Origin of the sequence: Streptomyces gelaticus, from assembly GCF_014649535.1 — a bacterium.
Lineage (GTDB): Bacteria > Actinomycetota > Actinomycetes > Streptomycetales > Streptomycetaceae > Streptomyces > Streptomyces gelaticus.
The window spans coordinates 82,337-197,679 of record NZ_BMTF01000010.1 but is presented as its reverse complement, the minus strand read 5'-3'; the positions used below and the strand labels follow the sequence as shown (position 1 = coordinate 197,679).

The following is a 115,343-nucleotide window of genomic DNA, read 5'->3' as shown; positions in this document are numbered from 1 at the left end:
ACCGGCAGCGGTGTCGTCCTTGGCGTGCTGTCCACAGGTCTGGCCTGCCTCCTCGCTGCCACGGCTGCCCGGCGGCACACCCCTGCCCGCCCGACCGTTTCCGCCCTGCGGGCACTGTGCCGGCTGCACTCCGGACACCTCGGCGACTACCTCGCCTGGCTCGCCCTCGGCGTGGCGCTGCTCTGCGCCGCCATCGCCACCCAGACATGACCGCACTGGACCGGGCCGTACCAGCCGTGGCGGAATGACCTCCTGCGCTCCAGCGGCGGGGTGGCAGGTGAGGAGAAGCCGGAGTGCGCTCCTGCTCTCCCTCGGCAAGTCGTCGTGATGATGTTCTGACCGATGGAGATCAGCGACGAGGCCGTCTGGCTTCGCAAGGACGAGGTTGTACTTCGAGGCTGATGCGCAAGCCGCGGGGGATTGGTGTTTCCGCGGCCGAGCATTGCGGTGGGTGTCTGGCCTCCTCTCTCCGCGTCCTGGCTGCAGATCGCGCCCACCGCTGTTTCAGTCCGAGCGCGCACATCACGGAGTCGCCGCTACCACGTGGCCAGTCTGACGACAAGGAGTCGTCGAGCTCAATTCGACGCCGTGCGGAACCTCCGACGACGTTGTCCGCGCTATCGGCGATGCCACCTGCAGCCGATCCTGCCACCGGCGTCACGGTCAATTTGTGAGCTCACGTGCCCGGGCCACCGGCAGACGGTGCCACATGCGCCAGCGACAGCGCAGCCACTGGTGCGCTTCCCGCGAGGTTCTCGATGCCTCCGAAGTATGTGGTTCAGGGCCGCACGAACGAGGGATCTGCGGCGACGCCGTCGCCCAGGCGCCTCAGTGGGAGGTGCGTCGCCGTCCTGCGATGAGCCGGTAGATGGCCAGGACGATGACGGATCCGGCGACGGCGGCGATCCACGTCGAGAGATGGAAGAAGCCGTTGATCGAGTGCACGCCGAAGATGACTTTTCCCAGCCAGCCGCCGAGAAGGCCGCCGGCGATGCCGATCAGCATTGTGATCAGGCAGCCCCCCGGGTCCTTGCCCGGCATCAATGCCTTTGCGATCGCACCGGCGAGCAACCCGATCAAGATCCATGCAATGATGCCCATAATGCGCCACCTTTTCACCCAGACGCCGTTGCCCGCCGTCCCCTCTTGTTCCACAGCCACAACGACGACTACGCCGGACAACACCTAGCATCCGCCTGCGGCTGCCCGGCATCACTTTGAGTTCTGCTTCATCACTGGGGATCTGGAAGATGCCGCCTACGGCAAAGTCCGGGTCGCCACGGCGAGCGCGGGGGAGCGCCTGGTCTCCGTCCACGCCGATCCGAGCCTCGGCAGCTTGCAGGCACCCAACGAGCTCCGCACATGGGCCCGCACCGCCTTCACACGATCGCCGGTGCGACAGCCAGTTCCCTTGTGAGCCCGAACGCAGGGCTTCTGACCCATCTGGCCGATAGGGGTTTTGGGTGGGCCTATGTGAGCTGCTTAGCTTGCGCTGCCACCTGGGCGCGGTTTCCTCAGTCAGTGGGGCTGCGCCCGGGCGGTAATCCGCCCTCTCGGGGAGAGGGCGGATTACTCCGGGCCATCAAAAACGACCATCTGATCATTGATCGTGACCGCCGGGCCGCCGGACGAGGAAGGGCGGTGCAGGACCCTCAGGGGGGCGCGGGGCGGCGGCCGGCGCTTCCGGCTGGCCCAGGTGCGAATGGTCTGCTCCGGCGTGAGGATCGAGGTATGGCTGGCGGCGACCCGGATGTGTCTCCTGGCGGCGGCCTGGGCCCCGCGCCACCGCCCAGCAGAGGTCTAGGGAGGCATGCATTCCCACCACCTTCCGGACTGGTGCGATCTCGTTGGCCTGGTGACGATCCCCCGCTTCGAAGGGGCGTTCCCAAGCCCGAAGCCTCAGCGGCAACCGCCGTGACCGTGCACGAGGTCGAGGATCCCGGCATCGATGCAGCTTCGCCATTGAAGCGATCGCCGGATGCCTGGACGTCAACCCCCGAAGGACTGAGGCGCCGTGCCGCGCAGCGGCGAATCGAGGACATCGGGTGACACCGTACCGATACGCCCGGCTGCTCTTCGGCCGGGTGCGCCACACTCCCGCACGACAGAGAGTCGCGGAGGGATGATGCCCGAACTGCCGGACGTCGAAGGATTCCGTCAGGTGCTGATTGCTTGTGGTCGACGGTGTGTCACGGATATCGAGGTGCGTGACGCGGGGGTGCTGCGGGGTGTCACTGAGCATCGGCTGCGGAAGGAAGGCGAGGGGAGGCGGCTCGGGAGGGCCTGGCGGCACGGCAAATGGTTGTTCGCGCCTACGGACGGTGGCCCGACCTTCGTCTTCCACTTCGGCATGACGGGATCGCTGCGGTGCTGTTCTCCCGACGAGCCGTTCGTACCACATGACCGCCTCGTGCTGACCCTCGACGATATGCGTAGCCTGCGCTTCCGTGATCAACGCAAGCTTCAGGGAGTGCAGTTGGCCGATGAAGCGACTGTCGACCGAATTCTGGGCCGGCTGGGGCCCGATGCCCTGGCCGTGGACAGGGCGGAGCTGAAGGAACTGCTGTCCGGACGGCGGGGTGCCGTTAAGAGTGCGCTGATGGACCAGTCCGTGATCGCGGGTCTCGGCAATCTCCTGTGTGACGAGATCCTCTGGCGGGCCCGCGTTGCGCCTCGTACTCCGGCGCGGGGCTTGAGCGGGACGGCGTACCGGCGTCTCCACGCGGCGATGGGTTGGGTCCTGCGTACCTCTGTGAGCGCCGGGTGCGTGCCGCCGCGGCGCTCCTGGCTCACGGGACGCAGGCACGACAGCGAGCCGCTGTGCCCCCGCTGCGGTCGGCCCTTGTGCTCCGGTCGTGTCGCCGGACGCCGCACAGTCTGGTGCCCGCACTGCCAATCATGAACGGTGCTCTGAGCTGGGTCCGGGGGATGGGCCGGTGACCGGGTTGTCCCGGAGCTCGTCGAGACCCAGGGGAACGGTGGCCGTCCGCATGACCGATATGTCACCGGCTCCGGAGAACTTCGGGCAGTCCGACCAGGACGGCAGCCCAGCCGTGATTTCCAGTGCCTCGCCGAGGCTCCGGGCCAACCAAACCGGCCTGTCCCTCAGAGCTGGCGTACAGCAGGGCCGATCCGTGCGGTCGTCACCGCAGAGGAAGAACGCCCCGCCGGTGAGGTCGTCGGCCACACCTTCCAGGGCAAGCCCGGACGACAGCCGGACCGGCTCGCCGTGATCGTCACGTGAGAAAACAAACTTGGAAACTTCCCATAGCAGCTCCGCAAGAGCAGAGTCCCGCCTGATCCCCTCTGCATCCCGCAGCGGCACGGGGCACAAGAACCAGTCCCACGGCCTCCGACAGGCGGCGCCGCCCAGGGCGGGCCGTGATCGTCTGTGGCGTCGAGACAGGTGGCTGGTCGTCGGTCCGCCGGGAGGGCCGTGAGTGGCCGTCGTGAGCCCCATGACACCCGGTTCCTCGCAGTGGTACTTCGTAGCCCGTCAGCGGATTTGCCCGCCGGGCCGCTCCGTTCCGGTAGCCAGTTGACCTCTCACCCCTTTCCTGTTACCCGAGGAGTCCCATGTCCCGTCTTCGTGCCCTGGGCGGACCTGCCGCAGTCACCCTCGTCGTCGCAGGAGCCGTTCCCTCTCTCGCTCTGCCGCCGCCGAGGCGAGCGCCGCGCACGGCGCCTCCACCAGTCTCGGGTGAGCCTGGCCGCACACAACGGTGATGTGATCGGCTCGGAGCCGGGTGACGTTGGCTCGGCGGCAAGTCCGAGGTGGTGCTTGATGTAGATAGCGGTCTCGGTCGCGGTCATGCCGTGCATCGTGTAGCGAAGGGCTGTCCGCTGCTCGAGGGAGTGCTTGGGCTCTGCGTCGGAATCCAGATCGACCGCGAAGGCCGCGTAGTTGACTTGGCCGTGGTGGGCGAGACCTGGAAGCGTTCGGCGGCCCTGCGCAGGGGCCGGCCGTCCTCGACCACGCAGCGGGCCAGATGCAGACGGCCGGTCTCGGTCGGGGGTGCGTTACGGTGCGGCACGAGGGCCTTTCGGTTGGTGCAGACGTCGCGATCCACACCGAACCGGAGGGCCTTCACCCGTTCAAGAGCCCTCAGTCGAGACCTGAATCACCCGTCCACAACCTCCCAGGACAGAACACCTGGCCACCTTCGGTGTCGGTGCTGATCACGGCAGGGCAGCAGGGAGACTCTCTGCAGTTCGTGCCGGTCCTGTTCGAGTTCGTAGCGCCTCAGGGAGCGTGTGCCCGCATCGCCACAAAGGTCGCTATCTCTTCCACGAACGGAAACTCGGGCTCCAGATACAGTCGGCGGCGCTGGACTGGGTTTGACACTGGCACAACCATCAGTCTGTGTGTCCGGTTGAACTCCTTGCCGAAGCCGTCTCGCACCGAGGTCACGGTGTGCCGCGCCTCCTCGACCTCGTCCCAGCTCACGACCGTGGGCGTGCCGCCCTCCGGGAGCCAGCCCACCCCTTCGTCCCACACGGCCACCCACGTTGCCGGATACCGGATACGGGGGCGTTTGCTCCAAGCGATTCCCAGAGCCGTGAGGCTCACGAGATAGCCGATCGACAAGCCCATGACGACCGGGAACGGAAAGTCAGGCCAACCGGCCACCACACCCCAGGTCGTCAGGCCGCCGATGAGGAGCGCGAAGAACAGGGCTGTCAGCAGATCGAACCAGGAACCGCCACGCCTCCGCGCTCCGACCATGTAGCGCACCTCGCCCAGGTCCGCGCCTTTGATCGCTTCCCGGAACGCCTCGGCCACGTGATCGGAGAACGCCACCTCTTCCACTGCGCCCCCTTGGAGTTTCGAGGCCAAATCCCTTGGCCGTCAGAGTTGTTGATGTCTCGGTGTGCCGCCAGTATGCAGCACCCAAACGTTTGGGCCAAACGTTTGGCCCGCTTTGCCTCGCGCGGTCGCGCCCACGCCCGAGGCGGTGCCGCCACTGCGCGGTACGACACAATTGGCATGACCGTGGAAGCTCCACAGCCGTGGGCAGGTTGTCGGACGAGGAAAGAAGTTGCCGTCGTGGCAGGCGAAGGACCAGTGACGCTCCAGGGCATTGCCGAGCAACTCGGCCTGCATGTCTCGACCGTCTCGCGTGTGCTGAACGGGCGGCAGGACGGCCACACGCGTGCCGCATCCGGCGACACCGCCCGCCGTATCCGGAACCTCGCGGACGAACTCGGTTACCGACCCAACCCGTTGGCCACCGGTCTGCGCACCCGCCGGAGCAACTTGATCGGCGTACTCGTGCCGCGTCTGTCCGAGATCGTGATGGCCACGATCTACGAGGGCGCCGAGGAAGCCGCAGCGTCGCACGGCCTGTCGGCCTTCGTCACCAACACGCACGACGATCCGGCGCTCCAGCGGGAGCGGATCACCATGGTGCTGGCCCGTCGTGTCGACGGCCTGGTCATCGGCGACGCGCACCTGGACGGAGCAGCCCTCGACCTGCCCGGCCTGCGCACCACACCTTTTGTTCTCGTCAACCGCCGCACCAGCGCCGGGCACACCTCAGTCACGTGTGACGACAGACTGGGCGGGCGGCTGGTCGCCGAGCATCTTTTGGCCTTGGGGCACACGTCGGTGGGGGTCATCGCGGGCGAGCCTTTTGCCAGCACCGGAGCAGATCGGACCGAGGGATTCGTCGAGCGCTACCGCGAGGCGGGACTGCCGCTGCCCGCCTCGCGGGTCGTGCACTCGGCCTTCGATACCGCGGGGGGCAGACACGCCGCGCACAATCTGCTCGCCATGCAGGAAGACCGTCCGACCGCTCTCTTCGCCGTGAACGACTTCGCGGCCATCGGTGCCGCAGGCGCGGCCCGTGATCTCGGGCTGCGGCTCGGCCGGGACGTTGCACTGGCCGGCTTCAACGACACGCCCCTGGTGGCGGAACTGCCAGTGCCGCTCACGAGCGTCCACTCCCCCATGGCGGAACAGGGACGCCGGGCGGTGAACCTCCTGCTGCGCCGGATCGCCGGCGAGGAAATCCGCTCTGAGATCCTGACGCCGCACCTCATGGCACGCGAATCCACGGGCGGGCCCGTGGGTGCGCCGCTGTTGTAGTCGTCAGTCATTGCACGGTGAGCGTTGTCCTGGTGCGCGGCGCAGACGTCCGCACCCCGCGAGGTGAAGCTCTTGCGGTGTGTGGAGGAAGCACTCAACCGTCCTCACAGCGGGGTACGTCCGTCGAGGCGTTCTATCGCCGGACACTCGTGAGACGAGCGCAGCAAGGCCGACAAGGCCCCCTCGGAGTGGATGCCGTCGGTCGAGCCTGCGAAGTGCGCCTGGCCGACTGGGGGTGGTAGTGGGTATCAAGATCGACGTCCCACCCCTTCGGCTTTGGAGGCCAGAGCGCCTACAGGCCGTCGATGACGAGGTAGCCGTCAATGCGGCAGAGCCAGTCCGGTTCCGGGTCGGGAGGGAGTGCGTGGCCGAGGTTGCCGGCACGGACCTCGCTGATCCACTGGTCGTGCTGGTACCCGTGATTGATGAGTGCGACCAGCAGGTGATTCGCGACGATGGTCAGTTGGGTGGGGCGGCGAACTGGGGCCGACGTGCCCGGCTGCGCGCGGGTGGGCCGCTGCTGCTGGCGATGGAGCCGCCTCCGCCCCCGCCACCGGGTCCGCCGCCCCGGCCCCGGCAGCCCGGCCGTCCTCGGTGGGGGCGCCGCCACCGCCCCCGCTACCGAGGCTTCAGCATGAATCGCCGGGATTCAGGGCGACCAGAGACCTCTTCGTCTCACCTCGTCTCACACATCTCTCACAAACGAGAGCGCACGGGAGCACGCGAGAGCCTCTGACCTGGATATTCGCTGTCGCCACGGACCACGGCGGACCGGGTGGACATTACATAAGCTAGGGAGCATGGCCTACGAGATTCCGGTGACGCAAGCCCGGGCTGAGCTCGCCGAACTGATCAACCGTGTCGTCTACGGCGGTGAGCGCGTGGTCGTGACGCGGCACGGCAAGCCGCTGGTGGCGCTCGTCTCGGCCGCTGACCTGGAGCGACTGGAGAAGAGCGGGACGGACGCCGAGGAGCAGGTGATCAGCTCGGTCTCCTCGATCGGCTCATCGGTGTCCGCTCCCGGCGAACGGCGCCGCTTCGGCATCGCGGCTGAGCACAGGGGGCACCACGAGCCGGGCAGCTGAGCACCGCGCCGGCGGCCCATGAGGCGGGAAGGCCGGGTACCCCCGTCCGCTGCGGCGGGGGTACCCGGCATGTCCGGGCGCAGGCCGGCCCACCAGGGCCGGCTCCGGCGTGCGCGCCGGGCGCGGCCGGCGGCGGTGTCCAGACGTCGGCCGCCGATGAGCACCGCGCCGAGGCCGGGGCGCCCGCACGGCGAGGGTGAGCGGCGGGCCGCCCGCACCGCTGCGGGTCAACTCCATGTTGTGGAACCGGCGTTCGTCGAGAAGTGACCCGAAGCACGCCTGCCGGGGAGAGTGTCGTCCTCACTCCGCTCGCCGGACCGGCCGTGCCCGGCCGCGGCGGTCGTCTCCGGCACACGCCTGCTGCGCGGTGTCAGCGGACGAAACGCTGGACGAACTCTTCGGCCCCCCGGTGGAGCGGACACCGCCGGGCCGTGTCTCATGCCTTCCGGTCGTAGGCCTCCAGCCAGGCGTCCTCCGCCGCGTAGTCGAAGAGCTTCTTCCCGTACGCCCGCAGCATGTCGGGGAAGGCCTCGGTCCAGTCCCTGCCCTCCAGCTGTGCTGCGATCCACTCGACCGTTGCGGGGAGCGACTGCGCGTAGTCCGTGACCGGCCGGTACCCGAGCTCGCGCGCGGCGGCCGTCATGTCGTACACGATGGGGTGGGCGGCGCTCCAGGGCGTCGAGCCGACGCCGTCCTCCCCGGGAGCGCCCGCCATCAGTACCGTCGTGGTCGTGCGGCCGAGCGCCGCGTCCACGGCCTCGCCGATCTCCGCGACCGTCGGCGCCTGCGGATCCCCGGCGTTGAGCACCCGCGAACCGGGCCGCAGGGCGGCCAGCCGGATCAGCTCAGCCAGGTTGGAGGCATGGACCGGGTGGAAGCGGGACTTCCCGTCGAACGCGAGCACCCGCCGGGTGCGGCCGTCCAGGAGCCGCTTCACGAAATACAGCTCGCGCGGCGAGCGGCAGTACTCCCCGTGAATCGCCCCGGCCCGCAGCAGCGTCACCGGCAGCGCGTCCCCGGCCGCCAGCAGATCCCGCTCCAGCCGGATCTTCCGTGTCCCGTACGTCGCTTCGCCGGCCGGCAAGGTGCGCTGCGACTCCGGGATCGGCAGCGGGTAGTGCGGGGAGCCGTCGGGTTCGCCCTGCGTGTCGAAGCTGCGGCCCCGGTCGTCCTCGTACACCGCACCGCTGGAGATGACCACCGCCGAACCGATCCGGTCCGCGAGAGCGGTCAGCTGACGGGCGTGACCCGCGTTGTACGCCACCATGTCCACCAGTACGTCGCAGCCGTCACCCAGCGCCGCCGCGAGCGCACCGTCGGCGTCCCGGTCCAGAGCCGTCGTGCGTACCGCCTCGTCCCACCGTGCGTCCCGGCCGCCGCCGCGCGAGGCGGCCGTCACCTCCCAGCCGTCCTCGACGAGCGACCGAACGGCCACCCGCCCGATCTGTCCCGTCGCCCCCAGCACCCATGCTTTTCCCTTGCTCATGCGGCCCACGCTAGGGCCGGGCGGGCACCTGGGACATCGTCGTTCACCGAGCGCGGATCCGCCGTCGGCGTCGCAGTTTCGGGAACTTCTTCGGCTGCCCGCCCTGTTCGGCCTGCGCCGCCTTCACCTTGACCGCGTACTCGTCGACGTACTCCTGACCCGAGAGCCCCAGGATCGCGTACATGATCTCGTCGGTGACGGCCCGGATCGCGGCCTTCTGGTTCTCCAGGCCCGCGTAGCGGGAGAAGTCCAGCGGCTCACCGAAGCGGATGGTGACGCGCCGGATGCTCGGGACGACCTGCCCCGGCGGCTGGATCTCGAACGTACCGACCATCGCGCACGGCACCACGGGCACCTGCGCCTTGATCGCCATTACGGCCACGCCCACCTTGCCCTTGTAGAGCCGGCCGTCGTGCGAACGGGTGCCCTCCGGGTAGATGCCCAGCAGTTCGCCCCTGCTCAGCACCCCGAGCCCTTCCCGGATCGCCGCCTGTCCGGCCTCCTTGCCGGAACGGTCCACCGGGATCTGCCCGATGCTGCGGAAGAAGGCGGCGGTCAGCCGCCCCTTCACTCCCGGGCCGGTGAAGTACTCGGCCTTGGCGAGGAACGTGATGCGCCGTTTGAGGATCGCCGGCATCAGGAAGTGGTCGGAGAACGACAAGTGGTTTCCGGCGACGATGGCCGCGCCGTCCTCGGGGATGTGCTCCAGGCCCTCGATCCTGGGGCGGAAGAGCAAGCGCAGCAGCGGCCCGATGAAGACGTATTTGAGTACGTGATAGAACACGGGGCGGCTCCTATGGCCTCTCGTCCGGATCGTGCCGCGCTCACGTGCCCCGGTCCCGGCCCGTCGGCGCGCGTCTTTGGGAGGGCAGCCTATGTGCAGGTGTCGTCCCGTGCAGCCCTCTTCCTGACGTGGCCCTCGACCGCCACTCGCCCAGGGACTGTGACCGCATGATCGGACTCCGAAGGGCGGTGCGGGTCAGGACCGTGTCGGGCCCGCACCGCCGCCGTGCGGCGTCAGTCCTTCAGATGCTCCAGGATCCGGTGCATCCCGCTGTTCCAGTTCTCCTTGAGTGCCGCGACGGCCGCGTCCACGTCGCCGCGCTGCAGGCACTCGGCGATCCGTTCGTGCTCCTTTGCCGAACGCTCCAGGATGTCCTGGTCGCCCAGGGCCACCCGCTCGTAGCGGTGCATCGTCACCTTCAGGGAGGTGATCAGCTTCATCAGCCGGTCGTTGGTGCAGCCGGAGAGCAGCAGGTCGTGCCAGGCGTCGTCGTAACGCTCTATGACGTCGTGCGGCGCCTGCGGGGCCGAGAACGCGCGCGCCTCCGCCAGCAGGCGGGGGGCCGTCGCCGCCAGGTGCCCGGAATCGCTGGACTCCAGGGCGAGCGCCTCCAGCGTCGCGACGATCGCGGTCAGGTCACGGAACTCCTGCGCGCTGAGCGGGGTGAAACGGAAGCCCTTGCCGCGCTCGCTGGTGATGACGCCCTCGCGCTCCAGCGTGATCAGTGCCTCGCGCAGCGGTGTACGGCTGACGCCGAGTTCGGTGGCGAGCTGCCCCTCGTTGATCGGCTCACTGGTCGCGATCGTGCCGCGCCCGAGGCGCTTGATCAGTTCCTCCTTGACCTGTTCGCGCAGCGGGCGGTTTTCGATTGGCATGTGAGGCTGCCCTCCCCTTCGGTCCGGTCGATTATCCGCTACCGGCGGGTCACGCGGTACCGGCGCCGTCGACCGGGATGATGGCTCCGCTCAGGAACGCCGAGGCGTCGGAGGCGAGGAACGCCACGGTCTGGGCGATGTCCCGGGGCTGCCCTATCCGGCCCAGCGGCCGGTCCGCGGCGTCGGCGTAGAAGGCGTCGGAGCTCTCGCCGAGCTGGCGGGCCTCCTCGGCGAGCATCCCGGTCGCCGTGTCACCGGGGCAGACGCAGTTGACGCGGATGTTGTCGGGGCCGTGGTCGATGGCCATGGCGCGGGTCATGTTGACGACGGCGCCCTTCGACGCGCAGTACGAGACGGCCCGGTTACCGCCGCGGATGCCCCACCCGGAGCCGGTGTTGACGATGGAGCCGCCGCCCAGTGCCGCCATCCCCGGGATCACGAGTCGGCTCATCAGCATCACCGAGCGGATGTTGACGGCCATCACCAGGTCCCAGTCGTCCTCGGTGATCTCGCAGACCGTGGAGCGGCGGATGATGCCGGCGTTGTTGAAGAGGACGTCCACTCCGCCGAACCGCTCCTGCGCCGTGTGCACGACGGCCTCGCAGTCCTCGCGCCGAGACACGTCGCAGCGCACGAAGGTCCCGCCGGTGTCCTTCGCGGTGCGTTCGCCGCCGTCCGTGTCGATGTCGGCGATCACCACACGGGCGCCGAGCTCGGCGAGCACCTGGGCGGTGGCGCGGCCGATGCCGGCTCCGCCGCCGGTCACGATCGCACGCTTGCCGTCGAGAGAGATCATCTTGGCTCCTTGTGTCCGGTGTCGGGGATACGTGCTCACCTGGCCAGGCGGTACAGCGAGGTCTGCCGCCTGCCGGTGATGACAGGAAGATGGCCGGACAACTCCGCGTCGAGCGCGTCGTCGCCGGTGTCCAGGAGGAGGGGGCGGCCGCCGAGCGCGGCCAGTTTCGCTTCGGTGCACAGCACGAGCAGGCGCTCGCGGCCGCCCGCCGCGCGCAGGACGCGCGGTGAGATCTGCTGGTTGCCGCGGCCCAGGAGGAAGCCCTGGCCGCCGATGGGGGAGAGGGCGATCCAGACAGGTCCCAGGGCGAGGAGGGCGTCCTCGCCCGCGTCGCGGGCCACGACCCGGGGCGGCCGGCCCGGCCGCAGGGCGAGCACGTCGACCCCGGTGAGCGACACGTCCGCGCCGAGCGCGGCCGCCACCGCCCGGGTGGTGCTGCCGGGGCCGAGTGCGAGCAGCCCGGCCCCGACCCGCTCGGCGACCTCGGCCGCGATCCCGCCGACCGCCTCCGGCGCGGGGGCGGTGCTGCCGGTCTTGCGCTGCTGCACACGCACCGGTACGTCGGGGACGGGCAGCCACCCGAACAGCCGGGAGGTGACGCGTCCTGCGCCCAGGGCGTCCTCGTCGCGGTCCATCACCTCGGCGTCCCGCAGCCGGACCCTGCCCGGGCCGGCGAGCCACGCCGCCGCGACCTCGCCCGCGGCGCGCGGGCTGACGGCGAAGACGGCCGAGTGCATCTTCACACCGGTCGGCACGCCGAGGACCGGGCAGGATACGCCGCCGGGGGAGCCGAGGGCGCCGAGCACATCCCGCGCAGTGCCGTCGCCGCCCGCGAAGAGCAGGAGGCCGACACCCTGGGCGACCACGGCGCGCACCGCGGCGGCCGTGTCCTCGGCCGAGGTGTCCCGGCCGGCGCCGGCGGCGTACACGATCCGTTCCGTGAGCCCCGCGGCGGCGACGGACTCGGCGCCCAGGGGACCGGCGGCGGTGACGACGAGCAGCCCGTCCCGGGGCGACTCGCCCGCACGCGCCGCCAGTTCACCCAGGGCCGCGGCCGCACGCACCCCCGCCAGTGGGCGTGCGCCCAGCGACAGTGCCGTGCGGGCCCGGTCCGGCCCGTCGGTGCCGCCCAGGCCCACCCGGCCGCCGAGCCCGGCGACCGGGTTGACCACCAGGCCGACCCTCGTCACCGGCGGCCCGCCCCGCCCAGCACCTTGCGGCGGTAGGCGCGCCAGGAGACCGCCCAGACCGCGGGGTCGTCCAGGGCCTGGGGGCGTACCCGGTGGATGGTCGAACGGTGCGGCGCCGTGCGCACGGTCTCCGGGTCCTCGTACGCCTCGCGGGCGATCTCCGAGAGGATCGCCGCGTACTCGTCGAGGTCGGCACGCGTGTAGGACTCGGTGGGCTCCAGTGTCATGGGTTCCGGCACCACGTAGGGGTGGTGGCTGGTCCAGTAGTGCGTACCGAAGTCGGCGGCGCGCAGGCCGATGTCCTCGGAGTGCAGGCCGGTGTCCTCGTGGAGCTTCTGCCAGCTGTAGCGGACCTGCTCGACGCGCGGGCGCCCCGTCGCGTACGGGACGGAGACACCCGGGATCTGCCGGACCTTGTGGAGCAGGTAGTTGTTGTTGAGGACGGCCGTCTCGGCGGCGGCCCGCAGGCCCTCGGCACCGAGCGACATGATCCACGCGTACGCGCGGACCAGATTCGGCACGACGCCGTAGAACGGCCGCATCTTGCCGATGGACTCGGGCCGGTCGTCGTCCAGCCGGTACGCACCCGTCTCCGGGTCCAACTCGACGGTGGGGCGCGGCAGATACGGGGCGAGCTCCTCGGTGACCGCGCAGGCCCCGGCCGCCGGGCCGCCGCACGCGTGCGGCGTCGAGAAGGTCTTGTGCAGGTTGAAGTGGCACAGGTCGAAGCCCGCGTCCCGGGCCCGGGTGATACCGAGGATGCCGTTCGCGTTGGCCTGGTCGTACGAGCACAGGCCGCCCGCCTCGTGGACGATCCGTACGAACTCCTCGATGCGCGGGTTGTAGATGCCGGTGTCCTCGGGGTTGGTGATCAGGAGTGCCGCCGTGCGCGGGCCGACCGCCGCCCTGAGCGCCTCGATGTCCGGGTAGCCGTCCGCGTCCGGGTGGAGGGTGATGACCTTGAAGCCCGCCGTCTTCGCGCAGGCCGCGTTGGACGGGTGGGAGAAGATGGTCGTGATGATCTCGTCGCGCTGCTCCAGCTCGCCGCGCGCGGCGAAGTGGGCGCGGATCATCGCCACGTTGGCGTAGATCGCGGCGGAGCCCGCGCCGGGCTGGAGCGAGACCCGGTCCATGCCGGAGATCTCCTTCAGGAGCTGCTCCAGACTGTGGATGATCCCGAGGACGCCCTGGACCGTGTCCTCGTCCTGGAGGGGGTGCAGGGCCGCGATCCGCGGGTCGCGGACGAACTGGTCGTTCACCTTGGGGCTGTACTTCATGGTGCAGGTCCCCTGGCCGACGTCGATGTTGAGGTCGGCACCCAGATTCTCCTGCGAGAGACGCAAGTAGTGGCGCAGGACCTGCTGTTGGGACATCTCCGGCAGGGCGGGCGGTTCGGCGCGGCGCAGGGCGGCGGGGATCGCGGGCCTTTCGACGGAGGGGTCCGCGGCCGGGACGAGGACGCCGCGCTCGCCCGGCGAACCGAGCTCGAAGATCAGCTTCTCGTCCCAGGACGCCTGCCGGAACCGGCGCAGGCGCGGCTTGTCTGCGATGCGCGCTTCCTCGGGGGAGACGGACACGGGCACGTGGGCGGTCACTTGACGATCTCCTCAAGGGTCGCGGCGAGCCGGTCGATGTCGGCCTTGGTGTGGACTTCGGTGACGCAGTACGCGGCCTCGCGCTCGCCGGTCGGCACGCCGCCGAATATGCCCCGCTCCTTCAGGCCGGCGCGGACCCCGTCGGCGGTCCCGCCGCCCGTGTACCGGACGGTGAAGTCGGCGAAGTGCAGGGCATCGCCGTACGGGACCTCGATGCCGGGCACCTCGGCGAGGCGCCTGCGGGCGTACGCGGTGAGCCCGAGGACGGTGTCGCCGATCTCGCGCATGCCCTGCGGTCCCATCAGCGCGAGGTACACCCCGGCCCCGATGCCGTGCAGCGCGGCGGCCGTGCCGACCCACTCCTTGCCCTCCTCGCGCAGTGCGAAAGAGGTCCGTTCGTAGGCGACGTCGCCGAAGCCGTACTCGCCCTCGACGCTCGTCGGTACGAGGCCGAACAGACGCGACGGGTACTCGGCGACCAGCCGCTCCTCGTCGCGGGTGGCGATGAAGCCGGCGTTGCCGCCGCCGAAGCTCTGATGCAGACCGAGCGGCTGGATGTCGCCGCAGGTGATGTCGGCGCCGTAGGCGGAGGGCGGCGCGATCACGCCGAGGGTGAGCGGATTGCAGCCCACGACATACAACGCTCCGTCGGCGTGGGCGAGTTCGGCGAGGCGGGGGAGCGCCTCGTCGATGATGCCGAGCGCCGAGGGCGAGTCCGCGTACACCGCCGCCGTGTCGCCGGCGGCGAGTGCCTCGCGCACCGCTTCGAGGTCGGCACAGCCGGTGTCCGGGTCGACCGGGACCACCGTCACGTCGTGGTCGGGGCGCACGTAGTCGCATATCCGGGAGAGCTTGTCGGCGTCGATCGCGGTGGCGACGAGCACGCGGCGGCGGCCGGTGATCCGGCCGGCCATGCGCAGGGCGGTGCCCGCGGCCTGGAAGCCGTCGTACACCGGGACGTTGACGACATCGACGTCCAGCAGCTCGGCCATCATCGACTGGTACTCCCACAGCGCCTGGAAGCGGCCGTGGTCCTCGTAGGGCTCGCCCGCGTACGCCGTGAGGAACTCGCTGCGGTTGACGACCTCGTCCACCACCGCCGGGACGTGGTGCTGATAGCAGCCGGATCCGAGAAAGCTGAGCGTCTGCCGGGTCGAGGTGTTGCGGCTGAGCAACTCCTCCATGTGGCGGGTGAGTTCGGCTTCCGAACGCAGTGGGGCCGGCAGATCGAGGGGGCGGTGCAGCCGGATGCCGTCCGGGATGTCGGCGTAGAAGTCCTCGACGCCCTCGGCGCCGATCTCCTCCAGCATCGCCTGCCGCACGGCCGGGACCGCGTTCGGGATGTAGGGATGGGTGTAGGTGTGGACGGAGTCCTGGGGTGACGTCATGCCGCGCCTTTCGCGTGAGCCGACTCGGGGATCGGTCATGGACCACAGCAGCAAAAGTCTTTGGGTGTACACCTCTTGACGGCAGGCTCCGTCATTCAGTGTTCTGAATACAGCATTAGGCATTCAGGCTCCAGGAGGCAAGAGTGTCAACAGGACCCACCCGACGGGCCGTTCTGGCCACCGGCTTCGCGACCGCGGCATCGTCCCTGGTCGGTGCATGTGCGATGGGTGGCGCGGGCGGCGGAGCGGCCCGCGACATCGGCGGCAGGAAGGACGACGAAGGGGGCAAGGTCAGTGGCAAGGTCACCGTCTGGTCGTGGGACGTGGCCGCCAAGGCCATGAAGCGCCTCGCCCGCACCTTCGAGGAACGTCACCCCGGAACCACCGTCGATGTCGTCGACATCGGCTACGACAATGCCTACGACAAGATCACCGTGGGCCTGCGCGGCGGCTCGGGCCTCGCCGACGTCCTCACGGTCGAGGGCAGCCACATGCCGCGCTACGCAGGCAACTTTCCCAGCGGCTTCTACGACCTGACGAGCCTCGGTGGCCGCTACGGAGGCGACTTCGACCGCGCCGCGTGGCGCACCGTCACCGGCAAGGACCGTGCGGTCCTCGCCCTGCCCTGGGACATCGGCCCCTGCGCGCTCTACTGCCGCACGGACTACTTCCGCGCCGCCGGAGTCGACCCCAAGTCGCTGCTGACCTGGGACGACTACGTGGCGGCGGGCGTCCGCATCAAGCAGGCCACCGGCCGAAAGCTGCTCATCCTGGACTCCACCGATTCCGGGATCCTGCCGATGCTTCTCCAGCAGCAGGGGCAGTCCTACTTCAAGAACGGCCGGGTCGCGGTCGACACCCCTCGGGCCGTGCAGGCCCTCACGCTGATGAAGACCCTGCACGACAAGGGGCTCGTCTCCTACGAGAAAGGCTGGGACGGGCTCGTCACCGGCACCAAGGAGGGCATGGCCACCACCACGCCCACCGCCGCCTGGTGGTCGGGCACCCTCACGGATGAGATGCCGGAGCTGAAGGGGAAGTTCTCGGTGGTGCCGCTGCCCGGATTCACCGCCGACGGCATCCGCACCTCCAACATCGGCGGCTCCACGCTCTGCGTCCCCGCGCAGAGCAAGAACCCCCGACTGGCCTGGGCGTTCATCGAGTTTCTGCTCACCGGCAAGGCCAACCAGGTCTCCATGCTCAGGCACGAGGGCCTTTTCCCCGCCTATCTGCCCGCGCTCGACGACCCGTACCTGAGCACGAAACAGGAGTACTTCGGCGGGCAGGCGTCCCTGGACGTGTTCGCCCGGCTCGCCCGCAACATCCCGCCGGTCGAGTACAACGAGGACGACGCGAAGGCCACCGACATCATGATCTCCGCCGTCACCGGTGTGATGCTGCGGGGCAAGGACCCACGCGCCGCCCTGGACTCGGCCGCGCGGCAGCTCGCCGCGGCCACCGGCCGGGAAAGGGTGAAGTAGCCCGATGGCCGTCCCCACCACCTGCGACCGGCCCGTCGCCCCCACCCGAGCTCCGGCCCGGGCACGCCGCAGGCGCCTGCGCCCCACCGCCTGGATCTTCACCGGACCCGCGGCCGCCCTCTTCGCGCTCTTCTTCGCCTATCCGCTGGGCGCGAGCCTCCTGCAGAGCTTCACCACCGAGGACGCCGGCGCCACCCACTGGGCCGGACTCGACCAGTACCGGCGCCTGATCGACGACCCCGCCTTCCTGGAGTCCCTGGTCAACACCGGGATCATCCTCGTCGTGCAGGTCCCCGTGATGATCGGCCTGGCACTCGTCCTCGCCGTTCTGCTCAACCAGTCCTGGCTGCGCTTCCGCGGTACCTGGCGAGCGGTCTACTTCCTGCCCGCCGTCACCACGCTCGTCGCGTACGCCGTCGTCTTCCAGGTCCTCCTCAAGACCGACGGCGGCCTGGTCAACCAGAGCCTCGGCGCCGTCGGCATCGGCCAGGTCGACTGGCTCAACAGCCCCGCCTGGGCCCGCGTCTCCCTGATCGCCTCCCTGACCTGGCGCTGGACCGGCTACAACGCCGTCATCCTGCTCGCCGGACTCCAGTCCATCGGCAAGGAGCAGTACGAGGCGGCGGCGATCGACGGCTCCGGCACCGTGTCCACGTACGCGCGCGTGATCCTGCCCCAGCTGCGCCCGGTCGTCCTGTTCTGCGTGATCACCTCCACCATCGGGACGCTCCAGCTCTTCGACGAGAACTACGTCCTCACCCGCGGCGGCCCCGACGACGCCACCCTCACCCCGGTCGTCTACCTCTACAAAGTCGGCTTCCAGCAGCTCGACTTCGGCTACGCCGCCGCCATCGCCTGGGTCGTCGTCGCCCTCATCGCCGCGGTCTCCGCCCTCCAGTACGTCGCCTTCGGAAGGGAGCGCCGCCGGTGACCGCCCTCCAGCAGGCCCCCGTACGCATCCACCCGGCCCGGCGGGCCGGCCGGTACCTCGTCCGTCTCCTCCTCGCGGCCGGCGCCGTCGTCAGTCTGGTGCCGTTCCTCTGGATGGCGATCGCCGCGACGCACTCCACTTCGGAGCTGTTCCACTCCCCGCCGCCGTTCCTGCCCGGCGGCCGGCTCCTCGACAACCTCGCGCGGCTCCAGGACACCATCGGCTTCGGGCGGGTTCTCCTCAACAGCGTCGGCATCGCCGTCGTCCACACCGCGCTCAGCTCGCTGATCTCCGCCATGTGCGGCTACGGGCTCGCCAAGTACCGCTTCCGCGGCCGGGGTCTGCTGCTCGGCGCCGTGCTCGCCACCATGATGATCCCGTTCCAGGTGCTGCTCGTGCCGCTGTTCCAGATGATGGCGAGCGTCGGCTGGATCGACTCCTACCAGGCGGTGATCCTGCCGTTCCTGGCGAACTCCTTCGGCATCCTGCTGATGCGGCAGGGCTTCGTCGACTTCCCCGACGAGCTCCTCGAATCGGCCCGGATCGACGGCTCCGGCGAGCTGCGCACCTTTTACCGGGTCGTGCTGCCCTGTGTGCGCCCGCAGCTCGGCGCCCTGGTCATCTTCACCTTCATGGCGCAGTGGAACAGCTTCATCTGGCCGCTGCTCATGCTGAACTCCGAGGAGAAATACACCGTGCCCGTAGCGCTCAACACCCTCACGGGGCTCACCCGTGTCGACTACTCGGGCCTGATGCTCGGCTCGCTCCTCGCGACGTTGCCGCTGATGCTCCTCTTCCTGCTCTTCCAGCGGCAGTTCGTGGCCGGACTCCTCGGCGGGGCGGTGAAGGGATGAATCGTCTGACCCGCGTCCCGGGCGTCCTGTACGGCGGCGACTACAACCCCGAGCAGTGGCCCGAGGAAGTGTGGGCCGAGGACGCCGGGCTGATGCGCGAGGCCGGCGTCACGATGGTGACCGTCGGCGTATTCTCCTGGGCCCGGCTCCAACCCGGCCCGGACACCTGGGACTTCGCCTGGTTCGACCGGCTCCTCGACCTGCTGCACGCCCACGGCATCGCCGTCGACCTGGCCACCGCGACCGCGTCACCGCCGGCCTGGCTGGTGCGCGCCCACCCGGAGATCCTGCCGGTCACGGCCGACGGCGTACGCCTCGAATTCGGCTCGCGCCAGCACTACTGCCCGTCCTCGCCCGAGTACCGCGCCGCCGCGCTCCGGCTCACCCGCACCCTCGCCGAACGCTACGCACACCACCCGGCCCTCGCACTGTGGCACATCCACAACGAGTACGGCGACCACGTCACCGAGTGCTTCTGCGCCCGCTCCGCAGCACACTTCCGTGCCTGGCTCACCGACCGCTACGGCACCGTGGACTGCCTCAACCACGCCTGGGGCACGGCCTTCTGGTCGCAGCGCTACGGCACCTACGACGAGATCGAACCGCCGCGCACCGCCCCGGGACCGGTCAACCCCACACAGCTCCTGGACTGGCGGCGCTTCTGCTCCGACGCGCTCCTCGAATGCCACCGCGCCGAGCGCGAGGCGCTCGGGGAGCTCAGTCCCGGCACACCGGCCACCACCAACTTCATGTCGATGTTCAAGGCGCTCGACTACTGGAAGTGGGCCGAGCACGAGGATCTCGTCTCCGACGACGCCTACCCGGACCCCGCCGACCCCCGCGCCCATGTCGACGCCGCCCTCAACTACGACCTGATGCGCTCCCTCAAGGGCGGCCGGCCCTGGCTGCTCCTCGAACAGGCGCCGTCCGCCGTCAGCTGGCGGCCGGTCAACGTCCCCAAGAAGCCCGGTCTGCAACGCCTCTGGTCCCTCCAGGCACTGGCCCGCGGCGCCGACGGCATCATGTACTTCCAGTGGCGCGCCTCCCGCGCCGGAGCCGAGAAGTACCACAGTGCGCTGCTCCCGCACCGGGGCACCGCTTCCCGGGGCTGGCGCGAGACGGTGCGCTTCGGCGCCGAGCTCGCCCGGCTCGGCGAGGTCACCGGCACCACCGCCCCGGCGGACGTGGCGATCGTCCTCGACTGGGACTCCTGGTGGGCCCTGGAGGCGGACGACCACCCCTCCGCCCGGATGCGCTGGCGCGAGCTGCTGCGCCCCTGGTACGTGGCGCTCCACGCCCGCGCCGTCACCATCGACTTCGTGCCCCCGCACGCCGGCCTGGACGGCTACCGGGCCGTCCTGGCCCCCAACCTCCATCTGCTGCGGCCCGAGAACGCCGCACACGTCGCCGACTATGTGCGCGGCGGCGGCCACCTCGTGTGCGGGCCCTTTTCCGGCGTCGTCGACGGCCACGACCACATCCACGACGGCGGCGCCCCCGGGCCGCTGCGGGACGTGCTCGGGGTGTCCGTCGACGAGTTCTGGCCGATCCCGGACGGTGCGGCGGTACCCCTCGCCTCCGGGGCCGAGGCCACCTGGTGGAGCGAGTGGATCGAGCCCGGGGGCCCGGACACGCTGGTCTTCGACGCGTACGCGGCCGGCGAGCTCACCGGCCGCCCCGCGATCACCCGCCACCCCTACGGCACCGGCACCGCGTGGTACGTCAGCGCCCACCTGGGCGACGGCATCGCAGCGGTGCTCGACGAGGCGCTGCGGGCAGCGGGCGTACGCCCCGTGCTCGACATCCCCGAGGGCGTCGAGGCGACCGTGCGCTCCGGCGCGCAGGGCACGTACCTCTTCGTCCTCAACCACAACGATCACGCCACCCGGACGCCACTGACGGGCCACTGCGCCGTCGGTGGCACCGACCTGCTCACCGGAACCACCGTCCGTGACCACATCGACCTCGGCCCGCTCGGCGCCGTCGTCCTGCGCATCGCCACCGACCGTCCTGGAGGGACCGGGAAATGACCCGCTGGAGAGACCGATACCCGACCGGACGCCGTTCCCTGGGCGTCCTGACCGCACTCCTCCTGGCCGGCGGCGCCCTCGCAGTACCGCAGACGGCGACCGCCCACGGCCACCCGAAGCCCCGATTGCCGTACGCCGACGTTCTCGACCTGCACGGCACCCCCGCCGCCGCCCAGCCCGGCGACGACGAGGACAACAACCCCGTCGGCGTCTTCGCCGACCAGGGTGCCTGGCACGCCTACGCACTGCCGGAAGCCGGTGACAAGGACGCCTACGGCGGCTTCTCCGGACCGCTCTACATCGCCCAGGAATACCCCTGGTGGCTCAGCAAGTCCTTCAGCCGCATCCGCCTCACCGAACACGGCCGCATCCTGGACCTGGCCGGTGGGGGCGCACCCCGGCTCACCTCGCTCCCGGGCCGCCTCCTCCAGTCCCACGACCTCGGCCGCGGGCTGCGCCTCACCCTGGAACTCCGCTTCGCCACCGACCGCAGCGCCCTGGTCAGGGCCGAGGTCCGCAACACCGGCCCGGCGCCCCGTACTCTGGGCGCCGACTGGACGGGCAGCGTGCTGCGGCCCGCCGACCAGCCGATGCGCGACGCACCGTCGCTGACCGCCACCACCTCGGGCGTCGGCGTCGACTTCGCGAAGGTCCGCGAGACCTGGGACTACCTCACCGACGGCACCGAGCGCTTCGAGGTCACCCACAAGGACCGCGTCCGCACGACGGTGGAAGGCGACAGCTACCGCACCGAGGCGGTGGACGCGGTGACCCTCGCCCCCGGCCGCTCGCACAGCTTCGACTGGACCGAGTCCTACACCTTCACCGCCGCCGAGCGCAGCAAGGAGCAGGCGAAGGTCCGTGACGTGCTGGCCCGCCCCGCTTCCGTCGTGTCCGCGTCCGAAGCGCGCTGGCAGGGGTATGTCGCCGGGGTGACCCGGGGCGTGCCCGCCGACCGGCGGCGTACGGCCGTGAAGTCCCTGGAGACCCTCGTCACCAACTGGCGCAGTGCGGCAGGGCAGATCAAGCACGACGGGATCACCCCATCGATCTCCTACAAGTGGTTCACCGGCGGCATCTGGGCCTGGGACACCTGGAAGCAGGCCGTGGGCACCGCACGCTTCGCGCCCGAACTGGCCGAGTCGCAGATCCGCTCCATGTTCGACTGGCAGATCCGGCCCGATTCCACGACCCGCCCCCAGGACACCGGGATGATCCCCGACGTCATCTTCTACAACGACCCCGCACGCGGCGGCGGCAACTGGAACGAACGCAACTCCAAGCCCCCGCTGGCCGCATGGGCGGTGTGGGAGGTGTACACGAAGAGCGGGGACAAGGCCTTCCTGCGTGAGATGTACCCGAAGCTCGCCGCGTACCAGGCGTGGTGGTACCGCAACCGGGACCACGACCACAACGGCCTCGCCGAGTACGGTGCCACCGTCGACCCGGCCAACGACTCCCCCGAGGAGCGGCGCCTCGCCGCCGCCTGGGAGAGCGGCATGGACAACGCGCCCCGCTTCGACGCCGGCCTCGGCACCGGAACCGTCGCCAACAGGGCCGCCGACGGCACGCTCCTCGGCTACTCCCTCGACCAGGAGTCCGTTGATCTCAACTCCTATCTCGCCGCCGACCAGGGTCATTTGGCGCGCATCGCGGGCGTGCTCGGCCGCGGCGCCGACGCCAGGCACTGGAAGCAGCGCTCCACCGCCACCGCCACCGCCGTCCGCGCGACGATGTACGACGCCGCGGACGGCTGGTTCCACGACACCGCGCTCGGCACCGGAGCACCGCTCAGGTCCCGGGGCCGCGGCATCGAGGGCGCCGTACCGCTGTGGACCGGCACGGCGTCCGCCGCTCAGGCCCGCGCGTTGCGCGACAAGCTGACGGACCCGGCGGAGTTCGCCACCACCGTGCCCTTCCCGACCGTGGCGAAGAGCTCCCCCTACTTCTCGCCGACCGCGTACTGGCGCGGCCCCGTCTGGTTCGACCAGGCCTACTTCGCCCTCGGCGGCCTGCGCCGCTACGGCTACGCCAAGGACGCGGACACCCTGACGGACCGCCTCCTCACCCATGCGTCGGGCCTCTCGGGCGACGGACCGATCATGGAGAACTACGACCCGGTCACCGGGGCGCCGCTCAACTCGCCCAACTTCAGCTGGTCCGCGGCGCTGCTGCTGCCGATACTGACGGGAGACAGGTAGGCGGCAGCGGCCGGAACCGCGGCCGGCAGACCACCGCTTCCCTTTCACGGTGTACGGCGTGGGCGACGACCGCACTGGGCTGGTTCGGCGACAACCGTTGCCACACGCCGTCACATCCGCCCGGTGCGCAGCCGTACCGGACCCATCAAGCCGCTGACCCGCTGCCCGGGAAAGACGAAATGGGTCGGGCTCGTCGCGTCCAGGCGGGGCGCCAGTGTCCCGAACACAGTGATCTCCAGGGCATTGGCCCCCGGCACGACCAGCCCTGTCAGGTCGAATACGTACGGGGAACACACCCGCACCCCTGCGGCGGCGCCCCCGACCCGTACCTCCGCCGTGCCCCGGACCCGCCCGAGGTCCAGCCACACCCGCCCCGCGACGGCATCGGCGGGTACGGTCACCACGCGGCCGTACCGCACCCCGCCGCTGTACTCGGCCAGACCCTGGCTCTCCCAGTCGCCGAGCCGGATCCGCCCGGGGCCGACCGTGCACCGCACCGGACCCGCCAGCGCGGCCCCTCCCTCGTACCCAGGGCGAGTCCGGACCCGCAGCGCCGCACTCCGCGGACCGCCGCGGTCGGCGGGCGGCAGCTCGGCCGTCACGGTACGCACGCCCCGGGCATCGGCGGCACTCACGGCGGCGGGGCACTCGGATCCGTCGACATGGACCGTGACCTCGCCGTGTACCGGTGCCGTCAACCGGGTGGTTCCGGGAGGGAGTTCGCACCACAGCCACTCCATACCGCCCCGGCTTCCCGGAACCGCGAACCGGACCGGCACCACCGTGCCGTCGTCGGCCTCCGGGTCCAGCCAGGCGGCACCCGGCAGCGGATGGGGGCGGCGTCGCAGACACAGGGCGGCGGGATCACCCACTGGCTCGCGACGCACCCGTACCGGGCTGCGCCCCCGCACGTCCTCGGCCCACCAGCCAGAGTCGCTGTGAAGCGTCGCGCCGTGCCCGTCGTCGAGGACCGCGTCCACCAGGACCGCACGCTCGCCGTCGCCGGACGTCTCGACCGTGATGTCGTTGTCGCCGATACACAGGGCGGCCGTCACATCATGCCGCCTCACCCGTGGTACCGCATGCTCGGCGTAAGGGTCGAAACCGCCCTGCCTGCCGATGAGTTGTCCGTTCACCCGCAGCGCACAGGGCGCCCGGGAGGCCACCTGCACGACGGCCCGGTGGGGGAGCGCCGACAGGTTCAGCGTGGTGCCCATCGTGCCGGGCGCGTGGATCCACTCGGGGCGCCGGTAGCGCCCGGGATCACGTACGAGCGCCATATGCGCCCGCAGCTCGCAGTCCTGATCGGGAGTCAGGTCGAGTTCGAGCAGATGGAGTCCGGCCGTTGCCCGCACCGGGCCCAGCGCGAGATGACCGCCGTCGTCGAGAGCCACCGGCGCACCGTCGATCCGGACCCGCTTGGCCGCCGCGGCGCCGATCGCGAGATGCCCGTCGAAGTCCTCGTCCAGGCGCAGCGCCACCCGCAGCCGCACCACCTCGCCCGCGACCGTGCGGCCGATGTGCGCGAACTCCTCGGGCACATGCCCCTTCGGACCCAGAACCGCGCGGTGCACGGGGTCCTTGTGGACGCCGAGGGTCTCCGACCAGGCGAGTACCGAGGCGCCGCCGCCCCGGCCGGACCCCTCGCGGAGCACGACCGCGCGCGGGCCGAACGTCGCGTGGACCGTGGCCCGTGCCGTGCGCCCGGGGCCGGAGGGCGCGGCCCATCCGTCCCGTGCACCGTCCTCACCGGCCGCCTCGACCCGGTGCCGGAAGGTACGGCACTCGATGACGGCCGGGCCACTGGGCGGACCGGTCGCGGGGCGGGCGAAATCGCCCCAGGTGTTGTCGAGCGTCGGGACGAGCACCATGTCCCACTCGGCGTCCGGGGGAATCTCCACGACGGTGACATCCGGCCCGCAGCAGTGCGCCACGGGGGCGGCCGGCTCCCGGGCGTGGGCCGGAAAGACCAGCACGGCCGCGGGGCCCGTGTCGAAGGGGACGTCGACCTCGACCGCCCGTGCGTCGTCGTCCGCGGGCAGCACCGGCAGCGTCCGCGGAGCGCCGCCGAACGGGTCCACCAGCACGGCCGGGCCCGAAACGTCCCGCACCCGCACCCGGGCCCGCCGCGCGTAGCGACCGGGGTCGAAGTCGTAGCGGGCGTCCAGCCAGCCCAGGGCGGCGCCCCGCTCGTCGGGGGCGGCGACGGACGCGCGGGTCGCCCGGGGCGCGGCCGCGGTCAGGAACACCACCGTGGCGCCGTCCACCCGACGCGCGAGCGCGGGGACCGGGGCCCGGACGACCGGGTCCGCACCGCCGAGAGCGGCGGCGAGCGCATCGGCCGGGTCGTCCGTCATGGGGATGTGCACGGCCCGGCCGTCCGCGAAGCACTCCCGCAGTCCGGCCGCCGTGGCTCTGCCGGGGCCGACGAGTTGCTCGGGAAGATCGCCCAGCGCGATCAACCGCCCCCCGGCGGAGGCGAATTCGACGAGCCGCTGCGCCGTCTCCCGTTCCAGGACGGTGCACGAGGGCAGCACGATCGTGGCGTACGCTTCGTCCGCGACCCGCAACCGGACCCCGTCGTCGAGCCGGGAGACCCGGCCGCGGGCCAGCGAGGCATCGTCGACGACATCGGCATCGCGACCCAGCCGGTCCAGGACGCCGGGCCGGGTACGGAACCAGGCCATGTCCCCGACGAGTTCGAGATACGCCGACTGGGCGCGCCGCGCCGCGTCGGTGACACCGTCCAGAGCGGTGCCCGCCTGGGCGGTGGTGGTGGGCAGCAGGACCGCGAGGTCGCACAGATGGTGACCGAGGCTCAGGATCGCGCACAGCCGGGTCACGGCGTCGGCGAACACGTGGTGGTGGCGCCAGTAGGGCTGGCGCCAGTCGGTTGCCGGCGGCGCCCATTCCCACCAGCCGCCCTTGGTCGTGTAGTAGACGGCATGCGGATTGTAGAGAGTGGCTCCGGCCCGCAGCCACGGGAGCAGCCAGTCGAAGGTCTCCTCCAGGGTGCCGCCCCAGCCGGTGGAGTGGAACGCCTCGACCCAGGTGCGGGGACGGCCGTAGAGGTGGGCGAGCGAGGAGTGGATGCGGGCGTCCCCGTGGTGGTCGGAGCCGGGCGCCGAGAACCAGCGGTGCGTTCGCGCGTAGTCGGCGTACAGTTCCACGCCCGCCACCGGGTGCCCGGCGCGGGCGGGGTCCTGCTGGTCGCAGCCGATGAGCAGTCCATGGCGCTCGTGCCAGGCGGCCAGTGGCCGGAAGAACGCCTCCTCGGCCAGTTCGGCCCGGGTCAGGTGGTAGTCGCGGCGGACCCGGTGGACGTCCGGAGCCGCGCAGTCCTCGTACAGGGCGTCGAGCCGCTCGCCGATGTCGTACCCGCGCAGGCGCCGGAAGGCGTCGGCGAAGCCGGTGGACCAGGTGGGCAGGGACGGCAGTTCGTCCTGGAACGAGCCGACGACGACGGATCCGAGCCGGTCACCGAGCCGGCGCTCGAACTCCCCGTGCACCCGGTCCAGCAGCGCCGCACAGGCGTCGGCACCGAGATAGTCGAAGCCCAGCGCAACATGGTGATGGAGCGTCAGGCGCCAGCGGCCGGGGCCGGGCGCTCGTACGGCCCCGTCGGACACCGTCACCGGGACCGCCGGGCCGGTGCTCCGGCCGTCCGCGTCGAGCGGTTCGGCGCTGCCCGCGAGCGGCAGGCCGTCCGACGGGCAGCGCAGCTCACCGGTCCGGTCCACCGCGGACTCCACCACGGCGCGCACCCGGTCGAGCCGGCGGCCCGCGTGGCCGGGCCGCTCGTCGACGAGCCGTGCCTGCAGATCGGCGCCGGAGAAGCCGAGCTGGTCGTAGAACCAGAGAGCGACCCCCAGTTCACGGGCGTCGTCGCAGACCCCGTCGAGCAGCGCCCACCACGCGTCGGAGAGAAAGGGCGGATCGTCGGCGTCGGAGCCGAACAGCGGCCCCGACGGCGCCAGGTTGAGAAGCACGAGATTGTGCACCCCGCCCTCGGCGAAGCGCTCCAGCTGTGCCCGCAGCCGCTCCTGGTCGAGCCGCTCCCCGCTCCACCACCAGATCGCGACGGGCGAGTAGGCACGCGGCGGCCCGGCGAGGACCGCCGCGATGCCCGCCGGGAGGTGCGGATCATCCACCGGGTGTGTCATACGAGCTCCTCAGCCCTTGAGACCGCCCGCGAAGCCCTTGATCACATAGCGCTGGAGGACCACGAAGACGATCAGGATCGGCAGCGCGGCGAGCACCAGTCCGGCGAAGACGAGTCCGTAGTCCGAGACGTACTGGCCGACGAACGCGAAAATGCCCACCGGCACGGTCTCCTTGTCGGAGCCGCCCAGGTACAGCAGCGGAGTGAAGAAGTCGTTCCAGATGAACACCGCGTTCAGGATGACCACGGTGCCGGTGATGGGGCGCAGCAGCGGGAACACGATCCGGGTGAACGCCTGCCGGTGGTTGCAGCCGTCGATCAGCGCGGCCTGAGCGTAGTCCGGCGGCAGCGCCCGGATGAACCCGGTGTACAGGAAGACGGTGAACGGCAGCTGGATGCCGGTGTAGAAGAGCACCATGCCCTGGTACGTGCCGAGCCACCCGAGGTCGTCGACGAGTCTGTAGAGCGGGATCATGCCGAGCTGGAACGGCAGCACGATGCCCAGCAGGAACAGGATGTACAGCCCGTAGCCGAGGCCGCGGGCGCACCGCGCGAGGTAGTAGGCCCCCGTTGATCCGATGACGATCAGCAGCAGGAGGCTGACCGTGGTGATGACCGTGCTGTTGACCAGCGCGGGCCCCAGCGAGGCGGAGGACCAGGCGTCGCCGAAATTGCCGAAGGTGGGTGGCGAGGGCAGCGCGAGGGGCGATTCGGAGATCTGCCGGGGGTCCTTCATCGCCAGGGTGATCAGGGCGTACACGGGGAACAGGAAGACGACCGCGACGGCGATCATGACCAGTTCGAGGACGTACCGTCCGTACCGCGGCCTGCGGCGCCCACGCCCGGGTGCTGCCGGTCCTCGGGTCGTCGAGGTACTCACGCGGTGACCTCCCTCGCACGCAGATAGCGGAGCTGGACCAGGGAGACCGCGGCGACGAACAGCGCGAGGACCAGGGCCACGGCGGTGCTGTAGCCGAACTTCCCGTAGACGAACGCCTCCTTGTACAGGACGGTCGACAGCGTCTCGCTGGAGGTGCCGGGGCCGCCGTTCGTGGCGGCGTAGACCTGGTCGAAGAGTTTGAGCCCGCCGATGGTCGACAGCATGAGGTTGATCGTCAGCGCCGGTGCCAGCAGCGGCCAGGTGACATAGCGGAAGCGCTGCCAGGAACCCGCCCCGTCGATCCTTGCGGCCTCGTGGAGTTCGGCGGGTACCCCCTGGAGCCCGGCCAGGAAGACGACCATCGAGTAGCCCGCGTACTGCCACACGACCATCGCCGCGACGGACCACAGGGCGAGCGAGGGATCACCGAGCCAGTCCTGACGCAGTGAGCCGAGCCCGACCGCACCGAGGAGACCGTTCAGGCCGGCGCCGTTCTCCGGGTTGTAGACGTACTTCCAGAGGATCGCGACCATCACGGGGCTGACCACGGCCGGCGCGAAGAAGATCAGCCGCAGTAGTGCGCGCGACTTGATGCCGGTGTGGACACCGAGCGCAAGCAGCAGGCCGATGCCGTTCTGGACGACGACCACGGCGATGGTGAGGAGCAGGGTGTTGGTGACGGACTCCAGGGCCCGGCCGTCGTCGAACAGGGTGCGGAAGTTCTCCGTACCGGTGAAGGAGAAGCCGCCGATCCCGGACCAGTCGGTGAAGGCGTACATCACCCCGGCGAGGCTCGGACAGAGCACGACGATGCTGTAGACGACGAGCGCCGGGACGACGAAGAGCCAGTGCGGGACGGCGTGGTCGCGGTGCCGGACAGGGCGGCCGCGACCGGTCTTCGGACCGCCCCCGGCCGTGCCGACCGCGCCCGGGACCGTCTTCTCGGACGTGCTCGTCACGACTTCTTCCCGTAGGCCTCGTCCATCTGTCCCAACGCCCCGTCGACATCCGTCTTGCCCGCGAGGAGGTTCTGCACGGCGGCGAAGTGGGCGGGCTGAACCTCGGCGTTGGGCCAGCTCTGGTCCATGAACGGAACGGCCCGGTTGTCGTCGATGAGGGGCAGGAAGCCGTCGAGGACCGGGTCGGTCTTCGTCGATGCGCCGCGCTTGAACGGGATCGCGGCCACCGACTGTGCCCAGCGGTCGACGTTCTCCTGCTTCCCGAGGAACTCGATGAACTCCTTCGCGGCGGCCGACTTCCTGGACCGCGCGGAGACCCCGAGCCCGACGACGATGCCCGCCGGGATCCACAGCTGGCCGGCGTCGTCACCGCCGGGGAAGGGGAACATGCCGAGGTCGTCCGGGTTCCGGGCAGCCTGGCGGAAGTTGGCGAGCACGGCGGAGACCTGGACCGCCATCGCCGCCCTGCCACTGGCGACCATCGAGGTCTGCTGCTCGTACGTCGTTCCGTTGGGGTTCTCGTTGAAGAAGCCCCGGCGTTGCAGCTCCTGGTACTTGCCCATCGCATCGGCCCAACCGGAGCCGCGGAAGTGCGCCTTGCCGGAGGCCATCTCGGCGTCGAAGCCGGGATTCTTCGCATAGACGGCGTTGGGGACCAGCGCGTAGGTGATCAGCTGGGTGACCCAGGGCGTCTGGGTGCCGAGCGCGATCGGGATGGTGCCCTTCGCTTTCAGCTTGGCGCAGACATCGAGGAGTTCGCTCCATGTCTTCGGTGGTTCGACCCCGGCCCTGGCGAAGGCCTTCTTGTTGTGGATGGCGCCGATGACGCTGCTTCCCGCCGAGTAGAGATACGTTTTTCCGTCGTGCTGGTACGCGGGATGGAAGTTGGCCGGGACCTCCCTGGCCCACGGCTGGGCGCTGAGGTCGGCGAGCAGCCCGGCCTTGGCCAGCTCGACCATGGACATGGCGCTTCCGCTGCCGGGATACAGCACATGGACATCGGGGGCGTTCCCCCCGGCGAGCTGGGTGCGTACCACCGTCTGCACCTGATCCGTGGGCGCGAAGGAGGTGGCGAACTCGTCGCCGGGCCGGGACTTGCGGTAGAGGGCCACGAGTTCCTCTATCGGTTTCTGCTGATCGGCGACGCCGACGACGCGCAGCTTGCCCGAGCCGCCGCCGGAATCGGAACAGGCCGTCAGAGCAGGCGGAAGGGCGGCGAGCGCCGCGACCCCGCCGCCGATCCGCAGGAATCCCCGGCGGCCGACCGTGCTGCGGTCCGGCCGGAAGCGAGAACCCGTCGTCATGGTGTGTCCTCCTCGTACGAACGGGCGAACGAACGTTTCGCCGCCGGTCTTGGTGTGCGTCGGCTCGGGGTGTGTGACGACCGCGCCCGGTCCGCCCCGGTCGGGCCGCCGACGACCGGGGGATGAGCCGCGGTGAAGCGGTAGGCGCCCGAGGACACCCGGTAGAGCACATGGCCGGCGGCGGTCGAGACCGCCGTGATGTGGCGGTCGCCGGCGTCCGGAACACGGCCCGATTCGCGGACCGAACCAGGGTCCGTCGTGGGCACGTACACCTCGGCGGTGGCGCCGGGCGGCACCAGGACGCGCAGGGCGATCCGGCCGCCCTGCCGCTCCCAGGCCACCGAGACGGCGCCGCGGACCGACTCGTAGCGTGCGCTCGCATGCCGGAGCCCGCCGGGGCGCGGCCGGATCCGCAGTTTCCGGTAGCCCGTGGAGTCCGGCGCCTGGTCCAGGCCGGCGACACCCCGGTAGAGCCACTCGCCGACCGAGCCGAGCGCGTAGTGGTTGAAGGAGTTCATCGACGGCGCCCGGAATCCGGTGCCGGGGGTCCACCCGTCCCAGCGCTCCCAGATGGTGGTGGCGCCGTGCCGCAGCGGAAACCGCCACGACGGCACCTCGTCGCGGAGCAGCAGCGCGTGGGCGAGGTCGGCCCTTCCGTGGGCGTCGAGCACGGGCGCGGCCAGCGCCACCCCGAGGAAACCGGTCAGCAGGGCCGGGCCGGCCGACTCGACGAGTTCGGCGAGCCGGCGGGCGGCGGCTCCGGTGAGCTCCGCGGGCAGCAACTCGAAGGCGAGTGCGAGGAGGTACCCGGTCTGGGTGTCGCCCGCGACGCGCACGCGGATGCCGTCCGCCGCTTCCTCGGAGGTGACGAAGCGCTCGGTGAACGTGTGGCGGATGTCGTCCGCCAGCCGGTGGTAGCGCCGCCCGGTGTCCTTCTGCCCCAGGACCTCGGCGGCCCGTGCGGTGAGCCGGGCACTCTGCGCGAAGTACGCGGTGGCGACCACCTCACGGGGCGTGGGAGTGCCGGGGGCGAGCCAGTCGGAGAAGTGCGGGCCCACCCGGTGGCTCCAGACCAGACCGGGATTGTGACGGTGGATCAGGTCGACCCAGGCGCACATGCCCTCCAGGGACCGGGCGAGGAACCGGGGATCGTCGTAGACACGGTAGAGGTGCCACGGAATGATCACCCCCGCGTCCGCCCAGCCGGGCGCACCCTCGTCGGCGACCCCCACGAGACGCGGGGCGACATTGGTGAAACCGCCGTCGGAGGTGCGGGCGTCGCCGACGTCGCGCAGCCACTTGGTGAAGAACGCGGCGACGTCCGCGTTGAGCGCGGCCGTAGGGAGGAAGACCTGTGCGTCGGCCAGCCAGCCGAGCCGCTCGTCACGCTGCGGGCAGTCCGTGGGCACACTGACGAAGTTCGAGCGCTGCCCCCACGCCACACAGTCGTGGAGCCGGCTCAGCTCGGCGTCCGAGCAGTCGAACTTCCCGGTCCACGGAGTGTCGCTGTGCAGTGCCACGGCGACGACATCCGACTCGGCCAGCTCCTGGAGGCCGACGATCTCCACGTAGCGGAACCCGTGATACGTGAAGCGCGGCTCGAACACGATGTGCTCGCGGCCGTCCCCGACGAGCACATCGGTCGCCGCGGCGGTCCGCAGATTGGCGGTGTACAGCCGTCGTGACCCGTCGAGCACCTCGGCGTGACGGATCACCACCCGCGCCCCGGCCGCGAGCCGACGGACCTTCAGCCTCACGCGTCCGGCGAGGTTCTGGCCGAAGTCGACGACATGGGTGCCGGGCGAGACGCGTTCGACCGAGCGCGGGCGCAGCTCGGTCATCGCCCGCACGGGCTCGTCGGCGGATGCCACGAGCAGGTGGTGGTCGGCGTCCGTGACCAGGGCCGGGGACCAGCCGGAGTCGTCGAAGCCGGGAAGCTCCCAACCGTCGGCGTCGTGCCGCAGGTCGTGGCACTCGCCCATCAGCAGATCCGCGTGGCGCACCACTCCCGTGGCGGTGCGCCAGGTCCCGTCGGTGACGACCGCGGAGCTGCGGCCGTCCGGCCCGGTCAGATGGAGTTCCGCCAGGAACTGCGGGGCCGAGCCGTAGTGGGCTCCGGCCCTGCGAGGTTCGAAGCCGACGAATCCGCTCCACCAGCCGTCGGCGACCGTGGCCGCGAGGACGTTCTCGCCGTCGCGCAGCGCCTCGGTGACGTCGTAGGTCTGGTACTGGACGCGGCGGTGGTAATCGGTCCAGCCGGGGGCGAGTTCGGCGTCGCCGACGCGCAGCCCGTTGAGCCGGACCTCGTACAGGCCGCGCGCGCTGACATGGAGCCGGGCACGGGTGCCGGCCGATGCGGTGAAGGCGCGGCGCAGGACGGGGCACGGGGCGAGCCCGTGGTCGTCGAGCGCGAACTCGCCCTCCGTGGGCGCGTCCATGACGTCGACCGGGTGCGGGTCGTGGGTGATCCACGAAGCCCGCCACTCCTCCGCGCGGGTGAAGCCGGTCTCGAACCACGAAGTGGCCTCGGCGGGGGTGTCCGCCCCGGCCGGCCATACGGAGACCCGCCAGTGGAAGCGGGTACGGCCCGGGAGCGCCGGCCCTCCGTAGTCGACGGCCGTCGCACCGGGATCGGCAACCCGGCCGGTGTCCCAGAGGAGTTGACTGCCCCCGTCCAGATCCTCGGCGCGCCCGGTGACGCGGACCCGGTACGCCACCGGGTCGTCGCCGCGACGGTCGGAGGCCAGCCGCCAGGAGAGCCGGGGCGCGGGTTCGTCGATCCCCAGCGGCGTCGTGCGGTGTTCGCACCGCAGGGCGTACGGCCGCAGCCCCCGGGCCCCTGGACGGCCGGTTGCCGTCGCTTCGGCGGGGAGGCGGGCGGGTACATCCGTTACCGGGGAACCGGACACGAGCACGTCCTTCCGTCGCACCGAATTTCCCGATGTGAAATCTAACGTTAATTCTGTGGCGTGGAGACTATGAGCCGCCCTGAGGGGTGTCAAGGGTGTTGCCGGGCCTGTCGTGGACGTCCGGGCAAATGGTTGATGTCTCCTCAACTAACCGCCTGCGAACGGCAATGTGACCACGTGTGGGTGGTCTTGTGGCGTGTGATTCCCCTGTGATATTCACGCTGTGATTACCACATGGGCGGGCGTGAAATCACGTGCCGATCCCACCTCGTACCGGACGGAATTCCGTTCGACGAAGGGACGACTTTCATGCGAATGGACAGTGGGTCAGGTGGTACCGGAGGGTTCGGAAGACGGGCGATGCTCGGCGGGACGGTCGGAATGGCACTCGCCGCGGCCGGCCTGTCGGCGGGCAGGGCCTGGGGCGACACGCCCTTCCACGAGGATCCGTTCACCCTGGGGGTCGCGTCCGGCGATCCGTGGCCGGACGGGGTCGTACTGTGGACCCGCCTCGCTCCCCAGCCCCTGGCGCCCGACGGAAGCGGAGGCATGCCGCCGTACGCCTTCGACGTGCAGTGGGAGGTCGCCCGCGACGACCGCTTCCGGTCCGTCGTACGCCGGGGACTGGCCCGCGCGGTGCCCGAACTCGCCCACTCCGTCCACGTCGAGGTCTCCGGACTCCAGCCGAACCGGCACTACTACTACCGCTTCCGCGCAGGCGGCATGCTCAGCCCCGTCGGCCGCACCCGCACCGCGCCCCCGCCGCACAGCCGGCCCCGGGAGCTGGACTTCGCCTTCGTCTCCTGCCAGGCGTGGTTCGAGGGCTTCTACACCGCCTACCGGCACCTCGCCGAGGAGGACGTCGATCTCGTCCTGCACCTCGGCGACTACATCTACGAGAACGCCATCGACGCCATGGGCGGCGTACGCAACGTCCCCGTCGCCGCCGAGCTGCGTCCCGAGCCGATGAACCTCGTCCAGTACCGCAACCGCCACGCCCTCCACCGCTTCGACCCCGACCTCATCGCCGCCCACCAGGCCCACCCGTTCGCCCTCGTCTGGGACGACCACGAGGTCGAGGACAACTGGGCGCGCGACAAGTCCAAGGCCGACAACGAACCGGACCAGGACCCGGCGGTCTTCCGCCAGCGCGCGGCGGCCGCGTTCCAGGCCTACTACGAGCATCTGCCGCTGCGGCTGCCGAACAAGCCGAACGGCTTCGAGGCCCGGATGTACCGCCGTCTGCGCTACGGGCGGATAGCCACCTTCCACATCCTCGACACCCGGCTCTTCCGCGACGACCAGCCCTGCGGCGACGGCATCAAGAGCGGCTGCGACGAACGGCTGACGCCCGGCCGCACCATCCTCGGCCCCGAGCAGGAACAGTGGCTGTACCGCGGCCTCGGACGCTCCGACACGACATGGAACATGATCTCCCAGCAGATCCCGGTGACCCAGGTCGACACCGACCCCGGCCCCGGCCAGGCATTCGTGATGGACTTCTGGGACGGCTACGTGGACGCCCGCCAACGGCTGTTCAAGGAGATCACCGACCGCAGCGTGAGCAACCCGGTCGTCCTCACCGGCGACATGCACCGCCACCTCGCCGCCGATCTCAAGCAGAACTTCGACGACCCGGGATCACCCACGCTCGGCGTCGAGTTCGTCGGCTCGTCCATCTCCACCACCAAGGACGGGATGGACCTGGACCCCTCCGGAGCCAAGCTGCTCGCCGCCAACGAGCACATCAAGTTCACCAACTTCCAGCGCGGCTACGTACGCTGCGCGCTGACCCGGGAGAGCTGCCGTGCCGATTTCCGGGTCCTCCCGTATGTGACCACCCCCGGCGCCCCTGTCTCGACCCGGACCTCCTACGTGACCGAAGCGGGCCGGCCGGGCCTCCAGCAGGCCTGAGCGCACCGAGCGGGCGGTGGCCCGGAAGGGACGCCGCCCGCATGGCTCACCGGACGGTGAGCGCACCCATGCACGGGTGAATGGTGCAGACGAACGGGTTCGGGCCCGGCAGGCGCTCTGAACCGTCCGCGGCTCGAATCCGTCCGGCGTACCGCCGTCGGCGGCCGATACTCCGACCGGCCCCGGATACGGCCCAGGATCAGGATTCGCGCGTCGCGGCCATTCCCAGGGTGATCAGGCCGAGCACCACCCAGCCGAACCAGAGCCAGCCGCTGCTTCCCAGCGCCACCGTGTACGCGGTGACCACGACCAGGGCGGTCAGCGTGAGCACTCCCATGGCCTTCGTGGATCCGGACATGCCCGCACCCTCCTCGTCGGCCGTGCGGCCGTGGATGCCATCGTCACCCCTGAGGCCTGCCCGGCGCTACTGCCCGCGCGCCTGCAATGAGGCGAGATAGGCGTTGTACGCCTGCAGCTCCTGGTCACCGTCCCGGTCGGCCCGGCGGTCCGAGCGCTTCGCCGTACGCTGCTCGGAGCGGTACCACTGGAAGACCAGCGCGATCAGCACCAGCACCGACGGGATCTCGCTGAAGGCCCAGGCGATCCCGCCCGCCCAGCCCTGATCGCTCAGCGCGTCGATGCCCAGCGAGGCCGGCGGATGCATGTACGTCCCCACCATCGGTGTCGTCGCCATCATCAGCGCGATACCGAAGAACGCGTGGAACGGCATCCCTGCGAACAGCTCCAGCATCCGCATCACATACCCGGGCCGGTGCGGGCCCGGGTCGACGCCCATGATCGGCCAGAAGAACACCAGGCCGACCGCGAGGAAGTGCACCATCATCGCGATGTGACCGGTCTTCGAGCCCATCAGGAAGTCGAAGAGCGGAGTGAAGTACAGCCCGTAGAGGCTGGCGATGAAGATCGGGATCGTGAAGGCCGGATGCGTGATGACCCTCATGTACCGGCTGTGCAGCAGCTTGAGCAGCAGCTCGCGCGGACCCGTGCGGCCACGGCCCGCGACCGGCAGCGCACGCAGCGCCAACGTCACCGGAGCGCCCAGCAGCAGCAGGATCGGCGAGAGCATGCTGATCACCATGTGCTGCACCATGTGCACGCTGAACATGACCATGCCGTAGTCGTTGAGCTTCGTGCACATCACCAGGGCGACGCTCAGGACGCCGACGACGAAGAACACGATCCGGCCGACCGGCCAATCGTCCCCGCGTCTGCGCAGCCGCAGCACGGCGTACACGTACAGGCCGATGCCCAGGGCACAGCCGATGAGGAAGAACGGGTCCGCGGAGAACTGGAGCCCGCGTCCCAGCGTGAACGGCGGCAGATCCATGTTCATGCCGTGCCCGCTGTGATCCATCTGTTCACTCCTGCTGGGGGCGTCCCCGTTTCGTGCCGGTTGTCCCGACCAGAGTAGAACCGCCCCCGGCCGCAGCTGCGGCCGGGGGCGGTTCATGGGACAGGGCGTCGCTCAGAGCACGCATTCCGCCTCGGCGTACCGCTCGGCCGGGACGGTCTTCAGCGTCTCCACCGCCTCGCCCAGCGGCACCATCACGATGTCCGTGCCGCGCAGTGCCGTCATCATGCCGAATTCGCCGCGGTGCGCGGCCTCCACCGCGTGCCAGCCGAAACGGGTGGCGAGCACCCGGTCGTACGCGGTCGGCGTGCCACCGCGCTGCACATGGCCGAGGATCACCGGGCGGGCCTCCTTGCCGAGGCGCTGCTCCAGCTCGGTGGAGAGCTGCGTGGCCATCCCGGCGAACCGCTCGTGCCCGTAGATGTCCTTGGTGCCCTGCTCGACCTCCATGGACGTGCCCGCGCGGGGCTTGGCGCCCTCGGCGACGACGACGATCGCGAACTTCTTGCCGGCCGAGAAACGCTCGCCGACCACCTCGGTCAGCTCGTCGATGTCGAACGGACGCTCCGGCACGACGATGGCGTGCGCACCGGCCGCCATCCCCGAGTGCAGCGCGATCCAGCCGGTGTGGCGGCCCATGACCTCGACGATCAGCACCCGCTGGTGCGATTCGGCGGTCGTCTTCAGCCGGTCGAGCGCCTCGGTCGCGACACCGACGGCGGTGTCGAAGCCGAAGGTGACGTCCGTGGAGGCGATGTCGTTGTCGATGGTCTTCGGTACACCGACGATCGGCAGCCCCGCCTCGGAGAGCAGGTTGGCCGCCTTCAGCGTGCCCTCGCCCCCGATCGGGATGATCGCGTCGAGGCCGAGATCGGCGACATGGCCCCTGGCCTGCTCCACGCCGCCCCGCAGATGGGCGGGCTGGACCCGGGAGGAGCCGAGGATCGTGCCGCCCCGGGCGAGGATGCCGCCGACCGCGTCGAGGTCGAGCTTGCGGAAGTCGCCATCGAGGAGGCCCTTCCACCCGTCGTGGAAGCCGATGACCTCGTCGCCGTGGTCGACCACCGCACGGTGTACGACGGAACGGATGACGGCGTTGAGGCCGGGGCAGTCGCCGCCGGAGGTGAGCACACCAATTCGCATTGCCCGGGAAACCTTTGCAACGTGGGCCGACGACCGGACCACGTCGTCCGGTTGGATCCCGGCCACCCTACCGGCGCAGGGTGGCGGGACCGAACCGGGCGTCCGCCTGCTGGACTCCGCTCAGACGAGCGAAATACGCCTCATCAGGCAGGCTGTGTGGCCGACGCGATGCGCTCCGCGCGCAGCGCCTCGTACCAGCGGTCGTCCGTCGGCGGCAGCGCGTTCACATCGAGGGCCAGCTTCAGCAGCAGGTCCGCGATCTGCGGGTTGCGCGCCATCACGGGGCCGTGCATGTACGTACCGAAGACGGTGTCGTTGTACGCGCCCTCGGTGCCGTCGCCGGTGCCGTTGCCCCGGCCGAGCTGCACCCGGGCGAACGGCCGTGCCGTCGGGCCGAGATGCGTGACGCCCTGGTGGTTCTCGAAACCGGTCAGCGGCGGCAGGCCGAGCCGCGGGTCGATGTCGGCCAGTACGTCACCGACGCACCGGGCCCCCTCGCCGCGGGTGGAGACCACGTCGAGCAGGCCGAGGCCGGGCTCGCGCTCACCGAGGTCGTTGATGAACTCGTGGCCGAGGATCTGGTAGCCGGCACAGACCGAGAAGATGATCGCGCCGTTCGACGCGGCCCGGCTGAGTCCGCCGTCGCGGCGCAGCCGCTCCGCGGCGAGCCGCTGCGGCCGGTCCTCACCGCCGCCGATCAGATAGATGTCGCCGGACGTCGGGACCGGCTGGTCGCTGCGCACGTCGACGCGCTGCACGTCGAGACCGCGCTGCCGGGCCCGGCGCTCCACCACCAGCGCGTTGCCCTGGTCGCCGTAGGTGCTGAGGAGGTCGGGGTAGACCCAGACCAGACGCAGACCGTTGTTGCTCATGCTTCGTCCTCTCCGGAGGTGGCCGGGGCCGGGGTCAGTTGCCGACACGACGGCGCAGATCCTGGAAGGCGGTGTAGTTGGCGATGACCTCGATACGGCCCGGCGGGGCCTGCTGCACGGCCTCGTCGAGGTTCTCGCAGACCCGGAAGTCGAGACCGGCCACTTCGAGGCGGACCGCCAGGTCCAGCTTGCGGTCGCCGAGCACGAAGATCGGGTGACCGGCGAGCTGGGTGTAGTCCACGTCCCACAGCCAGGAGGTGTCCGTGCCGTCCGCGCCGCGGGCGTTGACGGAGAGGATCACCGGCGTGGGCGGCGGGTCGATCAGGGAGAACGTTTCGAGCCAGCCCGCCGGGTTCTTCGCGAGCAGCAGCCGCAGCTCGCGGCCGAGGAAGGACACCACGTCGTAGCGGCCGGCGACGGCCTGCACCTGGTACATCCGCTCCAGCGCGACCTGCGGCGGCACACCGAAGACGGCGGCCACGGCGGCGGAGCTGGTGGCGTTGGCCTTGTTGGCGCGGCCGGGCAGCTGGAGGTGGATCGGCCAGGCCGAACCGTGCGGGTCCAGGACGTAGTCGCCGTGCAGGACCCAGCTGGGCGCGGGCCTGCGGAATCCGCACTCGCCGCAGAACCAGTCGTCGCCGGGGCGCTGCATCACACCGCCGCAGGAGGGGCAGGACCAGGCGTCGTCCTTCCACGCCTGTCCCGCCGCGACCCACACCACATTGGGGGAGGAGGACGCCGCCCAGACGATCAGCGGGTCGTCGGCGTTCGCGACGATCACGGCCTTCGAGCCGGACAGCCCCTCACGCCACTTCTCCGCCAGCATCCGGGTCTCCGCCGCGCGGTCCAGCTGGTCGCGGGAGAGGTTGAGCAGCGCGATCACCTTCGGCGTCGTGTCGCGTGCCACTCCCGCGAGGTACTTCTCGTCGACCTCGATCACGCCGTACTGCGCGTCCGAGCCGCCCGCCAGCGCCGAGGTGATGCCCGCCGGCATGTTGGCGCCGAGTGCGTTCGACACGACCGGGCCCGCGGCCCGCAGTGCCTCGGCGATCAGCCGGGTGGTCGTCGTCTTGCCGTTCGTCGCCGACACGAGGATCACGTCCAGGTGCTGCGCCAGCCGCCCCAGCAGGTCGGGGTCGAGCTTGAGCGCCACCCGGCCGCCGATCACCGATCCGCTGCCGCGCCCGGCGGCGCGTGACACCGCCGCCGCGGCCTTTCCCGCCGTCACGGCCAGCTTGGCCCGTGGCGACAGCGGCTCCGTGTTGCCTGCCATCGTCCTAGATCCTCCTTGCATCGGTCCGCGCCCAGCCTATCGATGTCCGGCGCGGCGACCGCACCCTGGCACCACCGGGAAGGTGGAGGTCACGTGGAACGTACGATTGCGGCCATGCGAAACCGCCCGATCCCCGGCAGTTCCGGACTGATTCGTGCCATGAGCCTGCTCGGTGATCCGGTGCTGCACGGGACCTGTGAGCCCGTCACGGACTTCGGCCCCTCGCTCGCCCGTCTCGTCGAGGACATGTACGCCACGATGTACGCGGCCGAGGGCGTCGGCCTCGCGGCCAACCAGATCGGCGTTCCGCTGCGGGTGTTCGTCCATGACTGCCCGGACGACGACGACGTCCGGCACCTCGGGCATCTCGTCAACCCGCGGCTCGTCGAGGCCGACGGCATCACCGTGCGCGGCCCGGAGGGCTGTCTCTCGCTGCCCGGCCTCGAAGCGGCCACCCCGCGGTTCGACCGGGCCGTCGTCGAGGGCGTCACCGTCGACGGCGAGCCGGTCCGCGTCACCGGTACCGGATTCTTCGCGCGTTGCCTCCAGCACGAGTGCGACCATCTCGAAGGCGAGGTCTACACGGACCGGTTGACCGGGCTGCGCCGCAGGAGGGCGCTGCGTGCGGCCCGCCGGGCGCCCTGGGCGCGCACCGGCTGACCGCGTCAGGGCCTCAGAATCCGGGGCCGCCCGGCCGGTCGCCCGCGGCGGACAGCCGGCCCCACAGCAGATCGGCCAGGCTGCTCACCAACTGCTCGCGGGAGCAGGGGCGTTCGCCCAGCCACCAGTCGCCCGCCGCATGCATCATGCCGACGATGCCATGGCCCCAGATGCGCGCCATGGCCTCGCTGTCCTGGCCCAGGTCAACCCGCTCGGCGATCACCAGGGCGAGTTCCTCGCCGAGCCGGCGCAGCAACGGCGCCGAGTGCCGTCCGACGTCGAAGCCCTGCTCCGTGGCGGGCGTCGCGTCGTCGGCCGGGTGCATCAGGAAACGGTAGACCTGTGGGCGGGCCTCGATCGCCGCGAGATAGGTGTCGAGAGTCGACTCGACGCGCCTGCGGCGCTCGGCGGGGGCGTCGAGCGCCGCCCGCAGCGCGATCAGCAGGGCGTCGGTGTGACGCTTGGCGAGGGCGCGGTAGAGGCCGCCCTTGTCGCCGAAGTGCCGGTAGAGAATGGGTTTGGTGATGCCGGCCTCGGCCGCGATGGCGTTCATCGAGGCCTTCGGGCCGTCCCTGAGCACCACGCGGTCGGCGGCTTCGAGCAGCTCGCGGCGGCGGCTCTCGGCCGCTGTCCGCTGGCGCTCTGCCTGTCGTGTGCTCTCCATGTCGCCTCTCCCCGCCCCTGGCCGTGCAAATGCGTCCTGCCTGCGCAACGTAACACCCTGCTCAGCACCGTGCGGAGGGGAGCCGGGGCGGTTGACAGAGGCTACTTGCCGGTAACAGACTGCGGTTACCGCAAGTAACGAGTGGTTTTTCAAGGCAGTACGTGGAGGGGAACATGGCGGAGTTCACGCTCGAACTCAACGATGACCAGAAGCAGGTCCGTGACTGGCTTCACGGCTTCGCCGCGCATGTGATCAGGCCGGCGGCCTCGGAGTGGGACGAGCGTGAGGAAACGCCCTGGCCCGTCATCCAGGAAGCGGCGAAGGTGGGCATCTACTCCCTCGACTTCTACGCCCAGCAGTTCTTCGACCCGACGGGGCTCGGCATCCCGATGGCGATGGAGGAGCTCTTCTGGGGGGACGCGGGCATCGCCCTGTCCATCGTCGGTACGGGCCTGGCGGCCGTGGGCGTCCTTGCCAACGGTACCGAGGAGCAGATCGGGACCTGGATCCCGCAGATGTACGGCGACGCCGACGACGTGAAGGTCGCCGCCTTCTGTTCCTCCGAGCCGGACGCGGGTTCCGACGTCGCCTCGATGCGCACCCGCGCGGTGTACGACCAGGCCAAGGACGAATGGGTGCTGAACGGCACCAAGACCTGGGCGACCAACGGTGGCATCGCCAACGTCCATGTCGTCGTCGCCGTGGTCGACCCGGAGCTGGGTTCCAAGGGGCACGCCTCGTTCATCGTGCCGCCGGACACCCCCGGCCTCTCCCAGGGCCAGAAGTTCAAGAAGCACGGCATCCGTGCCTCGCACACCGCCGAGGTCGTCCTGGAGGACGTCCGGGTGCCCGGCCATTGCCTGCTCGGGGGCAAGGAGAAGCTCGACCAGCGCCTGGCGCGGGCCCACGAGCGCGCCGCCTCCGGTGGCGAGCGGGTGAAGAACGCCGCGATGGCCACCTTCGAGGCGTCCCGCCCCGCAGTCGGCGCCATGGCGGTCGGCACCGCCCGTGCGGCGTACGAGGTGGCGCTGGACTACGCGAAGACCCGCACCCAGTTCGGCCGTCCGATCATCGACAACCAGGGCATCGCCTTCCAGCTCGCAGACATGCGCACGCAGATCGACGCGGCCCGGCTGCTGGTCTGGCGCGCCTCGTGGATGGCGACCACCGGCAAGCCGTTCACCTCCGCCGAGGGCTCCATGTCCAAGCTGTACGCGAGCGAGACGGCGAAGAAGGTGACCGCCCAGGCCGTCCAGATCCTCGGCGGCAACGGCTTCACGCGTGAGTACCCGGTGGAGCGGATGCACCGGGACGCGGCCATCTACACGATCTTCGAGGGCACGAGCGAGATCCAGCGCCTGGTCATCGCCCGCACCCTCTCGGGCATGCCGATCCGCTGAGACCGTCCCGCCGGGGTTCTCCCCGGTCGCTGTGCGGTCCGGATTCCGGACCGCACAGCGACCGGGGAAGCGGCACGTCAGGCCGTCAGGCGGGCCTCGATGGCCGCGATGAGCTCGGGCGCCTCCGGCTCGACGCGCGGGCGCAGGCGCGCGACCGGTTCGCCCGCCGGGGAGATGAGGAACTTCTCGAAGTTCCACTGGACGTCTCCGGCCTCGCCGTCCGCGTCCGCCAGCTGAGCCAGCTCGGCGTAGAGCGGGTGGCGCCCTTCGCCGTTCACATCGGTCTTCTCCAGCAGAGGGAAACTGACACCGTATGTCGTCGAGCAGAAGGTCTGGATCTCCTCCGCGGTCCCCGGCTCCTGACCGGCGAACTGGTTGCACGGCACGCCGAGTACGGTGAAGCCGCGGTCCGCGTACTCGTTCTGGAGCTTCACCAGGCCCGCGTACTGCGGGGTGAGCCCGCACTTGGACGCGACATTCACCAACAGGACCACCTTGCCGCTGTAGTCGGCCAGGGAGGTGGGTTCGCCGGTGAGGGTGCGCAGGGGGATGTCGTGCAGCGTCATGAGGGTCTCCTGGTAGATGTGACTTCCGCGGCCATTGTCACGCCCTGAGCCGGTCCGTACGAAGCCGGTCGCCGGCCACCCGGAGCCCGTACGCGCCACCGACCTGCGGGAGTGCCGTCACCGTGTCGAACACGGCATGACCCCGATGGGTGACCCGCGTACGGTTTGCGCCGGGCGCCGAACTACTGTGCCTCGCCCAGGAGATCGGCGCGGCCTCGACCGCCCGGCCCTCTTCCGGCACCAGGCGGCGGCCGTTTCACGGTCCAGCGGCGCGAGGACGCGAGGAAGCCCACCGACGACCCGCCGTTCACGGTCTCCACCAGCAGCGCAGCCAACTCATCGGCACCGGTGACCAGTTCGGGGCCGCCGGGAGAGATGGTCCCGGTCATGCGCGGAGCCTTCCACGTCCTCCACGGTCTGCTTGGCCGTCTCGGTTTTCCCGGTCCTCGCGGCCGTCACGGCAGAACGATCCACAGGGCATGGCGGACCTGCTCCGGCCCCGGGCAGTGGAAGTGCGAGGGGCCGCGCGGCCGGAAGCGAAGGCAGTCGCCGTCGCGCACCGTGTGTACCGTGCCGTCGACGGTGATCTCGACCGTCCCCTCCAGGAGCTGCAGACGGGTCGTGTCATGGCGGCGGCCTCGGAAACGGTCGTTCTGCCGACCCGGCGCCGACGTGACACGCTGGGTCGGGGAGGCCCCGGTGGTCATTCGGCCCACGGGGTTGCTCTGCTACCCGAGGAGACCGCAATGGCCAGTACCGCCAACGGACCGAGCGTGGCGCCCAGCGCCGCCCCGAGCGCGAACCACCCCTTCCGGATCGGCTGGACCGCCTTCGCGGCGGTGCTGATGATCTTCGGTGGAGCGATGGCGATCTTCGAGGGGATCGCCGCCATCACCAAGAGCAGCGTGTTCATCGCCACGCGCGACTATGTGTTCCGCTTCAACCTCACCGGCTGGGGCTGGATCCACCTCATTCTCGGCATCGTCATCGTTCTCTCCGGTTGCGCGCTGCTCACCGGAGCCGCATGGGCCCGTGTGGTGGGCATCGTGCTCGCGGGTCTGGGTGCGCTGGCCAACTTCCTCTGGCTGCCCTACTATCCGCTCTGGTCCGTCGTGCTCATCGCCATCAACGTCTTCATCATCTGGGCGCTGTGCGCGAATCCGCAGCCGGAGGCGAAGGTCTGACATCCTGGCTCAGGCCCGTCCTCCTCGATCCGGCCCGTTGGCGGCGGGCGACGGGGCGAGCCGGAGCGTGACGACGTAGGCGACCACCACCGAGACGATCACGAGCGGCATGACGGTGAGGCCCTCGGACCCCAGCAGCAGTGTGGCCAGCAGCACCGACGTCATCGGGAGCTTGAGCATCGCCACGCACATGGCGCCGATACCCATCGCGAAGCCCGACGTGAGGTTCAGTCCCGGGAGATGGGACAGGGCGATACCGCCCGCTGCTCCCACGAACATCGCCGGGAAGACCGGGCCTCCCCGGAAGGCGCTCAAGGACGCGCAGTACGCCACCGCCTTGCAGGCGAGCAGCACCAGAAGCGTGGCCACCGAGTATCCGGCGCTCCGGGACAGCAGCGGGTCCAGGGCGTTCTGCCCGGAGTACAGCACCCCGGACGCGTCCCGCCCGGTGCTCTCCGTGTACACCAGGGCTGCCACGCCGACGACCAGGCCCATCGCCGCCGTGGCCGGCACCGTCCGCCGCTCCACCCGCGCCTGGAGGGACAGGGCGAACCGCTGAATGCCCGTGCCGACGAAGGCCGCGGCCAGGCCCACGACGAGCGCCCAGCCGAAGTGCGCGAGGTCGGGCACCGTGGCCCGGGGCACATGGTGGAGTGCCAGGGAGTACGTACCGAGCCCGGTCCACGAGCCGAGTCCGGTGAAGATGAGCGCGCCGACGCCGGACGCCAGCAGCCCCGGGAGCAGGACCATCCCGAGCGTCATCCCGGCCAGCCCAGAGGTTTCCATCAGGAGAAAGGCCCCCAGGAGCGGCGACCCCAGCAGTGCGCTGATGGCGGCGAAGCTTCCCGCTGCCCCCATCACGGCACTCGTGCCGGGCTTGATACCGGGCCTGACCAGGCGCGCCGCGAACACGGCCAGTCCGCCGCCGAGCGCGATGAGCGGCGCCTCGGGCCCGAGCACCGCCCCGAGGCCCAGCGAGGCGAGTGCCGCCAGCACGACGCCGGGCAGTTCCACCGCCGACGGCGCCCTGGCGCTCACCATCCCGTCGGCGGGCCGGTGACCGCCCTTCCCCGGCAGGTGGCGGACGGTCAGCCCGACCAGCAGGCCCGCGACGGCGAGCAGCGGCACAGGCCACCAGGACGGCGTACCCGCGAAACCGAGTGCCCGGGGCAGATCGTGGTACGTGAGCGACTGGAGGGCATGGACGAGCGCGAGGAATCCGAAGGCCACCGCCGAGACCGGGACTCCGAGAGCCGCCGCCATCACGAGGAGCGCGGCGTAACCGCGGGTACGGATCAGTGCGAAGGGGTTCACTGCCGCCGCGGGTGCTGCGGCGGGCTCGGTCGACACGATCGTTGTCTCCTCGGCGTCGCAACCGTCTGGAACGCGCTGTCCCGCAAGCGTCCACAAGGAGATAGCACAATGTCTGGATTCGGTCACGATGTACCCGCTGTGCGGGTGTGGTGATTCCCCGTACGGCCATTCCCTCGGACCAGCGCGCGGGCGGGCCGTTACCGGCGGCCCCCACGGTCGTGGCGGAGGCCGACCCGCCGCCAGATGGCCCGCTGACACTTGAGTGAAGCAGTGCCCACCACGATCAGCACCGCGATGTTGACCAGCAGTTGGACGAGCGAACCCCAGGCCTCGGGCCAGCTGGTGAACGCGGTGGAGACGCTGAGGTCGGCGGCGGCCGGGATGGTCGTGACCGAGATGAAGACGCCCAGCAGGGCGCTCGTCCTGGCTTCGGTCAGGGACACGATGCCGACGATTCCGGCCAGCGTCGCCACGGCGACCGAGAAGAAGTTGGGGGTGTTGATCAGGTGCGAGACCGGCCGCAGCCCCGCGTCGAACGCCGGCGACTGGAGGCCGAATCCACGGATCAGAAGACTGAAGAGGAAGGTGGCGAGAATCGTCAGCAGGAAGCCCGAGGACAGCGCGACCAGGCCCTGCCGGATCCGCTGCCGGTCGCCCCGGTCGATGCCCAGCGCGACGCTGACGATGGCACCGTACTCGGGGCCGACGACCATCGCCGCGACGATCAGGATCTGGGAGTTGGTGACGATCCCCACCGAACCGATGAGCCCCGCGATGACCAGATACAGGTAGAAGCTCGGGGGATACCTCCCCTCGGCGCGGATGCGGGCCTCCACCTGCTCCCACACGGGCGCGCGGGCCAGCGGTCCGAGCTGCTCGGCCCCGGTCTCGGCCGCCCGGCCGGAGAAGACGATGTCCACCGGCTCGATGACGATGGTGCCGCGCCGGTCCAGCTGCAGGGCACGCAGGCTGCGCAGCAGTTCATTGGCGGCTCCGGTCAGCACGTCGCACGCGATGCCGTCGCCGTCCGGATTGCGTGCCGCGCCCGGCTGCACGATCAGATTCAGCACACACGGGTCATCGGCCAGCCGGTCCACCACCCGGTCGGTCAGGTCCGGCGGGCTCACCGCTCGGACATGGATCATGTCCATCCTGAACCTCCACGAAGTCCCGCACCGGCGCCGCCGGCCGCAACCGGAACGTGCACGGGCGGCCTCTTCTCCAGTAACGCCGGGGGCGCGAGGGCGGGCAATTCGGGCCGCACGTCGCCGGGGCGGCCCGAACGGGCGATCACGGGGTGCCGGGCGGACAGCGGACCCCGGAGAACCCCCCTCCGGGAGTGGATGCCATGGACCGATGCCCGCCCATGGCCGAACACGGGTCGGCGGGGGACCCGGACACAGGGTTCACCGTCTTTCTTTCGCTCGTCACAGCGGCCCGGACCCTGGAGGGGAACGCGCGCGGGAAAGCGACTGGCGGTGCTTCAGAGTGACGGCGACCGGGACGGGGGACCGAGGAGGACGGCGGTGTCGCCCGGCCGGACATCCGGGGTGTGCGTGTGGGTGACCGGGGCGAGCTGCCCGTCCGCGCGTACGAGGAACAGCACATCGTGCCCGGCCGGGATGGTTTCGTCGGCCCGCCGCGTGCAGATCCGGGCCCCGGCACCGTACCGGCGGGCCAGCTCCGGCCAGGTCAGGCCGGCCCGGAAGAGCGGCTCGCCCCCGGTGTACGGCGCCACCACGCCCTGGCTGCCGGAGCCCGGGGCGAGCCGGTGGACCGCGCCCTCGACGCTCTCCCGCAGCGTCATGGCGGCCAATGCGTTGAAGTCGTCCTCCTCGGTGAGCAGCAGCACACCGGTGATGCCCTCCAGCTCCGCCCCGGCACCGGAGGCCGCCGCGAGCAGTTCGCCCGCTGCCAGCGGCAGCCCGGCCTCCTCGATCCGGGCGCGCTGACGTTCGGCGCCCGCCCACATCAGCACGTCCAGCCCCGCCGAGCTCAGCGCGCGCCCCAGATCGACCGCCCAGGGCGCGCCGCCCACCAGCAGCGGCCGCGACCGGGACGGGCGCAGCACCCCGAGCCACCGGGCGACCGGAAACGCCGTCAGGCCGTACAGCGTGACGGTGGTGACGATCGCCACGAACGTCGCGGGCAGGATCCGTTCGGCGCCGTCGACGCCCCGCGCCACCAGAGTCGCCGAGAAAGTGGAGGCGGTCGCCGCGGCGACGATGCCGCGCGGGGCCATCCATCCGATGAACCACCTCTCGCCGCCACGGACATCGGTCCCGGCGGTCGACACCAGCGCCACGAGCGGGCGGACCAGCAGGACCAGCAGGGCGACCAGCGCGAGCGAGGGCAGCACCACATGTCGCAGCGAGGCCGGGGTGACCGTGGCCGAGATCGAGACGAACAGCAGACCGATGATCAGCGAGACCAGTGTGTCGAGGAACGGCCGCCGGGCCGGGAGGTCCAGGCCCGGCAGATTCGCCATGGCCATTCCCATCACGACGGCGGAGATGAGCCCGGTGTCCTCGCGGATCGCGTCACAGGCGGCCGCGATCCCGATCACCGCGGCGATCTGCGCCGATGTGGCCAGCTCCTCGCTCAGCCGGGCGCGACGCATCAGCAGCCACAGCACACCGGCCCCGACCACGCCGCCCACCGCACCCACCGCGACGCTGGCCGAGAACTGCTCCAACTGGCTCCCGATCCCCTTGCGTTCACCGGCGACCACGGCATGGAGGACGAGCGCCCCCAGGATGCCGCCGACCGGGTCGATCAGGGAGCCCTCCCAGATCAGGATGCGTTGCAGCCGCTCGGAGGGCCGTACGAAATTGAGCAGCGGCCCGACGACCGTCGGTCCGGACACGACGAGGATCGCGCCCAGCATCACGGCCGCGCTCTTGGACATGCTCAGCACCGGTACGGCGAACAGTGTGGCGGACAGCCAGGTGATGAGCGCCCCCAGCCAGATCAGCCTGATCACGACGCGCCGCGTATGGCCCCGCAGCCGCCCGATCTCCAGGCCGAGCCCGGCCTCGTACAGGATCACCGCCACCGCGAGGGAGACCAGTGGGGAGAACGCCTCGCCCAGCAGCTTCTCGGGGTTCACAGTGTCCGTCAGCGCCCCGGCGGCGAAGCCGACCGGCAGCAGGATCAGCAGCGCGGGCACCCGCAGCCGGCTCGCCAGCAGCTGGGAGCCGACCGCCAGAACCACGATCAGGCCCACGCCCACCATTACTTGACCGGACGTCATTTCCATCCCTCCCCCTGTACGTTGCGGCATCCGGACCCGGCAGGCCGTCCGCGCGCGACAACGATCCGTGGCGGCCGGACACGGGCGGGGCTCGGCTCGCACCACTGGGCCGTTGGAGGGACCCGCTGTCCCCCCGACGGCGTAATCGGTGCCACGTCCGCCCACTGCCCGGCCGAGATGCGCTCCGGCCCGCCCACTGCTCCAATGACGGAGACACAGGCCCCCGCCGACCGCGGGGCAGTCGACATTCTGAGGAGCCGGTGTGAGCAGCGAGACCGACGAGACGGGGCCGATCGACTACCTGGTGATCGAGTTCCCGGGAAGCCGGATGACGGGCGAGGGACTGCCCCTGCTGGTCGACCTGGTCGACCGGGGAATCATCCGGATCCTGGACCTGGTCTTCGTCAGGAAGGGCCAGGACGGAACGGTCGCGGGCGTGGAACTCTCCGAGCTGACCGCCGACGGCCACGAAGACCTCGCCGTCTTCGAAGGGGTGTCCTCCGGTCTGCTCGGCAGGGAAGACATCGACGAGGTGAGCGCGATCCTCGAACCCGGCAGCGCCGCCGGGATCGTCATCTACGAGAACGTGTGGGCCGGACCGCTCGCGGCCGCCCTGCGCCGCTCCGGGGGACGCCTCATCGCCAACGGGCGCATCCCGGTCCAGGAGATCCTGGCGTCGCTCGACGCGGCCGAGGCCGGGTCCAGGGCCTGAGCCGCCGTTCCGGGCCGGCCGTACCGCGCAGCGGACCGCGGGCCGTCCCCGCAGCAGAGTCAGTCAAAGGAGATGCACCATGCCAGGCCTTCTTCGTGGCGTCGCCCGTACAGCGGTGATCGCCGGAACCGCCACCTCGGTCTCCAACCGGGTCTCCCGGCGGCAGGCGGGCCGCTGGGCGCGGCAGGACGCCGAGCAGGCGCAGGCCCAGCAGGCCGCCGGGGCGCCCCCGCCCGCCGCGCCCACCTCCCTCGCGCCGGAGGACGAGATGAGCAACAAGATCGCCCAGCTCAAGGACCTCGGCGACCTCAGGAGCCAGGGAGTGCTGAGCGAGAGCGAGTTCGAGGCCCAGAAGGCCAGGATCCTCGCCACCTGACCGGCCCGGCGGTGCGACCGGCCCCGCGCACCCGGCTCACTTCCGTTTGTCGTCCCACGGCGTGCCCATCCAGCTGTCGAACGTGCGGATCAGCGCGCCCAGCGCGGCGGCGAGCCGCCAGTCGACCCACGACGCGTGGACATGGATCTCGTCGCCGTCCGAGAGGAACTCAAGCGGAGCCTCCCGGCCGGCCCGCCAAATGATGCGCCGCGGCCCGCGCGCCGCATCACCGCTGCCGCTCAGGACACTGCCCACGCCGATCGCCACCTGGATGGGCAGCAGCAGCCACCACACGTACCACCAGAAGATCCGGCCCTTGAATCCGACCGCCTCCGGGCAGCCGGCCTGGGCGACCGTCCAGCGGGTCCGCAGGCCTTTGCCGGAGAGGGCCTTCTCACGGACGAGCGTGCCGATGTGCTCGCCCTGCGCGCCCAGCACCCGGTACGTGGCGACGCCGTCGGCCGCGGACGCGGTGACCAGGGTGGCCAGCCGGGCCCGGCGCTCGGGGTCGGCCCACAGGACGAAGGAACGCGCACCCGTCTTGCGGGCCGCGAGATACGCGGGTACCCCGCCCTCCGGCAGTTCGCGCTCCACATGGGCGACCACCCGTGACTCGCCGCCGGGCCCGTCGGTGAACTCGATGACATGGCCGACGGGCGCGGGTGCCCCCGGAGCCGTGGCCTGGCCCTCCGCCGTGCCGTTCCTCTCGGGCTCGGGCGCCCGCTTCAACGTCAGCACGCTGCTCACCGGTGAACTCCTCCGTTGTGTGTTGCTCGGATGTCTGTGTGCTGCTCGGACGTCGCACAGTGGACGGGCGTCCTGAGAAGATCGATCCGTGGAATCCGCCGAGCCCCTCCCCGAGCCGTTCCCCGGAACCGGCACCGAGCCCTCGCCCGAGGACGACCCGGCCGGCCGCACCGCCCGCCGAACAGTGGTGCGCTGCCGCATGTGCGGCCGCCCGCTCACCGGTACGGAGTCACGCCGCACCGGCCTCGGCCCCGCCTGCGACGCGAAACTCCACCCTGCGCCGCCGGACATCCGCACCCGACGCCACGAGGTGGAGCAGGACCCGCTGCCCGGCATCTGACCGGGACAGCGGGCTATGCGCCGAGCCGGCGGAACAGTCCCTCCTGCACCACCGACACCAGCAGATTGCCGCCGCGGTCGTAGATCCGGCCACGGGCCAGCCCCCGCCCCCCGGTGGCGACCGGCGACTCCTGGTCGTACAGGAACCACTCGTCGGCCCGGAACGGCCGGTGGAACCACATCGCGTGGTCCAGCGACGCCATGTCGAAGCCGCGCGGCCCCCACAGCGGCTCCACCGGGATACGGACCGCGTCGAGCAGCGTCATGTCGCTGGCGTACGTCAGCGCGCAGGTGTGCACCAAGGGGTCGTCGCCCAGCGGGCCGACCGCCCGCATCCACACCGCGCTGCGCGGGTCGGCGCCCCCGACCTCCTCCTTCGTCCAGCGCAGCCGATCGACGTATCTGATGTCGAACGGCTGCCGACGAGCCATGCGCTCAAGAGCGTCCGGCAGAACTCCGAGGTGCTCACGGACCTCCTCGGCGACGGTCGGCAGCTCCTCGGGATCCGGGACCTCCCGGGCCGGCGGCAGCTGGTGCTCGAAGCCCGCCTCCTCCGGCCGGTGGAAGGACGCCGTCAGATTGAAGATCGTCCGGCCCTGCTGGACGGCCGTGACCCGGCGCGTGGTGAACGACCGGCCGTCGCGGACGCGCTCCACCTCGTACACGATCGGCACACCCGGGCGCCCCGGCCGCAGGAAGTACGCGTGCAGCGAGTGGACCGGCCGGTCCCCGTCGGTGGTCCGGCCGGCCGCGACCAGCGCCTGCCCGGCGACCTGCCCGCCGAAGACCCGTTGCAAGGACTCCTGCGGGCTGCGCCCACGGAAGATGTTGACCTCGATCCGCTCCAGGTCGAGCAGATCGACCAGGCGCTCGGCGGGATTCGTCATGCCGTTCGTCTCCACTCTCGCAGCGGCGCCGCCCCCGCGGCGTACACCCTCACAGCTGACCGACGGAGGTCACGCGGACGACGGCCCGGCCCTCCTCGTCGGAAGCCGCCAGATCGATCTCCGCGCTGATGCCCCAGTCGTGGTCGCCGTTCGGATCGGCGAAGGTCTGCCGGACCCGCCACAGACCGTGCGCCGCGTCCTCGTCGATCTTCAGCAGCTTCGGGCCGCGGGCGTCCGGACCGGTGCCCAGGTCGTCGTACTCGTCCCAGTAAGCGTCCATCGCCTCGCCCCACGCGTCCTCGTCCCAGCCCGCGTCGCCGTCCAGCTCACCGAGCTCACCGACCTTGTCCAGCGCGGCCAGCTCCACCCGGCGGAACATCGCGTTGCGCACCAGCACCCGGAAGGCGCGGGCGTTGGCCGTGACCGGCTTCACCTCGTCGGCCCGCTCCTGCGCCTGCTCGGCGGTCTCCACCTCCGGGTTGGCCAGCTGCTCCCACTCGTCCAGGAGACTGGAGTCCACCTGGCGGACCATCTCGCCCAGCCAGGCGATCAGGTCCTCCAGGTCCTCGGACTTGAGGTCGTCCGGGATGGTGTGCTCCAGCGCCTTGTAGGCACTGGCGAGATAGCGCAGCACGATGCCTTCGGTGCGGGCCAGCTCGTAGTTCGAGGTGAACTCCGTGAACGTCATGGCGCGTTCGTACATGTCCCGGATCACGGACTTCGGCGAGACCGGGTGGTCGCCCACCCACGGGTGGCTCCTGCGGTACACGTCGTACGCGTGCCACAGCAGCTCGCTCAGCGGCTTCGGGTACGTGACCTCCTGGAGCAGCTCCATCCGCTCCTCGTACTCGACACCGTCCGCCTTCATCTGCCCGACGGCCTCGCCGCGCGCCTTGTTCTGCTGCGCGGCGAGGATCTGCCGCGGGTCGTCGAGCGTCGACTCGACGACGGAGACCATGTCCAGCGCGTACGAGGGGGAGTCCGGGTCCAGCAGGTCGAACGCGGCCAGTGCGAAGGTGGACAGCGGCTGGTTGAGTGCGAAGTCCTGCTGGAGATCGACGGTGAGCCGGACGATCCGGCCCTCCGCGTCCGGCTCGTCGAGCTGCTCCACGACACCGCCGTCCAGCAGCGAGCGGTAGATCGCGATGGCCCGGCGGATGTGCCGCAGCTGCGCCCGGCGCGGCTCGTGGTTGTCCTCCAGCAGACGCCGCATCGCCTCGAAGGCATTGCCGGGACGTGCGATCACGGACAGCAGCATGGTGTGGGTGACCCGGAAGCGGGAGGTCAGGGGCTCCGGGTCGGACTGGATCAGCTTGTCGAAGGTGGTCTCCGACCAGGCGACGAAGCCTTCGGGGGCCTTCTTGCGGACCACCTTGCGCTTCTTCTTCGGGTCGTCGCCCGCCTTCCGGACGGCCTTCTCGTTCTCGATGACGTGCTCGGGCGCCTGCGCCACGACGAAGCCCGCCGTGTCGAAACCGGCCCGGCCCGCACGGCCGGCGATCTGGTGGAACTCCCGGGCGCGCAGCGTACGGACACGGGTGCCGTCGTACTTGGTGAGCGCCGTGAACAGCACCGTGCGGATGGGGACGTTGACGCCGACGCCGAGGGTGTCCGTACCGCAGATCACCTTCAGGAGACCGGCCTGGGCGAGCTTCTCCACCAGGCGCCGGTACTTCGGCAGCATGCCCGCGTGATGGACCCCGATGCCGTGCCGCACATAGCGGGAGAGGTTCTGGCCGAATTTGGTGGTGAAGCGGAAGTTGCCGATCAGATCGGCGATCTTCTCCTTCTCCTCCTTGGTGCACATGTTGATGCTCATCAGCGACTGCGCCCGCTCGACGGCCGCGGCCTGGGTGAAGTGCACGATGTAGACGGGCGACTGCCTGGTGTCCAGGAGTTCGGTGAGGGTCTCGGTGATCGGGGTCAGCCGGTACTCGTAGCTGAGCGGCACCGGACGGGTCGCCGAGCGGATCACGGAGGTGGGGCGGCCGGTGCGGCGGGTCAGGTCCTCCTCGAACATCCGGACGTCACCGAGCGTGGCCGACATCAGGACGAACTGCGCCTGCGGCAGCTCCAGCAGCGGGATCTGCCAGGCCCAGCCGCGGTCCGGCTCGGCGTAGAAATGGAACTCGTCCATGACGACCTGGCCGATGTCGGCGTACTTGCCGTCACGCAGTGCGATGGAGGCCAGGACCTCGGCCGTGCAGCAGATCACCGGGGCGTCGGCGTTGACCGAGGCGTCGCCGGTGAGCATGCCGACGTTCTCCGTACCGAACAGCTTGCACAGGTCGAAGAACTTCTCCGAGACCAGTGCCTTGATCGGCGCGGTGTAGAAGGTGACCTTGTCCTGGGCCAGGGCGGTGAAGTGCGCACCTGCCGCGACCAGGCTCTTTCCGGAGCCGGTCGGCGTGGAAAGGATCACGTTCGCGCCCGACACCACCTCGATCAGCGCCTCCTCCTGGGCCGGGTAGAGGGTGATGCCCCGCGTCTCGGTCCATGACGAGAAAGCCTCGAAGAGGGCGTCGGGGTCGTCGGTCGGGGGCAGCTGATCGATAAGGGTCACGTCCCCATCTTGCCTGCCTTCCGCCCGGATGAGGGAACCGGACGACCGTATGAAGATCACGGACGATACGCTTCCCACTCAACTCGGCCGTGCCTGGGCGGCAATGGCCGCGATACGACTCTGGGGGCGGGAAGAATCATGATGGGACCGGCACACTCTCTGTCAGGGGCGGCGGCCTGGCTGGGGGTGGGCGCGGCGGCGGCGGCCGCCGGCCACGCGATGCCGTGGCCCGTCCTCGTGGTCGGGGCGCTGATCACCGCCGGAGCGGCGCTGGCCCCGGACCTCGACCACAAGTCCGCGACCATCTCGCGTGCCTTCGGGCCGGTGTCCCGGGGGCTCTGCGAGATCGTCGACAAGCTCTCGCACGCCGTCTACAAGGCGACCAAGATGCGTGGCGACTCGCACCGCAACGGCGGCCACCGGACGCTGACGCACACCTGGCTCTGGGCCGTCCTGATCGGCGCCGGGGCCTCCGCCGCGGCGATCACCGGCGGGCGGTGGGCGGTCCTGGCGATCCTCTTCGTCCATCTGGTGCTCGCCGTCGAAGGGCTGCTGTGGCGGGCCGCCCGGATGTCCAGCGACGTCCTGGTCTGGCTGCTCGGTGCGACCAGCGCCTGGATACTGGCCGGCGTCCTGGACGAACCGGGCAACGGCTCGGACTGGCTGTTCACCGCCCCCGGCCAGGAGTACCTGTGGCTCGGGCTGCCGATAGTGCTCGGCGCCCTCGTCCACGACATCGGCGACGCGCTGACCGTCTCCGGCTGCCCGATCCTGTGGCCCATCCCGATCGGCCGCAAGCGCTGGTACCCGATCGGCCCGCCGAAGGCCATGCGGTTCCGGGCCGGGAGCTGGGTGGAGCTGAAGGTGCTGATGCCGGCGTTCATGGTGCTCGGGGGAGTGGGCGGGGCGGCCGCGCTGAACTTCATCTGACGGCGCACCGCCCGCGGCCCCCGGGTGCACCAGGGGGCCGCAGGCGGACCGCTCAGCCGTGCCAGGACCGCCACAGCGCCGCATACGCGCCGTCCGCCGCCACCAGCTCGTCATGACCACCCAGCTCGCTGATCCGGCCGCCCTCCACCACCGCGATCACATCGGCGTCGTGCGCGGTGTGCAGCCGGTGTGCGATCGCCACGACCGTACGGCCGTCCAGCACCCGGGCCAGTGAGCGCTCCAGATGGCGGGCGGCCCGCGGGTCCAGCAGCGAAGTCGCCTCGTCGAGCACCAGCGTGTGCGGATCGGCCAGGACCAGCCGGGCCAGGGCGATCTGCTGGGCCTGGGCCGGAGTCAGCGCCAGACCGCCGGAGCCGACCTCGGTGTCCAGCCCCTCCGCCAGATTCCTCGCCCACCCGTCCGCGTCGACGGCCGCCAGCGACGCCCACAGCTCGGCGTCCTCGGCGCCCGTACGGGCCAGCAGGAGGTTGTCCCGCAGCGAGCCGACGAACACATGGTGCTCCTGGTTGACCAGCGCCACATGCGTACGTACGTCCTCCGCCTTCATCCGGGACAACTCGGCGCCACCGAGGGTCACTTCGCCGGTGCGCGGGGCGTAGATCCCGGCCAGCAGCCGGCCCAGCGTGGACTTGCCGGCGCCGGACGGGCCGACCAGCGCGAGGCGCGTACCCGGTGCCACGTCCAGCGACACCCGGTGCAGGACGTCGAGTCCGGCGCGGTAACCGAAGCGCACCTCGTCGGCCCGTACGTCCCGGCCGTCCGGGACGACCTCCGCGTCACCCGCGTCCGGTTCGATGTCCCGTACGCCGACCAGCCGGGCCAGCGACACCTGGGCGACCTGGAGCTCGTCGTACCAGCGCAGGATCAGGCCGATCGGGTCGACCATCATCTGCGCCAGCAGCGCACCCGTCGTCAGCTGCCCAACGGTCAGCCAGCCCTCGATGACGAACCAGCCGCCGAGCATCAGCACCGCGCCCAGAATCGTCACATAGGTGACGTTGATGACGGGGAAGAGCACGGAGCGCAGGAAGAGTGTGTAGCGCTCCCATGCGGTCCACTGAGCGATACGCGTGTCCGACAGCGCCACCCGGCGCGCACCGAGGCGGTGCGCCTCCACGGTCCGTCCGGCGTCCACGGTCTCCGCCAGCATCGCGGCGACCGCGGCGTATCCCGCGGCCTCCGAACGGTACGCGGACGGCGCCCGCTTGAAGTACCAGCGGCAGCCGATGATCAGCACGGGCAGCGCCAGCAGCACCGAGAGCGCCAGCGGCGGAGCCGTCACGGTGAGGGCGGCGAGCAGCAGCCCCGCCCACACCACGCCGATCGCCAGCTGCGGCACGGCCTCGCGCATCGCATTGGCCAGCCGGTCGATGTCCGTGGTGATCCTGGAGAGCAGGTCTCCGGTACCGGCCCGCTCCAGCACCCCCGGCGGCAGCCCGACCGACCGTACGAGGAAGTCCTCGCGCAGGTCGGCCAGCATCTCCTCGCCGAGCATCGCGCTGCGCAGGCGCATCAGCCGCGTGAACACGGTCTGCACGACCAGCGCGAGCGCGAACACCCCGGCGGTGCGCTCCAGATGGAGGTCCCGCACACCGTCCGAGAGGTCCTCGACCAGCCCGCCCAGCAGATACGGGCCGACGATCGACGCGATCACCGCGACGGCGTTGAACACGACGAGCACGGCGAACCGCCCGCGATGGCGCCGCAGCAGCTCCCGTACGTAGCTCCGTACGGTGGTGGGGGTGCCGACCGGCAGGGTCGTCGCCGACTCCGGCGCGGCCGGGTCGTACGCCGGTACTGCGACGCCGATCATGCCCGTTCCTCGATTTCCTCGATCGTTGCGGTCGCGCACCCGGGGGCAGGGGCCGCGATCTCCTCGTCCGTCTCGCGTGTCACGACGGCCCGGTAGCGGGGCTCCGTGCGGAGCAGGTCGCGGTGCCCGCCGACCGCGACGACGGTGCCCCGGTGCACCAGCACCACCCGGTCCGCGAGGTCGAGCAGCAGAGGTGAGGAGGCGAACGCCACGGTGGTACGGCCCTGGCGCAGTGTCTTGATCCCGGCGGCGACCCGGGCCTCCGTGTGCGAGTCGACGGCGGACGTCGGCTCGTCGAGCACCAGCGCCTCCGGGTCGGTCACCAAGGAGCGCGCCAGCGCGAGCCGTTGGCGCTGGCCGCCCGAGAGCGACCGGCCGCGCTCGGTGATCCGGGTCGTCATCGGGTCGCCGTCCGTGGCGAGCGACGCCTGTGCCAGGGAGTCCAGCACATCGCCGCACTGCGCGGCCGTCAGCGCATCCTCGGCGGTCACCCGGCCGGACGACGGAACGTCCAGCAGCTCGCCCAGCGTGCCGGAGAGCAGAACGGGCTCCTTGTCCTGGACCAGCACGGCGGTCCGGGCGGAGTCCAGCGGGAGTTCGTCCAGCGGGACACCACCCAGCAGTACCGACGGGGCCTCGCGCTCCGCGGCGCCCTCCGCCGAATCCGGGCCGGCTCCGGCGCCCGGCTGCGCGTGTCCGCCGAGCCGCTCGGCCAGCCGTCCCGCCTCGTCCGGGTTGCCGCAGACCACCGCGGTGAACAGCCCGGCCGGAGCCATCAGACCGGTGACCGGGTCGTACAGATCGCCGGTCGGCGCGGCGTCGACGGTCGACGGCCGGGCCGCCCGGTGCAACGACAGCACCCGGACCGCTCGCTGGGCGGACGGCCGCGAGAAGGAGTACGCCATCGCGATCTCCTCGAAGTGGCGCAGCGGGAACAGCAGCAGCGTCGCCGCGCTGTACACCGTGACCAGCTGACCGACCCCGATCCGGCCGTCCCGAGCCAGCATCGCCCCGTACACGACCAGCGAGATGAGCAGCAGGCCCGGCAGCAGCACCTGGACCGCCGAGATCAGCGACCACATCCGCGCGCTGTGCACAGCCGCCTCGCGGACCTCCTGGGAGGCACGCCGGTAGCGGCCGAGGAACAGCTCCTCGCCGCCGATCCCGCGCAGCACCCGCAGCCCGGCCACGGTGTCCGAGGCCAGTTCCGTGGCCTTGCCGGCCTTCTCCCGCTGGAGGTCCGCGCGCCGGGTGGCCCGGGGGAGCAGCGGCAGCACGGCGAGGGCCAGCAACGGCACGGAGACCGTCACCAGGATGCCCAGCGACGGCAGATAGAGGAGGAGCCCCGCACAGATCAGGACCAGGGCGGCGGCCGCCGCGGCGAAGCGGGAGAGGGCCTCGACGAACCATCCGATCTTCTCGACGTCGCCGGTGGACACCGCGACCACTTCGCCCGCCGCGACCCGACGGGTCAGCGCCGAGCCGAGCTCCGCGGTCTTACGGGCCAGCAACTGCTGGACCCGGGCGGCGGCGGTGATCCAGTTGGTGACGGCCGTCCGGTGGAGCATGGTGTCGCCCAGCGAGATCAGCACTCCCAGGACCGCGATCAGCCCGCCCGACCACGCGAGCCGGCTGCCGGAGCGGTCGACGACCGCCTGAACGGCCAGACCGACGGCGGGCGGCAGCCCGGCGATGGAGCACTGGTGCAGTAGTCCCCAGCCCATGGACTTGAGCTGGCCCCTGAGCTGATTGCGACCGAGCCAGAGCAGGAAGCGTGGCCCTGACCGGACATCGGGATCGCCGGGATCCGGGTAGGGAAGATCGCGAATCTGCATGACGTCCCATGGTTCGGTGTGACTGGTGGTTCGGTGAGTGGATCGAGGTGAATGATCCAAACCGTGCCAGGTTCGCCCCGGGACGTCGGTCCGAGCAATTGGTTTTCTCCGGGAACGGCCGTATCGCGCCAGGGCCGCGATGCGCAGGGCCGGGCCGGGCCCCGCGGGGCCCGGCCCGGCCCGCCCGCCGGCTCAGGCCTTCTCGGGGTTCTCCGAGTCCATGCCGGAGCGGGCCTTCTTCCACTCACCGCGGGTGAAGTCCGGGATCTGCTGCGGCGCGCCCTTCGCCCGGATGGACAGGTGGCTGAGCGGAACGGGGGACGTCCAGGTCGCCGCGTCGTACACGTCGAAGTCGGGGACGAGGCCGAGCCGCATGCACTGCATCAGCCGGAACACCAGCATGTAGTCCATGCCGCCGTGGCCGCCGGGCGGATTGGCGTGTTCTTTCCACAGCCAGTGGTCCCAGTCCTGGTACTTGGAGAAGTCGCCCCAGCTGTCGTTGGTGTGGTCGGGCTCGATGTAGATGCGGGCGGGGTAGTCCTCGAAGACGCCCTTCGTGCCGCCGAGGCTGTTGATCCGTGAGTACGGATGCGGGGTGGACACATCGTGCTCCAGCCGGATGACCCGTCCCTTGGCGGTCTGGACGAGACTGATCGTCCGGTCGGACTCGATATAGGTCTCCTTCCAGCTCGGGTCGCCGGCCGGCATGTTCTTCTCGCGGTACTCGGCGAGCCCGAGGGACGGGGACCCGACACTGGTGATGCTCACCGCGCGGTCGCCGCGGTTGATGTCCATGTAGTTGGCGACCGGGCCGAACCCGTGGTTGGGGTAGAGATCGCCCCGCAGCCTGGTGTGCCAGAGCCTGCGCCAAGGGCCTTCGTAGTAGTCCGGGTCGAACATCAGGCCCCGCAGGTCGTGGTTGTACGCGCCCGCGCCGTGCAGCAGATCACCGAAGAGACCCGCGTGTGCCATGCGCAGCACACGCATCTCGTTCTGCCCGTAGCAGCAGTTCTCCAGCTGCATGCAGTGGCGTCTGGTGCGCTCGGACAGATCGACCAGTTCCCAGAGCTGGTCGAGCTGGAGAGCGATCGGGCACTCCACACCGACATGCTTGCCGTTCAGCATGGCGGTCTTCGCCATCTGGAAGTGGAAGTCCCAGGGCGTCGCCACATAGACGAAGTCGATGTCTCCGCGCTTGCAGAGGTTCTCGTAGTCGTCCTCACCGTTGGTGTAGACGGCGGGTGCCGGCTGGCCCGCGGCGGTCACCTTCGCGGCGGCCCGTTGCGCCTTCGCCTTGACCGGGTCGCAGACGGCGACCACTTGTACGCCGCTGACGGCGAGGAAGAGATCGATCATGCTGCCGCCGCGGTTGCCGAGGCCGACGATGCCGACCCGTACGGTGGAGCGCCGGTCGAAGGGAACCCCCACCATGGTCCGGCCCTGGCGCTTCGGAACCTGTGCCGGGTCCGCTGCGGCGGCCTCCGGGGCCCGGCCGGTGGCGGCCGCGGTGGAGCCGCCGAGGGCGCCGAGCCCGAGCCCGGCGCCGGCCACCCCGGCGGTCGTCCAGAGGACCGAGCGGCGGCTCATGGAGCCCTCGTCGCCGCCCTGTGTACCGTCGTTCTGCTGTGCTGCGTCGTTCATCGATCCTCCGTGAAGGGGGTCTGACGTGCGCGGCTGGTGAATGAACCTCGGTAAGGACCTTCGTAGTTGGGTCTGCTGTTGCGCAAGGGGAGGGATTGGACTCCTGTTCCCAAACCATGGACTTTCGTGTCTGCGCGAAAACGCCGGGCGGGCTCGAAGGTGTCGAGCCCGCCCGGCGATCCAGGGCGGCTACGGGACCGGCCGGCCCCGGGTGATCAGCGCACAACAGCCCCCGGCCGGGTGGCCCGCTCCAATTCCATGAGCACCGAGTAGTACGAGTGGCCCGTGGCCCGGTCCATGCCGATCTCACACATGCGGTTGGCCGAGAGATACGCGTCGTACTCGCGCCCGTTCACCTCGGCGGCCTCCTTCGCCGTCGCCGAGGCCGTCAACTCCTTGTGCAGCATGCCCCGGTCGCCCGCGAAGGCGCAGCAGCCGGCGTCGTCGGGGATCACGACCTCCTCGGCGCAGGCCTCCGCGACCGAACGCAACTGCTGCACATCGTCCAGATGCTGCATGGAGCACGTCGGATGCAGGACAGCCGAACCGGTCCTCCGGAGGATCGTCAGCTCCGGAAGCAGCTCGTCGGCCGCCCAGACCAGGGAGTCGACGATGGTCAGATCCCGGTGCAACTCCCGGTTGTCGTCGGTGAGATAGGGCACCACCTCGTGGGCGATGCCGAGGGTGCATGACGAGGCGTCCACGACCAGCGGGAGCTTTCCGCCGGCCGTCCAGCCCCAGGCCGCTTCCACGATGCGGTTGGCCATCACGGTGTTGCCCTCGTCGTAGCCCTTGGAGTGCCAGATCGTCGCGCAGCAGGTCCCCGCGACATCGTCCGGGATCCATACCGGTTTCCCGGCGCGGGCGGAGACAGCGACGACGGCCTGCGGCAGCGACGGACCGCGGTGGCCCTCGGGGCCGCCGAAGATGCGGTTCACACACGCCGGGTAGTAGACCGCGTTCGCCCCGACACGGGAGGTGCGGGGCAGCTTACGGGCGGCGGCACCGGGGATCTCCGGCAGCCACTCGGGCACCAGATCGGGACGCACGGCCTTGCGGGCGAGAGCGGTGATGGTCTCCAGCGGCCCGTCGCCCAGCCGGTCGCCGATCCGGTCGGCCGCGGCCACCGCGAGCCGCGCCGCCGCCTCCACCGCCTTGAAGTTCTTCGCGGTGAGCGCCGCGATCCGCTCCTCGCGCGGCGAGTGCCGCCGGTGGCGGAAGTCCTTCATCATCGCGCCGGTGTCGATGCCCACCGGGCAGGCGAGCTTGCACGTCGAGTCGCCCGCACAGGTGTCGACGGCGTCATAGCCGTAGGCGTCGAGCAGTTGCGTCTCCACCGGGGAACCGCCCGGCTGCCGCATCATCTCCCGGCGCAGCACGATCCGCTGGCGCGGGGACGTGGTCAGGTCGTGGCTGGGGCAGGTGGGTTCGCAGAAACCGCACTCGATGCAGGGGTCGGCGACCGCCTCGACCTCGGGAATGGTCTTCAGCCCGCGCAGATGGGCCTTCGGGTCGCGGTCGAGGACGATCCGGGGGGCCAGGACGCCGTCGGGGTCGATGATCTGCTTGGTGCGCCACATCAGCTCCGTGGCCCTGGGGCCCCACTCCAGCTCCAGGAACGGGGCGATATTGCGGCCGGTGGCGTGCTCGGCCTTCAGAGAGCCGTCGAAACGCTCCACCGTCAGTCGGCAGAAGTCGTCCATGAACGCGGCGTAGCGGTCGACGTCGGACGGCTTCGCCGCGTCGAAGGCGAGCAGGAAGTGGAGGTTGCCGTGTGCCGCGTGGCCTGCCACAGCGGCGTCGAAGCCGTGTTCCGCCTGGAGCGAGAGCAGGGCCTCGCAGGCTTCGGCCAGCCGGGAGGGCGGCACCGCGAAGTCCTCCGTGATCAGCGTCGTACCCGAGGGGCGGGAGCCGCCGACCGCGGTGACGAATGCCTTGCGGGCTTTCCAGTAGCCGGAGATGGCCTTGGCGTCGCGGGTGAACGCGTTGGTCACCGAGGGGACGGGCGCGACCAGGTCGAGCTCCTGGACGACGGCGGCCGCCGCCTGCTCGTACGCCTCCTGGCCGTGCTCGTCCGGGGCCCGGAACTCCACCAGCAGCGCCGCGGTCTCCTTGGGCAGCTCGGCCCAGTCCGCGGGCACGCCCTGGACACTCACCGAGGCGCGCAGCGTATTGCCGTCCATCAGCTCGACGGCGATCGCCCCCGCCTCGTTGAAGCGGGGCACGGCGGCCGCCGCCGCGGTCAGGGACGGGAAGAAGAGCAGCGCCGTAGAGATCCGGCGGTCCAGCGGCAGCGTGTCGAAGACGACTTCGGAGATGAAGCCGAAGGTGCCCTCGGAGCCGACCATCAGACCGCGCAGGATCTGGACGGGTGTCGAGCCGTCCAGGAAGGCGTCGAGGCGGTAGCCGTTGGTGTTCTTGATCTCGTACTTGGCGCGGATCCGGGCGGTGAGCCCGGCGTCCGCCTCGATCTCCGCCTTGACGGCCAGCAGCCCCTCGCACAGTCGCGGCTCGGCTCGGGCGAGGTCCTCGTCCGCCGCCGGGTCGGCCGTGTCGACGACGGTGCCGCTCGGCAGCACGAAGGTGAGGGAGGAGACCGTGCGGTACGAATTGCGGGTCGTGCCGGCCGTCATCCCCGAGGCGTTGTTGGCGACGACTCCGCCGATCGTGCAGGCGATGGCACTGGCCGGGTCGGGGCCCAGCAGTCGGCCGTGCCGGGCGAGGGCGGCGTTGGCCCGCACGACCGTCGTACCCGGCCGGATGCGGGCCTGTGCGCCGTCGTCCAGGATCTCGATGCCCGCCCAGTGGTGGCGGACGTCGACCAGGATGTCCTCGCCCTGGGCCTGGCCGTTCAGACTGGTGCCGGCTGCCCGGAAGACGACCTCACGGCCCTTTCCGTGCGCGTACGACAGGACCGCCGAGATGTCGTCGATGCTCTGCGGGACCACGACGATCTGGGGGACGAAGCGGTAGGGGCTGGCGTCGGAGGCGTACTTCACCAGGTCGGAGACCTTCCACAGCACCTTCTCCGGGCCGAGCAGGGCGATCAGGTCGCCGCGCAGCGGTTCGGGCGTGCCCGGAGCCTGCCGGTCGGGGACCCGGTCCACGGACGGCGGCCGCACCGCTTCGGGGCGGAGTGCTTCCGGCTTCGGCTCCAGCAGTGGCATGTCGAGGTCTCCTCGGCGGTTCGGTTCGGTACCACGGCGGCGGACGCGCGTCACCCGGCGGGTGCGGGCGTGTCCGTGCGGTGTTCTAACAGCGGCGCTCCGGCATTCCGTTGACCAGAGCGGACAGCAGCCCGCCGAGCACCTCGCGCTGATCGGCGGTCAGTGGGGCCAGGATTTCCTCCGCGGCGGCGCGGCGCGCGTCGCGCAGCGACCGGAGGGTGGCGAAGCCCTCTTCGGTGATCTCGATGCGCACCACCCGGCGGCTGTCCGGATCGGGGGCGCGACGCACCCGTCCGCTCGCCTCCAGGCCGTCGACCAGGGTGGTCACGGCGCGCGGAACGACGTCCAGGCGCTGCGCGAGATCGGCCATCCGGGGCGGGCCGTCGTAATGCGCGACCGTGCGGAGCAGCCGGAACTGCGCGGGAGTTATACCCATCGGCTCCAGCTGGCGGCTCTGGATCCGCTGGAGCCTGCGGGTCACCCGCAGCAGCTGCTCGGCGAGCACGCCGTCGGCATCGGAGGAGTCCATGGGGGAACAATATCAGGACCCCGTTCATTGTGAGCATAGGTAACAATGAGCTAAGCTCTCGAAAGTCCGCTCGCTCGTGCTCGACACCCTGCCCGGCCCTGCTCGAGTCGCAGCTGCCGCACGCCTGACGAAGGAGCCCATGAAGCCCGACGGAATCAACTGGACACCCCCGCCGAAGGACGCGAGCCGTCCGCCCGCCGAGGTGCGCCGCATCCTGCGCCTCTTCCGTCCCTACCGAGGCCGGCTCGCGCTGGTCGGACTGCTCGTCGGCGCCTCGTCGCTGGTGTCGGTCGCCTCGCCCTTCCTGCTACGCGAGATCCTGGACACGGCCATCCCCCAGGGGCGTACGGGGCTGCTGTCGCTGCTCGCCCTCGGGATGATCCTCACCGCCGTGACGAACAGCGTCTTCGGCGTCCTGCAGACGCTTATCTCCACCACGGTCGGCCAGCGGGTCATGCACGACCTGCGCACCGCCGTCTACGCCCAGTTGCAGCGGATGCCGCTCGCCTTCTTCACCCGGACCCGCACCGGCGAGGTCCAGTCCCGCATCGCCAACGACATCGGCGGCATGCAGGCGACCGTCACCTCCACCGCGACGTCACTGGTCTCCAATCTCACCGCGGTCGTCGCCACGGTCGTCGCCATGCTGGCGCTCGACTGGCGGCTCACCCTGGTCTCGCTCCTGCTGCTGCCGGTCTTCGTCTGGATCAGCCGGCGCGTCGGCCGCGAGCGCAAGAAGATCACCACCCGCCGCCAGAAGCAGATGGCCGCCATGGCGGCCACGGTCACCGAGTCGCTCTCCGTCAGCGGCATCCTGCTCGGCCGGACGATGGGCCGCGCCGACTCCCTCACCAAGGGCTTCGCCGAGGAGTCCGAGAAGCTCGTCGACCTCGAAGTGCGCGCCAGCATGGCCGGGCGGTGGCGGATGTCCACGATCGGCATCGTCATGGCCGCCATGCCCGCCGTCATCTACTGGGCGGCCGGCCTCGCCCTGCAGTCCGGCGGACCCGCCGTCTCCATAGGCACTCTCGTCGCCTTCGTCTCGCTCCAGCAGGGGCTCTTCCGGCCTGCCGTGAGCCTGCTCTCCACCGGGGTGGACATGCAGACGTCCCTCGCGCTCTTCCAGCGGATCTTCGAGTACCTCGACCTCGACGTGGACATCACCGAGCCCGAGAATCCGGTCCGGCTGGAGACGGTCCGCGGCGAGATCCGCTTCGAGGACGTCGATTTCAGCTACGACGAGAAGAGCGGTCCGACCCTCAGCGGTATCGATGTGGCTGTCCCGGCCGGCGGCAGCCTGGCGGTCGTCGGCCCGACCGGGTCCGGCAAGTCCACGCTCAGCTATCTGGTGCCCCGGCTCTACGACGTCACCGGCGGCCGGGTCACGCTCGACGGAGTCGACGTACGCGATCTGGATTTCGACACCCTGGCGAGAGCCGTGGGCGTGGTCTCACAGGAGACCTACCTCTTCCACGCCTCGGTCGCCGACAACCTGCGCTTCGCCAAACCGGACGCGACCGATGCCGAGATCGAGGCGGCGGCCCGCGCGGCGCAGATCCACGACCACATCGCCTCCCTGCCCGACGGCTACGACACCCTGGTCGGTGAGCGCGGCTACCGCTTCTCCGGTGGCGAGAAGCAGCGTCTGGCGATCGCCCGCACGATTCTGCGTGACCCGCCCGTCCTGGTGCTCGACGAGGCGACGAGCGCCCTCGACACCCGTACCGAATTCGCCGTGCAGGAAGCGATCGACGCGCTCTCCGAGGGGCGTACGACCATCACCATCGCGCACCGGCTCTCCACCGTCCGCGATGCCGACCAGATCGTCGTCCTGGACGGCGGCCGGATCGCCGAGCGGGGCAGACACGAGGAACTGCTCCAGCAGGACGGCCGCTATGCCGCGCTGGTCCGACGGGACACCCAACTGGCCCCCGCGACAAGCTGATCGACGGACCGGGCGGGCCATCGGGCCGCACACGCGGCGACGCCGCCGCCCCCGTGGGACGGGGAGCGACGGCGCCGGGCGGAGCAATGGTCAGACGAGCCAACCCACGAAGTGGAGGATGCCGGCGAGCAGGTTGGTGATGACGTTCATTCGGTGTTTCTCCTTGTACGTGTTGCATATGTGGGACAGCGCAATCGCGGTCTGCAGCCCGTCGCTTGCGCCCTGTAATCATCCAGTGCCGCAGGGGAGTTGAGCAACGAATAGCGGAACGACCACGCGTTCGAGCGAACATCCGATCCCTTGTTCGTGCGTTCCATCCGGCGAATGCGCGGCCCGTGTCGTCCGGGCCGTCGTTCCGGACGGCGAGATAGCGTGCCCCGCATGGTGAACGAGTCCCCGGACACCCCGCCCCGTCGCACCCTCCGCCCGACCCGGCGTGGCCGTCTGGTGCTGTTCATCGGCATCCTGCTGGTCCTGGTCGTGGCGGCTGCGGTGCTCGTGCCGCTGCTGACGAGGGGGCCGAAGGTCGAGCGGGCCCGCTCGCTCGTGATTCCCGAGGGCCGGCGCGCGTCCCAGGTGTACGCGGCGGTCGACAAGGTTCTCGCGGTCGACGCCGGCACGACCGGGAAGGCCGCCGGTACGGCGGACCTGCCGCTCCCGGCCGCGGCGAAGGGCAACCCCGAGGGCTACCTCTTCCCGGCGACGTACCCCGTCACCTCCGGTACGACCCCGCAGGGCCTGCTGAGATACATGGTCGACACGGCAGTCCGACGATTCGGTGCGGAACACATCGCCGAGGGAGCACGGCGCAACGGCGCCTCGGTCTACGACACGGTGACGATCGCGAGCATCGTGCAGGCGGAGGCGGACACCGCGGCCGACATGGGCAAGGTCGCCAGAGTCGTCCACAACCGGCTGGCCCGGGGCATGCCGTTGCAGATGGACTCCACGCTCAACTACGCGCTGAGCCGCAGCACCCTGCACACCACCACGGGTGACACGAAGATCGACAGCCCGTACAACAGCTATGAGCGCAAGGGGCTGCCGCCCACACCCATCGGGAACCCGGGGGAGCAGGCGATGGCGGCGGCGATCAACCCCACTTCCGGAGCGTGGCTGTACTTCGTCACCGTCTCGCCGGGGGACACCCGCTTCACCAGCAGCTACACGGAACACCAGAAGAACGTGGCGGAGTTCAACCGCAACCACCGCAGCGCCTCCGGCGGCTGAGCGCCCGCGCCGTCACCCCACCGCGGGCGCGAGTGCCTCATCGGCCTCCACCGCGTCCTGCCCGTCCAACAGCAGGCCGATCGCGCGCACCGCGGCCCGCCCCGCCCGGTTGGCGCCGATCGTGCTCGCGGAAGGCCCGTACCCGACGAGATGGATGCGCGAGTCCCGTACCGCCCGCGTGCCCTCGACCCGGATGCCGCCACCCGGCTCGCGCAGCTTCAGGGGCGCGAGATGATCGATGGCGGCCCGGAATCCGGTGGCCCAGAGGATGACGTCCGCCACGACCGTCCGGCCGTCGTCCCAGGCGACCCCGTCGGGTGTGATCCGGTCGAACATGGGCAGCCGGTCCAGCACCCCCGTCTCGCGGGCGTGCCGCACCGCTTCTGTGAGGGGCAGCCCGGTCACGCTCACCACACTCTGCGGCGGCAGCCCGCGCCGCACCCGATCCTCCACCAGCGCCACAGCGGCCCGTCCCCGGTCGGCGTCGAAGGGGCCGTCCCGGAAGACCGGCGGCCGTCGTGTCACCCAGTACGTCTCGGCCGCCACCTCGGCGATCTCCATCAGATGCTGCGTACCGGAGGCGCCGCCGCCGACCACCACCACGCGCTGTCCGGCGAATTCGGCCGGACCCGGGTAGTCGGCGGTGTGCAGCTGCCGCCCCCGGAAGCTCTCCTGACCCGGGTAGCGCGGCCAGAACGGCCGGTCCCAGGTGCCGGTGGCGTTGATCAGGGCTCGGGTGGCGTACGCACCCTCGGAGGTCTCGACGAGCAGCCGCCCGTCGGCGCCCTCGCGGACCGCGCTCACCTCGACGGGGCGGTGGACCCGCAGGTCGAAGGTGCGCTCGTACGCGGCGAAGTACTCACCGATCACCTCGGAGGAGGGCCGGTCGTCGTCCGCTCCGGTGAGCTCCATGCCGGGCAGGGCGTGCATACCGTGGACCTTGCCGTACGTCAGCGAGGGCCAGCGGAACTGCCAGGCGCCGCCGGGGCGCGGGGCATGGTCCAGCACGACGAAGTCACGGTCCGGCTCCAGGCCGGCGCGGCGCAGATGGTAGGCGCCGGACAGTCCGGCCTGTCCGGCGCCGATCACGACGACATCGACCTTGCGTGCTGCGGCCACTCCAAAGTTGTTCACGCTTCTATCAACTGTGGTGGGGGCGAGGATCTTCCCCTGGTGGACGCAGTCCGGGGACAGGGGGAGACTCGCCGCGGCCACGCGCACGATCTCGGCAAGTGGACGAGTGATCTCGCCGTACAAGCGAGAAGATGGACGCATGCCTCAAGCCTTCGCCACCACCGTTCTGCACATCACGACCGGAACGACGGAGACCGTCACCGATCTGACGGCCGACTGCGAACAGTTCCTCAGCCGGAACGCCGCCTCCAGGGATGGTCTCCTCAACATTTTCGTGCCGCACGCGACCGCGGGCATCGCCGTCCTGGAGACCGGTTCCGGCAGCGACGACGACCTCCTGGCCACCCTCCACACCCTGCTGCCCGCCGACGGCCGCTGGCAACATCGCCACGGCAGCCCCGGCCACGGCCGCGACCACGTACTGCCCGCACTGGTCCCGCCGCACGCGACGCTTCCGGTGATCGGGGGGCGGCTGGAGCTGGGGACGTGGCAGTCGGTATGCCTGGTCGACACCAACAAGGACAACCCGAACCGTCAGGTGCGGGTGTCGTTCCTCGGGTAGCGCTGGGAGCCAGCGCTGCTCCTCACCTCGACGGTGCGGAGCGTGTCACGCCCCCACACCACCCTCCTCGGCGGTGCTGTTCCGCGACGCCGAGGACGGCGTCGGCCGCCCCCGGAGCGATGTGGGTCAGCACCGGCAGGATGCGGTACCAGGTGTCGGTTTCGAGAGCCTTGTGGACCATGCTTCCTACGAGGGGGTGGGCGGCAGGCGGCGCAGGGCAGAGTGCGCGCGCGAGTGTGCACAGGATCGTCAGTGTCCAGTCGTCCGCCTCGGCCGTCACGTCCAGGAGCACGGGTGTTCCGGTCAGGTGACCGGCTACGGCGGCGAGGGCCGGTCCACGGGCGTCCGGATCCGAGACGTCGGAGACCGTCGCGTACGCCCGTTCTGCGTCGCCGAGCGCGGCCCGGAGCACGGCGAGGGTGGCGACCAGCATCCTGGCCCTTGCCCTGCGCGACTTCGGCTCCGACTGTCCGCCGCTGGTCTGCATGTCTGGCTGGCCCAACACTGCCGCGATTCAGCTTCTGTGCCTACTCGTCGACGGGGTGCTGCTCTTCGCTACCACGGTGTCTTCGATGGCGAGGGCATCCGCATTGCCGCATACGTCCTGGACAAGACGCGGGCGCACCCCTGGAGCATGACGGCAGCGGACTACCGGGCCGCGGACGTCCGCAACACACACGGTCGGTCTGCTACCCAGGGCATCACCGGAGCGCCGTGGGACCCCGCGTTGGCCGCCGAGGCCGTGGCTGAGTACGGTACCGCCGTGGTCGAGGAACCGATGGCCGATGTGCTGTTGGAGAACCTCACTGCCATTGCCCCGGGGCAATGGCCGCTGGGCTGGTTCAGCGCCCGAGTTCGGCGTAGCGGACGACCTGGACCGCCAGGACGATGACCATGGCTGTCTCGGCCAGCGAGATCACCATCAGTGGCCAAGGTATCGGGCCGAGCAGCCAGTAGACGGCCAGTGCCGCAAGTGGTGCCCCGCAGAACGTCATCAGATCCACGGTGAGCTGGAATCGTTTCCGAGAGCCGCGGCGTGCGTCGCGACGATGTGCGGATTCCCAGCCGAAGACATCTGTCTGGACTGACGTCAACTCCGCGAGGCGAGGGGACAGATCGTCGCGTATGTACCGGCCGACGGCGGAAATCTTCTCGTCGTTGACCAGGTAGGTCCACCCCAGGACTACGGACAACGGGGGGAGCAGCAGCAACATTTCGAGGTGGCCGCCCCGTGCGAGCGTGGAGCCGATGACCGCGGCCATGACGCCGAGGGTGGCGTAGATGAGGTTGTCGCGGAAGCCGATCCTGGCTCGTTGCTCCTGCTTGATCTGCTCGTACTCGGCAAGCAGGAGTTGGCCGATGTCGATCACAGTTTTTCATTCTCCAGACGAGCCAGTTGGGCTTCCAGACCGCTGAGGCCGTTCCTCTCCGCGCCGCTGCGGACGAGGGACACATCGGGGATCTCCAAGCGTAGTTGGAGGGCCAGGCGAGTGATGAGTTCTTCCGCTTCCTGTCGAGTGACCTGCCGACGTGAGCCCATCCTCTGGTCCAGTCGGTCAAGAAAGGCGTGCTTTCGTGGTGTTTCCTCCGGGCACCAGACGCGGAAGAAGCGGCTGCCCGCCATGCGATAGCTCCCGATGCGGGAGACCGGGATCCCCTTCTCGCCGAAGGCGGAGGAAGGCAGAGAGACCGACCAGGTGCCGTCGTCGTCCTGTTCCGGGGCGACTGCGTCGAGGCCCTGCTCGCGGAGCCACTTCCGGGCGGACCGCAGGAGGCGCTCGTCCGCCTCCGTGTCCAGCTCCTCGTTGTCGAGCGCGTTGATCAGCTCCGGTGTACCGGCGCAAAGCGCACTGAGCTCCGGGTCGTGTGCTGTCCCCGCCTCGGCCTGGCCGTAGACCAGAAGCCGCTCCCGGCCACGCACCAGGTAGACGGGCAGGAAGAGGAGTGTCTCGCTCAGACACTCCACGGCGTTCAGCGCGACGGGGAGGTTGAACCGGGCCCGGTCCTTGCGGCTCTTGAGGCGGTCGAGGGCTGAGCGGTCGAAGCCGGATGCCACAGCGACCGGTGTGAAGCGTGGGTAGTGCTTGCTGCGCTGCGCCCGGTCCATCTCTTCGGCGGACAGCAGCGTCACGACCTCGTCGTCGTAGTGGGCCCGGGTCAGCGGGCCACAGCTCAGGGCCTCGAAGTACAGCTGGCGTCGGTCCTGGCGGGTGACCACGTAGCGGATGTCGTCGTCCACGGAGCGCTGTCCCAGCGGCGTCAGGTGCAGCTGGCCCCCGGGCCCTTCCTGGGTGTGGCCGATCGCGGTCAGGAAGCGCACGGCCTGCGCGACCAGGGCGCGGTCCAGTGCGAAGAACGCCGCGAGTTCGTCCACGGTGTCCAAGGAACCGTGGCGCAGCCCGCGCTCCAAAAATCGGTCGATCAGGAAGAAGGCCTCGCCCTCGGTGATGTCGGCGCGGATCTCCACCTTCCACACCGGCAACAGCAGTGCGTAGAGCCGGGTGGGCACGACGCCCTGTCCGAAGGCGGCGTCCTCCAGAACCCGCTCTTCAGGGAAGTTCATCAGGCGAGGTGCAGTGGTCATGGCCGGCCTCCTTCCCGGGCCAGGCGGGCGGCATCGCCCAGGTCCGGGACGGTTTCGTCGAGGGCGGCCATGACTTCGCGGTAGTCCCGCAGATCGCCACGTTCGAGCAGATGCTGATGAAGGTCGCCGATGAGAGTGCGGAATCCTGGATCGTCCGCATGCATCAGAGTGCTCAGATCGCCGGTCAGGACGAGCTGGCTCTTGGCCCGTGTGAAGGCGACGTTGGCACGGCGCAGTTCCTTGAGGAAGCCGATCCGGCCCTCCGGATTACTGCGGGTGAAGCCGTACAGGACGACGTCGCGCTCTCCACCCTGGTAGGAGTCGACGCTGCCGACCGAAGCATCCGCGAGCTGAGAGTCACCGATCAGCGGGGTGAGATAGCGGACGACCTCCAGTCGCTGAGCGAGGTAGGGGACGATCACCATCCACTCGGCGCCGCGGCGGTGGTAGAAGGTGGCGAGCCGGGCCAGAAGGCGCGCTTCGCAGGGGTTGAAGGGGCCCTTGCGGCTGCGGCCTTCGGTGCGCCCGCGCCCCGACTCACGACGCACGCGGTCGGGCAGCGCGGCAGTGTCGACGAAGGCCATCGGGCTCGCGAACAGGGGATCGCGGTGACTGTGGTCCTTCTCCGTGAGCAGTTCTCCCCGGTAGAAGGCGGCCGAGATGAAGTCGGCGATCTCAGCGGGCATGCGACGCTGGCGGGTCAGCTGCACGACATGCGAAGAGGGCAGCCCGGCACGCAAGCGTTCCAAGGCGCTCTGTGACATCAGCCGGATCAGTTCGGGATCACCGATGTCCTGTGCCCACTCGTCCACGTCGGCATCACGGAAGGGCGGCAGCTGCCGGTCATCGCCGACCAGGACACCACGGCGGACCCGGGCCAGCGGCACCAGTGTGTCCGCGATTCCGATCTGGCCGGCCTCGTCGACGATTCCCAAGTCGAAGTCGACGCCGGCCAGTTCGGCGCGTGATGCGGCGCCGATGCAGGTGGCGCCGACCACCTGGGCGTAGCGGACGAGTTCGGGCACCAGCTGCCCCGGGTCCTGGCCGATGGCGGCTCGCCACTGCTGGGTCAGTTCCTGGCGTCGCGAAAGGACCGGGAGCCAGTCCTTCAACTGCCCGTGCAGGGCACGCAGCGCGGTCGCCCCATCGGCCGGATCCAGCATGCGAGCCGGCAGCGCCGCGCCCGGCACGACCGAGCGCAGCGCGTGGACGGCCGTGTCGGCTGCCTCGTAGGCGGACTGGACGCTCTTGGCGACGTGGCCTTCCGCCGTCTGAAGTGTGGTTCGGGCGGCGATGACTGCGGGGTCCTCGCGGGTCGCGCGTTCTGCCTCGGCGCTCGCCGCCTCGGTCCGCCGGAGGATGCCGGCGGCGAGCGCGTTCAGCTTCTCGATCTCGGCTGTCTCGGTGGCGAGCTCTTCTTCCCGGCGGCGAGCCCGGGTGCGGTGCAGACGACCGGTGAACAGGGCGTTGGAACGCTGCCGTTCGGAGTGGGCCTTCGCCCGGAGCCGCTCGGCACGCTCGGTGCGATCCTCCAGGATCGACCGCCGTTGTTGTTCCTCGAGCCGGAGCGCCGCCAAATGCTCCTGGGCCGGTGCGGCCGCGGCCCGGATCGCCGCGCGCAGGCGCAGGTCCGCGGTCCGCGCCTCCTCGGCGTGGCTGTCGACCTGCTGAACGCGCGTGGCGAGCTCGGCTGTCCACGGTTCTACGGCTGCTGCCTCCTGGTAGGCCTGCGTACGCTGGGCCATTGCGTGCTGGATCTCTTCGGAGAGGCTCTCCGACTGTTCCTCCAGGAGTAGCGGTTTGACGTCGGCGTGAACCTTGCTCTCGTCCCCGACCCGGATCACCACGAGATCTTGCGGGAGCCGGGCCAACACGTTGTCCACGGCGCGGTTGGTGTGGGACGTGACAAGCACTCGGCCGCTGTCCGCGGCGGACGTGGTTGCGGCGGTGTGGGCGATCTCCGTGATGGTCCGGGTCTTGCCCGTGCCGGGCGGGCCGAGCACCACCAGCAGGTCCTCGGTGGTCAACGCCTTGCGAAACGCCTGGAGTTGTTCGGGGTCGAGTTCCTGGTGCGGTTGCGCGCCAGTCGCCGGGATCGGGCGCACCTGGTGTTCGACCACGGCAGGGAGGAGGCCAGTGTTCTTGGAATCGCGTGCGCGGAGGCTCGCCACGGCCTGCCGCTGCTTGTTGAAGATCACATTGCTGGGGATGAGCTCCAGAGCGCCGCGCGTCGGCAGCCGGTCCCATGACGCGGGCTGATCGAATCGGACGGTGACGCACCGGCCCGTTGCCCGGCCCACTTTGCCACGGGTCTCCGTGTCGCCCTGAATGCGGACGAAGGCGCCGGACGGCGGCAGCTCCGGTCCGATGAGCTCGAATTCGTAGACGGACTGCGGGGCTCTGCCGCGCTTGCCACCAGTGGCCGTGAAGCTCTGATACGGGAAGGGGGCGGCTTGGCGTGCCTCCCGGGTGGTGATCTCTTCGGTGGCGTCGATGAGGCGGTCCACCGAGTCGAGAAAATCCGACTGGGCATCGCCGGTGGACTGGACTTCCAGCAGGTCCGCCCGCGCCTGACCGAGACGCTGCCAAGCCTGTTCGAGGACCTGCCACTGGGCGTCCGAGCCCGTAGGTACAGCCCGCAGCTCAAACACCATGTGCCATACGGGCGGGCGCACCACAAGGCAGGACCTGGCGAGTCGCGCGTGGTCGGTGAGGCGCAGTGGATCGATGTGCTTGACGAGGTAGCCGGTCCCTCGGTTCGTCGCTTCGAGGCGTATCCGGTATGCGCGTGTATGTACCAGCAAGGACGGTTTGTACTTGCCGCCAGCCGGGTTGACGCTCACGGCCACGCCGGCTTCCAGCTGGTTCAGGTCGTGAACGATCTGTGCGGCGTCCGGTGGCAGACCGGCGCTGGACTCGGCCTTCGAGCGAAGCTGCTCGTCGAGACCGAAGCCGGGTACGAGAACCAGCGGGGCGCGCAAGGTGATGGTGGTGACGGGCATCGGCGGCGCTCCTCAGCGCTGGGGCGGCGGGACGGATGCCAGCTCGCGTGCGGCGGAGAGCAGAGCGAGGCGGAGTGTACGCGCCTCCGGGCGGGCCCCCGGATCCTCCCGCAGCGCACCGGCGACCGCGTGGACGAGACTGTCCGGTACGGAGTCCGAGCCGCGGTAGGCAGGCAGCCCGGGGTCGGGGATACGGCCGGTCAACGCGCGGTGGAGCAGCGCGCCCAGCTGGTAGACGTCGGTGGCCGGCCCGGGGCGGCCACGGGAGCCGTGCCGCTGCTCGGGTGCCTGGTAGGGCCCGGCGTTCTCGCCCGGGCGGGGCGGCACCGTGGCCAGACCGAAGTCGCGCAGCACCATCTGGGGCCGGTGCATGACGACCGCGGTCGGCCGGAGCGCACGGTGCGAGAAGCCCGCGCCGCTCAACCGTTCGAGAACGTGGGCCACGTCGGCGAGCCCTCTCACGATGGACCACAGGCGATGCGGGTCCGTCGGCGTCGGCGACTCGGGCAGCAGTTCATGGACAGTTCCCATGGGGCTGCCGAGCTTCGCGTCGCCCGGCCAGGCCAGGGCGAGCGTGGAGGTCTTCCCGCTGCGGGTCAGCTGTACGACGTCGGGGCCACGGAGCCTGTGGCACAGCTCGGCTTCCTGTTCGAGCGCGGCCAGCGGGTCGAATTGGTTCGGGGCGGGAAGCGGCCCTGTCCGTTCGACCTGGCGCAGCCAGGCGTAGGTGCCGCGACCACCTTCGTCGGGCACCACGCGTGCCACTGCCTGACGTCGCAGCACGTCGCCGTCCCGCGACTCGTGAACGAGATCACCGGGGTTTTCGTACAGCAGGTACTGCTGTCCCGCGACATCGACGACGGGCCGGCTGTTCCAGGCGGCCGGCTCGGGGGAGCGGTCGGGGGCGGACACCACGACCACGGCGGGTGCGCTGTGCGGCTCCTGGGCAACCTGCCGTTTCGGGCGCAGGTCGCGCAGCACCCGCATGGCGAAGGCGGCGGCGTGCCGCGCCGCAGTCTCCTGCGAGCCCGTGGCGTCGCGTGTGGGCTTGTCCGGGCCGGCGAAGTCGCTGATGCCGCGGATGGACAGGGCCCGCACCGCGCTGTTCATCCTGGTCGCGTGGGTGACGCCGTGGCTCTCCATGTCGACGGCCACCGCGTCGTTGTAGTGCCGGCGGATCCGTCGGGCCGTCTCGGAGTCGCGGAAGCCGAGCAGCACGTCGCCTGACGCGATCGGCTCGAAATGAACCTTGGGTGATGTGGAGAGGCGGGTGTCCGGGCGGAGATAGGCCCAGGGTTCGTTGCGACGGGCGGAGCGTACCAGCTGGTCCATGCCGTGCTCCGGTGACCAGGTGTCAGGGCGGGCGGCGAATCCGTCCACGCTCTCGCGTCCACCGTGATAGCCGTGAACCTTGCTGGCGACGACGACGTCACCGAGGTGGATATCGTCCCTGAGAGCACCGGCGACGCCGACGAACAGCACAGCCTCGGCGTCGAAGTGCTCGATCGTGGACTGCGCGACGAGGGCCGCACGGGTGTTGGTGGGGCCCGTCTCCGCCAGCGCCACCTCCCAGTTGAGGCCCGGCATCCGGCCGACGTCGAGAAGGGTGCCTTGTGGCAGTTCGACCTCGTGGACGTCCACCATGCGCTGGCGCACCGCCTCGTATTCCACCTGCAAAGCAGTGAGCACAACCACAGTGGGTCGTCGCCTGCTCGCTCCCCCCAACAGAAACCCTCACCTTCACAGGTCTGAGACTGAACCTCATCACTCCCGGCTGTCGTCCCGTTCAGCGTGGGAAGCAGCAAGACCGAGCACTCCGGCCTGGCCCGTCGAAGCGTATTCGTGAGTCGGTCTCGCCTGATGACGCCCGCTGCCGGAACAGTAAGGAACGAGCCAATCCAGCGCCTCGTCGACGGTTGCCCCAAGGGAGGCTGACGGAGTCGAGGGTTCAACTCGGGTTGGCCGCTCCGCGACCGAGGAGATTCCGTGCCGTGAATCCGAGCAGCCTGCGCGCGGCCGAGGTGTCGACCGGCGCCGCGCGACCCGGCAGCGGGTGCCGCAGCACGGTGGTGGGGTGGTAGCGGCGCAGCAGCTCTTCCGTCGGGTACGGCACGATGATCTCGGGGGCGCAGAGGTGTACCGCGTGCGCCGCACGACCGGGTACGTCCAAGGCCAGCAGCGCGGCCCTCGCCGCGTCATGGACCTCCAGGTACGTCCACAGGTCCCTTGCCCCCGCGGCCGGGTCGGCCGTGAGCCGGGCGGCGTGCGCGTGCAGCCGTTCCTCGAATCCGCCCACGTACGGATAGCGCAGGCACACCACGCTCATCCCGTGCCGCCGCGCCATCATCTGCGCTGTCAGCTCGTCGACCTGTTTGGAGAGGCCGTAAGCGTCGGCCACCTGGGAGGCCATCGCCTCATCGACCGGTGCGTACGGCGGGTGCGGATCCTCGACGTCCGTCCACGGCAGGCCCGTGACACCCCAGGAGCTCGCCACCGCCGCATGCCGGATCCCGGCCCGGCCGGCCTCCTCCAGGACGGTGAAGGTGGAGAGGCTGTTGCCCGAGAAGACCTCAAATGCGGTGTTGCGCTCGGGAGTCGGGATCGCTGCCAGGTGGATGACCGCGTCGGCGCCCTCCAGAGCCGCCCGCACGGTCTTCGCGTCGGCGGCGTCGCCGGTCACGACCAGGCGCGCCGCGAGATCGCCGGGATCATCGAGGACCAAGGCGTTCGCCTCGATCCCGCGCTCGGCGAGCAGCGCGAGGACCGCTCGCCCGATCCGCCCGGCGGCCCCGGTGACCATCGCTCTGCCGACCATCCAGTCACTCTCCTGCGTCGGTGCTTCTACTCGTAGGCGCGCACGGCGACGATGTGCGCCGACGCCGCGCCGTTGGTGGCTTCGACGACGACCCGGATCGCCGATGTGGTGAGCGGCTCCGCCGGCGTGTGCGTCTCGCGGCGCCGCCGATTCTGCGCCGCACGGGCGATGACGCGCCAGCTGCCGTCAGTGTCCAGCGCCTCGACGCGGTAGTCGCGAAGGAGGGTGGGAAGGGTGTCGAAGGGTGTGCGGTGGTGGTGCAAGTTGATCAGGTCCTCGTTGACGTCGTCGTCAGCGATGACTTCGATCCGGCCCAGGTTGACCGGGTCGGGCCAGGCCAACTCGAGCCAGGGGGAAGGGACGTCCGCCAGTGGTGCGGAGACCCACATGTGGGGTCCCGCGTACGGGCGGGCGTAGCCGTCGACGGCCTTGGCGGGGGAGTAGGCCGCGGTCTCTCCCGTGCGGAAGCAGAATGTGCGGCGCAGCAGGCCCGTGTCCGTCCACTCGCGCAGCAACTGCGGCGCTTCGTCCGACGGGCGCAGCGGGACGCGCGTGAAGCACAGGACGCCGGGGGTCGGGCGGTCGGAGCGGTGCAGGGCGAGGGCGTCGTTGGCGCGGACGACCAGGAAGGCGTTGCGCGGGGTTTCGGGAGACCAGTCCAGGCCCGTCTTGAGCCACTGCCGGGCACCGGCGGTGACGGGCAGGGTGGTGGAGGCGACGAGGCGGCGCGGGACGTAGTTCTGGCCGAGTTCGGGGTCGTACAGATCGATCACGATCTCGGTGTCGCGGTCGGCGTCGACGAGCAGTTCCACCCCTGAGAGGTCCGGGTCCGCGGGGAGGACGAGTCCGGCGTCCGCCGCGAGCAGCCATCGAAAGTCGGAGTCCTCGACTGCCAAGCCGCTCAAGGTGGATGAGGCCGTGGCCGTCGCCCGCAGGGCGAGGTCCTCCGGGTCCGTCGAGGCGAGGCCGATGAGCGAGGCATCCTGGCGCAGCAGTGCCCTGTGCAGCTCGGGTACGGGGAGTGCGCGCGGGGTGACATCCCCGGTGGCGCAGAGTGCCGCCGCCGTGCCGGCCGCCTGGCCGATCGTGGCGCAGGTCGCCATGACGCGGGTCGAGCCGAAGGCGACATGGCTGGCGGAGATGTTGCGCCCGGCGAAGAGCAGGTTCTCGGTGTTCACCGAGTAGAGGCTGCGGTACGGAATGTGGTAGATGCCGTCCGCGTAGAGCTGTCTGGCCCCTGACTCGGTGGCGTACATGCCCTGCGGCGGATGCAGGTCGATCGACCAGCCGCCGAAAGCGACCCGGTCGGCGAACTCGGTCTGGCCGAGGATGTCGCCCTGGTGCAGAACGTAGTCGCCGAGGAAGCGCCGGTACTCCCGTTTGCCGGGGACCGAGCCCACCCACTCCAGGGTCATGTTCGCCGCGTCGAACTCACCGGAGTTCTTGATGTGGTCCCAGATGCCGTGGATCACCGACCACAGCTCGTCGCGGATGCGTTCGTTGTCGTGGACGGTGTCGAGCTCGCCGCCGAACTCGATCCACCAGTACGCACAGCCGTTGTCGCCCGCCTTGATGATGCGGCGCTGCGGGATGGAGGTCCGGGTGATGTCCTTGGCGAAGTTCGGCGGCACGAATTTGACGGGGTGACCGGCATCCTTCGTATAGAAGAGGAGGGTTGAGCCCAGGGTGATGTCGTCGGCCGTCTCCGGAGCCCATGCCTCGTCGTACTCGGCGCGGGATTCCCGGCCGATGCGGTGGTGGGCGCCCGCCAGGTGGCCGATCAGGCCGTCTCCCGTGCAGTCGAGGAAGAGGGAGCTCTCAAAACGTATCCGCCGCTCGGAGCCCATCATCCAGCCGGTGACCGAGGTGATCCGCCGGGCCTCGTCCGGACCTTCGGCGTCGACCTCGCGCACGTCGGTGTTGAGGTAGAGCGTGATGCCGGGCTCGGCGCGCACGGCGTCCAGGACCACGGCATCCCAGTAGTAAGGGTTCCCGTCCGGGTTGCGGAACTGGTTCTCCACGAGCAACTCGCCCATGATGCCGCCCTCACGGGCGTGGTGGTTCTTGCCGTGGCCGGTTGCGCCGCACACCCATACCCGGACCTCGCTGCTCGCGTTGCCACCGAGCACCGGCCTGTTGTTGATCAGTGCGACGCTCCGGCCGAGCCGGGCCGCGGCGATTGCCGCGCAGACCCCGGCCAGGCCGCCGCCGACGACGGTGATGTCGTGCCGTGCGGTTTCATTCCTCATGTCGTACGTCACTTACTTCCAGTCGGGATTGGCGGCGAGACCGTAGTAGACGCGCGGGGCGCCGTCGAGGGTGAGGGTGATCTTGCCTCTCGAGGCCTTCAGAGAGCGCTCCTGGCCGATGCAGTTCAGCTCCCGAACCGTGCCATTGACCGTCCCCGGGCGGGCCACGACCGTGGTCTTGGTCGTCCAGGTGTCGATCCATGGCTCGGGCGATGCGTACCAGGGGTCCTCGCCGTGCTCGGAGTTGAGGATGTACCCGTCCTTGCGGCTCCAGATGATCGACACCGGTCCGCCGGGAGTGGTGAAGAGGAGCCCCTTGATGTCCTGGTCCGCGAAGGCGAGATGCCGGACGAAGTCGGCCTCGTCCAGGACCCGGGCGGCGGTCGCGAAGGCGAGGAGCGAGGGCTTGGCGCTGGTGTCGCGGTTCATCAGGCCGTAGTGGTACTCGGGGTTGGCCGGGTCGGCCTCCTGGGGGTGGTGGATCACCGAGTCGTGCAGCTGGTACCAGTTGACTGCGCGCACCTTCTCGGACTTGGCGAGAGCGAGCGTGAGCAGCGTGTTCTCGGCGGCGTGCCGGTAGGTGTCGCTCCACCACGCGTTGGGCCGGGTCGGGGCGTACGCCTCGGTGAGCCACAGCTCCTTGTCGCCGCCGTACTCCTGAAGGACCTGGTTCGCCTTGCGCAGTGCGCCGAGGAAGTTCCAGTACGAGCCGGACGACCCTTGCGTCCACTCCTCGGGCGGCGGTGCGAAGTCCGGCGTGAAGTTGCCGCGACCGGGGTGGAAGGCGAAGGCGTCGATGAGGTCCCAGCCGCCCGCGTCATGGAAGTTCTTGGTCCATATGTAGTCCATGCCGCCGAGGCCGGCGTTCATGACCTTCATCCGCGAGCCCGCCGCGTCGAGGCGCGTGGTGACCTGCCGCAGACCGTCCCGGACGTAGGCGTCGGCGCCGCGGCCCGACATCCAGGGCTGGTTGACCTCGTTGCTCACCTCGAAGTACGCGGCATCGGCGGCCAGGGCCTTGGCGACATTCGTGTCGGCCCAGGCCGCGATCTGCTCCGGACTGCCGCCCACGGGGATGCCGCTCAGCTCCACGTTGTGCCCGATGCCGTTCGCGTCCAGGGTCGCGGTGTCGATGCCCGGGGCGCCCGCGTAGGCGATGCGGATCCACTTGATGCCGAGGGTCCTGACCAGCCCGAGTACGGCGTCCTTGCCGGGCTTGAGGAGCCAGGGGTAGTTGGCGAGGCCGAACATCGACTCCTTGCCCGCCTTGTACGCGAACTCCGGGAGGACGCTCAGATTCGTGCGGGCCAGCGCCTTGTCGCTGCCGCTGACCGCCTGCACCTCGGTGAACACGATGTTCTGCGAGGGCGAGGTCACGGGAAAGGAGGCGTTCCAGGCGGCGCCCGCCGCGAGGCTCTTGCAGAGCGTTCCACCGGCGAGCTTCTTGCCGCCGAAGTCCCGCGCCCACCACGTCAGGGTGACCTTCCTGGCCGCGGCGGAGCCATTGACGACCTGCGCCTTGAGCGTCATCGTCTGCCCGGCCGCCTTGTAGAGGTTGAACGGCTGGTCGGTCCACACCTCCACGCCGAGGGGCCTCTCGGCAGCGAGCGTTCCCGCCCCGCGCGGCCGCAGATCGCCGAGGATCAGATCGGCCTCGGTGACCGCGGAGCTCGCGCCGGTCGAGGTGCCGGGGGAATGGATCCATGTGGCGTTCGTGCTCGCAGGGTTGGTGGACGAGAGGCAGAAATAGCCCTTCGATCCCGCCCACGTCTCCACGTATGCGCCGCCCGCGTTCACCTCGTACGGTATGCCGCCCCGGGCGTCCCGCTCCCAGACGGTCAGCGCTTCGTACGACTCCGCCGCGCTCGCTTCGTATACCGTGCGGGAGAACATGAAGCCGGCCGGTGTGAGCGTGCTGGAGCCGCTGACCTCCCACTTCATGTGTGCCCTGTGAGGGGTGACGTCGAAGGTGCCGCGCACCGTGACTCCGGACACGCTGCTCGCCATCGTGTACGTGACCTGAATCGCGGGCCGCCCGTCGGGGAGCGTGATCCGGGCGGGCGTACCGCCGAAGGTGCGCTGCTGGCCGAGCGAGGTGTCCTTGATCATGAAGTGGTTGAGCAGGATGCGGTCGGTACCCGTACCGTCCTGCACGAGGATGCTGCCGTCGCTACGGCCGACCAGGGTGATGCCGTCGGCCTCGATGATGACCGGGTCTGCGGCGTACGCGGGAACGGTCGGCAGCAGTGCGGCGCCGGTGGCGACGGCCGTGCCCTGGATGAATCTGCGGCGGGCGACTGACATGGAGGTGCCCTTCTCTTGTTTGGGGTGTTCCGGATGCTCCGAATGATCCGGAGCGGAAGGTACGTTGGGGGGTTGAGGGCCCGCCCGTTGGTTCCGGTGGAACTCAGCCCTTGACTCCGGTGAAGCCGAGCCCGGCGACGATGTACTTCTGGCAGACGACGAAGACGAGCACCGGCGGGGCGACGGCGAGCACCATCGCTGCGATCAGCTGGTCCTGCGGAGCCTGCGTGGTGAGCTGGGCGAGAGCGACGCTGATCGGCTGCTTCTCGGGGTCGGTGATGGCCACCAGCGGCCAGATGAAGTCCTTCCAGGAGTGCATCACCGCGAGCAGACTGATCACGGCGAGCACCGGCCTGCTCATGGGCAGCACGATCTTGGTGAGCAGTTGCCGGGTACTCGCCCCGTCGACCCGCGCCGCGTCGAACAGCTCCTTCGGCAGAGCGTCGAAGAACTGCTTGGCGAGCAGCACCGTGAAGGCGTTCGTGCCGGCCGGCAGCCAGATCGCCCAGTAGGTGTCGCCCAGGTTGAGGTGCAGGAACGGCAGATCGATCACGGTCATGAAGAGGCTGACCATGTTCACCGTGTATGGCACGAACATCGTGGCGAGGATCGCCCCGTAGACGGCCCTGCCGAACCTCGGCCTGAGCACCGAGAGGGCGAAGCCCGCCGTGGCCGAGACGAAGAGCTGCACGAACCACGAGCCGCCGACCACCAGGAAGGTGTTCATCAGATAGCGGCCGACACTCAGATCGGTGTACGCCGTCGAGAAGTTGCCCAGGGCCGGCCGGTCCGGCCAGAGGGCCAGCGGCTGAGTGGTGAGCTCGGTGGGCGGTGAGACCGCGCCCTTGACCATCCAGTACAGCGGTCCGATGCCGATGAGCAGCAGCAGGATCAGGGTGAACACCTGGATGGAACGGACTGCGGCGCGCACGCCGGGGCGCTGGCGGTCGCTCGTGGAGACGAAGGTGGTGAGCGTGGTCATGACGTGCTCCAGCTGCGGGTGGCCCGCAGATACACCGCGGAGAGCAGGGCGAGGGTGAGCACCATCAGGAAGGAGAGCGCGGCGGCCAGACCGTACTCGCCGTCCTGGAAGGCGTACCGGAAGATCAGCAGCAGGACCGTGAGGGTGGAGTTCTCGGGTCCGCCGCCGGTGAAGACGTACGGCTCGGTGAAGACCTGCACCGTGTTGATCAGCTGGACGAGCAGCAACAGTCCGATGACGGACCGCAGCTGGGGCAGCATCACATGCCAGATCCGCCGCCAGATCCCGGCGCCGTCCACCTCGGCGGCCTCATAGAGTTCGCCGGGGATGCCGACCATCGCCGCGAGGTAGATCAGGACGGCACCGCCCATGCCCGCCCAGGTGGCCTCCAGGACCAGCGAGAGCATGGCGCTGTCGGAGGACTCCAGCCACGAGTACGGGCCGAGCCCGATCTTGCCGAGAACGTTGTTGAAGAGCCCGCTCCCGGGATCGTAGAACCACTTCCAGAGCAGGATCGCCACCACCGGCGGGATGACCACCGGCAGATACACCAGGAAGCGGTAGACGCCCGCGCCGCGCCGTACCGTCGACATGATCGCGGCCAGGACCAGTGGCGCCGGGAAGCCGATCAGCAGTCCGAGGCCCACGAAGAACAGGGTGTTCCCGACGGCGGTGCCGAGCAGCGGATCGTCGAACAGCGTACGGAAGTTGTCCAGGCCGACCCAGACCGCGGGCTCGACCAGGTTGGTCTTCTGGAAGCTGATCAGCAGGCTGCGCACGATCGGCCACCAGGCGAAGAGCCCGAAGACCAGCAGCGCGGGGACGAGGAACAGCCAGGCGGTGAGCTGCTTGCGGACGCCGGTGCCACGCCGCGCCTGCGGCCGGGGCGGTGGCGCGGGCTTCTTGGACACAGCGGCCGGGCGCCGGGACGGAGTGATCAGGGCCATGGCTGGCTACTTCTGGTCCGCGGCGAGCTTGGCATTGACGTCCTTCTCGGCCGAGGCCAGCAAGGCGTCGATGTCGGCGTCGCGCTCGGTGAGCACCGCCTGGACCACCGGGTCGAGCGCGGTGTACAGCTTCTGCGCCTGGTACGGCGGCTCCGGCTTCAGCTTCAGCGTGGAGAGACCATCGACGTACGGCTTGAAGTTCTGCAGCTTCACATTGATGTAGGGCTTGATCGCGGCGTCGATCTCGGACTGCCGTTTCTTGTCGAAGACCGGCAGCGTCGGCACGCCCACCGCGGACTTCGGGTCGGCAGAGAGCGCCTTGGCCTGCTCGGCGGCGATGTCGGTGCTGTATTGCGGCTTGGCGTAGACAAAGGTCAGCCACTCCACGGCGGCTGCCGCATGCTTCTTGTCGGCCGACTTCGGGACCATGTAGATGTCGCCGCCGGTGAGTGTCGCGTCGCCGCCGGACTGCGGCATCGGGGCCGCTCCGAAGGCGTCGGTGTTCTCCATGCCGAACTGCATCTTCGCCAGTCGGTACGTCCCCGGGCTGCCCATGAACATGCCGACCTGCCCGGCTGCGAACTGCTTGATCACGTCGTTCTGATTGTTGAGCAGGGTTTTGCCGAGCGAGTCGTCCTTCCAGCGCATGTCCTTGAGCAGCCGCAACGCTTTCTTCGTCGGCTCCCCGGTGAGTGTGGCGGTGTACTTGCCGCCCTGCTCCTTCTCCAACTCGCCACCGAAGGCGTAGGACAGCATCGCCAGCTGCCAGCCGCCCTGGTTGTCCTTGGACTCGTGGACGAAGCCCGCCTTGCCGGTCCTGTCGCTGATCCTCTTGGCGGCGGCGCGGACCTCCTCCCAGGTGGCCGGCGGTCTGTCCGGGTCGAGGCCGGCCTTCGCGAAGAGCTCGCGGTTGTAGACCAGGCCCTGGGCGTACGGATTCTGCGGTACGCCGTACACGTCGCCGGCGCTGTCGGTCAACGGCTGGAGGACCTGCGGGTTGAACTCCTTGAAGTGCTTCCACTCCTTGAGCTGCCCGGTGATCGGCTGCACCTGCTTCTGCTGGATGAGCCGCTGCGGCTCGGTCAGCGGCACCTTGATGACGTCCTCGACATTGCCGCCGGACAGCTTCGCGGAGAACGTCAACGGGTCGAAGACCGTGGTCGAACCCTTGACCTTGATGCCCGGGTTGGCCTTCTCGAAGTCGGCCACCTGCTTCTTGAACAGGGCGACCCCCGGCTTGTCGGTGGCCGGTGGCATGCCCTGCACCCGCAGTACGAGATCACCGTCCCCTCCGGCGCTGCTCGGGGTGAGGGAGGAACAGCCCGCGACGGTCGCGGTCAGCGCCATGCAGCCAAGTATGGCCGCACAGCGGGAGTTTCTGGGCATAACGGCTCCAAGAAGGGCAGGGGTGGGCTCGGTGCGGTGCCTTGTCGGCAGTGGTGGTGTGCGTGGTGGATCAGTGGGTGGGTGCGGGGCCCGTCGAGGCGCGGGGGATCAGGCGGGAGCCGATCTCCACGAAGGGGGAACTGGCGTCAACTCCACTGCCAATGCGACCCGTGGTTTGCGTGATCGTCTCGATCAGGAGGTCCCCCGCATGTGTGGCGATCTCCTCGGGGTCGATCCTGATCGTGGTCAGGCCGGGAGTGGATACGGAGGCGAGCAGCGTGTCGTCTATGCCGATGACGCTGACGTCGCGCGGCACGCTCACGCCGAGGTTCGCCATCTGGTGCAGCACGCCGAGGGCGACCAGGTCGTTGTGGGCGATCACGGCCGTCGCCTCATGGGCGGCGACGAGGGTCGCGGCGTGCACGCCTGTCTCGAACCGCGGTTCGTACGGTCCGAGTTCGGACAAAGAGAGGTCGAGCGCCTCGAAGGACTCCTGGATGGACTTGCCGCGGCTCAGCTCGGCGCGCGACGCGTTGATGAAGACGCAGCGCCGATGGCCGTACGCCTTCAAGTGCTCGGCGGCCTGCGTGATGCCGGCGGACAGTGAGATCCGGACTTCCGGGATGCCCGGCACATGACGGTTCACCACTACCAGCGGCATCTGGTCCGCGAGTTCATGGAGCCGGTTCTCCGTGAGGGTGGAGGCCCACAGGATCAGGCCGTCGACCCGCTTCGACACGGCCGCGATGGTGGCCAGCTCATCCGCCTCGCGCTCGTCGCTGTCGGAGACCAGGACCGTGTAGCCCAGGCGTCGTGCGCGGGCCTGCATCGCCTTGATGATCGGCGGGAAGAACGGGTTGGCGATGTCCGGGACGATCAGACCGAGCGTTCCGGTGCCGCCGCCGCGCAGTGAACGGGCCGCCGGGTTGGGGGAGTAGCCGAGCTCGGCCGCGGCGTCGAGGATGCGCTGCCGGGTCGTCGACTGCACCTGGTCGGGTGCGGTGAACGCGCGGGACACCGTCGACACCGAGACGCCCGCGGCGCTCGCCACCTCCCGGATCGTGACTGCCACGGACGGCCTCCTCGTCGTCTTGAGCCGGGGGACCCCGGTCGTCTCGCATCTGGATCCTGCGAATGCGGTTGATGTTTGCGAACGTTCCCATGATGTGTCAAGACATGTGTCAGGGCTATTTCATCGAGTAAAACCTGCTGGATGCACGGGGCTTGCGCTTCGGCTCGACTGCTGCCGATGATGTGTTCTCAAGAACGGCACTGAAATTGCGGGAACGTTTTCATAGAGGAGTGGAATGAAGATCACCGGCCTGGAAGTGCTGACTCTTCCCGACCACGGCGACAGCATGATGCTGGTCGTGGTCGACACCGACGAAGGCATCCACGGCCTGGGCGAGGTCGGCATCAGATCGCGTCAACGGGCGGTCGCGGGCGGTCTCGAGCACCTTGCGGAGCTGATCGTCGGCGAGGACCCGCGACGGATCGAGCACCTCTGGCAGGTGATGTTCCGGCGCGGGTTCTTCCCCGCCGACCGCATACTCGGCGCTGCCGTCGCAGCGGTGGACGTGGCCCTTTGGGACATCCGCGGCAAGGTGCTCGGCGTGCCGGTGCATGAGCTCCTCGGCGGCCGGGTGCGTGATCACGTACCCGCCTATGTGCATGTCGGCGACGGTTACCACGACCGCGCGTGGTTCCTGGACCGCTGTCGCGACCTGGTCGCGGAGGGCTGGCGTCATCTGCGGTTCGCCTCGCCGCACGACGCGGACGGCACGCTTGACGCGCGCCGCTGCCTGCGCGACTCGGTCGACCTCTTCCACCAGGTGCGGGATGCGGTCGGCGACGAGGTGGAGTTGATCATCGACGTCCATACGCGCCTGGATCCGCCGGAGGCGCTGACCCTGTGCCGGGAGATCGAGGCGGCCCGCCCGTTCTTCGTCGAGGACCCACTGCGCTGTGAGAACCCGGACAGCTACCGCATGCTGCGGGCCCGCACCGGTGTACCGCTGGCCGCCGGTGAACAATACGGATCCAAATGGGAGTTCAGGACACTCATCGAGGACGACCTCATCGATTACGCGCGCGTGGACCTCGGGGTGGCCGCGGGTCTGACCGAGGCGAAGAAGATCGCGGCGATGGCGGAGACCCACCACATCAAGCTCGCCACCCACAACCCGCTCGGCCCGGTCACCGCCGCTTCCTCGCTCCAACTCAACCTGGCCTGCCCCAATGTGGCGATCCAGGAGCACCAGACCGACCCCGAGCCGGCCATCGCCGCCCTTTTCACCGCGCGGCCGACGATCTCGCCGGGGCGGGTGGAGCTGAGCGAACTGCCCGGCATCGGCGTCGACATCGACCGGCAGGCGGCGCGTCGGTACCAGGCAGCGGCGGCCGAGCGCCCGCAATTGCGTACGGCGGACGGGGCGTTCACCAACTGGTAGCCGGACAGGGCCGGTCGACCGTGCGCGCCCGCCCCGCGGAATGGACAGCGTACAACCCTTGTCCCATCCGGGACCGGACAGGGAGCGGGCCTCTTCCAGCTACTGGCTGGGAAGCCGCACACCAGGACAACGGGACATTCGCACCACCGTCCTGGCGGGCCCACGGCCCGCGTCCGTGCACTGAGCACGAATTTCCGACTCCAGGAAGTGAGGCGAGTTCCGTCGTGTCGTTCACAGGAGCCGCGAGGCCGGTCGAACTGGGCCTTGTCGGCATAGCGTTCATGGGCGTGCTGGTGGGCGCGTCGGCGACGCCGGCCGGCAGCCAGGAACGCGAGAAGCTGCAGGTGACGGCCGTGTCGTCGCGGCCCGGCACGGTGTCGGGAGACGACGCCCTGATCCGTGTGGAGTTGCCCGCCTCCATAGCGGCCGACAAAGTCCGGGTCCAGGTAGAGGGCCGGGACGTGACCTCGAGCTTCCGGCCTTACGGCGACAACGCGCTGATGGGCGTGGTGAAGGAGCTGTCCAAGGGCGACAACAGGCTCACGGCCAGGGCTCAGGGCGCGGACGCCGGACAACTGACCCTGAAGAACCACCCCATCACGGGGCCGGTGTTCGCCGGGCCGCACGAGCAGCCGTTCGTCTGTGACACCGCCGAGTTCAAGACGGTCACCGGCGGCACCCTCGGGCAGCCGATCGACAAGGACTGCTCGGTCAAGACCCGCGTCCATTACATGTATCGCACCACGGCCGGCAAGTTCGTTCCGCTGCCCGACGAGAACGTCCTTCCCGCCGACCTGGCGACCGCCACGACGAGCGCGGGCAAGAAGGTGCCGTACATCGTCCGTGTAGAGACCGGCACCATCAACCGCGGCATCTACGAGACAGCCGTGCTGCACGACCCGAAGTCCGGCACCCCCGACCCGCTGCAGCGTGGGCCGGGCTGGAACGGGCGCCTCGTGTACGGTTTCGGCGGGGGCTGTAACGGCGGCTGGTACGTCCAGGGCCGCAAAACCGTCGGCATCATGAACGACACGTATCTGAGCAAGGGCTACGGCGTCGCTTCGTCCACGCTGAACGTCTTCGGCAACAACTGCAACGACCTGCTGGCCGCCGAGACCATGAGCATGGTCAAGGAGCGCTTCGTGGAGACGTACGGCGACCCGGCCTTCACCATCGGAAACGGCTGTTCCGGCGGCTCGTACCAGACCCACCAGATCGCCGACAACTACCCGGGCCTGCTGGACGGTATCCTCTCCGGCTGCAGCTTCCCCGATGTCGGCTTCGGGACGATTCAGACGCTCAGCGACGCCCAGCTCCTGAACCACTACTTCAAGGACGTCGCACCGGACGCGTTCACCAAGGAGCAGCAGAAGGCGGTCTCCGGGTTCGGCAAGTGGGAGAGCATCGGCAGCCTGGCCCGGGCCGGCGGCCGTATCGACCCTACGGTGTTCTGCCCGCCCCAGCTGCCCGAGGGGCAGCGCTACGACCCCGACACCAACCCGAACGGTGCCCGCTGTGACGTCTACAGCCACACCGTGAACGTCTACGGCGAGGTACCGGCGACGGGGAAGGCGCGAAGGCCGCTCGACAACACCGGTATCCAGTACGGACTTGAGGCCCTGAACAACGGGACCATCGACATGGACCAGTTCATCGACCTGAACCGGCGCATCGGCGGCCTCGACGACGACGCCAGGCCCGCCACGGGACGCACCGTCGCCGATCTCAAAGCGGTACGGACGGCCTACCGCACGGGCCGCATGCTGAGCGGCGGTGGCGGCCTCGCCGACGTTCCCATCATCGACTACCGCGACTACACGGATGACGCGTCGGCCGGCGACATGCACATGCGCTTCCACTCCTTCTCGACCCGGGCGCGCTTGGACAAGGCCAACGGCACCCACGCCAACCAGGTCATGCTCACCCGCTCCGACGGGCACGGTTTCACTCTCGCCGGGATGCTGTCCGACATGGACCAGTGGCTCACCGGCATCAAGGGAGACTCCGGCAAAGACGCCCCCATCGAGAAGATCGTCCGCCACCGGCCGCAGGGTCTCACGGACGCCTGCTGGACCCGTGGCATCGGTGCGAAGAAGATCGCGGAGCCCCAGGTCGAGGGCATCGGCAACACCGAGTGCAACACCCTCTACCCGGTGTGGACATCGCCGCGCATGGTCGCTGGAGCCGATGTGGCCAACGACATCGTCAAGTGCCGCAAGCGTCCCGTGATCCGCTCCGACTACCGAGTGCCGGTGACCGACGGTCAGTTCAAGGAGCTGAAGGCGATCTTCCGGGACGGTGTCTGCGACTGGTCCAGGCCCGGGGTGGGTCAGCAGGACCTCGCCGGTACATGGCTCTCCTTCGACCGGAAGTGACAGGAGCGCGGCAAGTGAGCCAGAACTGGGGGCGGTGCGACCTTGCGCTCGGGTGTGAGTGGTGGTGGAGTTACCGCGTTCCCAGGTCGGCACCAGCTTCCGGGCCGCTGAAGCGTCGCCCTGGGCTCCGTGTATGTCACCCGCTTTGCTCTGCCGTACCGCCCTGCGGCTAGTTTGTGTGCAGGACAGGTACACAGGCCCGTGGCGACAGAGGTGCACGGGGGACGGGAGGTCGGGAAGAGTGTCGCTGCGCGGAGGTGATCCGGCCGAGATCGGCGGCTACCCGCTTGAGGCGAGGCTCGGCTCGGGTGGCATGGGCACGGTCTTTCTGGCCCGTACGAGCTCGGGGCGACCTGTCGCGATCAAACTGATCCACCAGCAGTTCGCGGGGGACGACGAGTTCCGCATCCGCTTCCGGCAGGAGGTGGCGGCGGCGAGGCGGGTGAGCGGCGCGTTCACCGCCGCCGTGGTCGACGCCGCCCCTGAGGCCGAGCAGCCGTGGATGGCGACGACCTATATCGAGGGACACACGCTCGCCCAGCACATCGCCGCGGAGGGCCCGCTGAACGGAGCGGAGCTGAGAAGGCTCGCCATCGGGCTGGCGGAGGCGCTGCGCGACATCCACCGGGCGGGGGTCGTCCACCGTGACCTGAAGCCCTCGAACGTCGTGCTCTCGCCCGAGGGCCCGCGCGTCATCGACTTCGGCATTTCGCGCGCCGTGGACCAGCAGACCCTGACGATGACAGGACGGGTCATCGGTACGCCGCCCTTCATGTCACCGGAGCAGTTGCAGGCGCCGCGTGGTGTGGGGCCGCGGTCCGATGTCTTCTCGCTGGGGACGCTGCTGGTGTACGCGGCGACGGGCCACGGGCCCTTCGACGCGGACAGCCCGTACATGACGGCATATCAGGTGGTGCACGAGGAGCCGTCGCTGGGTGCTGTGCCGGTGGCTTTGCGCGCGGTCGTCGAGTCGTGCCTGGACAAGGAGCCCGAGGGACGCCCCTCGGCGGACGAACTCCTCGTGCTGCTGCGGGACCTGCCGGCCGACCTCGGCGGGACCGATGCGAACGGGGTCGTCGCGGGCCGCACCCGCGACATGATCACCCAGCATGACTTCGCGGCGCGGGCCACCCCGGCGCCGACTGCCCCGACCGCAGCCCCGGCCGGGCCCGGTACAGGGAGCACCGGCGCCCCCATCGGCCGCCGTCTGCGCAGCCGATGGCGTCCCGTGCTCGCGGCCGCGGTCGCGGTGGCAGCGATCGGCGGGGGAGCCGCCGCACTGGAGGCGGGCGTCTTCGGGGGGAACAACGGCGGCGACAAGGGCAACAACGCAGCGGTGCCGGGTGTCGCACTTCCGGACGGCTTCGAGCCGTGGCGCAAGACTGTGCAGGGCGGTCGCGAGGACATCCCCGACGAGCTGCGTTGCGTCGCACGCGGCGACGCGCTGTTCTGCGGGGGCGGCGGTGTTGTCGCGACCCGTATCAGGGCCCAGGACGGCTCGCGGGTGTGGACGGCGAAGAGCCCGGGCGTCCCCGTCCAGGGCATGCACCTGGTGGGCGCCACCGACGACACGGTGCTCGGATACCGCTTCGCCGACCAGGACGCCCCGCAGGGCCCTCCCAGCGAGGTGGTTGCCATCGACGCCGACAACGGCCGGGAGCTGTGGTCCGTGCCGTCCGGCGCTCAGTCGCAGGCCGTCACGGGGCGGACTCAGGACGCCGTTGTGACCGGCTCCGCCGTCGTGACGGTCGACGCTTCGAACTCCCGCTTCGAAGCCCGGGACGCGCACAGCGGTGAGGTCGCCTGGACGACGTCGTTCCCGACGGGTACGCAGTGCGCTCCCGTCCCGGTGGGCCACCAGCTTTTCGCGATGTGCGCGACGGATGCGGAGGTGGATGGTCTGGAGGTGCGCCACCCCACCCTGCACGCGCTCGACCGCGCCTCGGGAAAACTGGGCAGGCCCATCGCGGTCAACGGCCCCGCCGTCCCGATGGGCGTCGCCGACGGCAGGCTCGTGCTCCTTCAGGTACACATGGAGGGGACGGCGCTGGCCGGCTACGACGGGGTGGCGCGGGTCGACCCGGCCTCGCGGAAGGTCACGTACTCCCGGCTCGCCGAGACCTACGTGGGGACGCCCGGCATGGCGGACGGCACCGTCTACGTGAGCGGGCAGACCGGTCTCGTCACAGCGCTCGATCCCGCAACAGGGCGGAAGAAGTGGTCGCGGCAGACCGGCGTGGAGGGTGCGTCGGGTCCCGCTGCGGGAGCCGACGCGCTGTACTTCAGCTCGGCCACCGGCCGGGTGGTCGCGTTGTCGCCGCACGATGGCAAACCCCTGTGGACGACCGACCCGCAGGTCGATGGTTTGACGGGCGAGCAGGGGGCAAGCCCGCGCGTGACCGTTGCGGGGCGTGCGGTGATCGTGGCCGCGGCCAAGAACACTCTCTTCGCCTTCGACACGCAGAAGCCGCCGAAGGCGGGCTGACCCGGGCGGCACCGGACGCCGACCGCTGTCCTGCGCATGGCGGAGGAGTGAGCGGGCGCTATGGCCATGCCGACCAGCTGCGTCATGGATCGACCGGGCCGTCGGACATCAGCCCGGAGCGCCGTGGCCGCCGGTGCCCGGTTCGGGGGACGACAAGCCCGAGCCGGTGCGCCGGCGCTCCTCAAGGAGTTCGATGCGCCCGGCCTGTTCGTCGGTGATCACATCGCACACCCAGTCCCAGTGCAGTGCCACCCGGTCGCCTGCGGAGAGCCCGTCGAGCAACGTCAGTCCACCGGCCGAGCAACGTACGGTCTCCTCCCGCCACGCGCCGACAGCCAGCCCCGCACCGTCCCAGCACAGCGGGCGTGACCGGACGGTCGCGTTGTCCCTGTCGGCGGCCACGACCACCCCCGTACGGATGCGGCACTGGTCGAGCACGGACAGGGCGGTCGGATGGCCCGTCGACCGCAGCATCGGGGCCCACGGATACACCTCGAACACCTGGAAGCTGTGATGGGCCAGGGCGCGCCGCCCGGCGTCGCGCCAGGTGCCACCGAGCTGCCCCCGGAACCGGTCGGTCATGCGCTCCACCAGAGCGGCGGGATCGGCCCGGTCCAGCAGTTCATTGCCGATCCAGTACGCCTCGACCACCCGCACGTCGAGCGGGTCCACCAGCCCCGCCGTCTCCGCGAGGAACTGGAGATAGCACCAGGCCCCCTCGAACCGCCGGGCCCGCCGCTCGATGTCGGCGGTCGCGTCACGGCGCAGGAGGGCCGCCGCGTCGGCCGGACCGCAGTAGCCGAGCTCGTTGGGCGGGTAGGCGTATCGCGCGAACAGCAGGGCGCCCTCGGCACTCACTCAGCAGATCCTCGGTAGTTGTTCGCCGATCGGTAGCCCGATCACCCGGCTCCCGCCCAGCCCTGTCTTCGCCACGACCATCCCGGCGTGATCCGGTACGCAGCTGCCGATCCGGCAGGCGGACCGGCCCAGGGGATGGGCCTGCATGGCGGCCAGCACCCGTTCCGCGTCCTCGGCGGGGACGATCGCGATCAGTTTTCCTTCGTTGGCCACCTGGAGCGGGTCGAGCCCGAGCAGGCTGCATGCGTCGCGCACCGCGGGCGGTACGGGAAGCAGCCGCTCGACCAGTTCGATGCCCACGTCCGAGGCGCGGGCGATCTCGTTCAGCGAGGCCGAGACGCCCCCGCGCGTGGGGTCCCGGAGCACATGGAGGTCGGTACCGGTGGCGAGCACGGCGGCGACCAGTCCGTGCAGTGCGGCGGTGTCGCTCTCCACCCTCGTACCGAATTCGAGGCCCTCCCGGCAGCTCATCACGGCCACACCGTGCACGCCGATGTCGCCGCTGACGAGCACGGCGTCGCCGGGGAGCGCCCGGCGCGCGTGGATGTCGACGCCTGCAGGGATCACGCCGATGCCCGAGGTGTTGAGGTAGACGCCGTCACCACTGCCGTGCTCCACGACCTTCGTGTCCCCGGTGACCAGGCGTACGCCGGCGTCCTCGGCGGCCCGGCCCACGGCCTGCGCGATCCGGCCGAGGTCGCTCAGCGCGGTGCCCTCCGCGAGGATGAAGGCGGTGGACAGGAACAGGGGCGTCGCACCCGACATGGCCAGGTCGTTGACCGTACCGTTCACCGCCAGGTCACCGATCGACCCGCCGGGGAAGAACATCGGCTTCACCACGAACGAGTCCGTGGAGAAGGCGAGGCGGGTGCCGGAGCCGACCGTCAGGACGGCCGAGTCACCGAGATCGGCGGCGGCCGCGGCACCGTACGCGGGCAGGAACAGGTGCTCGATCAGCTCACCGGACATCGCACCGCCGCCCCCGTGGCCCATGACGACGGACGGGATGTCCCGCAGCGGTACTGGGCAGGCCCATCCCTCGAAGTCGAGGTCGGGCACATCGTTCGCCATGGCGGTCACGTCATGCATCGCGTCAGTCACTTCACATCGACCAGTTCGAGGCGGCGGTGGGTGTAGTACGCGGCGCACGCGCCCTCGGACGACACCATGGTCGCGCCGAGCGGGTTCCTCGGCGTGCACTCCTTGCCGAACGCCTCGCACAGGTGAGGCTTGATCAGGCCCTGGAGTACCTCGCCCGAGCGGCAGAGCGACGACTCGGCGGTGTGGATGCCGCTCACGTCGAACCGCTGCTCGGCGTCGAACGCCCGGTACTTCTCGGAGAGCCGCCAGCCGCTGCGGGGAATCGCCCCGATGCCGCGCCAGGTCCGGTCGGTCACTTCGAAGACATCGGCGAGCATTTCCATGGCGGGCACATTGCCCTCCTCGCGCACGGCCCTGGGGTAGGCGTTCTCCACCTCGTGCCGGCCCGCCTCCAGCTGGACGACGGTCCGGCGGACCCCTTCGAGGATGTCCAGCGGTTCGAAGCCGGTGACCACGATCGGCACCTTGTACTTCCGGGCCAGCGGCGGGTACTCGGCCGTACCCATCACACTGCACACGTGGCCTGCGGCGAGGAACGCCTGTACCCGGCACGTCGAGGACTCCATGATCGCGGCGATCGCGGGCGGCACCAGCACATGGGACACCAGCAGGGAGAAGTTCCGCACCCCGAGCCGCTGGGCCTGGTACACCGTCATGGCGTTCGCGGGGGCGGTGGTCTCGAAACCGATCCCGAAGAAGACGACTTCGCGGTCAGGATTCTCCCGGGCGATCTTCAGCGCGTCGAGCGGCGAGTACACCACACGTACGTCGCCGCCGGCGCTCTTGACGGAGAAGAGGTCCTGGCTGCTGCCGGGCACACGGAGCATGTCGCCGAACGAGCAGAAGATGACGCCGGGGCGGGCGGCGATGGCCAACGCCCGGTCGATGGTCTCCAGCGGGGTGACGCAGACGGGACACCCCGGTCCGTGGATCATCTCCACACCGTCCGGCAGCAGTTGGTCGATGCCGTGCCGGATGATCGAGTGGGTCTGGCCGCCGCAGACCTCCATCAGCGCCCACTTCTGCGTGGTGGTCGCGTGGATCCGGTCGATCAGCTTCTTCGCTGCATCGGGGTCACTGAACTCGTCGAGGTACTTCACCGGCCGACTCCTTCGGGGGACGCACCTTGTAGGGTTGCGGGTTCGAAGCCGTCCCCGAACTCCTCGGCCAGGATGCCGAGCCGCTCGAAGTCGGCGAGGGTGTCCAGGGCCGACCGTTCGTCGAGGCGCTGGATGGCGAAACCGACGTGCACGATGACGTATTCACCGACGGTCACGTCGGGGATGTACTGGAGGCACACCTCCTTTCGCACCCCGCCGAAGTCGACCTCGGCCATCACGGTGCCGTCGACTTCGGCGGTACTGAGGACACGCCCCGGAACAGCCAGACACATGGTCCCTCTCCTCTGTGGATCCCTCTTGAGGTACGGCGGTACGGTCGTGCGGCAACGTCAGCCCGATGCGGCGATCATGAGTTGGCCGAGGGCGATCCCGCCGTCGTTCGGGGGGAGCAGGCGCGGCCGCAGGACGGTGAAGCCCCGTTCGGTCAGGGCGTGTTGAGTCGCGTCGAGCAGTACGGCGTTCTGGAAGACGCCGCCGCCCAGCGCCACGGTGGACAGTCCGGTGCGCGTGCGGCAGAGGTCCGCGAGGCGGGCGGTCAGAGCGGCGACGGCGGCGTGGAACCGCGCGGCGATCAGCCCGGCCGGAACGCCGTCCCGAACATCGGACACCACGGACCGGACGACCGGGCCCGGATCAGCGACGGCGGGTTCCTCCCTGTTCCCGGGCCGGATGCCGAAGCGGTAGCCGTCCTCCGACGCCGCGGGGCCGGCTGCCGCGGTACGGGCCAGCCCTTCCAGCTCCATGGCCGCCTCCGCCTCGTACGCCACCACGTGCCGGACGTCGGCCAGGGACGCGACCGCGTCGAAGAGCCGGCCCATGCCCGACGTGGGTACGCAGCCGAATCCGGTTGCGAACTGATGCGCCAGCACGTCGCGTTCGGCGGGCGGGCAGGCGCGGACCGCGGGCATGCCGTCGTCCCAGGGGATGCCGGCCGCGTGCAGATGTGCGAGGGCCATCCGGTACGGCCGCAGCACACTCGCGTCGCCCCCGGCCAGCGGTACGCAACCCAGGTGCGCGGCCCTGCTGAACGAGGCGTAGCCGGCCACCAGGACCTCGCCGCCCCAGGCCGCCCCGTCGGCGCCGCAGCCGGTGCCGTCGAAGGCGATGCCGATCACGCGCTCGTCCGTGCCCAGGCCGTGCTCCGCCATCACGGACGCGATGTGCGCGTGGTGGTGCTGCACGGTACGGACCGGCCGCCCGGCCGCGTGGGCGCGAGCCCAGCCACCGGAGTGGTAGCCGGGGTGGAGGTCGGCCACCAGCCGGCTGGGCGCCACCCCGGTGAGGTCCTCCAGATGTTTCTCGGTGCGGGTCAGGGCGTCGACCGTGGACAGGTCGTCCATGTCGCCGATGTGCTGGCTCAGCCAGGCGTAGCGACCCTCGGCCAGTGCGCAGGTGTTCTTCAGGTCGGCGCCCACGGCGAGCGTCGGAGGCACGTCGAAGGGCAGCGCGAGCGGCAGCGGGGCGTATCCGCGCGACCGGCGCAGCGGCAGCTCGGCACCGGCGGCCCAGCGGCTGACCGAGTCGTCGCACGGCACATGGATGCGCCGGTCGTGCCGCAGCCAGGCATCGACCAGCGGTGCCAGGACGGTCAGCGCGTCGCCGTCGTCGGTGACGATCGGCTCGCCCGACAGATTGGCCGAAGTCATCACGAGAGCGTCCGGCCCCGGCCGGTCGTCACCGATCCCGAAGAGCAGGACGTGCAACGGGGTGTACGGGAGCAGCAGTCCGAGGTGGGTGCTGCCGGGCGCCACGGCGTCGGACACCCCCGCCCCGGGCCGGGCAGTGCGACGGGGGAGCAGGACGATCGGCCGGCGCCCACCGCTCAGGAGCTCCTCCTCGTCCGCCGTGAGAGTCACCAGCTCACGCGCGACGTCGAGGCCGGGCACCATCACCGCGAACGGTTTGCCACCGCGCTGCTTGCGTCGGCGCAGCTCCGCCACGGCCGCGTCGTCGCGGGCGTCGCACACCAGGTGGTAGCCGCCGAGGCCCTTCACCGCGATGATCCCGCCCTCGGCGAGAAGCTGCCGCGCGGTCCGCAGCGCGTCCGCTTCGAGGGACGGGACCACGCCTTCCTTGCCGACGAGTTCGAGCCGCGGCCCGCAGTCGGGGCAGGCGATCGGCTGGGCGTGGAAGCGCCGGTCGAGCGGGTCCTCGTACTCCGCCCGGCAGGCCCCACACATCTCGAAGTCCGCCATCGTGGTGGCGGCGCGGTCGTACGGCAGGCCGGTGACGATCGTGAACCGGGGGCCGCAGTGCGTGCATGTGATGAAGGGATGGCGGTAGCGCCGGTTCGCTGGGTCGTTCAGCTCCTCCAGGCAGTCCCGGCAGGTGGCGATGTCGGGCGAGACCAGCGTCCTGGCCCGGTCGGAAGCGCTGGACCGCTCGATGGTGAAGCCCGTTCCGCCGCGGATCGGCTGTTCACTCGTACGCACGTCCTCGACGACCGCGAGCGGTGGGGCGTCGGCGTCAAGACGGCGGCCGAACTCCTCCACGGCCCCGGCCGTTCCCTCGACCTCGGCGAGCACCCCGTCGCCGGTGTTCGACACCGAGCCCGTGAGCAGCAGCTCCGAGGCGGTGGCATAGACGAAGGGCCGGAATCCCACGCCCTGCACGACGCCGCGCACCTCGAATCTGCGCCGGATCCGCTGCTCCCGGCCGCGGCCCATCATCTCCAGCCCCGACAGCGCCTCCCGGGCCTTCGCCCGGTCGATGAGCTCGACGGCGAAGCCCATGTGGAGAAGCACCCAGTCGTCACGACCGGGCGCCTCGTCGAGCATGCCGATGTTGACGCGGCGCCTGGCGCCCTCCACGTCCACCAGAGCCAGCTGGCCCGCATACCCGTCCACGATCTCCACGACGCGGCCAGGAATGCCTAGGCACATGATCAGGATCTCCGGGGTTCGGTGCTGTTCACGGATGCGTTCGGTAGGGACGGCACGAGCTGCCGGACCAGGGTGTGCACTGCCTGCATGGCCTCGGGCACCACGCTGTCGACGGCTTCGCTGAGCCCGATGCCCTCCTCGACTCCGGCGGGTGTGCAGCCGACGAGGTAGGTGAGCGGAAGCGTACCGCCCAGTTGACCCAGATTTGCCAGGACGGCAACCGGATTCATGCCGTGTGCGTCGAATTCACCCGAACCGAGGTCGTCCACATCGATGCGGAGCACCGTCACCTCCCCGGGGGCGCCACCCCCCGGGTACGCGTCGACCAGAACCAGCGCCCCGTACCCGTCCAGCAAGTCGTAGGCGAGATGCATGCCGCGGATGCCGTAGTCCACCAGCCGGACCTGCGGGGGCAACCCGCCGTCGCGGGCCAGTCGGCGCACGACCTCCGGGCCGAAGCCGTCGTCGCCGAGAAACAGGTTGCCGATGCCCGCGACCAGCACCCGGGCGGCCGTGTCGGGTTCCTTCGTCATCCTCGGCTCAGCCGCCCCCCGGTTGGAAGGCGGGCGGATCCTGAGTTCTCTCCGGCTGTACGGAGGTGCCGGAGCGTCCGCCCGAGGTGCGCGGCGGCCGGTCCGAGCCGGTGCCGCGGGTCACCTTCGGGCCCCGTTCCTCCTGCGTCTCCTCCTCGGCGCCACTGTTCTTCTCCGGTGGGTCCGCCATGGGTTGCTCCCTGCTCACTTTCGGATCGGGAATCACATCGAACGGATGCGCAGGTAGCGACGGATGTCGGGGATCGACTTGATCCCGACCGTCACGGCGACGACCGCCACGGCCGCGGCCGCTCCGGCGGTGATGATGCCCAGGGTCTTCACGATCGGTTCTCCTCTCGGTGCTGCGCCGTCTCCTCGACGCTCAGGGGTGTCAACTCGTCGGGCGCGAAGTAGAAGTAGCGGCCGTACCAGTCGTGCAGGTCCGACGCGGGGTCGTCGACGAGGACCAGGGCGATGTGCGTACCACCGTCCACGTCCGAGAGAACCTCGGTCACCCGGGCCACCTGGCCGGCGAAGAACAGATCCTGAGCGTCCGCCCGCCGGGAGGGGTGGACGCGGACCAGGCTGCCGCCGGCCACGCGGACCCCGTCGATCACGACCGAGTCGCTCCCGGGCCGTACCGAGGCGTCGGCGGCCGGGTCCCACCAGGGGGCGCCCGCGGTGTCGAAGGCGGCGGGCCCCGCATCCCGGTTGTCGGCCGCCGGGCCCACGGGGGCCGCGGACCGCGGCGGGTGCGGATCGCGCAGCAGGCCGTGCAACTGCTGGAGGCCGGCGGGCGACATGCCGTCGCACCGGTCGATGATCTCCCGGGCCCGGGGGTCGGTGGCCCTGGCCTCCGCCTTCTCCTCCTCCGTCATGGTCATCACGCGGAGGGTCAGGATCTCGTCGATCTCGGTCGAGTCGAACAGAGCTCCGGGGCTCTGCTCGGCGACCTCCGGGTAGTCGTACAGGATGATCGGCGCACCGAGCAGCGTGTCCTTCGTCCCGTTCGGTCCGGCCAGCACGGGCCAGCACCTGTGCTGCCGGCAACGGCCGGCGGCCGCTGCCGCCCCGGCGGGCGGTTCGAGCAGCGAGACGAACTCGGCGTCGTGTGCCCGCAGCAGCAGATGCGCGCCGATCAGCGAGGACCGGATCGCGGCGTCCTTGGTGGCCGCGGGCTCCGGATGCTCGTTGCGCACCGCCACCGAAAGGCGCGTGTATCCGTTGTCGACGACGGATACACGCACGCGGACCCGGACCGCCAACGGCAGCCGCCGTCGCACGATCCGGCCCACGACCACGCCCCGCGCGTCGGTCACCGGCTCGGTGTCCGCGCCGCCCGGAACCTCGTGGACGGTGTCCGCCACCTCGCCCAACGGAAGTTCGGCCAGCACGACTTCACGCTCGACGGCCTCGTCCCAGGACATCACCGACTCCCCGTCGACGGTGAGCTGCTCGACCGGCACGTCCACCCCGTCCTCGCCGATGCTCCGCACCTCGCGGACCTGGAGCTGGAGGAAGCGCAGCTGCACGGTGACGGCCGCAGGCCCCTCGTGCGGTGCAAGCAGGCACTGCATCTCCATCTCCGGCTCCTCGCCGAAACTCGCCGCCGTGGCGCGCGGCGGACCGAGGACCCCGAACTGCCAGCGCGACCGGTTCTTGTGCGAGCTCGCCCGGTAGGGGTACAGGAGGTATCCCTCGTACAGGACGGCGTCGGCGATCGAACGCACCTGGTCAAGACTCACAGGACCACCCCGTCGTGCTCGTGCTCGGCCAGGAGGGCCTGGACCGTCTCGTCCCAGCTGATCAGCCCGCGCCGGGCCCGGAAGTCCGCGAAGCGTGCCAGCACCTCGTGGTCCAGCCGGATCCACCCGGTGTTCGGGTAGTGCGCCGCCACCATGCGTCGCCAGACCTCGACCGGCATCGGGTGCCGGGCCTCGCAGCCCCACGGCACCTGCTCGACCCCGAAGCCCTTGCTGCCACGGGTGAAGACCGTGCCGGAGAACATCAGGGCGAGGGGCACTGAACCCTCGCCCAGGGCGTGCAGATAGCGGGAGCCGGTCACGTCGAAGTCATACGTGCAGGGCAGCGCGAGATCGACCTCGGTCGCACCGCTGAATCCCTGCACGGTGGTGTCGCAGCTCATCCACTGGAACGGCTTCAGGGTGTCCGTCCAGCGGTCCCGGCCGCCGAACAACGCCACCAGACCGCTCTGTTCGGCCTCGTCGTAATGGCGCCGCTGCGGTTCGATGCGGACCTGGCAGTGCAGCGCGATGGCGTGGATCCGCCGGCCCGTCCGCTCCTCGATCCGCAGCCGCGCGGTCAGCTGCGGAGCGGCCGCGTACGGCTCGGCGACGACGTCGAGCACGGAGAACGCGAAGTCGTTCACGGCGCCCCGCTCCCCGTGGCGGGCCGGCTGCGGTCCGCCACCTGTGCGAAGAAGCCGTCCATCGCGGTACGGGCCTCGGGCCCGCCGTCGAACCCGCGCCACAGCGTGCGCAGTTGGCCCACCAGTTCGTAGCAGGCGTCGATCGGCACCAGATGGCACGAACTCTCGTTCTCCGCCGTACGCCGGATCAGCAGCGCCTCCACGTCCGGACGCAGCACGGCGAGTTCCGGGCTCGACTCGACGACGGTCGCCCAGGCGTCCAGCGGCAGTTCCGACTCGGTGGCGCCGGCGGGCCCGGGGTAGAACGCAACCATCCGGTCCTGGGCGGAGTTGCGGAACAGGAAGGCGAGCCCCACGGGAATCTGCAACTCGTCCCAGGCACGCCCGTCCACGGTCAGCCCGGCGAAGTTCAGATAGCGCTCGGGGACCGCCCGGTAGCGCAGCTCCGCGTTCTCGTCGGTGAACAGCAGATAACAGGCCCGGCAGCCGCACATCAGGGCACGGCTGTCGAGGTTCACCACATGGGGGTGGTTCTCGCCGATCGGTTCCGCGCACATCTCGCAGCGTTCACCGGCGGGCGGCCGCGGCCGGTTGCGCGTGAGCCGCAGCAGGGTGGAGACCGGAGAGACGGAACGGCCGGCGGCGATCACGGCGCCACCGCCGCGGGGACCGACACCGAGACCGAGGCACCGTCCGACAGCAGGGGCAGCGGGGTCAGGTGCACAGGGTCCCCGTCGAGGCAGACCCCGGCCCGCCGCACGTCGTAGTGCGCCCGGCAGCCGGCGCAGCGCAGGATCGCGTCCCCGGACCGACCGCCCAGTCGCCGCGCCAGCGTGGCACCCTCGAACGGCCGCTCGCAGCGCGCACACCGGTCCTCGAAGGCGAAGAGATCCGTGCCCACCCGGCAGGCCACCATCTGCATCGCGCCGACACCGACCCGGGCCACGGCGCCGGACTCCAGTCCCGACAGCTCGGGCACGACCTCCCACGACGCGCCGTCGCCGGCCGTCCCGTGCTCCGCGTGCAGCCGGGCGAACAGCGAGTCCACCGGTACCAGCGGTCCCGCTGCCCCGGCGTCCTCGTCGGCCGGGGTCTCGACCTCGATGGAGGTGATCTCCGGCGCCGCCGCCTCCACAGCACCCTGCACGGCCAGTTTGAGCGTGACCGAGGACGACGGGCAGCCGTCACAACTGCCCAGCAGCCTCAACCGGACAGTGCCCTCGTCGGTGACGGTGAGCAGTTCCACATCACCACCGTGCGAGCCCAGATACGGTCGTACGCTCTCCAGCGCCTGCTCGACCCGGGTCTCCACGCCGTAGGGATGCAGCCCGTGCACCAACAGGACGCCGGCCACCAGCTCGTCGGCGGCCAGGGCGGCCAGGACGTCGTCGTCCAGCCGCCCCTGCTCGTGCACGAGGCCGAGCAGCCGTTCCAGCCCGGCACCGTAGAAGTCGGAGACGAGCCGCACCAGTTCCTCGCTGCGTTCGCGGGCGCTCGCGCCGCCCGAACCGCTGGCGGCGATCAGCGCGTCGATGCGTTCACCGGTCGTCCGCCAGGGCGTGGCCGAGGACTCCTCCCGCGCCATCACTCACTGCCCGCGGACTGGGTGGGGGAGTGCAGGAGTTCCAGCTTCTTGCCCTCGCCGAGATACATGTGCACACCGCAGGGCAGACAGGGGTCGAAGCTGCGCACTGTGCGCATGATGTCGATGCCCTTGAAGTTCTCCCGGTCGTTCTCCTCGAAGATCGGCTGGCCCTGCACGGCGTCCTCGTAGGGGCCGGGTGTGCCGTAGGTGTCGCGGGGGCTGGCGTTCCATGGAGTCGGCGGGTACGGGTGGTAGTTGGCGATCTTGCCGTCCCGGATCACCATGTGGTGGGAGAGCACACCGCGGACCGCCTCGGAGAACCCGCAGCCCACGCCCTCCTCGGGCACCTCGAACCTCTCCCAGGTCTTGGTGTTCCCCGAGCGGATCTCCGCGAGCGCCTGCTCCGCGAAGTGAAGCGCGCAGGCGGCCGCGTAGGCCTGGAAGTAGCTGCGTGCCCGGTTGCGCTCGATGGTGTTGCTCCACTTGGGGACGTGCCACTCCAGCTCCACCGGCCCCTTGAGGGCGGTCTTGGGGAGGTTGATCTTCACGCTGTGGCCGGTGGCCTGGATGTAGCCGATGTCGACCAGACCGGCCAGCGCGGTGGTCCACAGCCGCGCGAGCGGCCCGCCGCCCGTGTCGAGCGCCAGATAGTCCTTGCCGTCGAACCACCGGGGCGACATGACCCAGCTGTACTTGCCGTCCAGGTCCCGCTTCTGCGGCTGCGGGTTGGTGTGCTGGTTCCACGGGTGGCGCCGGTCGACCGGATTGCCGAGCGGATCGTGGGAGACGAAGGTCTCCTGCTCGTCCCAGTCGTTGTAGTACGACGAACCGAGCAGGATCCGGATGCCGAGGTTGATCTTCACCAGGTCGGTGGTGACCAGCTTCCCGTCGACGACGACACCGGGGGTGACGTACATCTTCCGGCCCCAGTCGGTCATGTCCTTGTATTCGAAGTTGCAGTGCTCCGGGTCCTGGAAGGAGCCCCAGCAGCCCAGCAGGATGCGGCGGTTGCCGACCTGCTCGTACCCCGGCAGGGCTTCGTAGAAGAAGTCGAAGAGATCGTCGTGCATCGGCACGACCTTCTTCATGAACTCGACGTACCGCTGGAGGCGGGTGATGTAGTCCGTCATCAGCTGGACGGTCGCCACCGTGCCGACCCCGCCGGGATAGAGCGTGGAGGGGTGGACGTGCCGGCCCTCCATCAGGCAGAACATCTCCCGGGTCATCCGGCTGACCTGGAGCGCCTCGCGGTAGAACTCGCCGGTGAACGGGTTGAGCGATCGCATGATGTCGCCGATCGTCCTGTATCCGTGTGCGTCGGCGTGCGGGGAGGGGGTGCGGTTGGCCTGTTCCAGCACCCCGGGGTTGGTCTCCGCGACCATCTTCTCGCAGTAGTCGACCCCGACCAGGTTCTCCTGGAAGATGTTGTGGTCGAACATGTACTCCGCGGCTTCGCCGAGATTCACGATCCATTCACCGAGGTGCGGCGGCTTCACCCCGTACGCCATGTTCTGCGTGTAACAGGAACACGTGGCGTGGTTGTCACCGCAGATTCCGCAGATGCGACTCGTGATGAAGTGCGCGTCCCGCGGATCCTTTCCCTTCATGAAGACCGAATAGCCCCGGAAGATGGAGCTGGTGCTGTGGCACTCGGCAACCACCTTCTGCTTGAAGTCGATCTTCGTGTAGATACCCAGGCTGCCGACGATCCGGGTAATGGGATCCCACGCCATTTCGACCAGGTCGTTCTTGCCCTGGCCGCCTTTGGCACCTTTGTGCTGAGTCGCGGTCATTGGCCGCCTCTTCTTTCTGTCCGTTGCGTTGGTCTACGGGGGCACTCACCAGGTGCGTGTGGCGCCGGTCGTGAGTTTCCTGCCGGGCCTACGCCATTTCGGTTCGCGGTCCAGGGCGTGGGTGGTGAGTCGGCGCAGCCGCCGAATCGTCGACCCGTACAGCCCGACCGCGTTGGTCGAGAGCTTCCCGCCGGGCGGCTCGTCCATGAACGGCATGAACTTGTCCGGGAACCCGGGCATGGTGCAGCCGATGCAGATGCCACCGACGTTGGGGCAGCCGCCGATGCCGTCCATCCAGCCGCGCTTGGGCACGTTGCACTTGACCGCGGGGCCCCAGCAGCCCAGCTTGACGCTGCACTTCGGCGAGTCGTACTCCGTCGCGAAGTCGGCCTGCTCGTAGTACCCGGCCCGGTCGCAGCCCTCGTGGACCGTCGACCCGAACAGCCACGTCGGCCGCAGCGCGTCGTCGAGCGGGATCATCGGTGCCTGGTCGGTGGCCATGTAGAGCAGGTAGGTGAGCGTCTCCGAGAGGTTGTCCGGCTGGATCGGGCACCCGGGGACGCACACGATCGGGATGCCGTCCTTGGACTTCCAGCCCCAGCCCAGGTAGTCGGGAACCCCCATTGCGCCGGTCGGGTTGCCCGCCATGGCGTGGATGCCGCCGTACGTCGCGCAGGTGCCGGCCGCGACGACCGCGGTCGCCTTCGGCGCCAGCCGGTCGAGCCACTCGCTGGTCGTGATCGGCTGGCCGGTGGCGGGATCGTTGCCGAACCCGCACCAGTAACCCTCGTCGTGCAAACGCTCGTTGGGAATGGATCCCTCGACCACAAGAACAAACGGTTCCAGTTCTCCGCGATCGGCCTTGAAGAACCATTCGAGAAAATCGTCGGAACCGCCGTTCGGGCCGCACTCGAAATCGATGAGCGGCCAGTGGACGGCGACCTGCGGAAGTCCCGGCAGGGCGCCGAGGGCGATCTCCTCGATGCTCGGCTGCGTGGCGGCGGTCAGGGAGACGGAATCGCCGTCACAGCTCAGTCCTGCGTTGATCCACAGCACATGGATCAGTGTGTCCTCCGCCTTTACCGCTTCCTCTGTCGGCATGGCAGTGTCGCCTTTCAGGATGACGGCCTACCGGCCATCGGCCCCCACAGGTGGCTATGCGCACATTGCTACCATCACGCCTCGATTCGCGGGCACCGGCAACAGGGGAATTCGCCGCTCCGCCTTGTCACCGGGGGCCGAATGATGGCATGCGGTCGGCCGCTCGGGTGATACGGACGGGGGACCGGTCCCGTCGGGCGGCGCCACGGTCCTTCCGTGGCCCTACGGTCGGATCCACCTGCGGAAGGACGAGGCACCGGTGCACGAGCTGGCCATCACACAGAGCGTCGTCGACGCGGTGTGCGAGCGCGCCGGAGGGCGTCCGGTCCGATCGGTCCGTGTCCGCGTCGGCGTGCTCACGGCCGTGGTGCCCGACTCGATGCGGTTCTGCTTCGGCCTGGTCACGGAGGGAACGGCCGCCGAGGGGGCGCAGTTGGAGATCGACCAGCCGCCCGGCGCCGGCCGCTGCCGTACCTGTGCCGTCGAATTCACCCTGACCGACCTGATTCTGTTGTGCTCCTGCGGCAGCGCGGATGTGGAGATCACATCGGGGCAGGAACTGCAGATCGTCTCCATGGAAGTGGGCTGAACCATGTGCGGTACCTGCGGCTGTGCCGAGGAGTCCGGTGGGACCAGGATCGTGATGCTGAGGGAGGACGATGCACCGGACCACGGACATCCGCATCCGGACCCGCACCCTCATCCGCACGGGTGTCGTCGGCCGAGCGGAGCCGGTGAGACCGTCACCGTCGAGCAGAAGGTACTCGCCAAGAACGACCTGCTCGCGGAGCGCAACCGGACGTGGATGACCGGTCGCGGCATCGTGGCCGTGAACATGATGAGCTCGCCGGGCGCAGGCAAGACGACCCTGCTGGAACGTGCCGTCACCGATCTCGGCGGCCGCCGGCCCGTGGCCGTCGTCGAGGGCGATCAGGAGACGAGGCTCGACGCCGACCGGATCAGGGGTACGGGCTGCGCCGTGGTGCAGGTGAACACCGGGGCGGGGTGCCATCTCGACGCGGAGATGATGCGGGAGGCCCTCACGGCGCTGTCCCCGGCCGAGGGCTCGCTGCTCATGGTGGAGAACGTCGGAAACCTGGTGTGCCCCGCCCTGTTCGACCTGGGGGAGCGCAGCAAGGTCGTGATCATCTCGGTCACCGAGGGTACGGACAAGCCGCTGAAGTACCCGTACATGTTCGCCGTCGCCGACCTGGTCCTGATCAACAAGTCCGATCTGCTGCCCTATGTGGACTTCGACGTGGAGCAGTGCGCGCAGCACGCGCGCTCCGTGAACCCGGACGTGCGTGTGCTGACGGTCTCCGCGACCACCGGCGAGGGCCTGGCCCACTGGTACGACTGGCTGACGGAGCAGCAGTAGCCGCTCCGTCGCCGCACCGTGGTCAGTCCCGGGGGGACGGGGGTGGCGGGACCGCGGTGCCGGACGCGGGGCGCTCCTTGCGGACGAAGGCCCGGCGCAGCTCGTGGTACGGGTGGTGCGGGTCCGCGAAGATGCGGTGCATGCGGACGAGTTCGGCCTCCCGGTACGGGGTCAGGTCGACCCGGTCCCGCTCCGACTTCTTCGCGTGGATCCGGGACTGCGTCGCGGGCAGGGCTGCCAGGCGAGTGGCAAGGGCGCCGACTTCCGAGTCGAACGACTGAGGGGCGCACGGGATCACCCTGTCGATCAGCCCGAGCCGGTGGGCCGCGGTGGAGCTGACCGGCAGGGCGTCCCGCATGAGCCGGTCGGCCGCTGCCGCGCCCACCCGCCGCGGCAGCGTGTACGTCCAGTACTCCGATCCGTACAGTCCCATCAGTCGGTAGTGCGGATTGAACACCGCGCCCGCCCTGCACCACACCTCGTCGGCGGCGAGGGCCAGCATCACGCCGCCCGCCGCGGCGTTCCCGGCCAGGGCGGCGACGACGAGCCGGTCCGTGGAGGTCAGCACCGCCTCCACCAGGTCGTCCATGGCATTGATGTTGGCCCAGGACTCGGCGCCGGGATCGGCCGCTGCTTCGATCACGTTGAGGTGGATGCCGTTGGAGAAGAAGTCCCGGCCGCCGCCGACGACCAGCACCGAGGTGGGCCGGGAGCAGGCGAACCGGTAGGCGCGCAGCAGGCGTTGGCACTGCGCAGTGCTCATCGCGCCGCCACGGAACGAGAATGACAGGAAGGCCGTCCCGGCCTCCTCGCGATAGCCGATCTCGGACCAGGTGTTGTCGTCCCCGGTGCGGTGCAGGGGAGCCGGCCGCTCGGGTACGCCGGACAGCCTCCCGGCCAGCGCCGAGGTGGCGGGGAGCTTGAAGGTGGCCGGGCCGCCCGGCGCCCGCCGGGGCCGCAGCTCGGGGATCCACACAGCGCCGTCGGTGGTCGCCCGGCAGATCGCGCCGTCCCGGGTGGCCACCACATCCCCCGGACGCCCGCCCGGCCGGGACTCGGGATACCCGCCGTGCAGGAACCACTCTCCGCCCAGGAACTCGTCGAGCACACCGGGCTGGGAGTCCGCCGCCCTGAGTTTGCGGACCACCGTCGCGGTGGAGTCCGACTGCCAGTCGATGCGGCGCAGCGACTGAGGGAACAGAGGGCGGCAGCGTTCGCCGTCTCCGGGGGCCTGCGGCGAAGGGGTGTACGTCCCCGAGGCGAAGCGTCCGACCGCCAGGAGCACCGCCTCCACAGCGGCGTCCGAGACCTCGTTGCGGTACAGGTCGCTCTTGCCCACAGGGGGCAACGGACAGGCCACGGACGCCCAGACGTCGCCCGCGTCCATCTCCGCGTTCGCCTGAAGCACGGTGACGCCCCAGCTGTCCGCTCCCTCGTGGACGGCCCAGTCCAGCGAGGAGGGCCCACGGTCACCGACCGGCCCCGGATGGACGACGAGACAGGTGTGGACCGACCAGACGTCCCTCGGGATCGCGGTTTTCAGGTACGGCGCCACGACAAGGTCCGGGCACTCCCGGCGGACGGCTTCCCGGACGGGGTCTTCCTCGTGCGCGAGCTGCACGGCAACGGAGTGCCCGTGGTCCCTCAGCTCCGCCTGGACACGTTGGGTAAGGCTGTTGAAGGCGCTTGCGACAAGCAGGATGTGCACGGCGATCTCCCGGTGGCTGCGGTCCGTCCTGACCGAGCGTGAGCGTGGACGCCTGCTGAGCGGGACTCACTCGGCGGGAACAAGCCGGCAATTCACTCGAAGTGCACACAGCGGACGGGGAGCCGAGGCGCCCTGCTCCGGTCTGCCATGTGAAGAGCTCGCGCCCGCTACCCTGACGGTGGCCTCAACGGAACTTGACGGACACGAATGTGACCATGTCAACCGTCAGGTACGCGGTCGGCTCTGCCGCCCCCGAACTCGTCGGACTCCACTGCGGCCATTGCCGCCTTGGCGCGTCCGCTGAGCCGCGGCAGTACCCAGGCATGCGGATCGGCCTCCTTGAGGTGATGGAGGGAACGCTGCCTCGCGTACTCGCGGAGGTCGCCGAGCGTGCCGTGTCCGCGAGGAATTCCGGTACGCCACCCGTACCGACGACGGGTTGGACCTGTAGATCGGCCAGTGGGCCGTTCGGCGGCCGCCGGGCGTCCGCTGAACGGCCGCAGAGTCGGTGAGGAAGCGGTCTTCCAGCGAGGCGCGGGCCGAGAGGAGCGCGGTACCCCACTTCCATCCCGGTCGACCGCGTCGAAGCCCCGGTAGGGGCAGTTCGTCGCCGCAACGGTCGGCCGGGCCCACCGGGGCGCTGTTGGGCAGCGCGGACCGTGCCCGCAGGGCCGCGGACACGGCCGACGACAACGGCCCTGCCGGGGCAGTACCGGCTTGTTGCGGTTCTCGGACATCGCGCTTCCCTCCGGCCGTTCGGGTCCGAGCAACCGCATCCATCATCGATGCTCGTCGTGTGTGCGGATCCCCGCATCTCCAGCGCAGTGCGGCGACTGCGGACGAAGGCTGTCCGGTGCGGGCAACGGCAAGGATTCCGGTCGGGGCAGCTGCCCGCTGAGACCTGAAAGAAAGCCCTATATCATGAAGTAGCGCCTTTGGTGCAAGAAGGGGAAATGTGCTGCCTCCGTCTACGGAGAGTGACCATGGCCGCAGCCGAAGAAGACGAGACCCGGCGCCCCGGGCAGCCGTCCGGTGGAAAGGCGGCGAGGAGAGCCGAAGGCTCACGGGACTCGGGACGGACGAACCGAACCGAACGGAAGGGCCGTGGCGTGTCGGCGCCGCAGGCCATGCGATGTGCGGCTGACCAGTTGCGGGAGCTGCTGGGACGGGCTCCGGAATCGGTCTCGGCCATCAGGCCCATGGATGAGGGCTGGCAGGCGGACGTAGAGGTCCTGGAGCTGGAGCGTGTGCCCACCACGACGAGTGTGATGGCGAGCTACCGGGTCCGGCTGGACGCGGAGGGCGAGCTGGTGGAGTACGAGCGCACCCGCCGCTACACGCGGGGCCAGGTGGACCGCGGTGGCTGACCGTGAAGACCTTCGGTACATCCGACAGAAGAGCGACATGGCGGTGCCCCGGCCAGGGGAGCCGCCGAAAGGAGGCACTTCATGACTGTGGTGCCGCAAGGCGGAGGAACTCTCGCCCCGGGCGGCGGAGGCTCCGGCAATCTGTACGACATCCTCGATCTGATCCTCGACCGCGGCCTGGTCATCGATGTCTTCGCGCGCGTCTCCCTGGTGGGCATCGAGATCCTCAAGGTCGACGCCCGCGTGGTCGTGGCCAGCGTGGATACCTACCTGCGCTTCGCGGAGGCGTGCAACCGCCTCGATCTGGAAACGGGGCGCAAGGCGCCCTCCCAGCTGACCGATCTGGTCGGAGAAGTGACCGAGGGCGGTGCGCACGGCAAGGCGAAGGGCGCACTGACCGGGGCGGCCGAAGTCATCGGCGACGCCCTCGCGCGGGGCCGGGGGGACGACGAGGAGGACGAGGACGCTGAAGAGGTCGAGGAGTTGCGGGAACGGCCGAGGCGCCGCTCCGCCGCTCGGCGCCGGAAGGAGTGAGCCGTGGCCGTGTATGTGTACACCATCGTCGCCAAGGAGCATCCACAACGCCTGGACGGCATGGTAGGAGTGGGTGACCCGCCTGCAGCGCTCCGGACGGTGCGTACGGACGAGCTGTGCGCGGTCGTCAGCGACGCCCCCGAAGGACTTCGGCCGAAACGGCGGGATCTCGCCGCCCACCAGGCGGTACAGGAGCACCTGATGGGCGACGGAACCGTTCTTCCGCTCCAGTTCGGTTTCACCACGACGGACGACGACGCGGTGCGCACCGTCCTGGAGGAGCGGGGTGACTGGTTCCTCGGACGCCTCCGGGCCCTGGACGACTGTGTCGAGTACAACCTGAAGGCGAGCCAGGACGAGAGCGCGCTGCTGCGGCAGATCCTGGGCGAGTCCGAGGAGGCGCGCAGGCTCAACGACGCGATGAGGAGTGGCCGTCACAGTCCGGAAGTCCCGCTTGCGCTCGGGGAACTGGTGGCCGGTGAAGTCGAGGTCCGGCACAGCCGCACGGCCGACGCCATCGTGGACGCGCTCTGCGGCTTCGCACAGGAAAGGCATGTGTCGCCGCCGGCCGGGGACGACTTCCTCAATGTTTCCTTCCTGGTGAACCGGGAGCAGGAGAAGCCCTTCCGCATCGCCGAACAGGAGCTCGCCCAGGAGCTCGGCCCGGACTACGACCTGCGGCTGCGCGGGCCCCTGGCCGCGTACAGCTTCGTCCAGGAGACGTGATGGGAGTACTCACTCAACTCGTCACGCTCCCGCTGGCTCCCGTGCGGGGGGCGGCCTGGGTGATCGAGCGTGTCGTCCAGGCGGCGGAGAACGAGTACTACGACCCCGGGCCCGTGGAACGGGAACTCGCAGCCCTCGAACGGCGGCTCCTGGCGGGGGAGATCGACGAGGAGACCTTCGACCGGCGCGAGGACGAACTGCTGGACCGGCTGGACGAGATCAGAGCCCGTGGCCGGGGCAGCGGCGGCTGAGCCCGACGCAGCGTCCTCCACCCGACGAACCGCAACCGGGCGCATCCGCCGATGTGCCGGAGCAGCAGGAATCGAGGTGCAGCCGTCGTGACCGAACCCGTTGCCAGGAGGCTGGGCGACGTGCCGTCCCGGTCGTCCTCCTACGGACCGTACGCCCAGGGATCCTCCGCCAACCTCGCGGACATACTGGAACGCGTCCTGGACAAGGGCATCGTCATCGCGGGCGACATACGGATCAACCTCCTGGACATCGAACTGCTCACCGTCAAACTGCGTCTGCTGGTCGCATCGGTGGACAAGGCGAAGGAGATGGGCATCGACTGGTGGGAGCACGACCCGTCGCTCTCCTCCCGTGCTCACGAGGGCCACCGCTCCCTCATCGAGGAGAACAAGCGCCTGCGAGCCGAGATCGAGGCCCTGCACCAGGGCACGGAGGTGGGCACGGACGAGGTGTTGACGGACGGAGCGCGGGAGATCTCCGACGCTGCCCGCCGTACTTCGCCCGGCGAGCAGGACCGGCGACGGGTCGAGGAGCGGGGTGAACCATGACTGTCGCCATCAGCTACGCCTACGCGGTCGCCCGCGACGACGGGGCGCTGCACGAAGCGCTGACGGGCGTCTTCGGAGTTTCCGGGGCGCCGGTGCGCCTGGTGCGTACGGAGGACTGCGACGGCCTGGTGGTCGCCGTCAGCCCGGTTCCCTCCAACGACTTCGACGAGGAGTCACTGCGCAGACACCTTGAGGACCTGGACTGGGTGGAGCGCACCGCACGGGCCCACCACCGGGTGGTCGAGGCACTGGCCGGACGCACCACCGTCCTGCCGCTTCGCCTGGTGACGCTCTATCGTGACGACGAGCGCGTGCGTTCCGCTCTCGCGGACGGCTGCGACGGGTTCGCCTCCCGTCTCGACGAGCTGACCTCCCGAGCCGAATGGGGGGTCAAGGTCTTCGTCGACGAGCCGTCCTCGGGAACTCCGCAGGACCCGCCGGCCGCGGAGCTGAGTCCCGGCCGGGCCTACCTCAGCCGTCGAAGGGACCGACGGAACGCCCGTGAGGACGCCTACCGCCGAGCCGGGCAAGCCGTGAGCCGCATCGAGTCCGCTGCCCGGGCCCACGCGGTCGGGCGCGTCAGACACCGCCCGCAGCAGGGCGCCCTGGGGCCCAGGACGGGTCAGAACGTCAGTAACGACGCCTACCTCGTGCCGCTACGGGACGCGGAGGACTTCCGGGCCGAGGTGGCTCAGGCGGCGGACGGCTTCACGGGCGTGCGCGTCGAGATCACGGGCCCGTGGGCCCCGTACTCCTTCGCCGCCGCGGACCTGCCGCAGGGCCGCACGGACGCCGCCCCATGAGACCGGTGGACGGACCGCCGGTACCGGACGAGGAGCCGCTCCCCGACCGGCAGGTGGCGCTGATCGACCTGCTGGACCGATTGCTCGCCGGCGGTGTCGTGCTCACCGGGGACATCGTGCTGTCCATCGCCGACATCGACCTCGTCCGTATCTCCCTGCGTTCGCTGATCGTGTCCATCAGTGAAGAGAACCTCAGCCCGTGGAACGCGCTTCCCGCCCGCAGGAGACCATGATGAACGGTGACCGGCGTATGTCCCGTGGTCGCTTCGAGGAGATCTCGGAAGCCGCCGACCGTGCCCTGCGCGCCCTTCCCGCCACGAAGAGGAACGCCCGAAGCGGCCCCCGGCCGCCGGCCCACCGGGTGACAGCGGACCCCGACACGGTCGAACGCGACCTCATCAGACTCGTGCTCACCCTCGTCGAACTGTTGCGGCAGCTCATGGAACGCCAGGCTCTGCGCAGGGTCGACGCGGGAGACCTCACGGAGGAACAAGAGGAGCGACTCGGAGCGACGCTGATGATCCTGCACGACCGCATGACCGAACTCTGCGCTCAGTACGGCCTTTCGATGAGCGACCTCAATCTGGACCTCGGTCCACTCGGAAACCTGCTGCCGCCCACCGAGTGACCGGCGGGGGCCGCGAGGTTGACCGCTGCGGCCCGCTCAGGGCAACCGTACGTGCACCGTGCTGTCTTCGGCCACCCGCACACCGAAGACAGCCTGTGGCGCCATGCGTGTGCCACTGTCAAGTGTCGGGAGGGGCCCGGCTCACTCCGTCGGCGGGGAGTCCAGGACGATTCGTCGAGCAACCTCAGGCGTGCGCCGGTGGGCCCGAGGACTCATGCCTCCTCCTCGTCCTCGTCCGCTGCGTCGTCCGCCTCCCATTCGCCCTCCGTTTCCGCTTCTTCTTCGTCCGCCTCTTCGGACTCGTCCTCGTTTTCGTCCTCGACGGCCTCCTCGTGGGTGCGCACCGTCTCGCCGTCACGGATCTCACCGCGCCAGCCCTCGGGCGGTTCGTCGCTGAGGGTGACGTGGCGCTGGAAATGCTTGAGGTCCAGGCGCAGTCTTCGACCCTGCGCGCGCCAGAGGTTCCCGGTCTTCTCGAACAGTCCCGACGCGTAGTACTCGACCACCAGCACGATGCGTGTCAGGCCGGGGGTCAGCTCGTGGAAACTCACAGCGCCTCGCGTCGTGCCCTTCGCTCCCTCGGACGTCCAGACGATCCGTTCGTCAGGTACTTGTTCCTGTACCGTCGCCTTCCACGCCCGCGACGAGGGGCCCACTTTGACCTTCCAGTCGCTTGTCGACTCATCGGCCGACGAGACGTCGCGAACCCCCTTGGTGAAGCCACTGAACTTTTCGTACTGCGTCCAGTGGTCGTAGGCGGTGCGCAGCGGAACGCCCACATCGATCACTTCGATGATGTTGGTGACCTTCCGGTCGCCGTGCCCCTTGCCACCGCCACCGCCGAGAGCGGTCCCCGCTGTGTTCATGAGCTTGTCCTTGACGTTCGTCGCCACCCCGGACAGCGCCGCCTTCAGAGGGGATTTGCCGCGCAGGAGACCCGCTGCGACGTGCGTGAGCGTTCCGCCGTCTGCCGCGGCGTCGGTGAGCCGGTCCGTCACGTCGAGCAGCTTGTCGCTCGTCTGCTCCGCCAGGATTCCGATGCGGGCCGCCACGTAGTCGGCCATTTCGTCGCGGAGCCGGTCGAGCCCCGAACCCGCAGTTTCCTGTGCCAGCTTTGCCATGATCGGTCACCTCCCGTGCTCGGCGCGTGGTGAAGCCTTCTTGCGGGTGGCAGGGGCTTTCTGCCGCGAAGGGGTCTTTCCGGTGGTCTTCTTGGCCGGGCGCTTGTCGGAAGGGGCCGTTTTCCCGGCCGTTCCTTGTCGGCGGTCGCCCCCCTGCCCGTCGTTCCCTGTGCGCCCGGCAGACTTCTTCCCCGAGGCCTTGCCGGCCTTCTTGCCACGTTCCGCTCTGCCCCGCGCCTGGGAGGCTTCTGCGGCAGGCTCCTCCTCGGGCTCCTCCTCGGGCTCCTCCTCG

General features: G+C 70.1%; 97 protein-coding genes and 4 pseudogenes (1 of these 101 cut by a window edge). 34 read left to right on the top strand and 67 right to left on the bottom strand.

All coding sequences use genetic code 11. From position 1 onward, the window contains the following. Positions 1 to 210 carry the 3' end of a complex I subunit 5 family protein gene (locus IE107_RS17355; RefSeq protein ID WP_229867021.1) on the top strand. Its footprint begins 1,440 nt before the window's first position, so the window shows 210 of its 1,650 coding nt (coding positions 1,441–1,650); its start codon lies beyond the left edge, outside the window; its stop codon occupies positions 208 to 210. A gap of 618 nt (positions 211 to 828) precedes the next feature. On the opposite strand, the gene IE107_RS17350 is transcribed toward IE107_RS17355, so the two are convergent. Next, positions 829 to 1,101 (bottom strand): GlsB/YeaQ/YmgE family stress response membrane protein, encoded by a 273-nt coding sequence (locus IE107_RS17350; protein ID WP_189544668.1) that lies wholly within the window; start codon positions 1,099 to 1,101, stop codon positions 829 to 831. A gap of 1,024 nt (positions 1,102 to 2,125) precedes the next feature. Here IE107_RS17350 and IE107_RS17345 point away from each other — a divergent pair. Then, positions 2,126 to 2,902: an Fpg/Nei family DNA glycosylase gene (locus IE107_RS17345; RefSeq protein ID WP_189544667.1), complete on the top strand. Its 777-nt coding sequence runs from the start codon at positions 2,126 to 2,128 to the stop codon at positions 2,900 to 2,902. A gap of 1,009 nt (positions 2,903 to 3,911) precedes the next feature. Here IE107_RS17345 and IE107_RS17340 read toward each other — a convergent pair. Together IE107_RS17340 and IE107_RS17335 are read right to left on the bottom strand one after the other, a co-directional pair. Continuing rightward, positions 3,912 to 4,034, bottom strand: a pseudogene (locus tag IE107_RS17340) (IS481 family transposase); the annotation flags it as partial. 209 nt (positions 4,035 to 4,243) lie between these two features. Next, a complete protein-coding gene (locus tag IE107_RS17335; protein ID WP_189544666.1) occupies positions 4,244 to 4,810 on the bottom strand; it encodes a hypothetical protein in 567 nt (188 codons plus the stop codon). A 255-nt stretch (positions 4,811 to 5,065) separates the two neighbouring features. On the opposite strand from IE107_RS17335, the gene IE107_RS17330 reads away from it, so the two are divergent. Next, entirely contained in the window at positions 5,066 to 6,088 is a 1,023-nt protein-coding gene (locus IE107_RS17330) for a LacI family DNA-binding transcriptional regulator (protein WP_229867020.1), read from the top strand. 292 nt (positions 6,089 to 6,380) lie between these two features. On the opposite strand, the gene IE107_RS34955 is transcribed toward IE107_RS17330, so the two are convergent. After that, complete coding sequence (locus tag IE107_RS34955) at positions 6,381 to 6,698, bottom strand: hypothetical protein (protein WP_229867019.1); 318 nt, start codon at positions 6,696 to 6,698, stop codon at positions 6,381 to 6,383. A 190-nt stretch (positions 6,699 to 6,888) separates the two neighbouring features. Between IE107_RS34955 and IE107_RS17320 the strand changes: the two genes are divergently transcribed. Then, the gene (locus IE107_RS17320) at positions 6,889 to 7,173 is read left to right on the top strand and encodes a type II toxin-antitoxin system Phd/YefM family antitoxin (protein ID WP_189544664.1); all 285 of its coding nucleotides are present in this window, start codon (positions 6,889 to 6,891) and stop codon (positions 7,171 to 7,173) included. 436 nt (positions 7,174 to 7,609) lie between these two features. Here IE107_RS17320 and IE107_RS17315 read toward each other — a convergent pair whose 3' ends face one another. The 7 genes from IE107_RS17315 to gcvPA form a co-directional block, all read right to left on the bottom strand. Continuing rightward, entirely contained in the window at positions 7,610 to 8,659 is a 1,050-nt protein-coding gene (locus IE107_RS17315) for an NAD-dependent epimerase/dehydratase family protein (RefSeq protein ID WP_189544663.1), read from the bottom strand. 43 nt (positions 8,660 to 8,702) lie between these two features. Continuing rightward, complete coding sequence (locus IE107_RS17310) at positions 8,703 to 9,443, bottom strand: lysophospholipid acyltransferase family protein (protein WP_189544662.1); 741 nt, start codon at positions 9,441 to 9,443, stop codon at positions 8,703 to 8,705. A 233-nt stretch (positions 9,444 to 9,676) separates the two neighbouring features. Then, positions 9,677 to 10,318, bottom strand: a complete 642-nt coding sequence (locus tag IE107_RS17305; protein WP_189544661.1) for a GntR family transcriptional regulator — start codon at positions 10,316 to 10,318, stop codon at positions 9,677 to 9,679. Positions 10,319 to 10,367: 49 nt separating this feature from the next. Further along, entirely contained in the window at positions 10,368 to 11,114 is a 747-nt protein-coding gene (locus IE107_RS17300) for an SDR family NAD(P)-dependent oxidoreductase (RefSeq protein ID WP_189544660.1), read from the bottom strand. A gap of 35 nt (positions 11,115 to 11,149) precedes the next feature. Further along, the gene (locus tag IE107_RS17295; RefSeq protein ID WP_229867018.1) at positions 11,150 to 12,304 is read right to left on the bottom strand and encodes an ATP-NAD kinase family protein; all 1,155 of its coding nucleotides are present in this window, start codon (positions 12,302 to 12,304) and stop codon (positions 11,150 to 11,152) included. Beyond that, positions 12,301 to 13,899, bottom strand: coding sequence for an aminomethyl-transferring glycine dehydrogenase subunit GcvPB (gene gcvPB / locus IE107_RS17290; protein ID WP_229867017.1), 1,599 nt, complete (start codon positions 13,897 to 13,899; stop codon positions 12,301 to 12,303). The genes IE107_RS17295 and gcvPB overlap by 4 nt, the downstream gene beginning before the upstream one ends. Further along, positions 13,896 to 15,287 (bottom strand): aminomethyl-transferring glycine dehydrogenase subunit GcvPA, encoded by a 1,392-nt coding sequence (gcvPA, locus tag IE107_RS17285; RefSeq protein WP_189544659.1) that lies wholly within the window; start codon positions 15,285 to 15,287, stop codon positions 13,896 to 13,898. The genes gcvPB and gcvPA overlap by 4 nt, the downstream gene beginning before the upstream one ends. Positions 15,288 to 15,430: 143 nt before the next feature. Here gcvPA and IE107_RS17280 point away from each other — a divergent pair, with 143 nt between their 5' ends. From IE107_RS17280 to IE107_RS17260, 5 genes are read left to right on the top strand one after another with little or no spacing between them, the layout of a single operon-like run. Beyond that, entirely contained in the window at positions 15,431 to 16,768 is a 1,338-nt protein-coding gene (locus tag IE107_RS17280) for an ABC transporter substrate-binding protein (protein ID WP_229867016.1), read from the top strand. A gap of 4 nt (positions 16,769 to 16,772) precedes the next feature. Beyond that, on the top strand, positions 16,773 to 17,699 hold the full coding sequence (locus IE107_RS17275) for a carbohydrate ABC transporter permease (protein ID WP_189544658.1): 927 nt from the start codon (positions 16,773 to 16,775) through the stop codon (positions 17,697 to 17,699). Beyond that, a complete protein-coding gene (locus tag IE107_RS17270) occupies positions 17,696 to 18,553 on the top strand; it encodes a carbohydrate ABC transporter permease (RefSeq protein WP_229867015.1) in 858 nt (285 codons plus the stop codon). The genes IE107_RS17275 and IE107_RS17270 overlap by 4 nt, the downstream gene beginning before the upstream one ends. Then, the gene (locus tag IE107_RS17265; protein ID WP_189544657.1) at positions 18,550 to 20,583 is read left to right on the top strand and encodes a beta-galactosidase; all 2,034 of its coding nucleotides are present in this window, start codon (positions 18,550 to 18,552) and stop codon (positions 20,581 to 20,583) included. Before IE107_RS17270 ends, IE107_RS17265 begins: the two co-directional genes overlap by 4 nt. Beyond that, positions 20,580 to 22,784, top strand: a complete 2,205-nt coding sequence (locus IE107_RS17260; protein WP_189544656.1) for an MGH1-like glycoside hydrolase domain-containing protein — start codon at positions 20,580 to 20,582, stop codon at positions 22,782 to 22,784. The genes IE107_RS17265 and IE107_RS17260 overlap by 4 nt, the downstream gene beginning before the upstream one ends. A gap of 110 nt (positions 22,785 to 22,894) precedes the next feature. Here the strand turns inward: IE107_RS17260 and IE107_RS17255 are convergent, their stop codons facing one another. The 5 genes from IE107_RS17255 to IE107_RS17235 are packed head-to-tail and all read right to left on the bottom strand — an operon-like array spanning position 22,895 to position 32,998. Continuing rightward, positions 22,895 to 26,947: a hypothetical protein gene (locus IE107_RS17255; protein WP_189544655.1), complete on the bottom strand. Its 4,053-nt coding sequence runs from the start codon at positions 26,945 to 26,947 to the stop codon at positions 22,895 to 22,897. 9 nt (positions 26,948 to 26,956) lie between these two features. Continuing rightward, positions 26,957 to 27,826 (bottom strand): carbohydrate ABC transporter permease, encoded by an 870-nt coding sequence (locus IE107_RS17250; RefSeq protein ID WP_229867014.1) that lies wholly within the window; start codon positions 27,824 to 27,826, stop codon positions 26,957 to 26,959. Next, positions 27,823 to 28,785, bottom strand: a complete 963-nt coding sequence (locus IE107_RS17245; RefSeq protein WP_229867013.1) for a carbohydrate ABC transporter permease — start codon at positions 28,783 to 28,785, stop codon at positions 27,823 to 27,825. The genes IE107_RS17250 and IE107_RS17245 overlap by 4 nt, the downstream gene beginning before the upstream one ends. After that, complete coding sequence (locus IE107_RS17240) at positions 28,782 to 30,089, bottom strand: extracellular solute-binding protein (RefSeq protein ID WP_189544654.1); 1,308 nt, start codon at positions 30,087 to 30,089, stop codon at positions 28,782 to 28,784. The genes IE107_RS17245 and IE107_RS17240 overlap by 4 nt, the downstream gene beginning before the upstream one ends. Beyond that, the gene (locus IE107_RS17235; RefSeq protein WP_229867012.1) at positions 30,086 to 32,998 is read right to left on the bottom strand and encodes an alpha-L-rhamnosidase; all 2,913 of its coding nucleotides are present in this window, start codon (positions 32,996 to 32,998) and stop codon (positions 30,086 to 30,088) included. Before IE107_RS17235 ends, IE107_RS17240 begins: the two co-directional genes overlap by 4 nt. Before the next feature lie 381 nt (positions 32,999 to 33,379). Here IE107_RS17235 and IE107_RS17230 point away from each other — a divergent pair, with 381 nt between their 5' ends. Continuing rightward, complete coding sequence (locus tag IE107_RS17230) at positions 33,380 to 34,912, top strand: alkaline phosphatase D family protein (protein ID WP_229867011.1); 1,533 nt, start codon at positions 33,380 to 33,382, stop codon at positions 34,910 to 34,912. Between the two features lie 199 nt (positions 34,913 to 35,111). On the opposite strand, the gene IE107_RS17225 is transcribed toward IE107_RS17230, so the two are convergent. The 5 genes from IE107_RS17225 to IE107_RS17205 all read right to left on the bottom strand — a co-directional run bounded on the left by IE107_RS17225 (position 35,112) and on the right by IE107_RS17205 (position 39,572). Further along, positions 35,112 to 35,270 (bottom strand): hypothetical protein, encoded by a 159-nt coding sequence (locus IE107_RS17225; RefSeq protein WP_107408259.1) that lies wholly within the window; start codon positions 35,268 to 35,270, stop codon positions 35,112 to 35,114. Between the two features lie 66 nt (positions 35,271 to 35,336). Continuing rightward, positions 35,337 to 36,287 (bottom strand): cytochrome c oxidase assembly protein, encoded by a 951-nt coding sequence (locus IE107_RS17220; RefSeq protein ID WP_189544652.1) that lies wholly within the window; start codon positions 36,285 to 36,287, stop codon positions 35,337 to 35,339. 111 nt (positions 36,288 to 36,398) lie between these two features. Next, the gene (locus IE107_RS17215; protein WP_189544651.1) at positions 36,399 to 37,427 is read right to left on the bottom strand and encodes a 6-phosphofructokinase; all 1,029 of its coding nucleotides are present in this window, start codon (positions 37,425 to 37,427) and stop codon (positions 36,399 to 36,401) included. A gap of 143 nt (positions 37,428 to 37,570) precedes the next feature. Continuing rightward, on the bottom strand, positions 37,571 to 38,299 hold the full coding sequence (locus tag IE107_RS17210) for a type 1 glutamine amidotransferase (protein ID WP_189544650.1): 729 nt from the start codon (positions 38,297 to 38,299) through the stop codon (positions 37,571 to 37,573). A gap of 34 nt (positions 38,300 to 38,333) precedes the next feature. After that, positions 38,334 to 39,572 (bottom strand): Mur ligase family protein, encoded by a 1,239-nt coding sequence (locus IE107_RS17205; RefSeq protein WP_189544649.1) that lies wholly within the window; start codon positions 39,570 to 39,572, stop codon positions 38,334 to 38,336. Positions 39,573 to 39,686: 114 nt separating this feature from the next. Here IE107_RS17205 and def point away from each other — a divergent pair, with 114 nt between their 5' ends. Further along, entirely contained in the window at positions 39,687 to 40,232 is a 546-nt protein-coding gene (gene def / locus IE107_RS17200) for a peptide deformylase (RefSeq protein WP_189544648.1), read from the top strand. A 13-nt stretch (positions 40,233 to 40,245) separates the two neighbouring features. Here the strand turns inward: def and IE107_RS17195 are convergent, their stop codons facing one another. Continuing rightward, a complete protein-coding gene (locus IE107_RS17195) occupies positions 40,246 to 40,896 on the bottom strand; it encodes a TetR/AcrR family transcriptional regulator (protein WP_189544647.1) in 651 nt (216 codons plus the stop codon). 173 nt (positions 40,897 to 41,069) lie between these two features. Between IE107_RS17195 and IE107_RS17190 the strand changes: the two genes are divergently transcribed. Then, a complete protein-coding gene (locus tag IE107_RS17190) occupies positions 41,070 to 42,296 on the top strand; it encodes an acyl-CoA dehydrogenase family protein (protein ID WP_189544646.1) in 1,227 nt (408 codons plus the stop codon). 77 nt (positions 42,297 to 42,373) lie between these two features. On the opposite strand, the gene IE107_RS17185 is transcribed toward IE107_RS17190, so the two are convergent. The 3 genes and pseudogenes from IE107_RS17185 to IE107_RS17175 form a co-directional block, all read right to left on the bottom strand. Then, entirely contained in the window at positions 42,374 to 42,862 is a 489-nt protein-coding gene (locus IE107_RS17185) for a glutathione peroxidase (protein WP_189544645.1), read from the bottom strand. A gap of 225 nt (positions 42,863 to 43,087) precedes the next feature. Next, positions 43,088 to 43,251: pseudogene (locus IE107_RS17180) on the bottom strand (GNAT family N-acetyltransferase); the annotation flags it as partial. Positions 43,252 to 43,317: 66 nt separating this feature from the next. Then, entirely contained in the window at positions 43,318 to 43,569 is a 252-nt protein-coding gene (locus IE107_RS17175; RefSeq protein ID WP_189544644.1) for a cupin domain-containing protein, read from the bottom strand. Positions 43,570 to 43,608: 39 nt separating this feature from the next. Between IE107_RS17175 and IE107_RS17170 the strand changes: the two genes are divergently transcribed. After that, entirely contained in the window at positions 43,609 to 44,046 is a 438-nt protein-coding gene (locus IE107_RS17170) for a DUF7144 family membrane protein (RefSeq protein WP_189544643.1), read from the top strand. 9 nt (positions 44,047 to 44,055) lie between these two features. Here the strand turns inward: IE107_RS17170 and IE107_RS17165 are convergent, their stop codons facing one another. From IE107_RS17165 to IE107_RS17155, 3 genes are all read right to left on the bottom strand, one after another. After that, complete coding sequence (locus IE107_RS17165) at positions 44,056 to 45,396, bottom strand: chloride channel protein (RefSeq protein ID WP_229867010.1); 1,341 nt, start codon at positions 45,394 to 45,396, stop codon at positions 44,056 to 44,058. A 161-nt stretch (positions 45,397 to 45,557) separates the two neighbouring features. Then, positions 45,558 to 46,511, bottom strand: a complete 954-nt coding sequence (locus IE107_RS17160) for a DUF389 domain-containing protein (protein ID WP_189544642.1) — start codon at positions 46,509 to 46,511, stop codon at positions 45,558 to 45,560. Positions 46,512 to 46,843: 332 nt separating this feature from the next. Beyond that, positions 46,844 to 48,613 carry a cation:proton antiporter gene (locus tag IE107_RS17155; protein WP_189544641.1) on the bottom strand — a complete coding sequence of 590 codons (1,770 nt, stop codon included), beginning with the start codon at positions 48,611 to 48,613 and terminating at the stop codon, positions 46,844 to 46,846. Between the two features lie 262 nt (positions 48,614 to 48,875). On the opposite strand from IE107_RS17155, the gene IE107_RS17150 reads away from it, so the two are divergent. Together IE107_RS17150 and IE107_RS17145 are read left to right on the top strand one after the other, a co-directional pair. Next, positions 48,876 to 49,325, top strand: a complete 450-nt coding sequence (locus IE107_RS17150) for a DUF6325 family protein (RefSeq protein WP_189544640.1) — start codon at positions 48,876 to 48,878, stop codon at positions 49,323 to 49,325. 79 nt (positions 49,326 to 49,404) lie between these two features. Further along, the gene (locus IE107_RS17145) at positions 49,405 to 49,701 is read left to right on the top strand and encodes an SHOCT domain-containing protein (protein ID WP_189544639.1); all 297 of its coding nucleotides are present in this window, start codon (positions 49,405 to 49,407) and stop codon (positions 49,699 to 49,701) included. 36 nt (positions 49,702 to 49,737) lie between these two features. Here the strand turns inward: IE107_RS17145 and IE107_RS17140 are convergent, their stop codons facing one another. Next, complete coding sequence (locus tag IE107_RS17140; RefSeq protein ID WP_229867009.1) at positions 49,738 to 50,448, bottom strand: hypothetical protein; 711 nt, start codon at positions 50,446 to 50,448, stop codon at positions 49,738 to 49,740. An 88-nt stretch (positions 50,449 to 50,536) separates the two neighbouring features. Here IE107_RS17140 and IE107_RS17135 point away from each other — a divergent pair, with 88 nt between their 5' ends. Further along, positions 50,537 to 50,788, top strand: coding sequence for a DUF6011 domain-containing protein (locus IE107_RS17135; protein WP_189544638.1), 252 nt, complete (start codon positions 50,537 to 50,539; stop codon positions 50,786 to 50,788). A 13-nt stretch (positions 50,789 to 50,801) separates the two neighbouring features. Here the strand turns inward: IE107_RS17135 and IE107_RS17130 are convergent, their stop codons facing one another. Together IE107_RS17130 and IE107_RS17125 are read right to left on the bottom strand one after the other, a co-directional pair. Then, the gene (locus tag IE107_RS17130) at positions 50,802 to 51,674 is read right to left on the bottom strand and encodes an acyl-CoA thioesterase (RefSeq protein WP_189544637.1); all 873 of its coding nucleotides are present in this window, start codon (positions 51,672 to 51,674) and stop codon (positions 50,802 to 50,804) included. Between the two features lie 49 nt (positions 51,675 to 51,723). Then, positions 51,724 to 54,237 carry a DEAD/DEAH box helicase gene (locus IE107_RS17125; RefSeq protein ID WP_189544636.1) on the bottom strand — a complete coding sequence of 838 codons (2,514 nt, stop codon included), beginning with the start codon at positions 54,235 to 54,237 and terminating at the stop codon, positions 51,724 to 51,726. A 138-nt stretch (positions 54,238 to 54,375) separates the two neighbouring features. Between IE107_RS17125 and IE107_RS17120 the strand changes: the two genes are divergently transcribed. Beyond that, positions 54,376 to 55,167, top strand: a complete 792-nt coding sequence (locus IE107_RS17120) for a metal-dependent hydrolase (protein ID WP_189544635.1) — start codon at positions 54,376 to 54,378, stop codon at positions 55,165 to 55,167. Between the two features lie 52 nt (positions 55,168 to 55,219). Here the strand turns inward: IE107_RS17120 and IE107_RS17115 are convergent, their stop codons facing one another. From IE107_RS17115 to IE107_RS17095, 5 genes are all read right to left on the bottom strand, one after another. Then, positions 55,220 to 57,001, bottom strand: coding sequence for an ABC transporter ATP-binding protein (locus IE107_RS17115; RefSeq protein ID WP_189544634.1), 1,782 nt, complete (start codon positions 56,999 to 57,001; stop codon positions 55,220 to 55,222). Further along, the gene (locus IE107_RS17110; protein ID WP_189544633.1) at positions 56,998 to 58,836 is read right to left on the bottom strand and encodes an ABC transporter transmembrane domain-containing protein; all 1,839 of its coding nucleotides are present in this window, start codon (positions 58,834 to 58,836) and stop codon (positions 56,998 to 57,000) included. Before IE107_RS17110 ends, IE107_RS17115 begins: the two co-directional genes overlap by 4 nt. Before the next feature lie 192 nt (positions 58,837 to 59,028). Further along, on the bottom strand, positions 59,029 to 60,477 hold the full coding sequence (locus IE107_RS17105; protein ID WP_189544632.1) for a Gfo/Idh/MocA family protein: 1,449 nt from the start codon (positions 60,475 to 60,477) through the stop codon (positions 59,029 to 59,031). A 215-nt stretch (positions 60,478 to 60,692) separates the two neighbouring features. Then, complete coding sequence (locus IE107_RS17100) at positions 60,693 to 63,644, bottom strand: FAD-binding and (Fe-S)-binding domain-containing protein (RefSeq protein ID WP_189544631.1); 2,952 nt, start codon at positions 63,642 to 63,644, stop codon at positions 60,693 to 60,695. Positions 63,645 to 63,729: 85 nt separating this feature from the next. Next, positions 63,730 to 64,173, bottom strand: coding sequence for a MarR family winged helix-turn-helix transcriptional regulator (locus IE107_RS17095; protein ID WP_189544630.1), 444 nt, complete (start codon positions 64,171 to 64,173; stop codon positions 63,730 to 63,732). 139 nt (positions 64,174 to 64,312) lie between these two features. On the opposite strand from IE107_RS17095, the gene IE107_RS17090 reads away from it, so the two are divergent. After that, a complete protein-coding gene (locus tag IE107_RS17090) occupies positions 64,313 to 66,118 on the top strand; it encodes an ABC transporter ATP-binding protein (protein ID WP_189544629.1) in 1,806 nt (601 codons plus the stop codon). A gap of 381 nt (positions 66,119 to 66,499) precedes the next feature. Further along, positions 66,500 to 67,348, top strand: a complete 849-nt coding sequence (gene mltG, locus IE107_RS17085) for an endolytic transglycosylase MltG (protein WP_189544628.1) — start codon at positions 66,500 to 66,502, stop codon at positions 67,346 to 67,348. Positions 67,349 to 67,360: 12 nt separating this feature from the next. Here mltG and IE107_RS17080 read toward each other — a convergent pair whose 3' ends face one another. Then, on the bottom strand, positions 67,361 to 68,482 hold the full coding sequence (locus tag IE107_RS17080) for an NAD(P)-binding domain-containing protein (RefSeq protein ID WP_189544720.1): 1,122 nt from the start codon (positions 68,480 to 68,482) through the stop codon (positions 67,361 to 67,363). A gap of 139 nt (positions 68,483 to 68,621) precedes the next feature. Here IE107_RS17080 and IE107_RS17075 point away from each other — a divergent pair, with 139 nt between their 5' ends. Next, positions 68,622 to 69,044, top strand: coding sequence for a secondary thiamine-phosphate synthase enzyme YjbQ (locus IE107_RS17075; RefSeq protein WP_189544627.1), 423 nt, complete (start codon positions 68,622 to 68,624; stop codon positions 69,042 to 69,044). A 22-nt stretch (positions 69,045 to 69,066) separates the two neighbouring features. Here the strand turns inward: IE107_RS17075 and IE107_RS17070 are convergent, their stop codons facing one another. Then, a complete protein-coding gene (locus IE107_RS17070; RefSeq protein WP_189544733.1) occupies positions 69,067 to 69,549 on the bottom strand; it encodes a hypothetical protein in 483 nt (160 codons plus the stop codon). On the opposite strand from IE107_RS17070, the pseudogene IE107_RS17065 reads away from it, so the two are divergent. Then, positions 69,530 to 69,936: pseudogene (locus IE107_RS17065) on the top strand (DUF2399 domain-containing protein). The gene IE107_RS17070 and the pseudogene IE107_RS17065 sit on opposite strands and share 20 nt — an antisense overlap. Here IE107_RS17065 and IE107_RS17060 read toward each other — a convergent pair. The 11 genes from IE107_RS17060 to IE107_RS17010 all read right to left on the bottom strand — a co-directional run bounded on the left by IE107_RS17060 (position 69,887) and on the right by IE107_RS17010 (position 86,385). Next, positions 69,887 to 70,414, bottom strand: a complete 528-nt coding sequence (locus tag IE107_RS17060; RefSeq protein WP_189544626.1) for a hypothetical protein — start codon at positions 70,412 to 70,414, stop codon at positions 69,887 to 69,889. The pseudogene IE107_RS17065 and the gene IE107_RS17060 sit on opposite strands and share 50 nt — an antisense overlap. Then, positions 70,411 to 71,628: a hypothetical protein gene (locus IE107_RS17055; protein ID WP_189544625.1), complete on the bottom strand. Its 1,218-nt coding sequence runs from the start codon at positions 71,626 to 71,628 to the stop codon at positions 70,411 to 70,413. The genes IE107_RS17060 and IE107_RS17055 overlap by 4 nt, the downstream gene beginning before the upstream one ends. Then, positions 71,625 to 74,630, bottom strand: a complete 3,006-nt coding sequence (locus IE107_RS17050) for a DEAD/DEAH box helicase (RefSeq protein ID WP_189544624.1) — start codon at positions 74,628 to 74,630, stop codon at positions 71,625 to 71,627. The genes IE107_RS17055 and IE107_RS17050 overlap by 4 nt, the downstream gene beginning before the upstream one ends. Before the next feature lie 12 nt (positions 74,631 to 74,642). After that, positions 74,643 to 76,319 (bottom strand): phosphorylase family protein, encoded by a 1,677-nt coding sequence (locus IE107_RS17045; RefSeq protein WP_189544623.1) that lies wholly within the window; start codon positions 76,317 to 76,319, stop codon positions 74,643 to 74,645. 259 nt (positions 76,320 to 76,578) lie between these two features. Continuing rightward, a complete protein-coding gene (locus IE107_RS17040) occupies positions 76,579 to 77,445 on the bottom strand; it encodes an NAD-dependent epimerase/dehydratase family protein (RefSeq protein ID WP_229867007.1) in 867 nt (288 codons plus the stop codon). A 26-nt stretch (positions 77,446 to 77,471) separates the two neighbouring features. Next, positions 77,472 to 79,694, bottom strand: coding sequence for an FAD-dependent oxidoreductase (locus tag IE107_RS17035; protein WP_189544622.1), 2,223 nt, complete (start codon positions 79,692 to 79,694; stop codon positions 77,472 to 77,474). A gap of 12 nt (positions 79,695 to 79,706) precedes the next feature. Further along, positions 79,707 to 81,998 carry a hypothetical protein gene (locus IE107_RS17030; protein WP_189544621.1) on the bottom strand — a complete coding sequence of 764 codons (2,292 nt, stop codon included), beginning with the start codon at positions 81,996 to 81,998 and terminating at the stop codon, positions 79,707 to 79,709. 103 nt (positions 81,999 to 82,101) lie between these two features. Beyond that, complete coding sequence (locus IE107_RS17025; protein WP_189544620.1) at positions 82,102 to 82,980, bottom strand: carbohydrate ABC transporter permease; 879 nt, start codon at positions 82,978 to 82,980, stop codon at positions 82,102 to 82,104. Then, the gene (locus IE107_RS17020) at positions 82,977 to 83,927 is read right to left on the bottom strand and encodes a carbohydrate ABC transporter permease (protein ID WP_189544619.1); all 951 of its coding nucleotides are present in this window, start codon (positions 83,925 to 83,927) and stop codon (positions 82,977 to 82,979) included. The genes IE107_RS17025 and IE107_RS17020 overlap by 4 nt, the downstream gene beginning before the upstream one ends. 6 nt (positions 83,928 to 83,933) lie before the next feature. Continuing rightward, positions 83,934 to 85,274, bottom strand: a complete 1,341-nt coding sequence (locus tag IE107_RS17015) for an ABC transporter substrate-binding protein (protein ID WP_189544618.1) — start codon at positions 85,272 to 85,274, stop codon at positions 83,934 to 83,936. Positions 85,275 to 85,383: 109 nt separating this feature from the next. Next, complete coding sequence (locus IE107_RS17010; protein ID WP_189544617.1) at positions 85,384 to 86,385, bottom strand: LacI family DNA-binding transcriptional regulator; 1,002 nt, start codon at positions 86,383 to 86,385, stop codon at positions 85,384 to 85,386. Positions 86,386 to 86,620: 235 nt separating this feature from the next. Here IE107_RS17010 and IE107_RS17005 point away from each other — a divergent pair, with 235 nt between their 5' ends. The 3 genes from IE107_RS17005 to IE107_RS16995 all read left to right on the top strand — a co-directional run bounded on the left by IE107_RS17005 (position 86,621) and on the right by IE107_RS16995 (position 92,623). Beyond that, positions 86,621 to 87,763 carry a mandelate racemase/muconate lactonizing enzyme family protein gene (locus IE107_RS17005; protein ID WP_189544616.1) on the top strand — a complete coding sequence of 381 codons (1,143 nt, stop codon included), beginning with the start codon at positions 86,621 to 86,623 and terminating at the stop codon, positions 87,761 to 87,763. Positions 87,764 to 87,987: 224 nt separating this feature from the next. Beyond that, a complete protein-coding gene (locus IE107_RS17000) occupies positions 87,988 to 90,138 on the top strand; it encodes a DUF6351 family protein (RefSeq protein ID WP_229867006.1) in 2,151 nt (716 codons plus the stop codon). A 241-nt stretch (positions 90,139 to 90,379) separates the two neighbouring features. Continuing rightward, complete coding sequence (locus IE107_RS16995; RefSeq protein ID WP_189544615.1) at positions 90,380 to 92,623, top strand: serine/threonine-protein kinase; 2,244 nt, start codon at positions 90,380 to 90,382, stop codon at positions 92,621 to 92,623. Between the two features lie 108 nt (positions 92,624 to 92,731). Here the strand turns inward: IE107_RS16995 and IE107_RS16990 are convergent, their stop codons facing one another. The 14 genes from IE107_RS16990 to IE107_RS16930 are packed head-to-tail and all read right to left on the bottom strand — an operon-like array spanning position 92,732 to position 105,986. After that, positions 92,732 to 93,481 carry a DUF6390 family protein gene (locus IE107_RS16990; protein WP_189544614.1) on the bottom strand — a complete coding sequence of 250 codons (750 nt, stop codon included), beginning with the start codon at positions 93,479 to 93,481 and terminating at the stop codon, positions 92,732 to 92,734. Next, positions 93,482 to 94,570 carry a hydrogenase expression/formation protein HypE gene (hypE, locus tag IE107_RS16985; protein ID WP_308434238.1) on the bottom strand — a complete coding sequence of 363 codons (1,089 nt, stop codon included), beginning with the start codon at positions 94,568 to 94,570 and terminating at the stop codon, positions 93,482 to 93,484. It abuts the gene before it with no gap. Between the two features lie 8 nt (positions 94,571 to 94,578). Continuing rightward, positions 94,579 to 95,682 (bottom strand): hydrogenase formation protein HypD, encoded by a 1,104-nt coding sequence (gene hypD / locus IE107_RS16980; protein ID WP_189544613.1) that lies wholly within the window; start codon positions 95,680 to 95,682, stop codon positions 94,579 to 94,581. Continuing rightward, positions 95,679 to 95,975 (bottom strand): HypC/HybG/HupF family hydrogenase formation chaperone, encoded by a 297-nt coding sequence (locus IE107_RS16975; RefSeq protein ID WP_189544612.1) that lies wholly within the window; start codon positions 95,973 to 95,975, stop codon positions 95,679 to 95,681. The genes hypD and IE107_RS16975 overlap by 4 nt, the downstream gene beginning before the upstream one ends. A gap of 57 nt (positions 95,976 to 96,032) precedes the next feature. Continuing rightward, a complete protein-coding gene (gene hypF / locus IE107_RS16970) occupies positions 96,033 to 98,585 on the bottom strand; it encodes a carbamoyltransferase HypF (RefSeq protein WP_189544611.1) in 2,553 nt (850 codons plus the stop codon). A gap of 2 nt (positions 98,586 to 98,587) precedes the next feature. Further along, positions 98,588 to 99,118, bottom strand: a complete 531-nt coding sequence (locus IE107_RS16965) for a hydrogenase maturation protease (RefSeq protein ID WP_189544610.1) — start codon at positions 99,116 to 99,118, stop codon at positions 98,588 to 98,590. A 7-nt stretch (positions 99,119 to 99,125) separates the two neighbouring features. Then, entirely contained in the window at positions 99,126 to 99,308 is a 183-nt protein-coding gene (locus tag IE107_RS16960; protein WP_189544609.1) for a hypothetical protein, read from the bottom strand. A gap of 32 nt (positions 99,309 to 99,340) precedes the next feature. Further along, the gene (locus IE107_RS36140; RefSeq protein ID WP_373302457.1) at positions 99,341 to 99,460 is read right to left on the bottom strand and encodes a DUF6893 family small protein; all 120 of its coding nucleotides are present in this window, start codon (positions 99,458 to 99,460) and stop codon (positions 99,341 to 99,343) included. Beyond that, the gene (locus tag IE107_RS16955; RefSeq protein ID WP_189544608.1) at positions 99,457 to 100,863 is read right to left on the bottom strand and encodes a hypothetical protein; all 1,407 of its coding nucleotides are present in this window, start codon (positions 100,861 to 100,863) and stop codon (positions 99,457 to 99,459) included. Before IE107_RS16955 ends, IE107_RS36140 begins: the two co-directional genes overlap by 4 nt. Continuing rightward, on the bottom strand, positions 100,860 to 101,507 hold the full coding sequence (locus IE107_RS16950) for a DUF6084 family protein (RefSeq protein ID WP_189544607.1): 648 nt from the start codon (positions 101,505 to 101,507) through the stop codon (positions 100,860 to 100,862). The genes IE107_RS16955 and IE107_RS16950 overlap by 4 nt, the downstream gene beginning before the upstream one ends. Continuing rightward, on the bottom strand, positions 101,504 to 102,157 hold the full coding sequence (locus IE107_RS16945; RefSeq protein ID WP_229867004.1) for a DUF5947 family protein: 654 nt from the start codon (positions 102,155 to 102,157) through the stop codon (positions 101,504 to 101,506). Before IE107_RS16945 ends, IE107_RS16950 begins: the two co-directional genes overlap by 4 nt. Beyond that, complete coding sequence (locus IE107_RS16940) at positions 102,154 to 103,092, bottom strand: NifU family protein (protein WP_189544606.1); 939 nt, start codon at positions 103,090 to 103,092, stop codon at positions 102,154 to 102,156. Before IE107_RS16940 ends, IE107_RS16945 begins: the two co-directional genes overlap by 4 nt. Continuing rightward, the gene (locus tag IE107_RS16935) at positions 103,092 to 104,885 is read right to left on the bottom strand and encodes a nickel-dependent hydrogenase large subunit (RefSeq protein ID WP_189544605.1); all 1,794 of its coding nucleotides are present in this window, start codon (positions 104,883 to 104,885) and stop codon (positions 103,092 to 103,094) included. Before IE107_RS16935 ends, IE107_RS16940 begins: the two co-directional genes overlap by 1 nt. Before the next feature lie 45 nt (positions 104,886 to 104,930). Further along, positions 104,931 to 105,986 (bottom strand): NADH-quinone oxidoreductase subunit B family protein, encoded by a 1,056-nt coding sequence (locus IE107_RS16930; protein WP_189544604.1) that lies wholly within the window; start codon positions 105,984 to 105,986, stop codon positions 104,931 to 104,933. A 259-nt stretch (positions 105,987 to 106,245) separates the two neighbouring features. On the opposite strand from IE107_RS16930, the gene IE107_RS16925 reads away from it, so the two are divergent. After that, entirely contained in the window at positions 106,246 to 106,575 is a 330-nt protein-coding gene (locus IE107_RS16925; protein WP_189544603.1) for a hydrogenase maturation nickel metallochaperone HypA/HybF, read from the top strand. 54 nt (positions 106,576 to 106,629) lie between these two features. After that, the gene (hypB, locus tag IE107_RS16920) at positions 106,630 to 107,364 is read left to right on the top strand and encodes a hydrogenase nickel incorporation protein HypB (RefSeq protein ID WP_229867003.1); all 735 of its coding nucleotides are present in this window, start codon (positions 106,630 to 106,632) and stop codon (positions 107,362 to 107,364) included. A 22-nt stretch (positions 107,365 to 107,386) separates the two neighbouring features. Here hypB and IE107_RS16915 read toward each other — a convergent pair whose 3' ends face one another. Together IE107_RS16915 and IE107_RS36135 are read right to left on the bottom strand one after the other, a co-directional pair. Then, a complete protein-coding gene (locus IE107_RS16915; protein ID WP_189544601.1) occupies positions 107,387 to 109,072 on the bottom strand; it encodes an enoyl-CoA hydratase-related protein in 1,686 nt (561 codons plus the stop codon). A 218-nt stretch (positions 109,073 to 109,290) separates the two neighbouring features. Continuing rightward, positions 109,291 to 109,809, bottom strand: a complete 519-nt coding sequence (locus IE107_RS36135) for an iron-containing redox enzyme family protein (protein ID WP_373302456.1) — start codon at positions 109,807 to 109,809, stop codon at positions 109,291 to 109,293. A gap of 246 nt (positions 109,810 to 110,055) precedes the next feature. Here IE107_RS36135 and IE107_RS16905 point away from each other — a divergent pair, with 246 nt between their 5' ends. The 8 genes from IE107_RS16905 (at position 110,056) to IE107_RS16870 (ending at position 113,930) form a co-directional block, all read left to right on the top strand. Beyond that, positions 110,056 to 110,439, top strand: a complete 384-nt coding sequence (locus IE107_RS16905) for a gas vesicle protein GvpO (protein WP_189544600.1) — start codon at positions 110,056 to 110,058, stop codon at positions 110,437 to 110,439. 81 nt (positions 110,440 to 110,520) lie between these two features. Continuing rightward, entirely contained in the window at positions 110,521 to 110,973 is a 453-nt protein-coding gene (locus tag IE107_RS16900; protein ID WP_189544599.1) for a gas vesicle structural protein GvpA, read from the top strand. Positions 110,974 to 110,976: 3 nt separating this feature from the next. Next, positions 110,977 to 111,699 (top strand): GvpL/GvpF family gas vesicle protein, encoded by a 723-nt coding sequence (locus tag IE107_RS16895; RefSeq protein ID WP_189544598.1) that lies wholly within the window; start codon positions 110,977 to 110,979, stop codon positions 111,697 to 111,699. After that, a complete protein-coding gene (locus IE107_RS16890; protein WP_189544597.1) occupies positions 111,699 to 111,950 on the top strand; it encodes a gas vesicle protein GvpG in 252 nt (83 codons plus the stop codon). The genes IE107_RS16895 and IE107_RS16890 overlap by 1 nt, the downstream gene beginning before the upstream one ends. Before the next feature lie 87 nt (positions 111,951 to 112,037). Then, the gene (locus IE107_RS16885; protein ID WP_189544596.1) at positions 112,038 to 112,499 is read left to right on the top strand and encodes a gas vesicle protein; all 462 of its coding nucleotides are present in this window, start codon (positions 112,038 to 112,040) and stop codon (positions 112,497 to 112,499) included. Continuing rightward, positions 112,496 to 113,302, top strand: coding sequence for a GvpL/GvpF family gas vesicle protein (locus IE107_RS16880; RefSeq protein WP_189544595.1), 807 nt, complete (start codon positions 112,496 to 112,498; stop codon positions 113,300 to 113,302). The genes IE107_RS16885 and IE107_RS16880 overlap by 4 nt, the downstream gene beginning before the upstream one ends. Next, complete coding sequence (locus IE107_RS16875) at positions 113,299 to 113,535, top strand: gas vesicle protein (protein ID WP_189544594.1); 237 nt, start codon at positions 113,299 to 113,301, stop codon at positions 113,533 to 113,535. The genes IE107_RS16880 and IE107_RS16875 overlap by 4 nt, the downstream gene beginning before the upstream one ends. Continuing rightward, a complete protein-coding gene (locus IE107_RS16870; protein WP_373302458.1) occupies positions 113,535 to 113,930 on the top strand; it encodes a gas vesicle protein K in 396 nt (131 codons plus the stop codon). The genes IE107_RS16875 and IE107_RS16870 overlap by 1 nt, the downstream gene beginning before the upstream one ends. A gap of 212 nt (positions 113,931 to 114,142) precedes the next feature. Here IE107_RS16870 and IE107_RS16865 read toward each other — a convergent pair whose 3' ends face one another. Both IE107_RS16865 and IE107_RS34945 read right to left on the bottom strand, forming a co-directional pair. Beyond that, entirely contained in the window at positions 114,143 to 115,051 is a 909-nt protein-coding gene (locus IE107_RS16865; RefSeq protein ID WP_189544593.1) for an SRPBCC family protein, read from the bottom strand. Between the two features lie 6 nt (positions 115,052 to 115,057). Further along, positions 115,058 to 115,343, bottom strand: a pseudogene (locus IE107_RS34945) (hypothetical protein); the annotation flags it as partial.

What these genes read in the sequence shown, in the direction of transcription:
- IE107_RS17220 (WP_189544652.1), bottom strand. Translation starts at nt 36,287, where the DNA reads ATGGATCACAGCGGGCACGGCATGAACATGGATCTGCCGCCGTTCACG.
- IE107_RS17050 (WP_189544624.1), bottom strand. Translation starts at nt 74,630, where the DNA reads ATGCCCGTCACCACCATCACCTTGCGCGCCCCGCTGGTTCTCGTACCC.
- IE107_RS17225 (WP_107408259.1), bottom strand. Translation starts at nt 35,270, where the DNA reads ATGTCCGGATCCACGAAGGCCATGGGAGTGCTCACGCTGACCGCCCTG.
- IE107_RS17170 (WP_189544643.1), top strand. Translation starts at nt 43,609, where the DNA reads ATGGCCAGTACCGCCAACGGACCGAGCGTGGCGCCCAGCGCCGCCCCG.
- IE107_RS17130 (WP_189544637.1), bottom strand. Translation starts at nt 51,674, where the DNA reads ATGACGAATCCCGCCGAGCGCCTGGTCGATCTGCTCGACCTGGAGCGG.
- IE107_RS17100 (WP_189544631.1), bottom strand. Translation starts at nt 63,644, where the DNA reads ATGCCACTGCTGGAGCCGAAGCCGGAAGCACTCCGCCCCGAAGCGGTG.
- mltG (WP_189544628.1), top strand. Translation starts at nt 66,500, where the DNA reads ATGGTGAACGAGTCCCCGGACACCCCGCCCCGTCGCACCCTCCGCCCG.
- IE107_RS17105 (WP_189544632.1), bottom strand. Translation starts at nt 60,477, where the DNA reads ATGAACGACGCAGCACAGCAGAACGACGGTACACAGGGCGGCGACGAG.
- IE107_RS17320 (WP_189544664.1), top strand. Translation starts at nt 6,889, where the DNA reads ATGGCCTACGAGATTCCGGTGACGCAAGCCCGGGCTGAGCTCGCCGAA.
- hypE (WP_308434238.1), bottom strand. Translation starts at nt 94,570, where the DNA reads ATGCATGACGTGACCGCCATGGCGAACGATGTGCCCGACCTCGACTTC.
- hypF (WP_189544611.1), bottom strand. Translation starts at nt 98,585, where the DNA reads ATGTGCCTAGGCATTCCTGGCCGCGTCGTGGAGATCGTGGACGGGTAT.
- def (WP_189544648.1), top strand. Translation starts at nt 39,687, where the DNA reads ATGCGAAACCGCCCGATCCCCGGCAGTTCCGGACTGATTCGTGCCATG.
- IE107_RS17190 (WP_189544646.1), top strand. Translation starts at nt 41,070, where the DNA reads ATGGCGGAGTTCACGCTCGAACTCAACGATGACCAGAAGCAGGTCCGT.
- IE107_RS16930 (WP_189544604.1), bottom strand. Translation starts at nt 105,986, where the DNA reads ATGCCGACAGAGGAAGCGGTAAAGGCGGAGGACACACTGATCCATGTG.
- IE107_RS17155 (WP_189544641.1), bottom strand. Translation starts at nt 48,613, where the DNA reads ATGACGTCCGGTCAAGTAATGGTGGGCGTGGGCCTGATCGTGGTTCTG.
- hypB (WP_229867003.1), top strand. Translation starts at nt 106,630, where the DNA reads ATGCTGAGGGAGGACGATGCACCGGACCACGGACATCCGCATCCGGAC.
- IE107_RS17230 (WP_229867011.1), top strand. Translation starts at nt 33,380, where the DNA reads ATGGCACTCGCCGCGGCCGGCCTGTCGGCGGGCAGGGCCTGGGGCGAC.
- IE107_RS16870 (WP_373302458.1), top strand. Translation starts at nt 113,535, where the DNA reads ATGAACGGTGACCGGCGTATGTCCCGTGGTCGCTTCGAGGAGATCTCG.
- IE107_RS17075 (WP_189544627.1), top strand. Translation starts at nt 68,622, where the DNA reads ATGCCTCAAGCCTTCGCCACCACCGTTCTGCACATCACGACCGGAACG.
- IE107_RS17175 (WP_189544644.1), bottom strand. Translation starts at nt 43,569, where the DNA reads ATGACCACCGGGGCCTCCCCGACCCAGCGTGTCACGTCGGCGCCGGGT.
- IE107_RS17215 (WP_189544651.1), bottom strand. Translation starts at nt 37,427, where the DNA reads ATGCGAATTGGTGTGCTCACCTCCGGCGGCGACTGCCCCGGCCTCAAC.
- gcvPA (WP_189544659.1), bottom strand. Translation starts at nt 15,287, where the DNA reads ATGACGTCACCCCAGGACTCCGTCCACACCTACACCCATCCCTACATC.
- IE107_RS17350 (WP_189544668.1), bottom strand. Translation starts at nt 1,101, where the DNA reads ATGGGCATCATTGCATGGATCTTGATCGGGTTGCTCGCCGGTGCGATC.
- IE107_RS17240 (WP_189544654.1), bottom strand. Translation starts at nt 30,089, where the DNA reads ATGACGACGGGTTCTCGCTTCCGGCCGGACCGCAGCACGGTCGGCCGC.
- IE107_RS17255 (WP_189544655.1), bottom strand. Translation starts at nt 26,947, where the DNA reads ATGACACACCCGGTGGATGATCCGCACCTCCCGGCGGGCATCGCGGCG.
- IE107_RS17260 (WP_189544656.1), top strand. Translation starts at nt 20,580, where the DNA reads ATGACCCGCTGGAGAGACCGATACCCGACCGGACGCCGTTCCCTGGGC.
- IE107_RS16960 (WP_189544609.1), bottom strand. Translation starts at nt 99,308, where the DNA reads ATGGCGGACCCACCGGAGAAGAACAGTGGCGCCGAGGAGGAGACGCAG.
- IE107_RS17275 (WP_189544658.1), top strand. Translation starts at nt 16,773, where the DNA reads ATGGCCGTCCCCACCACCTGCGACCGGCCCGTCGCCCCCACCCGAGCT.
- IE107_RS17160 (WP_189544642.1), bottom strand. Translation starts at nt 46,511, where the DNA reads ATGGACATGATCCATGTCCGAGCGGTGAGCCCGCCGGACCTGACCGAC.
- IE107_RS36135 (WP_373302456.1), bottom strand. Translation starts at nt 109,809, where the DNA reads ATGTCCGAGAACCGCAACAAGCCGGTACTGCCCCGGCAGGGCCGTTGT.
- IE107_RS17110 (WP_189544633.1), bottom strand. Translation starts at nt 58,836, where the DNA reads ATGCAGATTCGCGATCTTCCCTACCCGGATCCCGGCGATCCCGATGTC.
- IE107_RS17305 (WP_189544661.1), bottom strand. Translation starts at nt 10,318, where the DNA reads ATGCCAATCGAAAACCGCCCGCTGCGCGAACAGGTCAAGGAGGAACTG.
- IE107_RS17115 (WP_189544634.1), bottom strand. Translation starts at nt 57,001, where the DNA reads ATGATCGGCGTCGCAGTACCGGCGTACGACCCGGCCGCGCCGGAGTCG.
- IE107_RS17055 (WP_189544625.1), bottom strand. Translation starts at nt 71,628, where the DNA reads ATGACCACTGCACCTCGCCTGATGAACTTCCCTGAAGAGCGGGTTCTG.
- IE107_RS16965 (WP_189544610.1), bottom strand. Translation starts at nt 99,118, where the DNA reads ATGACGAAGGAACCCGACACGGCCGCCCGGGTGCTGGTCGCGGGCATC.
- IE107_RS17035 (WP_189544622.1), bottom strand. Translation starts at nt 79,694, where the DNA reads ATGAGGAATGAAACCGCACGGCACGACATCACCGTCGTCGGCGGCGGC.
- IE107_RS17145 (WP_189544639.1), top strand. Translation starts at nt 49,405, where the DNA reads ATGCCAGGCCTTCTTCGTGGCGTCGCCCGTACAGCGGTGATCGCCGGA.
- IE107_RS17315 (WP_189544663.1), bottom strand. Translation starts at nt 8,659, where the DNA reads ATGAGCAAGGGAAAAGCATGGGTGCTGGGGGCGACGGGACAGATCGGG.
- IE107_RS16880 (WP_189544595.1), top strand. Translation starts at nt 112,496, where the DNA reads ATGACTGTCGCCATCAGCTACGCCTACGCGGTCGCCCGCGACGACGGG.
- IE107_RS17205 (WP_189544649.1), bottom strand. Translation starts at nt 39,572, where the DNA reads ATGGCAGGCAACACGGAGCCGCTGTCGCCACGGGCCAAGCTGGCCGTG.
- IE107_RS17195 (WP_189544647.1), bottom strand. Translation starts at nt 40,896, where the DNA reads ATGGAGAGCACACGACAGGCAGAGCGCCAGCGGACAGCGGCCGAGAGC.
- IE107_RS16935 (WP_189544605.1), bottom strand. Translation starts at nt 104,885, where the DNA reads ATGACCGCGACTCAGCACAAAGGTGCCAAAGGCGGCCAGGGCAAGAAC.
- IE107_RS16940 (WP_189544606.1), bottom strand. Translation starts at nt 103,092, where the DNA reads ATGGCGCGGGAGGAGTCCTCGGCCACGCCCTGGCGGACGACCGGTGAA.
- IE107_RS17300 (WP_189544660.1), bottom strand. Translation starts at nt 11,114, where the DNA reads ATGATCTCTCTCGACGGCAAGCGTGCGATCGTGACCGGCGGCGGAGCC.
- IE107_RS17265 (WP_189544657.1), top strand. Translation starts at nt 18,550, where the DNA reads ATGAATCGTCTGACCCGCGTCCCGGGCGTCCTGTACGGCGGCGACTAC.
- IE107_RS17185 (WP_189544645.1), bottom strand. Translation starts at nt 42,862, where the DNA reads ATGACGCTGCACGACATCCCCCTGCGCACCCTCACCGGCGAACCCACC.
- IE107_RS16865 (WP_189544593.1), bottom strand. Translation starts at nt 115,051, where the DNA reads ATGGCAAAGCTGGCACAGGAAACTGCGGGTTCGGGGCTCGACCGGCTC.
- IE107_RS16905 (WP_189544600.1), top strand. Translation starts at nt 110,056, where the DNA reads ATGGCCGCAGCCGAAGAAGACGAGACCCGGCGCCCCGGGCAGCCGTCC.
- IE107_RS17025 (WP_189544620.1), bottom strand. Translation starts at nt 82,980, where the DNA reads ATGACCACGCTCACCACCTTCGTCTCCACGAGCGACCGCCAGCGCCCC.
- IE107_RS17005 (WP_189544616.1), top strand. Translation starts at nt 86,621, where the DNA reads ATGAAGATCACCGGCCTGGAAGTGCTGACTCTTCCCGACCACGGCGAC.
- IE107_RS16900 (WP_189544599.1), top strand. Translation starts at nt 110,521, where the DNA reads ATGACTGTGGTGCCGCAAGGCGGAGGAACTCTCGCCCCGGGCGGCGGA.
- IE107_RS17040 (WP_229867007.1), bottom strand. Translation starts at nt 77,445, where the DNA reads ATGGTCGGCAGAGCGATGGTCACCGGGGCCGCCGGGCGGATCGGGCGA.
- IE107_RS16875 (WP_189544594.1), top strand. Translation starts at nt 113,299, where the DNA reads ATGAGACCGGTGGACGGACCGCCGGTACCGGACGAGGAGCCGCTCCCC.
- IE107_RS17120 (WP_189544635.1), top strand. Translation starts at nt 54,376, where the DNA reads ATGATGGGACCGGCACACTCTCTGTCAGGGGCGGCGGCCTGGCTGGGG.
- IE107_RS16975 (WP_189544612.1), bottom strand. Translation starts at nt 95,975, where the DNA reads ATGTGTCTGGCTGTTCCGGGGCGTGTCCTCAGTACCGCCGAAGTCGAC.
- IE107_RS17090 (WP_189544629.1), top strand. Translation starts at nt 64,313, where the DNA reads ATGAAGCCCGACGGAATCAACTGGACACCCCCGCCGAAGGACGCGAGC.
- IE107_RS17095 (WP_189544630.1), bottom strand. Translation starts at nt 64,173, where the DNA reads ATGGACTCCTCCGATGCCGACGGCGTGCTCGCCGAGCAGCTGCTGCGG.
- IE107_RS17020 (WP_189544619.1), bottom strand. Translation starts at nt 83,927, where the DNA reads ATGGCCCTGATCACTCCGTCCCGGCGCCCGGCCGCTGTGTCCAAGAAG.
- IE107_RS17345 (WP_189544667.1), top strand. Translation starts at nt 2,126, where the DNA reads ATGCCCGAACTGCCGGACGTCGAAGGATTCCGTCAGGTGCTGATTGCT.
- IE107_RS16890 (WP_189544597.1), top strand. Translation starts at nt 111,699, where the DNA reads ATGGGAGTACTCACTCAACTCGTCACGCTCCCGCTGGCTCCCGTGCGG.
- IE107_RS17030 (WP_189544621.1), bottom strand. Translation starts at nt 81,998, where the DNA reads ATGTCAGTCGCCCGCCGCAGATTCATCCAGGGCACGGCCGTCGCCACC.
- IE107_RS17210 (WP_189544650.1), bottom strand. Translation starts at nt 38,299, where the DNA reads ATGAGCAACAACGGTCTGCGTCTGGTCTGGGTCTACCCCGACCTCCTC.
- IE107_RS17015 (WP_189544618.1), bottom strand. Translation starts at nt 85,274, where the DNA reads ATGGCGCTGACCGCGACCGTCGCGGGCTGTTCCTCCCTCACCCCGAGC.